The sequence below is a fragment of the Solidesulfovibrio fructosivorans JJ] genome (assembly GCF_000179555.1).
Classification (GTDB): domain Bacteria; phylum Desulfobacterota; class Desulfovibrionia; order Desulfovibrionales; family Desulfovibrionaceae; genus Solidesulfovibrio; species Solidesulfovibrio fructosivorans.
This window is the reverse complement of record NZ_AECZ01000016.1, coordinates 1-110,597: the sequence shown is the minus strand read 5'-3', so window position 1 is coordinate 110,597 and position 110,597 is coordinate 1. Positions and strand designations below refer to the sequence as shown.

The window sequence follows — 110,597 nt, the reverse complement described above, 5'->3', positions numbered from 1 at the left end:
GAAAGGGGTTGGGGGCGCGCCTGAACAATGCTGGCTTTGAAGTGGGGCGCGGCCTGCCTCCAAGTATGGGGCGTTTGCCCAGGGCCGCCGGCCGACAACAATTCCCCCCGACCGCCTACGGTATTCTTCTTATGACTGTCCGCGAACTCCTCAAAAAAACGGAATCGTACCTGGCCGAAAAGGGCGTGGATGCGCCCCGGCTCTCGGCCCAGCTCCTCCTCGCCCATGCGCTGGGACTGGACCGGCTGGGGCTGATTCTGGCCATGGACCGTCCCTTGATCGAGGCCGAACTGGACGCCTACCGGCCCCTTGTCGCCCGGCGCGGCCAGGGCGAGCCCGTGGCCTATCTGCTCGGCGAGCGCGAATTCTACGGTCTCTCTTTTGCCGTCTCGCCCGACACCCTCATCCCGCGCCCGGAGACCGAGGGCATTGTCGAGCACGCTCTGGAGCTGTTCCCGGGCGACGGGCCGGGGAGCCTGGCCGATCTCGGCACGGGCTCGGGCTGTCTGGCCGTGACCCTGGCCGTCAAATGGCCCCTCGCAACCGGCGTGGCTTTGGATAGAAGCGCCGGGGCGCTGACGGTTGCCCGGGGCAATGCCGCGCGCCATGGCGTGGACGGCCGGCTCGATTTCGTGGAGGCGGATTTTGCCGCCCTGCCGGTGCGCCAAGGAGGGTACGGGCTTGTCGTGTCCAACCCGCCGTACGTGAGCGCGGCCGAGTACCGGGCCTGTTCCTTCGAGGTGCGCGATTTCGAGCCGCAAGGCGCGCTGGTGCCCGGCGAAAGCGGGCTCGAGGCCGTGCCGGTGGTGGCGCGAACCGCCTTTGACCGGCTGGCCCCGGGCGGCTGGCTGCTCGTCGAAATCGGCTGGGAGCAGGGCCCGGCTGCCGCCGCTGTCCTGGCCGAGGCCGGTTTCGCGGATGTGGCCGTGCGCCGCGATCTGGCCGGCCATGACCGGGTGGTGGAGGGGCGAAAGCCCGCCTGAGCGGGATGCGGCGTGTTGCCTCACTACGGACCCGTAAGCTAGGACCGGATATATCAAGCAACGGTCCGGTCCGGGCCGGGAAAGTGAGGTCCCATGCCGCCGCGATCCACCAGGGAGAAAATCCTGCTTGCCCTTGCCGTGGCCGTGCCGGCGCTGCTGGTGGCGGGCAGGTTGGCCATCACCGCCGCCGACTTCGACCTCTGGGGCTACCTCGCCTTCGGCCGTCTCTTCTGGCGGCAGGGCTTCCCTTATAAAGACGTCTTTGCCTACACCCCGACGCTGACCCCGTGGGTCTACCACGAGTGGCTGACCGGGGTCGTCTACTATCCGCTTTTGACCGCCTGCGGCATGGCCGGCATCCAGGCCCTGCGCTACCTCGCCGCGGCCGGGGTCTGCCTGGGCGTTTTCGCCGCCTCGCGGGTCCGGCGGGCCGATGCCGTCACGAGTGGTCTTTTCTGCTTCGTTGCCGGCGAGCTGCTGGTGATCGGGTTCGCCCCGGCCCGGGCGCAGATTTTCACTTACCTGTTCTTCGCCGTGTTCCTGTGGCGGCTGGAGGCCTTTCGCGCGGACGGGAAGTGGAAGCGGCTTGGGTGGCTGCCGCTTATGATGCTCGTCTGGGCCAATCTCCACGGCGGCTTTCTGGCCGGGCTCGGGCTGGTCGGGCTGTACGCGGCCGGGGCGCTGCAACGGCGGCGCGGCGTTTTCCCTTTGGCCGCCTGCGGACTCGCCTGCGCCCTGGTGACGCTGGTGAACCCGTACGGGCTCGATTATTGGACCTATCTGCTCGCGGCCATACGGCTTCCCCGGCCGGACGTGGCCGAGTGGGCCTCGGTCTGGCGGGCGATCGGACTGGGCAGGCTGGCCGTTAACGCCTGGATATTGCTGGGCATGGCCGGGTTGACCGCGTTTTTCCTGGTCAAACGCCGCCACCGCGACCTGACGGACTTGCTGGTCCTCGGGGTGACGGCCTGGATGGCCATGGGGCATTTGCGCCACCAGATTTTTTTCATTCTGGCCTTTGCCGCGCTGCTCCCGTCGATTTTCGCCGACGGCAAGGGGATCGAGGCCGGCCCGGCCCTTTCCAGGCTGGCGAAGCGGTATCGCTGGCTGCCCGTGGCTCTTGGAGGGTTTGTGGCGGCGCTTGCCGTCAACTTCGTGCTGGCGACGCCCTGGCGCATCACCGCCCCGGACTGCGACGCGCCGGGAGCGGGGGATTTTTCCTATCCCGTGGGGGCGGTGGAATGGCTGCGGGAGCACGGTCGCCTGCGCGGCAACGTGCTGGCCCATTTCAACTGGGGCGAGTGGTTGTCCTGGAACGAGTATCCGGCGGTCAAGGTGGCCATGGACGGCCGCTACGAGACGGTCTACCCGCGTCCGGTCCACGAGGCCTATTTCCGTTTCATCAATGCCGGGCCGGGCTGGCGTGATTTCCTCGAGGCCTACCCGCCGGACGTGATTCTTTTAAGTATCCACGATCCGGTCATCGCCGCCCTGGCCGCCGATCCCGGCTGGCGTCTGGTCCGTCGCGGCCGGGGCAGCCTGCTGTTCGTGCGCGCCGGCGCAGGGGAGCGGTGACGCGCAAGCGGCGGTTGCGTCTTTTGAGGGGGAATTTTCTTCGGATAATCGCAATATGGTATTGTCCACCAAATACGTGTTGTGGCATAGTTTCGCCAAGGGCCGTGCTTGGGCCGGCCCAAGGAGGCGCTATGGGAGCGACGTGTGAAAGTATCGCCGAGAAAATTCGAAGCCAATCCCCGGTTCTTGCCGCGTGCCTTTGCGATGCCCAAAATGCTCCGCTACGGAAAGCCGGGTTGGAGGCCCTGGGCAAAGCTCTCGGTGTTGCGGGCGACCTGGACAAGCTGGTCGAGCCCGTCTCCGATGCGGCCAACGTCGACAAGATAAAGGCCGCGGAAGAAGCCTTCAGGCACCAGCTGAGCCGACTGGCCGTCGTGAAGGAAGCGAACGCCTGCGGGCCGCAAAGCGAATTGGACAGCATCAATGCGCAAGACTTTAGATCGCTGAAAAAAATAAATATCTATGCAAAATGGACGCTGTCCATCCTTATCGTGGCAGGTTTTTTCGGCGTTCTTATTGCCCAGTATTGGTACGAGCCTTCGGGACCGCTGGGGACTCCCCAGGCAAAGGAACAGCTTGCCCTGTTGATTGGCGCCCTGATTGCCGCGTTTACCTCCGTCGTGCAATATTTCTTTGGTTCAAGCGTGGGCAGTGCCGAAAAAATGATGTTGCTGCAAAACAAGGAACCGGGGGCATCGGGTGCGCCCCAGGCCGGCAATCCGCCGGCCGCGACGCCGCCAGCCTCGACGCCGCCGGAAACGCCGTAAGGGCCGTCCGCGTCCGGTCGCGTCCCCGCGCTGTCGGCCCAGCACGCGCGGGAGACGGTTTGTCCAGGCCCTTCGCAAGCGGCTTAAAACGTGAAAGGCGGGCTTTCCCCAACCCGAAGGAGAGGAAAGCCCGCCTTTTTCATCGTCCGAGAGGAAGGGACTACACCTTGGGGCCTCCTCCGGCCGCCTCCACCAGGGCCTTGAACCGCGCCTCGTCGATGGTTTCCGTTTCCAAAAGCGTCTGGGCGATGTTTTCCAAAAGCTCCTTCTTGTCGGCCAAAAGCTCGGCCACGCGCTCCTGCGACGCTTCCAGGATCTCCTTGATCTCGGCGTCGAGCTTGGCCGCCGTGGCTTCGGAATATTCCCGTCCGGCCAGCCCGCTCTGTTCCGCACCCAGAAAAACCGGCCGGTTCTGGCGCGGAAAGGTGGCCGGACCGAGGGTCCTGCCCATGCCGTATTCCGCCACCATGGCCCGGGCGATGTCCGTCGCCCGTTGCAGGTCGTTGTGCGCCCCGGTGGAGATGTCGCCGAAGATGAGGCGCTCGGCCCCCCGCCCGCCGAGCAGCACGTCGATTTTGCCGAGCAACTCCGTCTGCGACATGAGGTAGCGGTCCTCGGTCGGGAGTTGCTGCGTCCAGCCGAGCGCCCCGATGCCGCGCGGCACGATGGAAATCTTGTGCACCTCGTCGGCCCCGGGCGTGAAGGTGGCGACCACGGCGTGGCCGGCCTCGTGGTAGGCCACCACCTGTTTTTCCTTGGGATTGATGACGCGGTTTTTCTTTTCCAGGCCGCCCATGATGCGGTCCACGGCCTCTTCCAGGTCGGCCATGCCCACAGCGTCCTTGTCCTTGCGCGCGGCGAGCAAGGCCGCCTCGTTGATGGCGTTGGCCAGATCGGCCCCGGAAAAACCCGGCGTCTTGCGGGCGATGACCGAGAGGTCCACTTCGGGGCCCAGGATGACCTTGGCCGCGTGCACGCGCAGGATGGCCTCGCGTCCGGCCACGTCCGGCTTGTCCACCAGCACCTGCCGGTCGAAGCGCCCGGCCCGCAAAAGCGCCGGATCGAGGGTCTCGGGCCGGTTGGTGGCGGCCATGATGATAACCCCCACGCGCGGGTCGAAGCCGTCCATCTCGACGAGCAGCTGGTTTAGGGTCTGCTCCCGCTCGTCATGTCCCCCGACGATGGCCCCGGCCCGGGATTTGCCGATGGCGTCGAGCTCGTCGATGAAGATGATGCATGGGGCCTTTTCCTTGGCCTGGACGAACAGCTCGCGGACCCGGGCCGCGCCAACGCCCACGAACATTTCCACGAATTCCGAGCCGGAGATGGAAAAAAACGGCACCCCGGCCTCGCCGGCCACGGCCCGGGCAAGCAGCGTCTTGCCCGTGCCCGGCGGGCCGATGAGCAGCACGCCCTTGGGCATTTCGCCGCCGAGCCGCCGGAAGCGGTCCGGGGTCTTCAGGTAATCGACGATCTCCACGAGTTCGGCCTTGGCCTCGTCGCAACCGGCCACGTCGGCGAAGCGGGTGGAGAGATCCTTCTCGGCGTAGACGCGGGCCTTGTTCTTGCCGAAGGCCATGACGCCGGCCCCCGGGTTCAGGCGCTGCATGAGGAAATACCAGATGCCGAAGAAGATCATGATGGGGATGATCCAGGACAGGATGTCGCGCAGAAAGGTGGATTCGGGCTGGGCCCGGAAATGGACGTTGTACTTGGCCAGTTCGTTGGACAGGTCCTGGGCGACCCGGCGGGTGACGAACTCCTCGTCCTTGGGCTCCTTGGTCGCGGCGTCCGGCACCTTCATGGTTCCTTCGATGACGTCGCCTGTGATGGAGACTTCGGTGATGTCCCCGGCCTGGAGTTTCTTCAGGAACTCGGAGTAGGGCAGGTTTTTCGGACCGTAGGTGGTGACGATGAAGTTGTTGAGGAGCAAAACGCCCCAGATGGCGATGAGCACGTACCAAAGGGAAAATCGATGATGTTTTTCCATGTTCTTCACAGAGGACTCGATGGCTGGTAGGTTGAGATTCGGTTTTTATCGTTACGGCTTCTACGGAAATTCGCGTTTCTTTGCAACGCGTGGCGCAAAAAACGGGTCGAGCGGGGCGGGCGGAAAAAAATGAGGAAAATTAAAAAAAAGTTGTTGCCAAGGTTGGGGCACCCGCGTAATAAACCCACTTCGCGTCCGCCTGAAGCGGATGTGGCCGTGAGCGAACGAAAAAGACTTGACAATCCGGCTTTGCCGAGCTAACAGATTGCCTCTTGGGCGCTGGCGTAGCTCAACTGGCAGAGCAGCTGATTTGTAATCAGCAGGTTGCGGGTTCGAGTCCCATCGCCAGCTCCAGAGCGGAGGGGTTCCCGAGTGGCCAAAGGGAACAGACTGTAAATCTGTCGGCGTACGCCTTCGGTGGTTCAAATCCACCCCCCTCCACCATAACGCGCGAATGCTGTAGGAGACAGGAAGCCCTGTCGCATGTACTACGTGTGACATACGCGGGAATAGCTCAATTGGCTAGAGCATCAGCCTTCCAAGCTGAGGGTTGCGAGTTCGAGTCTCGTTTCCCGCTCCAATGCCTCCCGTGTCCTACGCATTTTATAGAGGCCCACGTAGCTCAGTCGGTAGAGCACTTCCTTGGTAAGGAAGAGGTCACCGGTTCAAATCCGGTCGTGGGCTCCATATCCGAATTCACCCAAAAATCCGAAGTCAAACCGCTGCTTAGGGGGACGACATGGGCAAGGCGAAATTTGAGCGGAAAAAGCCGCACGTCAACATCGGCACCATCGGGCACATCGACCACGGCAAGACCACGCTGACGGCCGCCATCACGCGCCTGGCCAGCCTCAAGGGGTTTGGCGAGTACATCCCCTTCGACCAGATCGACAAGGCCCCCGAGGAAAAGGAACGCGGCATCACCATCGCCACGGCCCACGTCGAATATGAGACCGACAAGCGCCACTATGCGCACGTCGACTGCCCGGGCCACGCCGACTACATCAAGAACATGATCACCGGCGCCGCCCAGATGGACGGCGGCATCCTGGTGGTGGCCGCAACCGACGGCCCCATGCCCCAGACCCGTGAGCACATCCTGCTCGCCCGTCAGGTCGGCGTGCCCCAGCTCGTCGTCTTCATGAACAAGGTCGACCTGGTCGACGACCCCGAACTGCTCGAGCTGGTCGAACTCGAAGTGCGCGAGCTTTTGACCAAGTACGGCTTCCCCGGGGACGACATTCCGATCATCAAGGGTTCGGCCCTGAAGGCCCTTGAGGCCGAAGGCCCGGACAGCCCGGACGCCAAGCCGATCTTCGAGCTGCTCGACGCCTGCGACGCGTACATCCCCGAGCCCAAGCGCGACGTGGACAAGCCGTTCCTCATGCCCATCGAGGACGTGTTCTCCATCTCCGGCCGCGGCACCGTGGTCACCGGCCGTGTCGAGCGCGGCATCATCACCGTGGGCGACGAAGTGGCGATCATCGGCATCAAGGATACGGTCAAGACCACCTGCACCGGCGTCGAGATGTTCCGCAAGATCCTCGACCAGGGCCAGGCCGGCGACAACGTCGGCGTGCTCCTTCGCGGCGTCAAGCGCGACGAGGTCGAGCGCGGCCAGGTTCTGGCCAAGCCGGGCTCCATCACGCCGCACCGCAAGTTCAAGGCCGAGGTCTACGTTCTCAACAAGGAAGAGGGCGGCCGCCACACCCCGTTTTTCACCGGCTACCGTCCCCAGTTCTATTTCCGCACGACCGACATCACGGGCGTCGTGACCCTGGCCGAGGGCGTCGAGATGGTGATGCCCGGCGACAACGCCACCTTCAACGTGGAACTGATCGCCCCCATCGCCATGGAAAAGGGCCTGCGCTTCGCCATCCGCGAAGGCGGCCGCACCGTTGGCGCCGGCGTCGTTTCGGAAATCGTGGAGTAGAAAATGCGCATCAACATCCAGTTGCAGTGCACCGAGTGCAAGCGCAAGAATTATTCGACGGAAAAAAACAAGAAGAATACCACCGGCCGCCTCGAGGTCAAGAAGTACTGCCCGTTCGACCATAAGCATACGGTCCATCGGGAAACCAAGTAGGCGCCGGGTATTAACGCAGGGCAGTAGCTCCAACGGTAGAGCATCGGACTCCAAATCCGAGGGCTGGGGGTTCGAATCCCTCCTGCCCTGCCATATATCGAGCAAGGCGAGGTCATGGCCAAAGAAAAGACACAGGCGGCCCAGGGCGCTGACAAGCCCCTCAAGGCCGCGGCCGGCAAGCCCTCCGCCAAGGCGGAGGCCTCGGCCAAGTCCGGAAAATCCCTTACGGGTTACGTCAAGGCGGCCCAGGAGTTTTTCGAACAGTCCAAGGTCGAACTGAAGAAGGTGACTTGGCCCACGCGCCAGGAAACCATCAAGACCGGCGTCGCCGTTTTGGTTTTCAGCGTCATTATGGCCATTTACCTCGGCGTCGTCGACATGGCCCTCTCCAGGCTTGTCGCGTTCATTTTATCGTAACGGGATCGATCATGACCGAACAGGAAGGCTCCGGCGAACAGCGCGTACCCGCGCGGTGGTATATTGTCCACACCTACTCGGGTTTTGAGAACCGTGTGGAGCAGACCATCCGCGAGATGATGCGCACCGGCCAGGATGGCGGGAGCATCGAGGAAGTCGTCGTTCCCACGGAAAAGGTCATCGAACTGGTCAAGGGGGAGAAACGGACATCCACCCGCAAGTTCTACCCGGGGTACGTCATGGTCAAGATGTCCATGAACGACAACTCCTGGCACCTTGTGCAGTCCATCCCCCGCGTGACCGGTTTCATCGGCGGCAAGAACCAGCCCACGCCCATGCGCGACAGCGAGGCTGACAAGATTTTGAGCCTGATGGTCAGCCGTCAGGAGCAGCCCAGACCCAAGTACCACTTCGAGCGGGGCGATGATGTCCGCGTCATCGACGGCCCCTTCGGCGGCTTCAACGGCGTCGTCGAGGACGTCAACTACGACAAGGGCAAGCTTCGCGTCTCGGTATCCATCTTCGGGCGGCAGACGCCGGTGGAGCTCGATTTCGTGCAGGTGAGCAAAAACTAACGGGCGTCGTCCCGCTTAAGGATACGCATCATGGCCAAGAAGATCGTCGCCAAGGTCAAATTGCAGCTTCCGGCCGGTTCGGCCAACCCGTCTCCGCCGGTCGGTCCGGCCTTGGGGCAGCACGGCGTCAACATCATGGAGTTCTGCAAGGCGTTTAACGCCAAGACGATGGACCAGAAGGGCACCATCATTCCGGCGCTCATCACCATCTACGCCGACCGCTCCTTCACGTTCATCACCAAGACGCCGCCGGCCTCCGTGCTTCTGGTCAAGGCCGCGAAGATCGACAAGGGATCGGGCGAGCCCAACAAGACCAAGGTGGGCAAGATCACCAAGGCCCAGATCGAGGAAATCGCCAGGCTCAAGCTCGTGGACATGACGGCCAAGGACGTGGAAGCGGCTTGCCGCACCATCTCCGGCACGGCTCGCAGCATGGGCATCGACATCGTCTAACCGGCACGACCGCGAGAGGATATTCCGAAATGGCCAAGCACGGCAAAAAATACCGCGAGGCGGTCAAAGACCTTGACCTCACGAATAAATTCGATCTCACCGAAGCCATGGCTCTGACCGTCAAGACGGGCGTAGCCAAGTTCGACGAGACCGTCGACGTCGCCCTGTGCCTGGGCGTCAACCCCAAGTACTCCGACCAGATGGTCCGCGGCGCCGTCTCCCTGCCCCATGGGCTGGGCAAGAGCGTGCGCGTGGTCGCCTTCTGCAAGGGCGACAAGGAGGCCGAGGCCCGCGAGGCCGGAGCCGACATCGCCGGCGGCGACGAGCTGATCGAAAAGATCAAGGGCGGCTTCCTCGACTTCGACAAGGCCGTTGCCACCCCCGACATGATGGCTTCGGTCGGCAAGATCGGCAAGATCCTCGGCCCTCGCGGCCTCATGCCCAACGCCAAGACCGGCACCGTCACCTTTGACATCGCCAAGGCCGTCCAGGAGCTCAAGGCCGGCAAGGTCGAGTTCAAGGTGGACAAGGCCGGTGTGCTCCATGTGCCGCTGGGCAAGCGTTCGTTCGGTGCCGAGAAGCTGCTCGACAACTTCCGGGCCCTGATCGACACCGTCATGCGGCTTAAGCCCTCGGCCGCCAAGGGAACCTATCTGCAGGCCATGGCCCTGGCCACGACCATGGGGCCCGGCATCAAGGTGGACACCCAGTCGGTGCGCAAGCTTCTCGAGGGCTAACCGTAGCTCCCCTTTTTTGCAACCAATTGTCCCCGGCCAAAGGTGCGTCCTTTGGCCTGGGACGATTTTTCGATATAAAACAGGGCATGGAAGGCGAGTCAGAGACAGCGGGTGGGGGTGTCCCCCTTAATTTCCCGCCGAGATTCGGCTTTGGCTCCCTTGAAGGCCCTCCAACCCGCATGTGGAGGTAGGTACCCGTGCAACGTGCGCAAAAAAACGAGATTATCGAACAACTGCGCGCTAAGGCGGACCGGGCCGGCATTGCGGTGGTTACCGACTTTCGGGCGATGACCGTCGAGGAGCTGACCGAATTGCGCGTCAAGCTCCGCGCCGCGGGCATCGATTACCAGGTTGTGAAAAACACCCTGGCCCGTCTGGCGGTGAAAGACGGCGCTCATGATGTCCTGAAGGATCACCTGAAGGAAAACAACGCCATCGCCTTCGGCTACGACGATCCCGTCGTCGCCGCCAAGGTCCTGGTGGACTACGCCAAGACCAGCAAGAAGTTCACGGTCAAGCTCGCCAGCCTCGGCGGATCGCTCATCGACTCCGATGGCGTCGTCGAGCTGTCCAAGCTGCCGAGCAAGCCCGAACTTCTGGCCAAGACCCTTGGCACCATGAACGCCGTGCCCACCAACTTCGTCAGCCTGTTTGCGAACGTCATCCGCGGCATGCTGTACGCGCTGACGGCCATCAAGGACAAAAAGGAAGCCGCCTAAGTCGGTTTTCGCCAAAGCGAACATTCGAAGGAGAAACAGTCCATGTCCGACATCACCAAGGAACAAGTCGTCGATTTCATCGCCAATATGACCGTCCTCGAGCTCTCCCAGTTCATCAAGGAGCTTGAGGAGAAGTTCGGCGTTTCCGCCGCCGCCCCGGCCATGGGCATGATGATGGCCGCTCCCGCCGCCGGTGGCGACGCCGCCGCGGCCGAGGAAGAGAAGACCGAGTTCGACGTCGTGCTGACCAATGCCGGCGGCAACAAGATCGCCGTCATCAAGGTCGTGCGCGCCCTGACCGGTCTGGGCCTCAAGGAAGCCAAGGCCAAGGTCGACGAGCTGCCCTCCACCATCAAGGAAGGCGTGGCCAAGGCCGACGCCGAGGAAGCCAAAAAGCAGCTTGATGAAGCCGGAGCGACCTGCGAAATCAAGTAACGCGCCGCGCGTTTTTGCTGTCGACGTGAAAGAGCGCCCCCTTTCCACAGGGGCGGGGGCGCTCTTTTTGCCTTTTTATCCTGTAAACTCTTTCCGCAGCCACCATCCCGGCGTACCCTCGCCGGACCGGGGCGAAACCGGCGCCAGGCGCGCCTTGCAAGGCCGATGCGGGGCACCGCGCCCCACTCCCTTCCAACGTCGTAGCCCTGCACAGAGGAAAAAATGGCCCAGCTGACCAAAAATTTCGGCAAGATCGTCAAAACGCTGACCATTCCCCATCTGCTCAACCTGCAGATCGACTCCTACGAGCTCTTTCTGCAAAAGGACATTCCTCCCACCAGCCGGGAGGATGCCGGGCTTGAGGGCGTGTTCCGTTCGGTCTTTCCCATCGAGGACTTCAATAGAACCGCCTCGCTGGAGTATGTCAGCTACGAGATCGGCGAGCCAAAATACGACGTTCCGGAATGTATCGTCAAAGGCCTTACCTACGAGGCCCCGTTGCGCATCAAGGTCCGCCTCGTCGTCTACGACGTGGACGAGGAGACCGAAAACCGCACCATCCGCGACATCAAGGAACAGGTCATCTATTTCGGCACCGTGCCGCTGATGACCGAAAAGGGCACGTTCATCATCAACGGCACCGAGCGCGTCATCGTCAACCAGCTCCAGCGCTCGCCGGGCATCATCTTCGAGCACGACTCCGGCAAGAGCCACACCAGCCGCAAGGTGCTGTACTCCTGCCGCGTCATCCCCATGCGCGGTTCGTGGCTTGATTTCGACTACGACCACAAGGACATCCTCTACGTGCGCATCGACCGCCGCCGCAAGATGCCCGCCACCATTTTGTTCAAGGCCATGGGCATGTCGCGCGTCGACATCCTGCGCTACTTCTACGAGATCGAGCACTTCTTCCTCGAGGGCTCCCGCGTGTTTCGGCCGGTGCTGCCGGAGTTCTACCGCAAGGAGAAGGCCTACGCCGAGGTGCGCGACACCGACGGCAAGGTCATCGTGGGCGTGGACAAGCCCATCACTAAGCGCTCCTGGCGCTTGATGCTCGAGGCCGGCATCGAGAAGATCGAGATCGATCCCACGACGCTGACCGGACAGTTCCTGGCCGAGGACATCGCCGATCCGGCCACGGGTGAGGTTTTGGCCGAGGCCGCCGACGAGCTGACCCCCGATCTGGTGGAAAAGCTCAAGGACGCCGGCATCGCCGATTTGCCCGTGCTGCACACCCGGGGCATCGACACCTCGTCCTCGATCCGCGACACCCTCGTTCTCGACAAGACCACCGACACCATTTCGGCCCAGGTCGAAATCTACCGCCGGCTGCGCCCGTCCTCGCCGCCGACTCCGGAAATCGCGGCCAACTTCTTCGAGAACCTCTTCCGCAATCCGGACTACTACGATCTGTCGCCCGTGGGCCGCTACAAGCTCAATGCCCGGCTCAAGATCGACCAGCCCCTCGATTTCCGCACCCTGGCCAACGACGACATCCTGAAAGCCGTCAAGCACCTGACCTTCCTCAAGGATTCGCACGGCCCGGCCGACGACATCGACCACCTGGGCAACCGCCGGGTGCGCCCCGTGGGCGAGCTGGTGGAAAACCAGTACCGCATCGGCCTCGTGCGCATGGAACGGGCCATCAAGGAGCGCATGAGCCTCCAGGAAGTGGCCACGCTCATGCCCCACGACCTGATCAACCCCAAGCCCGTGGCCGCGGTCCTCAAGGAATTCTTCGGCACCTCCCAGCTGTCGCAGTTCATGGACCAGACCAACGCGCTGTCCGAGGTCACCCACAAGCGCCGCTTGTCGGCCCTGGGCCCCGGCGGTCTGACCCGTGAGCGCGCCGGCTTCGAAGTCCGCGACGTGCACACCTCGCACTACGGCCGCATCTGTCCGATCGAAACGCCGGAAGGCCCGAACATCGGTCTGATCGTGTCCTTGACCACCCATTCCAAGGTCAATGACTTCGGCTTTATCGAGACGCCCTACCGGGTGGTGCGCGAAGGCCGGGTCACCGACGAGGTCGTCTACCTCGACGCCACGCGCGAGATCGACGAGGTCATCGCCGGCGCCAACGCCGAGCTCGACGCCGAGGGGCATTTCATCCATCCCGTGGTCGGCGCGCGTATCCGCGGCGACCTGATCATGACGCCGCCCGAGCAGATCACGCTCATGGACATCTCGCCGAGCCAGATCGTGTCCGTGTCCGCGGCGCTCATTCCCTTCCTCGAGCATGACGACGCCAACCGCGCGCTCATGGGCTCCAACATGCAGCGGCAAGCCGTGCCGCTTTTGCGCTGCGAGCAGCCGCTGGTCGGCACGGGCATGGAAGGCCCGGTGGCCAAGGATTCCGGCGCCTGCCTTCTGGCCGAGGGGCCGGGCTATGTCCACTACGCCGACGCCGAGCGCGTGGTCGTCTGCTACGACGGCGACGTGGGCGCGGCTTCCGGCGGGGCCAAGACCTACGAGCTGTTAAAGCACCACAAGTCCAACCAGAATACCTGCTTCGGCCAGGTGCCGCGCGTGCGGGTCGGACAGCATGTGGAAAAGGGCGACGTGCTGGCCGACGGCCCGGGCATCCGCGACGGCGAGCTGGCGCTTGGCAAGAACCTGCTGGTCGCCTTCATGCCCTGGTGCGGCTACAACTACGAAGACTCCATCCTCATCTCCGAGAAGGCTGTCAAGGACGACACCTTCACCTCGGTCCACATCGAGGAATTCGAGGTGGTGGCCCGCGACACCAAGCTCGGACCCGAGGAGATCACCCGCGATATCCCGAACGTCGGCGAGGAAATGTTAAACGACCTCGACGAGTGCGGCATCATCCGCATCGGGGCCCGGGTCGCGCCGGACGACATCATGGTCGGCAAGATCACGCCCAAGGGCGAGACCCAGCTGACGCCGGAAGAAAAACTCCTGCGCGCGATCTTCGGCGACAAGGCCCGCGACGTGAAAAATACGTCGCTCAAGGTGCCGCCCGGAATCGAGGGCACGGTCATCGACGTGCGCGTGTTCAACCGCCGCTCCGGTGAGAAGGACGACCGCACCCGCCAGATCGAGGATTTCGAACTGGCCCGCATCGACGTCAAGGAAGGCCAGCACATCGACGCCATCGCCGACAACTTGCGCCGCCGCCTGTGGCCCATCGTCTCCGGCAAGGCCGTTTTCCAGACGATCAAGGGGCCCAAGAAAAACGAGGTGCTCCTCGAGGCCAACCATCCCCTGACCCAGGAGCTCCTGGACCAGCTGCCGGTGAAAAAGCTCTCCGGCATCTTCGCCTCCAAGGAAACCAACGAGGCCGTGGCCGAGTTGCTCGACGACTACGACCGCCACATCCATTTCGTGAAGGGCGTCTACGACCAGAAGCGCGAGAAGGTGACCGAGGGCGACGACCTGCCTCCCGGCGTCATCAAGATGGTCAAGGTCTACGTGGCCGTCAAAAGAAAGCTCAACGTGGGCGATAAAATGGCCGGCCGCCACGGCAACAAGGGCGTCGTCTCCTGCATCCTGCCGGAAGAGGACATGCCCTTTTTCGCCAACGGCCGTCCCGTGGACATCGTGCTCAACCCCCTTGGCGTGCCTTCGCGTATGAACATCGGGCAGATCATGGAGACCCACCTCGGCTGGGCCGGCATGGAGCTCGGCCGCCAACTCTCTGAGCTGGTCGCCTCGGGCAAGCCCATGGAGACGCTCCGGGCCGAGGCCAAGGCCGTCTTCTCCGAGCCCGAAACCGTGGCCATGATCGACGGCATGTCCGACGAAGAGCTGCGTGTGGCGCTCAAATCCCTCAAGAAGGGCATCGTGGCCAAGACGCCGGTCTTCGACGGCGCAACGGAAGACGAGATGTGGGGCTGGCTCAAGCAGGCGGGACTGCCCGAGAACGGCAAGGTCACCCTCTATGACGGCCGCACCGGTGAAGCCTTCCACCGTCCCGTGACCGTGGGCTGCATGTACATGCTGAAGCTCCACCACCTGGTCGACGAAAAGATCCACGCCCGTTCGACCGGCCCTTACTCCCTGGTCACCCAGCAGCCGCTCGGCGGCAAGGCCCAGTTCGGCGGCCAGCGTCTGGGCGAGATGGAAGTCTGGGCGCTCGAAGCCTACGGCGCTTCGTACCTCTTGCAGGAATTCCTGACCGTCAAGTCCGACGATGTCGGCGGGCGCGTCAAGATGTACGAGAAGATCGTCAAGGGCGACAACTTCCTGGAGGCGGGACTTCCCGAGTCCTTCAACGTCCTGGTCAAGGAGCTCATGTCGCTCGGCCTCGACGTGGACCTGATCCAGGACGAGAAAAAAATAGTCAAGGCTCCGCCCCGGCGCTAGGGCCGCGCGTCCGGGAGCCCGCCGCCCGTCCGGATTCGATGCCGTGCATCGGACCCGGACGGGAGCCACGGCAGGCCGACCCCGGGCCCGCGCGCCATAGCCGGCATCCGCCTTCGACAGCGTGTTTCGCCTAGCCAACGCCCGCCGGTTCCCCGGCCGGGCCCAGATGCGGGAAGGGTCCTCCCGCCATACGAGGTAACCGTATGTCTCTGGACGAACTGTTCAGCATGCGCGGCATTGGCCAGACCAGCGTGTCCAGCCGGTCGCTCAAATCCATCCGTATTTCCATCGCCGCGCCGGAAAAAATTCGCGAGTGGTCCTTCGGGGAAGTCAAGAAGCCCGAAACCATCAACTACCGCACCTTCAAGCCCGAGCGCGACGGGCTTTTCTGCGCCAAGATTTTCGGCCCGGTCAAGGACTACGAGTGCAACTGCGGCAAGTACAAGCGCATGAAGCACCGGGGCATCGTGTGCGAAAAGTGCGGCGTCGAGGTCATCGCCTCCAAGGTGCGCCGCGAGCGCATGGGCCACATCGAGCTGGCCGCGCCCGTCGCCCATATCTGGTTCCTGAAGACCCTGCCGTCCAAGATCGGCACCTTGCTCGACATGACCATGGTCGACCTGGAAAAGGTCCTCTATTTCGATTCCTACATGGTCCTCGACCCCAAGGACACCAACCTCACCAAGTACCAGGTCATTTCCGAAGAGCAGTACATCCAGGTCATCGACCATTACGGCGGCGAGGACGCGGTGGAAGTGGGCATGGGCGCCGAGGCCGTGCGTTCGCTTCTGGAGGAGCTTGACCTCATCAAGATTCGCGCCGAACTGCGCGAAGAGGCCATGACCACCAAGTCGCAGACCAAGAAGAAAAAGATCATCAAGCGCCTCAAGATCGTCGAGGCCTTTATCGATTCGGGCAACAAGCCCGAATGGATGATCATGGAGGTCATCCCGGTCATTCCGCCGGAGCTGCGCCCCTTGGTCCCCCTCGACGGCGGCCGTTTCGCCACCTCGGACTTAAACGACCTCTACCGGCGCGTGATCAACCGGAACAACCGCCTCAAGCGCCTCATCGAGCTTGGCGCGCCGGACATCATCATCCGCAACGAAAAGCGCATGCTTCAGGAAGCCGTGGACGCGCTGTTCGACAACGGACGCCGGGGCCGGGCCATCACCGGCACCAACGGCCGGCCGCTCAAGTCCCTGTCCGACATGATCAAGGGCAAGCAGGGCCGCTTCCGCCAGAACCTGCTCGGCAAGCGCGTCGACTACTCCGGCCGTTCGGTCATCGTGGTCGGCCCCAAGCTCAAGCTGCACCAGTGCGGCCTGCCGAAGAAGATGGCCCTCGAGCTCTTCAAGCCCTTCATCTACGCCAAGCTGGAGGAGAGGGGGCTTGCCACCACCATCAAGACGGCCAAGAAGATGGTCGAGCGCGAAGAGCTGGTGGTCTGGGATATCCTTGAAGACGTGGTGCGCGAGTATCCGATCATGCTCAACCGCGCCCCGACGCTGCACCGCCTGGGCATCCAGTCCTTCGAGCCGCTTTTGGTCGAGGGCAAGGCCATCCAGCTGCACCCGCTCGTCTGCTCGGCCTATAACGCCGACTTCGACGGCGACCAGATGGCCGTGCACGTGCCGCTGTCGGTCGAGGCCCAGATCGAGTGCCGCGTGCTCATGATGTCCACCAACAACATCCTGTCCCCGGCCAACGGCACCCCGATCATCGTGCCGTCCCAGGACATCGTGCTCGGGCTTTACTACCTCACCGCCGAACGCAGCTTCGACAAGGGCGAGGGCAAGATCTTCGCCGATTCCGGCGAGGTCATCTGCGCCGTGGACGCCGGCGCGGTGAGCCTGCACGCCCGCATCACCTGCCGCATCGGCGGCAAGCGGATACAGACCACGCCCGGCCGGATCATCGTGGGCGAACTGCTGCCCGAGGGCGTGCCGTTCGAGGCCGTCAACACGGTGCTCACCAAGCGGGCCATCGGCAAGCTCGTGGGCGACACCTACCGCATGGCCGGCACCAAGGCCACGGTCCTTTTGTGCGACCGCATCAAGAGCCTCGGCTACGAGTACGCGACCCGGGCCGGCGTCTCCATCGGCGTCAAGGACCTGACCATCCCGTCCACCAAGCCGCGAATCCTCGACGCCGCCCAGAAAGAGGTGGACGACATCGAGCTGCAGTACGGCGAGGGCATCATCACCCGCACCGAGAAGTACAACAAGGTCGTCGACGTCTGGACCCGCGCCACCAACGACGTGGCCGCGGAGATGATGAAGGAGATCACCTGGGACATCGTGCGCGATCCCGAGACCGGCAAGGAAGAGCGCAACATCTCGACCAACCCGATCTTCATGATGATTCACTCCGGAGCGCGAGGCAACCAGGACCAGATGCGCCAGCTCGCCGGCATGCGCGGCCTTATGGCCAAGCCTTCCGGTGAAATCATCGAGACGCCCATCACCTCGAACTTCCGTGAAGGCCTCTCGGTGACCCAGTACTTCAACTCCACCCACGGCGCCCGGAAAGGTCTGGCCGACACGGCGCTCAAGACCGCCAACTCCGGTTACCTCACCCGCCGCCTGGTGGACGTGGTCCAGGACGTCATCGTCACCGAGATCGACTGCGGCACGGTCGACGGCCTGGAAATCACCCACTACGTCAAGGCCGGCGACATCAAGCAGCGCGTGCACGAGCGAGCCCTTGGCCGCGTGACCATGTTCGACGTGCTCGACCCCGAGACCGACGAGGTGATCATCCCGGCCAACACGATCATCGACGAGACCTATGCCCAGCTGATCGAGGACAAGGGCCTCAACTCGCTGACCATCCGTTCGACCCTCACCTGCCAGGCCAAGCATGGCGTGTGCGCCATGTGCTACGGCCGCGACTTGGCCCGGGGCCATCTGGTCAACGTCGGCGAGACGGTCGGCATCATCGCCGCCCAGTCCATCGGCGAGCCCGGCACCCAGCTGACCATGCGCACCTTCCACATCGGCGGCACGGCGGCCCGGGAAATCGCCCAGTCGTCGGTGACGGCCCAGCACAACGGCCGCGTCGCGCTTTCCCGCGTCAAGTCCATCGTCAACCGCCAGGGCCATACCATTATGATGGGCAAGTCCGGCCAGGTGTCGGTGGTCGACGAGCAGGGCCGCGAGCGCGAGCGTTACAGCCTGCCGTCCGGCGCCAAGCTCTATGCCGTGGCCGGGCAGGAGGTCAAAAAGGACCAGTTGCTGGCCGAGTGGGACCCCTTCAACGAACCCTTCGTCACGGACGTCGCCGGCATCGTCAAGTTCACCGACATCATCGAGGGCAAGACCTATCAGGAGAAGGTGGACGACGCGACCAAGCGGGCGACCCAGACGATCATCGAATACCGCACCACGTCGTACAGGCCGGCCGTTTCCATCGTGGACGAGCGCGGCAACCCGAAGAGCCGGCCCGGCACCAACAGCCTGGCCGTCTTCTCCATGCCGGTCGGCGCGCTGCTCATGGCGCGCGACGGCCAGGAGATCTTCGAAGGCGACATCATCGCCCGTAAGCCGCGCGAATCCTCCAAGACCAAGGACATCGTCGGCGGTCTCCCGCGCGTGGCCGAGCTGTTCGAGGTCAGAAAGCCCAAGGAAATGGCTGTTGTCTCCGAGATCGACGGTATCGTCTCCTACGGCCCCGAGACCAAGGGCAAGCGCAAGATCATCGTCACCCCCGAGGCCGGCGACGCCAAGGAATACCTCATTCCGCGCGGCAAGCACATCACGGCCCAGGAAGGCGACTTCGTGGAGGCCGGCGAGCTTTTGACCGAAGGCTATCCGGAACTGCACGACATCCTGAAGATCAAGGGCGAGAAGTTCCTGGCCAAGTACCTCGTGGACGAAATCCAGGACGTGTACCGGTTCCAGGGCGTGGCCATCAACGACAAACACATCGAAATCATCGTGCGCCAGATGCTCAAAAAGGTCTCGGTGCTCGATTCCGGGGAGACGAACTTTCTCATCGGCGAGCAGGTCGACAAGATCCGCTTCATGGAGGAAAACCAGCGCTGCGTGGGCGAAGGGCTCAAGCCCGCCGTGGCCGAACCGCTGGTTTTGGGCATCACCCAGGCCTCCCTGTCCACGGATTCCTTCATCTCGGCGGCCTCCTTCCAGGAGACGACCAAGGTGCTGACCGAGGCCTCACTCATGGGCAAGGACGATTCCCTGCGCGGACTCAAGGAAAACGTCATCGTGGGCCGGCTCATCCCGGCCGGCACCGGGTATCGCCGGTACATGGACAGCGAGATCAACGTGCCGCGCCAGCCGGAGCGTCCCGACCGGTTCCTGGAGGAGCTGGAAGACAATCCGATCCTGGCGGAAACGAGCGCCAGCCCCGAAGAATAGGCTGCCGCGCCGCATCGCAATGCAAGGGGACTCCGTGTGGGGTCCCCTTTTTTTTGTGTGTGCTCCTCCGGTTTCCGGGCGGTATCCCGGTATCGGCGCGGTGCCTGCTTGTCCTTATGGCCGGGTCGGGTAAGAAGGACCGGCAAGGAGGGCAACGCATGCTCAGCAGACGCGGTTTCATCAAGGGCGCGGCCGTGGCCGCCGTGGGAACGATGGTTGGGGTGCCGGCGCGGCCGGCGGTGGCCGGGCCGTCGGCCAAGGTCTCGCGTCAGGTCCCGGGCTATTTTCGGCTGCCGGTCGGGGACATCGAGGTCACGGCCCTCTACGACGGCGGCGTGACCATCCCGGCCAAGATTCTCCACGGCGCGACGCCCCAGGAGATTGACGTCCTGCTCAGGGACGCCTGCATCGATCCGGAACAGGGCCTGCCTACGGCGATCAACGCCTTTCTCGTCAATACCGGAAACCATCTGCTGCTGGTGGACACCGGGGCCGGGACCGCTTTTGGCGACAAAGGCGGCTTGCTGCCGGGAAATATCCGGGCCGCCGGTTATGATCCCCGGGAAATCGGCGTGGTGCTGCTCACCCACCTGCATTCCGACCACGCCCTGGGCCTGACCGACGGGGCCGGCAGGGCGGTCTTTCCCCAGGCCCGTGTGCGCGCGGCCGCGGCCGAGGCGGCCTATTGGCTTGGGCCGGACGCGGAACAACGCATCCCCGAGGCGCAGCGCAAAATGCTGCCGGCGATCAAGGCCGCCCTGGCGCCGTACCAGGAGGCCGGGCGCTTTTCGACGTTCGCCCCGGGCGAAACCCCGGCCCAGGGCGTGGAAGCCGTGGCGCTCGCCGGACACACGCCCGGCCACACCGGCTATCGCCTGGCCTCGAAAGGGCAGGGCATCCTTTTCTGGGGCGATATCGTCCACGGCATGGCCGTGCAGTTCCCGCGACCCGAGGTGTCCATCGACTTCGACATCGACCAGCCGGCGGCCGTGGCCACGCGAACCGCGCTCATGAAATCCCTGGCAAAGGGAAATGAATGGGTGGCCGGGGCGCATCTGCCCTTTCCCGGGCTCGGACATCTGCGGCAAGCCGGTGCCGGCTACGCCTGGTGCCCCGCGTTGTATGCGGGGTGAAGAGAATAGAGAAGGGGATGCGAGAGGGGAAACCCTTTAAAAAGGGTTCTCCCCTCTCGCGCTCTCCCCTTCCTAAAGTTTATAATGGGGAGGACGTCTTCAAACGCGAGTGCGCTTGATGAGGCAAAGCGACAGGTAGTGGGGCTTTTCCGGTGCCTCTTCCAGCTTTCGCACGATAGCCTCGCCGTCGTGGCCGACGCGGGTGGCGAAGGTGGTCGCCCGGGTCAGGCCCATACGGCCAAGCAGGTCGCGCAGGCGGGGAAAATTGCGGTAGGCCTTGAGGATGACGGCGTTGTCCGCCGCTGCCAGTCCCTTTTCCAACCGGCCGCTCTCGTCCACGCCCGAGGCGATAAGCAGATTCTCGCCGGATTCGACCAGCACGTCGCCGACCTTGGCCGCCGCCGCCTGAAACGAGGTGATCCCCGGCACGATGCTAACCGCAAGCTCCGGCAGGCGCGCGGTCAGGCGCGGCAGCACGTAGCCGAAGGTGCTGTAGAGCAGCGGATCGCCCAGGGTAATAAAGGCCGCGTCGCGCCCGGCGGCAAGCACTGCGCCCATGGCGGCGGTGTTGGCCTCCCAGGCGGCGTCGAGGGCGGCCGGGTCCCGGGTCATGGGAAAGGGCAGGCGCACGACGGTCGCTTGCGGCGGCAGGTGCGGCGCGATGATGGCCTGGGCGATGGAATAGTCGTTCTTGCTCGACGAGGCGGCGAAGACCGTGTCCACCTCCCCGAGAATCCGGGCCGCCTTGAGAGTCAGCAGTTCCGGGTCTCCCGGGCCGACGCCGAGGCCGTAAAGCGTTCCGAGCGTGCTCACGGACGCGCCTCCCGGGCCTGCATTGCCGGCTTTCCGGCCAGTATCCGGGCAAGTTCCTCCACGGCGTCCACGCTTCCCGGTCCGGGGCGGGAGAAAAGCGCCTCGTCGACGACGAAGGCCCGGCGGTTTTTGACGCAGGGCAGGGAGGCGTACTCCGGCCGGTCGGCCATGGACCGCGCTTCGGCGTTCATGGGGCCGCGCTGGGTCAGGCACACGTCCGGAGCCAGGCGCAAGAGTTCCTCGTCGGTCAGGCGCACGAGCTTTTTGTCCAGGCTCACGGCGTTTTCCCCGCCGGCGGCGCGGATCACGGCATCGACCATGGAGCCTTTGCCGGCGGCCAGCAGGTTGCCGGAACGGACTTCGAAAAAGACCTTGGGCTTCTTTCCCTCGAAAGCGTTCGCAGCCACAACGGCGAGGCGTTTTTTAAGGCTTGCGTCAAGCTCTGCCGCCTGTTTTTGCGCGCCGGTCAGCACACCGATGCGGTCTATCGCGGCAAAGAGCGAGTCGAAATCGTGGATGGAGAAAACGGCCACCGGCACGCCCAGTTTGGCCAGGTTGGCGGCGGCCTGTTCGGCTTCGCCGCGCCCGGCGGTTTGCAGCACGAGGTCGGGCTTGACCGCCATCACGCGCTCCAGGTTGGGGCGCATGTGGGTGCCGATGACGGGCAGGGCGGCGATGGCGGCCGGCTTGTCGTCGGCTTCGGTGCGGGCCACGATGCGATTGGTCAGGCCCATGCCGGCGAGTATTTCGTTGTATGCGCCGTAAAGGGCCACGATGCGTTTGGCCGGGGCTTTGAGCGTTATGACGTGGCCGAGGTCATCCGTGATGCCCGCTCCCGCCGGAGCCGCCGGGGCCGCCTGGGGCGTTGCGAGCAGCGCCAGCAGCAGGAGCGGCAGGCACGGCCAGAGCCTGGGGCAGGCCGCTTTTGGGATGGGCGATAACCAGGATTTCGGTTTCATAGATCCTCGACAATGTTTGGCTGGTAAAGACGGCGGCCACAGGGCCGTCAGCCTCGATGCGGCCGTTTTTGATAAATATCAGGCGACGGCAGAAAAGCGCCGCCAGGTTGATGTCGTGCAGCGCCGCCACGATGGTCGTGCCGGCGGCGTTGCGGGCGGCAAGGAGCCCGTAGAGTTCCATTTTCCGGGCCATATCCAGGCTGGCCGAGGCTTCGTCCAGGATCATGGCGCGCGCGTCCTGGGCCAGGGCCCGGGCCGTCAGCGCCCGCTGGAACTCGCCGCCGGAAAGCTCGTTCATGCGGCGGTCGGCCAAATGGGCCACGCCCACCGCCGTCATGGCCGCCTTGGTCGCGGCGGCATCGCCTTCGCCGTAGCCGCCGAGAAAGGGCAGGTAGGGATAGCGGCCCATGCGCACCACCGTTCGCACGGTGAGTCCTCCCGCGCTTTCGGCCCGCTGGGGTACCACGGCCACGAGTTTTGCCCGTTCCCGGGCGGAGAGGCTCGCAATGTCGCGCCCGGCCAGGGAAACGCGTCCGGCGCTCGGGGGCAGTACGCCGGTCGCGGCCAGAAGCAGCGTGGTCTTGCCCGCGCCGTTGGGGCCTAAAAGCCCCACCATATCCCCCGGGGCGATGCGCAGGTCGATGCCGGCCAGCACGTCGCGGCCGCCGTACCCGGCCCGAAGTCCCTCGATACGGATCACGCCCGGCCGCCTTCGCGGCCCGTGACGAGCAGGAAACAGAAAAACGGGCCGCCGAGCAGCGCCGTCACCACGCCCACGGGCAGCTCCGCGCCGCCGGGCAGGATGGTGCGGGCCAGCACGTCGGCGAAAACCAGCAGCGCCCCGCCGCACAGCGCGCTTTGCGGCAGCAGCGTGCCGTGCTCGGCGGAAAAGAGCCGCCGGCAGGCATGGGGGGCGATGAGCCCGACAAAGCCGATGACCCCGGAAACGGCCACGGCCCCGGCAGTGAGAAGACTCGCTCCGGTGAGCAGTGCCAGCCGCGCCCGCCCGGCGGCGACGCCCAATTGCCGCGCCTGGGTTTCGCCCAGAAGCAGGATGTCGCACTCGCGGATATAGAGGCGAATGAGGAGCGCGCCAGCCAGAAAACAGGGCAGGAAAAGCGCCAGCTCGGCTTTGCCCCGTCCCTGGAAGCCGCCCATGATCCAAAAGACGATGCCGGCCACGGATTCCTCGTTGAGCGCCTTGGTGAGCGAGAGCAGGGCCGAAAGAAAGGTGGCGGCGATGATGCCGGCCAAAACCACCGTCTCCCGGCGCAACCCGCCGCAGGCCCGGGCCAGGGCCAGCACGAAGGCCAGGGCCGCGCCTCCTCCGGCCAGGGCGCAAAGCGGGGTGGCGATGACGCTTCCCGAGGCGGCGGCAAGCCCGAGCGTCAGGGACAGGGCCGCGCCGAAGGCCGCGCCGCCAGAGACGCCAAGGGTGAAGGGATCGGCCAGGGGATTTCGCAGCACTCCCTGGAACACCCCACCGGCCACGGCCAGGGCCGCGCCCACGCCGTAGGCCAGCACGCCCCGCCATAAGCGCAGGTCGAGCACCACGGCCGTGAGCGCCGGATCGGCCGGCGCGGTCACGGGCAGTCCCATGGCCCGGCCGAGGACAGCGGCCACCTGGCCCGGACCGGCCGGATAGGCCCCGGCCAGGCAGGCCGTCGCCAGGGCGGCCAGCCCGGCCAGAGCCGGGAGCAGGGCACGCGGTCCCGCGCCTTGTAAGCGGTTTCGGGGCATTATTTTCCGGGCAGGGCGTCCACGGTCTTTTTCAGGTGGTCCATCCAGATGGCGGCCACGGCGTCACGATCGCCGTTGCCCTGCATCTGGGGCGTCGCGGCGATGCCGGCGGCGGCGAGCTGCGAGGCCAGGGAGTCCTTTTCCTTGCCGGCCATGTCGTTGTGGGCATGGTCCCCGGCCACGGCGAACATGGGCATGAGCCAGGCCTTTTTGATGCCGCGCTTTTTGAGCTCCGCGATAAGGTCCTCGAAGCTCGGCGTGCCTTCGACCGTGGTCACGAAGGCATTGGGGTCGAGCTGCCACAGGGTGTATTGCAGGGCCGGGTAGGCCATGTTGGCCGGGTGGTCGGTGCCGTGGCCGACGAAGACGAGCGCCTCGCCGGGCTTGCGGTCCTTGGGGGCCGAAGCGAGGAGCGCCTTGGCCACGCGCGGGAAATCCTCCTTGGCGTAAAGCAGCGGGGCGCTGACGGACACGTGGGTCAGCCCCTTGGGCAGGCCGGAGAAGGCCTCGGCCAGACGCACGAGATCGTCGTATTCGTGGCCGGGAATGGTTTGCAGGGAGAAAAGGGCCACGTCGGTGACGCCCTTGTCGGGCAGCACGGCCAGGGCTTCGGCCGGGGAGGGCGGCACGGCCTTGCCTTGCTTGGCCAGCTTGTGGCGGATCATGGAGGCGGTGTAGCAAAGGGACACCGGCACGCCGGGATAGGCGGCCTTGACGCGCTCGACCATTTTCTGGATGGCCGGCGCGGCCTCGGGCACGGAAGTGCCGAAGGCGGCCACGACAATGGCCTTTTGGGGTTGCTTCTTGGCCTCATGGCCGGCCAGGGCCGGAGCGGCCATGGCCAGGCACAGCCACAATGCGAAAAGCGCTCGCGAAAAACGGAGCATGGGGAAAACCTCCACGGGCATGGAGGGCTCTTGATAAAAAAGGACGGCGGGAAGTCCCCGCGCTACGGGTCGACGTCCCGGTCCTTACGCCCGGCCGGCAAAAGCCCTCGTTGCCGACGGGTTGGCCTGTGATCGACCGGGCAGGTCTTCCGGCTCGTCCCATCGGCTCCGGCCTTCCCGGGAAGTTCTTCCCAGTGGCGCGCGAGGAAGCCGACTGTGGGGACATACGGCGGCGGGACCGCTCCCGAATTAAACGGGATTCCCTATTGAGCCCATGTGGGCACCCGATCGTTTCCGCGCAGTACCGGGGGCGGGTGCGGCTGTCAAGGATACGTCGGGGTGCGGGTCGGCTTGAGCACGCCCCGGTCGACCAGCGGCTTGAAGTCGGCCCGCTTGGTGAGCAGCGTGGGCACGTGGAGGCTCTCCAGGAGCTGGAGCAGGATCTGGATGGTGGTCGGGTTGGCCTTGTCCTCCATGACCACGATGGCCACGTCCTTGCCGACGGCGATTTTTTCGGCCACTTCCCAGGCCCCGGTGACGGGCCTGCCGCCGTCGAGGCTGTAGGTGTTGTCCTTGACGGTGATGACGCCGGCCATTGCCGTGGCGGCGCACAGGGCCATTGCCGTGAGCAGGGCCAGAAGGGCCGGGAACGGACGCGGCCGGCATGGGTATCTGGACATCACTTCTCTTTGGGGTTAAAGATTTTTTTCACGAAATACATCCGTCGGGGGAGGTTCACCGTGACATTCGATTTCTCCGGTCTCATCGTGCTGTTCGGCTTTATTTCCGTGTTCATCGCCCTTCGGGTCATCAAGGCGCAGCAGGAAGCCAAGCCCGAGGACCAGGACTGGTAGCACCGGCTTCTGGTCAGCCAGATTTTTCACGGCGGGCGGCTGCGGCTTCCCGCCGTTTTGCCGTTTTTCCCAAAAACCTTCCCAGCGATACCCTGGCCATCCGCGCCTTTTCCGGAGTTATTTCCCTTCTCCGCGCGGCAAGAGCGTTTCCCCTCTTCCGCGATGCCTCCGGTACCCCCCATATCCCCTTTGAAAGTTTTTGAAGGGGGTCCAGGGAGAAACTTTTTTCAAAAAGTTTCCCCCTAGCCGCCGGAGGCACTCCCCCTCCTCTTTCCCTTTTCCTTATTTCCCGCGCAACTGGCGCTTGTCGCCGACGCGCACGGTCACCTTTTCCTTGTCCAGGTATTCGAGCAGGGCGATGAGGAACTTGCGGGACAGGCCCGTCAGTTGCCGAAATTCCGCCGGCCCCATGTCCGTGGCCCCGGCGGCGTAGTAGGCGCGCACCTTCTCAATGAGCCCCGTTATGGCCTCGGCGCAGAAATACATGTTCTCCTGGGCCTTGACGAGGAGCCCTTCGTCTAAGAGCACCTTGTAGACGGGCTGGGCCTCTTTGAAGGTGAGGTCCAGGGGCTCCAGGATATCCTTGACGTTGGGCGGAGTGAGGCCGCCGGCGCGGTAGGCGGCCAGGAGCGTTTCGCGCAGCTTGGCCTGGTCCGAGGCGAGCGAGACCTTGTGGTCGGGCAGGCGCAGCACGTCCTGCTCGGTGGCGAGCTTGCCGGCACGAAGCTGCCGCTCGACCACGAAATGGAAAAGCTTGGGAGCAAGCGCCTTGCCCCAGGTGGAGGCCAGCTCACTGCGCGAAATGCCGAGTTTCAGCGGTTCGCGCTTGTGGTAGGCGGCCACGAAATCGGCAAGCGATCGCGTCAGGGCGGCGACGACGTCGCCGTGGACGAAATGGCGTCCTTCCTTGCCTTCGCGGTCGACAAGCGCTGCCGCGCCCTTGTCGCACAGCCCGGAAAGCGCCTTGTCCAGGGCCTTGGATTCGAGGTTGGTGAGCGTCATCAGCCGGGCGAAGCCCAGTCCCTCGGTGCCGGCCCGGGCCAGTCGCAGGGCGACGAGTTCCGGTCCCTCGGCCGTGGCCAGGGCGGCAAAGGTGGCGGCCGCGTCGGCGTCGAAGCGTTTGACCTTGCGGGCAAGGGGCGAAAGGATGCGTCCGCCGGCCATGGTGCGAAGCGGCGCGCCCGAGCGGATGACCACCCGGTCGCCGTAGACCCCGGCCAGGGGCTCGGGAAAGCGGATCTGGCACACGGCCGTCTCGCCGGGCTCCAGCTTGTCGCGGTCGAGCAGATGCACCCGGGCCAGGACTTCCCGCGTGCCGTGGTGGAAATGCACTTCGGTGCGGTGCTTGATGCCGCGCGGGGCCGAGGCCAGGCAGGAAAGCTCCACCTCCCAGGCGTTCTCAGGGAAAAGCGTGCCCGGCCGGGCCAGCACCTCGCCGCGCTCCACGTCCTCCACCTCGAGCCCGGCCAGGTTGACGGCCGTGCGCCGTCCGGCCGGCGAGACTTCCACGGGTTCGCCGTGGGATTGCAGGCTGCGGATTTTGCTGCGCTTGTCCGAGGGGAAAAGCCGCACCTCGTCGCCGACCGCGAACGTGCCGGCAATGAGCGTGCCCGTGACCACGGTGCCGTGGCCCTTGAGGGTGAAAACGCGGTCGATGGGGAGCCGGGCCAGATCGGAACGCCGCTTCGGCGCGAAATTGGCGGCCAGCTCGGCCAGGGCCCCGCGCAACTCGGGCAGGCCGGCCCCGGTGTGGGACGAGACGGGAAAAATGGGGGCGTCGGCCAGGAACGAGCCGGCAAGCGCCGCGCGCACGTCGTCCGTGACCATCTCCAGCCAGTCCGCGTCCACCATGTCCGCTTTGGTCAGGGCCACCACCCCGGCCGAAACGCCGAGCAGGGTGCAGATGTCCAGATGCTCGCGGGTCTGGGGCATGACGCCTTCGTCGGCGGCGATGACGAGCGTCACGAAATCGATGCCCGCCGCGCCGGCCACCATGTTTTTGACGAAGCGCTCATGCCCCGGCACGTCGATGATGCCGAGCCGCGCCCCGTCCGGCAGGTCCATGAAGGCGAAGCCCAACTCGATGGTGATGCCGCGCTTTTTCTCCTCGGCCAGCCGGTCGCAGTCGATGCCAGTGAGCGCCTTGATCAGCGTCGTCTTGCCGTGGTCGATGTGCCCGGCCGTCCCCATGATGACTGGCATGGATGGTGCGCTCCTTGGTTGGGGTGGTTGTGGAGAGGAGCCTCCGGCGGCCAGGAGGGGCCGCGGGCCCCTCCTGGACCACCCCATTTAAGGGAAAGCCCCCTGGACGAGGGAGCGATTAGCTCGAAAGAAAAGCCTTGTAAGCCAGCACGGCGGTGTAGACGTCGGCTTCGCTCGTGATCTCGAAGGGGCTGTGCATGCTGAGCACGGCCGGGCCGAAGTCGATGATGTCCATGCCGTAGACGGCCAGGAACTTGGCCACCGTGCCGCCGCCGCCGAGGTCCACCTTGCCGAGTTCGGCCATCTGCCAGGGAATGCCGGCGCCGTCGAGGAGGTTGCGCAGCCAGGCCACGTACTCCGGATGGGCGTCGTTGGCCCCGACCTTGCCCCGGTGCCCGGTGAACTTGCAAAAGACCGGCCCGTAGCCAAGCGTCGCGGAATTGAGCTTTTCGTGCAGGTCCTGATAGTCCGGGTCAAGGGCGGCATGCACGTCGGAGGACAGGGCCTTGCCGGCGGCCAGCACCCGGCTTTTGCGCGCGCCCGGGTCCCAGGCGTCGATCAGGTCTTCCAGGCAGTACTCGAAAAAGCGCGACTTGGCCCCTGTCGAACCTTCGGAGCCGATCTCCTCCTTGTCCCAGAACAGCACGATCTGGGTGTGCTCCGGCGTCGGGTCCTCGAGCAGGGCGGAGAGCGCCGTGAACACGCACACCCGGTCGTCCTGGCCGTAGCCGCCGATAAGGGCCTTGTCGAGGCCCACGGGGCGGGCCGGTCCGGCCGGAACGGCCTGCAACTCGGCGCTGTAGAGGTCGGCTTCCTCGATGCCGTACTTGTCGTAGAGCAGCGAAAGCACCTTGGACTTGATCGGGTCCTTGGGCTCTTTTTTCTCGCCGCCTTCCGTTTCGGCCTCGGGGGAGGCTTCCGGGGTGTGGCCGATCAGGATGTTGAGTTTTTCCGCCTCGAAGGCGTCGGAAAGCTTCTGCTCCACCTGCTTGTAGGCCAGATGCGGCAGCAGGTCCGGGATGGCGAAAACCGGATCGGAGGCGTCCTCGCCGATGGTCACCGGGATGACCGTGCCGTCCTTTTTGGCCACCACGCCGTGCAGGGCCAGCGGCCGCGCCAGCCATTGGTGCTTGCGGATGCCGCCGTAGTAGTGGGTCTTGAGCTGGGCCACGCCGCAGGTTTCGTAGAGCGGATGCTGCTTGAGGTCGATGCGCGGCGTGTCGCAGTGGGCCCCGATCAGCCGGAAGCCCTCGCGCAGGGGCTTTTTGCCCTTGCGGGCGATGAACACCGTCTTGCCCTTCATGACGCGAAAGACCGCGTCGGCGGCGAATTCCCCATCCGGAGATTCGACAAAGCCCGCGTCGGCGAGCGCCTTGCGCACGTAGGCGACGGTTTCGCGTTCGGTCTTGCAGGCGGAAAGAAAGGCGATGTAGCGGTCGGCCAGCTCCCGCATGGCGGCGCGCTGTTCGGGGGAGGCGTAGGTTTCCCAGCAGCTTTTGGCCTCGATGGCGTGGGAGGAGGCGTTGTTTTTCGTTTCGCTCAAATCGGTCATGACGCTAAGGCTCCTTCAAAAATGACAATGGCAACATAGTAAGCGTCGAAGTCCCCGGTGGGAAGCCCCCGGTCCGCGCGGGCGGGCTCAGCCGGCCAGGGCCTCGTCCAGCACCCGGGCCACGAGCTTCAGTTCATCGTCGGCCAGGGTGCGCGGGTCCAGGAGAAAGGCGTCGCCCTCGATGCGCCCGATAAGCGGCGGATCGGTGACGAGCAGCCGTTCGCGCAGGGCGTCCGGCGAGGGCGCGCCGGCAAGGGGCGTCAAGGAGACCTGGGTGGTCGGCAGGTCGTGTTCCGGAAAGGCGCCGCCTCCGACTCGCGAGGCGCCGGGCAGGGCTTTGACGGCGTAACGTCCGGCCAGGGATTTTTTGAGGATCGCTGCCAGCCGCCGGGCCTTTTTGGCCAGCGCTTCGGGCGAGGCCGTAATCATGGCCAGGGTCGGGATTTCCTTTCTGGCGGTTTGCGGATCGAGGTACAGGCGCAGTGTGGCCTCGAGGGCGGCGAGCGTCATTTTGTCGATGCGTACGGCCCGGTTGAGCGGGTTTTTGCGGATCGCCTCGATATATTGGGCCTTGCCCACGAGGATGCCGGCTTGCGGCCCGCCGAGGACCTTGTCCCCGGAAAAGGTCACGATGTCCGCGCCCGAGGCCACGGCCTGCTGCACCGTCGGTTCGCCGGGCAGCCCGATGCCGGCGAAATCGGTCAGGTTGCCGCTGCCGAGGTCCTCCATCACGGGCAGGTCATGGGCGCGGCCGATGGCCACCAGCTCGGGCAGCGAGACTTCCTTGGTGAATCCGATGATGCGATAGTTGGAGGCGTGGACCTTGAGCAGAAGCGCCGTGTCCTCGGAGATGGCGTTTTCGTAGTCCCGGGGATGGGTGCGGTTGGTGGCCCCGACCTCGCGCAGGATGGCCCCGGATTTGGCCATGACCTCGGGGATGCGAAACGAGCCGCCGATCTCGACGAGCTGGCCGCGCGAGACGATGGCCTCGCGGCCCTTGGCCAGAGTTTCCAGGGCGATGAGCACGGCGGCGGCGTTGTTGTTGACGACGAGCGCCGCTTCGGCTCCGGTGAGCTTGCGCAGGATGTCCACCACGTGGCTGTAGCGGCTGCCGCGCTCGCCGGCGGCGAGGTCGAATTCCAGGTTGGAGTAGCGCCGGCAGGCGGCGGCCGCGGCGTCGATGGCGGCGTCGGCCAGAAGCGAGCGGCCGAGGTTGGTGTGCACCACCACGCCCGTGGCGTTGACCACGCGCCGGAAATGGGGCCGGCAGGCGGCGACGGCGAACCGGGCGCACTGGGCGGTGAGCGCCTCGGGGGCGAGCTGGGTGGGATCGGTGATGCGGCCGGCCTTGATGTCGGCGCGCAGTCCGTCGAGAAAATCCGTGACCGCATCGTGCACGAGCGGGCGCGGCGCATCGGCGAGGTCGGGGATGTCCGCCAGATCGGCCAGGACCGCGTCCACGGCGGGCAGCAGGCGAAAGAGGTTTTGCACGGCGCTTCCGGGAAGTTCGGGTTGGCGGTGCGCAGCGCCTTCCGGCAACGTCATAAGGACATTGCCGGAGGTCAGGCGCGGCCGCGTGGAAGCGTCAGCCTAGCCGCAAACCCGCCCGAGATCAATTTTGCGGGGCGGCGAAAAGCGCCGCCAGCAGGTACATGGAGCCGCATACGACCACCGTCCCGTCCAGGCGGCGCACGGCGTCAAGCGCGGCGGCAGGGTCGGCCACGGTGACGGCGCGTTCGCCCAAGGCGGCCGCGACTTCGGCCGCGGGCCTGGCCCGGGATACGCCCGGCAGCTCGGGCACGTAGATGGGCCCGGCGGTCAGCTTGGAGGCCAGCGGCGCGATGGCGGCAAGGTCCTTGTCGCCAAGGCAGGTGAAGACCAGCGCCGCCGGGGCGATGCGCAGGGATCCGAGCGCCTCGGCCAGGGCGGCCATCGCCGGCGGATTGTGGGCGCAGTCCAGAAGCAGCCCGGGCGTCATGTCCGGGAGCTTGAGCAGGTGCAGCCGGCCGGGAAGAAAGGTTTCGGTCAGGGCCCGGGACAGGGCTTCCGGGTTCGGCTCGATGCCGAGCTTTCTGGCGCAAATCGAGAATCCGGCCAGGGCCAGGGCGGCGTTGTCGGACTGGTGCGGCCCGGCCAGGCGCAGCCGGGCGGCGGGGATGTCCAGGCGGGGGTTGCCGAAAAGCGCGGCATGGCGGGTCTTGGCGTCATGGGCGGCCAGTTCGCCGGCAAGGTGGAGCCGCGTGCCGCGCGCATCCGCTTCCTGGCGCAGGATGCGCATGACTTCCGTGGGCTGGGGGCCGGTTACGGCCACTCCGCCCGGGACCATGGCCCCGGCCTTGTCGCGGGCGATGTCGGCCAGGGTGGGGCCGATGACCGCCGCATGGTCCAGGCCGATGGGCGTGAAAAGCACGAGGTCGCGGCCAAGGGCGGTGGTGGCGTCGCCCGCGCCGCCAAGCCCGGCTTCGTACACGGCCGCTTCCGCTCCCTGGTCGGTGAAAAGCCGGACCGCCATGGCGGTCAGCAGTTCGAAATAGGTGAGCTTGCCCTTTTTGCCGCCGCCGCGCGTGGCGGCCATGACGGCATTGGCCGCCGCCACCCAGTCCGTCTGGTCGAGCATGCGCCCGTTCATGAGAATGCGCTCGCGCACGTCGACGAAGTGGGGCGAAAGGTAGAGCCCGGTGGGCAGACCGTGGGCGGCCAGCATGGCGGCGAGAAAGGCGCCCGTGGAGCCCTTGCCGTTGGTGCCGACGACCTGGACGGCCAGATGGGGCAGGGTGGAAAGGCGCATGCCGGCCAGTGCCGCCTGCATCCGGTGCGGCCCGAGCTCCATGTGGAAAAGACCCAGGCTGTCGAGATAGGCCGCAAACGCGGCGAAATCGGTGAATTCAGATGGTGATGCAATCATGTTCGCGCAGCAGATGATAGGAATGCCCGGCCAGTTCGCGTTCCAGCTCGTCTTCGATGCGGGCGGCGAAAGGGGCCTTCATATGGTAGATGTGGATTTCGGGGCTGGCGCGCAGCTTGCGAAGCTCGGCGCGCAAAAGACGCGGGGTGAGGTGCTTGGACGCGGTGGCCAGGGCCTCCATATCCGACGGAAAGGAGGCTTCGGTGACAAGGTGGCGCAGGGAGAAGGGAAGCGCGTCGCAAAAGTCCCACCAGGCGTCGCAGGGGCCGGTGTCGCCGGTATAAGCCAGGTTTTTCGCCCCGCCGTCTTCCCACAGCACGTAGCCCGAGGCGGCCTTGGCGTGGTTGACCGGGTAGGTCGCCACGGTAAGCTCGCCGATGACGACGGGCTCGCCCGGGGCCATGGGGGCATAGGTCAGAACCGGCGAATTTTCCGGGATGACGGTGAAATCCGGCCAGATGGTGTCGTTCAAAAGATGGGCGGCGATGGCGTCGAGGACCTCGGGCAGGCCGTGAATCTGCAACGGCGGCCGTTTTTTCCCGGCGAAGAATTCGATGAGGTTGTCGGCCAGAAACAGGATGTCCTTGATGTGATCCAGGTGGGCGTGGCTGACGAAAATATGTTCGATGCGGGCCTGTGCGGCCAGATCGAGGGCGGACGTGACGGTTCCGGCGTCGAGCAGGACGGTGTCGTTGACCAGAAAGGCGGTCAGGTTGTGGCCGGGGAGGTCCGAGCCGGAGCAGCCGAGCACGCGCAGATTCATGTCTCCCTCCTGGTTGCGGGGACGGCCGGGGTTAAGCAGTTTGGGCTTGCGGTGGTGTTTCGTCAAGCGCGGCCTTGACCGCATGCGGGGGCTTGATTAGGTATGCCTGCAACGCGCCCATAGCTCAGTCGGATAGAGCATCTGCCTTCTAAGCAGACGGCCCGGGGTTCGAATCCCTGTGGGCGCACCAGAGTTCATTCAAGGGGTCAGGCTTTGTTCGCCTGACCCTTTTTTTCGTGTGGATAACCGGGCTGGATAACAACTTGGACAACCATACGGGATAACGCGGGAATTTTGGATAACATTCGGGCAGACGTTGGCCCGCGCCGAGGCAGACGGGGGGGTGCCATGGGGATATAGGCTGAGTATAGGCGGCGGTTCCTGATTGGAACGCACTTATTTCATCGGAATTTCATATGAAATCAGGGCATGGCGAACTGAACACCTGCTAGGTCGCGACGGTCGACAATGCTCAGGCGGTCCACTGCGCCGACAACGCCTCGGCCTGCTGGAGTGCCGTCTGGATAGCCGCGTCCTGGAAGCGAGAGAACAATTTCCCAGCCGAGTTCTCGTTTTGGTTTCCATACGCGGGATCATCGCACGACTTTCAGGTCAAAGGCCGCGATAGCGTACAGCACCGGCACCATGAGCAGGGTGACGAAGGTGGCTACGGCCAAGCCGCCGATCTGAGCGTAACACAAAGCCTCCCAAAGCGGGCCGCCATGCATGGCAAGAGGGAAGAGCGCCGTTATCGTAGCGCCAACGGTGATCAGCACGGGGCGCATCCGGATAAGGCCGGCGTCCAGGATAGCTTGGCGCAAGGGTTCCCCCTCTTCCAGTTTTTCCTCGATGAAGTCAAAAAGCACGATCACGTGGCTCACGATTACGCCGATCAGGCTGGCGATGCCCAAAAAGGCCATGAACCCGAAAGGCTGGCCCATAATCGCAAGCGAAATGAAGGCCCCTGAAACGCCGTAGGGGATGGCCCCGAATACCAGCAACGGCTTCACCGCGTTTTTGAACTGGAAGAGCAAGGCCAAGTAGATCATCGCCACCGATATCCCCATGACCACGCCCATCTCCGCGAAGCCCTTGACCTGCTCTTCGTGTTCGCCACCGATGGCAAGCGTCAGGCCCGGGGGCAGATCCGCTTCCAGGGCCTTGATGGCGGGCATGGCCGCGGAGACGACCTCCGAGGGCAGCACTCCGGGCATGGGGAAGCAGGACACGGTGATGGTGGGGAAATGGTTGCGCCGGGCGATGCGCGCCGCATCCATGCCCCAGGTCAGGTTCGCCACCTGGGTGAGCGGAACCTTGTGGTCCGAGCTCTGCGGGTAGACGTAAAGGTTGGCCAAGTCCGAAAGCTTGGCGCGCTCTTCGCCCTGCAGCCGCAGTACCACGGGGATGGTCAACCTCCCTTCGCGCAGGCTTGTCAGGGTGAGCCCTCCCACGGCCAGGGACGTGGACCGCGCGACATCCTGATTGGTGACTCCGGCCAGCAGGGCCTTGTCCGGATCAATGTCCACCCGGGCGGAAAAGCGGTAGCCGCCCCAGTCATCACTGACCCGGTCGGTGATGGGCATGCTCTTGAAAACCTTCCGCAGCCGGGTGGCGGCTTGACGCAGGGCGACCTCGTCCTGGCCGGAGATGCGCACCTGAACCGGAATGCCGATAGGCGGGCCGCTCTCCAAGCGGCGTACGTCCACCCGGACGCCTGGGAATGCGTCCCCCAGGGCGGACTGGAGGGGACCGCAAAACAGTTCGGTCACGTGCTTGTCGCGCACCTGAACGAGAATCTGGGCGTAGTTTGGCTTCTTGAGTTCCGGAGTGACCGAAAACCAGAATCGAGGGCCACCTCCGCCCACAAAGGTCGTCAGGGAAACCACGGGGGTCGGGTAGTCGCTGTGTGTCTCGCCGAAGTGCCGGGCTTCGCCCAAGATGGCCTGCTCCACCTGCCCGGCGATCCTGGCGGTGAATTCGATGGGCGCATCCTCGGGCAGGGTCACGTCCACGTAGGACAGGTAGGATCGGTCGACGGGAAAAAACATGGGCTTAAGCAGGCTCTTCGCCCCGAATCCCACCGCCACCAACAGCAGCGACGCAGTGAAGGCCTTCCAGCGATGGTCGATGAGCCAGCCGCCCAAGCGGTAGTAGTGCCGGGCGAATCCCCGGTCCTGGCGCGGCACATCCTTGGCCGGACGCAAAAGGTAGTAGCCGAGCAGAGGAATGAAGCTCATGGACACCAGACGCGAGGCGACAAGAGAACAGGTGATCACCACCGGCAGGCTGTAGAGGAACCGCCCCTTATCGCCCGAGAGGAAAAGGAAGGGCAGATAGGCCACGATGTTGGTGATGGTGGCGTATAGGATGGCCTTGGCCAGGCGGGTGGGGCCGAGCCACGCAGCCACCTCCCGGGGCGTGCCCGAGGCGAGTTCGCGCTTGATGGCGTCGCCCGCGACCACCGGGTCGTCCACCAGCAGGCCCAGGGCGATAATGAGCGAGGCGATGGATATCTGCTGGAGGTCGATGCCCAGGGTGGACATCATGCCGAAGGTCATGGCCAGGGTGATGGGAATGGACAAGGCCATGATCAGGGCGGAGCGCCATTCCCTAAACCCGATGGCCGCCACCAGCACCACCAGGGCCACGGCCTCGTAGAGGCTGTCCATGAGCAGGCTCACGCTTTCCCGCACCTGTTTGGGCTGGTCCGAGGTGCGGGCCAGGATCAGATCCTCGGGCAGGCGCTGCCTGAGTCCGTCGAGGGCCTTGTCCACGACCTTGGAAAAGGTGCCGATCTGTTCCCCGGCGCGCATGGTCACGGCCAGGGTGATGGCCTTGCCGCTGCGCCAACGCCCCTTGGCATCCCGGCTGGTGTAGCGGTTGATGGTATCCGCCGGGGTTTCATATCCGCGTTCAATGCCTACCATGTCCCGCAAATACAGGCCGCTTGACACCATGGTGGCGCCAAGCTCCTTTTCGCTCGTGAATTCGCCGCTTGGGTCAAGGGCGACGCTGCGCTCGTTGTACTCGGTGACACCGGCACTGGGCACGATATTGCGCGCTCCCACCGCCTCCTGGATGCGCCAGGGTTGAACGCCGAGCGAGGCCAGCCGCTCTTGGGAATAGTCCAGGAACACGTTCTCCGGGCGCACCCCCCACCGGGAGACCTTCGCCACCTCGGGCACCCCCAGCAGGGTCCGCATGATGGTGTCGGTAAAATTTTCCAGCTCCTTGAATCCGTATTTGTCCCCGGCCTGTTCCTCCATATCCTTATCCAGGTGGGCTGGGTCGGCAAAAATAACCGGCGACCAAAGGTCCGGGTTGAGTTCCGACGCCCTGATGTTTTCCCGGGCAAATCGCATGAGGAGCTTACGGAAGGTCTCGGGCTTCATGTCCGTGGCCACGTCCACCACCACCATGCCGGGCTCGGAGCCCAGGTGGACATCCGACACCTCGGGGACGGTACGCAGATAGTGCTCCAGGCGGTCCAGCTTGCGCTCCACCTGGGCCTGGGGGACGCCGGAGGGAATGACAAGGGCCATGCCCAGGCGGGCACCATCTTCTCCCCGGCGTAGTGTGGCGTCGATGCGCCGGGCCTGGGCGGCCCGCAAGGCGATCTCGGCCTTCCCGGGCTTGGGCGAGGCCACCGTGAGCATGAGGGTGGCCGTATCCCCGAAATCCTTGAGGAAGACGGGTGGCCCGGCCCCGTCCGGGAGCCCCTTGAGCGCGCTGATCTTCAAGTCCAGGTCGTCGAGGATCTCGTCCGTCCCGGAGACTTCGTCGCGCAGCGTCACCCGGACCACGGACATGCCGGCATTGGACACCGACTCTACCCGGTCGACTTTGCTGTTCTCGGCCAGACGCTGTTCAATGGGCCGGGTGACCAGCTCCTCGACCTTCTCGGCCCGCACCCCTGGCCAGGAGCAGATGACCGCGGCCACCCGCACTGGAATATCGGGGTCCTTTCGTTGGGGCATCCGGATATAGCCGAAGACACCCCAGGCCAGCACCGCCACCAACAACACCCAGGAGATGTGGCGGTTTTCCACGAAAAAGCGGGCCATATTGCGTTTGGCACGCAGGTCGGGACCAAGTGCATCCGACCGGGTCGAATCATCATGCGGTTGTGACACGATATTCCTCAACGTATCCAACGGTTGCTCAATGGAAAAATGCGTCGGCAGCCGGGAGCAGGCACACGGCCGCTTCTTCGGAATGTTCGGGGGGGGGGGCCGGTCGCTCGGCCATCCCGGCCTGCCGCTAACGGATGATCCGCACTTCCTGCCCGTCCTCGGCCAGGGTGGTCCCCCGAGTAATGACCTGATCGCCCGGCGTGAGACCGTCTGTCACCGTGGCCATGTCCCCGATCACGCCGCCCACGGTGACGGAGCGGGCCATGGCGTAGGTCTTGCCCTTGTTTGTTCGCAGCAGGTGCACCACGAAGTGTCCGTCTCCCCCGGGGCTGGCCAGGGCGTCCAGGGGGACGGCCGCGACGCTCGCCCCCTGTGTTGCGGGATCGCGGCTGACCGAGGCGATCATGCCGTCCTTGAGGGCCAGATCATGGTTGGGGATGGTCACTTCCACATTGAAGGCCCGGCTCTTGGTATCGGCCGAGGGGGACACGGCCGTGACCACTCCGGGAAAGTGGCGCTCGGGCAGGGCGTCGGCAGTTACGTTCAAGGAGTCACCCGCCTTGACCCGGGCCACTTCCTGGTCGGACATGGCGAAGACGGCCTTGACCGAGGAGAGGTCGGCCAGCACGAAAGCCACTGCCCCTTCCTTCACCAATGTGCCGCGTTCCACATCCCGGCGCACCACGAGGCCATCCATGGGCGAGGCCAGGATGGTATCGCGCAGATTGATTTCGGCTTGGTCCACGGCCGCCCGGGCTTGCGCGGCCTTGGCCTGGGCCACGCCCAGTACTTCCTGAATGCGATCGAATTCACTGTGCGCGATCGCCCCGCTGGAAACGAGCTTGGCGTTACGTTCCTGGTCGCGCCGGGCCAGGAGCAGGGAGGCATTGACCTCGTCCAAACTGGCTCTGGCTTGCGTAAGGCGGGATTTGTAATCGGCGTCACGCAGCCTGACCAGCACCTCGCCCTTTTCGACGCGACTGCCCATATCCAGAGCCTTGGGATTTAACTCCTGCACATAGCCAGGGACCTTGAACGCGAGGCTAAGCATCTCGCGCGGGGCAATGACAGCGGTATAGCGACTGGCCTGGGCCGGGTGCTCTCCGGACGTGGCCGCGATTGTGGCCACCCGGTACACGCAAACGGGCAAGGGGGCTTTGGCCTGTTGTGATTGTTCTGGCACGCAAGCCGCCACGGACACGGCCAGTGCCAGAATAAGCATGCTCTTCATGTGTGCCTCCTCGAATTCGAGCGCACGGCTTCCAGGCCGGCCAGGGAAAAACGAAAGGTGTGTTCGGCCAGTCGCTCCACATCCTGGGGAGTATAGGTGCTTTGGGGGTAGAGGTGGGTGATAATGACGGTATTTTGGGCATGAAAGAGCGTTTGCCCGCCGATAGCCCCCGCGCACAGGCGCAGGGTTTCCGGATCGAGTGGTCCGGTAATGTCCTGGATGACGGCTTCCAGGCGTTCCTTGATGGGACGCAGGAACCGTTCCACCAGCGGCTGGAGGGCAGGACTCGGATTGGCCAGTTCCAGCCAGAAGAGCTTGCTTTGGCGGGCCTGGGTCGGGTCTTCGGGGAAGTTGAGGCGCAGCAGGTTGAGGATGAAGCGGCGCAGGCGTTCTTCGGGCGTGGCGGCCTCGTCGAGTCCTTCGGAGATGGGGTAGCTTTCGTCGCAGGAGGCCATGATGCATTCGAGCGCTGCGGCGTACAAGGCTTCCTTGGAGCCGAAGTGGTAGTTTACGGCGGCCACGTTGGCCTGGGCCCGGGCGCAAATGTCACGGATGGTGGCCAAGTCGTACCCCTTTTCCAGAAAGACCTCGATGGAGGCTTCGATGATGCGTGTCCGGGTGTCGCCGTGATCCATGGTCTCCTCGATTCAAACATTGATTGAAACACCGTTTAAATTATGGTTTGAAATATGGCAAGCGGATTTTGGTGGGCGAAGGAAGGATGTTCTCGGGAAGATAATGGCGCACCGTCACGGATGTCCGCTCCTGGCGCGTAGACCTGATGCCATGAAGGCAGCCCGAAAGGAGGCCTCCTTCCTGGACGCTGACGCCTGACAAGCTTGCTTCATGGGTCAGGGTTTGCGGCGAGTTTGGCGGTGTTGGCCCTCGATTCTCCATTGTGGCAGAGTCCAGGCTTTGTTCGCCTGACCCTTTTTTCCGTGTGGATGATTGGGGGTAATGTTTTGGCTTGGCAGAAGAAAAAATAGTAATTTCAATATGGTGGGATGGATGTTATGGAGCGGGGAGAGGCGGCCGGCCGAGGCCATTTTCCTTAAGTCCGCACGGTCATCGAGAGAACCTTAGGGGCACGAGGTGGCTGCGGGCAGCAATACGGCCATGGCCCTGAGCCCTCGACCGCCTTCCCGGTTTTCCAGAACAAGCCAGCCTCCCATCTGCTGCAACACGGCCTCGACGATGGCGAGTCCCAGCCCGCACCCCGTGGGCGTCTGCTGTTTGCCGCGAAAGAAGCGTTGCGTCGCCTGGAGAATCTCCTCAGGAGGCATGCCGGGCCCTTCGTCTTCCACCTGTATGCCACGCCCGTCCGGCGTGACGTTCCAGACGACCGTACCGCCTGCGGGCGAGTGCTGCAGCGCGTTTTCATGGAGATTGCGCAGGGCGATGGCCAGGCTGTCCCGGTTTGCCGCGATCGTGAAGTTGCGCAGGGCGGGATCGATGCGCACCGTGATGCCCTGCGCCACCGACGGCTGCGCCGATGTGCCGATCTCCTCGAGCACGTCGCCGAGGCAAATGCGTTCCGTTTGGCTGGTGACCGGACCGCTTTCGAGCTTGGCCAGGGTCAGCAGCTGGCGCACCAGGCGCGTGGAGCGGTCGACGGAGAGCAGGATGTGCCGCAAGGCCCCTTGTCGGATGCCGGGATCGTCTGTGGCCATGGCGATTTGCGCGTGCGTCTTCAATCCGGCCAGGGGCGTGCGGAGTTCGTGGGCGGCGAAGGCCGTGATGTCTCGTTCGTGGCGTCGGGCCGTTTCCACCTTGGCGAACAGGCTGTTTAGGGCCTTGGCCAAGGGCAGGAGTTCGGCAGGGGCGTGTTGCGTCCGCAACGGCCGCATGTCGTCGACGTCCCGGGATTTGAGCTCCACGGCCATGTCGAGCAGGGGACGCAGTCCGCGTCCGAGGCTCAGCCAGATGAGTCCGCCGAGCAGGGGAAGCATCAGGATGGCGGGGATGGAAAGTCCCTTGACGAGGTCGCGGGCGAGCTGATCGCGCTGACCGAGACGGTCGCCGATCATCACGCGTACGCCCTTGGCGGGATTGTCGATGGTGTACACCCGCCAGTATTCGCCCTGGATGCGGTGATCCGAGAAGCCGGACGCCTTATCGGTCAGGGAGACGTCAGGCGCGCTGCCGGACCTGGCGATAAGGCGTCCGTCAAACGACCATATCTGGCAGGAAAGCTGGCGTTCGTAATGGTCCGACGTCGCGGCGGCGCTTGCCGTGGCGGCGAGGGCGGGACCGCTTCTGGCCACGAGGGAATTGACCATGCGCGCCGCCTCCTGGAGGCGGGTGTCGAGCACATGTTCGAGCTCGGCTTTCGCCCCCACGAAAATCCAGAGGATGCCGCACAGCCATATGATGCCCGTGGCCGCGACCAGGATGGCGAAAAGACGCCGGCGCAGGGAAATCATGGCGCGACCTGCATGCGGTAGCCGAGCCCGCGCACCGTCTCTATCTTTTCCCGGCCCACCTTGGCCCGCAAATGATGCACGTGCACCTCCACCGTGTTGCTCTCCACTTCCTCGCCCCAGCCGTACAGCCGGTCCTCGATCTCGCCCTTGGAGCGGATCGCGCCGGGATGCTCCATCAGGAGCGCCAGGACCGCGAACTCCCGCCTGGACAGGGTGAGCGGCTGCCCGTTTATGGTGGCCGACAGGCTTGCGGGCTCAAGCGCAATGCCGGCGGCCGTCAGGCAGGGGGCGGCGCGGCCGGCGCCACGCCGGCCTATGGCCCGGATGCGCGCGGCCAGTTCGTCCAGATCGAATGGTTTGCCGCAGTAGTCGTCCGCGCCAAGGTCGAGCCCTTTGACCCTGTCCGTGATCTCATCGAGGGCGGTGAGCAGCAGGACCGGGGTCCGGTCTCCCCGTTGGCGCATGGCCCTAAGCACATCCAGCCCGGAACCGTCCGGCAGCATCAGGTCGAGCACCACGGCGTCGAAAGTCGTCGTGGCAAGGGCCGTGCGCGCCGCGTCGCAGGAGCCGACCATATCCACGGTCATGCCGGCCAGTCCAAGCCCCACCTTGAGCCCCGCGGCAAGGACCTGATCGTCTTCGATGATGAGAATCCGCATGTCCGGTTTCCTCCGGCTCCGGTTTCATGTCCCCGCCTTAAGGCTGGCTTAAGGTGGACGGCGAAACTGGAGGAAACTTCACTCAAGGAAGGAGCGGCATGTCAAGAGCAGTATCGTGGACGTACATCCTGGCCTTTTTCGTCGCGCTGATCCTGTCGCCCGCCGGAGCGTCCGCCAGGACGCCGGCCCCAGCGGATGCGGTATTCCGGTTGGACGTCGCCAGGAGCGGCGGCGGGGACCTCGTCTGCACCTGGAACATCGCCCCGGGGCATTATCTTTATAAGGACCGGATCGAGGTCACGACCAACGGCGGCAAGGCCGTGCCCCTTGCCCTGCCCCCCGGGGTGGAAAAGGACGATCCGACCTTCGGGAGCACGCAGGTCTACCACAACCACGTGTCGGTGTCCCTCGCCAGGTCGGCCCTGCCTTCCTCGGGCGCGATCCAGGTGACCTACCAGGGTTGCGCCGAGCATGGCGTGTGCTACCCGCCGGTGCACAAGAGGATCGATCTGGCCACGCTCGCGTTGACGCCGGGAAAAAAAGGCCCTGTAGCGGACGTCGCGCCGCCTGCCGGGACGTCGCAAACCGCACACGGCAAGCCGGACGGCGCGTTGGCGTCCGTGCTTTCCGGCGGATTGCCGGCGATGGTGTTCAGTTTTCTGGGATTCGGCCTGCTTTTGGCCTTCACGCCCTGTGTCTTCCCCATGGTGCCGATCCTTTCCGGCATGCTGGCGCGTTCCGGCCAGGATCTTTCGGCACGCAAGGGACTTGTCCTTTCCGGCGCCTACGTGCTGGCCATGGCCCTGGCCTATGCGGCCCTCGGCGTTGTGGCCGCCTGGTCGGGGCAAAATCTCCAGGTCATGCTGCAACGGCCCGCGGCGATCATCCTGATGGGCCTCGTCCTCGTGGCCCTCTCGCTTTCCATGTTCGGGCTCTACGATCTGGCGCTGCCGGCATCGCTCACCGCGCGCCTGTCGCGGGCCACGGGGCGGGCCGGGAGTTCGGTCGGCGGCGCGGCGCTGCTCGGCTTCGGATCGGCCCTCATTGTCGGCCCCTGCGTGACGCCGCCGCTGGCCGCGGCGCTTTTGTACGTGGCGCAGACCGGCGACGTCACCCGAGGCGCGGTTGCCTTGTTCGCACTGGGGCTTGGCATGGGGATGCCGCTTCTTGCGTTCGGCCTGTTCGGCGGCAAGTTGCTGCCGAAATCCGGCCCCTGGCTTGTCACGGTCAAACAGGTGTTCGGCTTCCTCTTCCTGGGACTTGCCATCTGGATGCTGGGCCGGGTGTTGCCCGGGCAGGTGATCCGTGGACTGTGGGGCCTATTGGCGATCGCGGCCGGAGTGTGGTTCGGCCTGCTGCGAAGCCATGGATACGGGATGCGCCTGGCCGGCGGCGGGATCGCTCTTGGCGGAGTGCTCCTGTTGACGATCAGCCTGGGCGTTTTTCCCTTTTCCTGTCCCCTTGCGATCTGCGCTGGCGCGCCGGCGGCGTCCACGGACGGGGCAGACGTTTCCGTGCGCAAGGTGCGCACCATGGACGGGTTTGACGCGGCCATGGCCGAGGCGAGGGCCAAGGGGCGGCCCATCCTGGTCGATTTCTCTGCCGACTGGTGCGTGGTCTGTCGGGAGATCGACCGCGAGGTCATGGCCGATGCGGCCGTTGTCCCGCGCCTGCGCAACGTTTCCATCCTGCGCGTGGACGTAACGGCGGACACTCCCGAAAGCCGCGCGCTCATGCGCCGCTTCGACGTCGTGGGACCGCCGACCATGTTGTTCGTCAATGCCCATACCGGCCGGGAAATCGACAACAGCCGCTCTATCGGCGCGGTTTCGGTCGCGCAGTTCCTCCGGACTTTGGGGAAGGTCGGCGTCTGAGCCGCCCCCCCTTCCAACCACAAAAAGAAAGGATGGCTCCATGAAATCGAACGTGTTGTTTGCGCTTGTCGTCTGTCTGGTCCTGGTCGCCGCCATCGCGCCGTTGCGGCGCGCCGTCGCGACCGAGCAACCCGTGGCCGTGGATTCCGCCGCGGTATTCAACGATCCCGCCGCCCCGGTCACCGGCAATCCGAAAGGGGATGTCACCATCGTCGAGTTTTCCGATTACAATTGCCCCTTTTGCAAGCAAGCCGCCGCGGCCCTCGACAAGTTGGTCAAGTCGGATGGCAAAATCCGTGTGGTTCACAAGGATTGGCCCGTGCTGACCGATGCTTCGGCCTATGGGGCGCGCCTCGCCCTGGCCGCCGGCTATCAGGGAAAATACGCCGCCGTCCATGCGGCCTTGATGCAAATCCCGGGCATGCGGATTTCAAAGGACCGGATGCTCGAAGCCGTCAAGGCCTCGGGCGTGGATATGGACCGTCTGGAAAGCGATCTGAAAGTCCATGCCAAGGAGATCGCCGCCTTGCTGGAACGCAATTCCGAACAGGCCGAAACCCTGGGGCTGCAAGGGACGCCGGCATTTCTCGTCGGGCCCTACATTGTCCCTTCCGCGCTTGGCTATGACGATTTCAAGCAGGTCGTCGCCGATGCGCGGACGAAAATGAAAGGCGACAAGTAGGGAACCCTTCCGGGGTTGCTCCCGGTAGACGGCCATGGATTCGAATCCTTCCGAGTCCGCTAAAAGGAAAGCAAGGGGCTAGGCAGTGTTTGCCTGGCCCCTTTTCCCGTGTGGCTAAAAGGGCTGGAAACAGTAGGGCGGTTGCTAATGGGGAAGGATCAGATGGAATTCGACCGGGTTGTGTGGCGAGATCATCTCTTGTCTCGCCACACAACCACAACAGGATGAGGGCAAAAAACTGCGCCACCTTCCGCATCCACGTCCTGAAGTTGAAGGCAGCGGCGGCCATGAACAGGTTGATGGCGTCACCGAGCACTCCTTTAAGGAAATTCCCCGCCATGCGGTGATCCTGTCTGATGTGCCCGATTACGGGTTCGATCCCGGCGCGTCTGCGGAAACGTAGCCTAGCCTTGCGGCGTTGGGAGGAAGTATCGTTTTTTTTCGGACGACTTGGCGTCACAATTTCCGTGTCGCCCACCCGGGTTCGACCGCGATAGCCCCGGTCACAGATGGCCACTTGGGGGCAGCTTCCCGTGATCTGCCATACCTGCTCCAGCACATCGGGCAACGTATTGCCGTCATAGATGTTTTCCGCAAACGACAACGCCCCGACGATGACACCTGTGGTCTTGGTCATGACCAGGGAAGCCTTGCGGCCGAACTCGTATTTCTTGTGCTCCTTGCCCTTGCCGATGCACAGCACCTCCGGCTCGTGCAGGCTGTAGATCTTGTTTTTGTCCGTCCGCTTTTGACCATGAACTCTTCGGAAAAGCTGAAGCGTTTCTCTGTGCTTGGCCAAGGCATCGCCCGGGAGTTTGCGTTCCAACTCCCGGATGAGCACACCGGCCATCGTCCGAATGCGTTTGATGATCCGGTTGCTCTTGACGCGCTGGAGCAGCAGACCAGGCAACTCCCGCCTGAAGCTCCGGCGCAGGCCAATGCCCTCGTGGGCAGCGATCTTTCTGCATCGCTTGATGATTTTTGTCAGAAGCTTCGTGCCGGTGGGTGGGGAAGGTGATGTTTTTTCCCTGACCGTGGTATCGACGGTGACTTCCACCTCCTTGGTGGTTTCCCCGTGCTGCGCCACCGAAACTTCGAAGATCAGGCGCGCTCTCTCTTCGCCGATTCTTTTGCAAAATAGACGAACTCCGAGGGATTACAGGGAAACTTCCACTGGAAAAGGCTTTCGCCGCAAAAGGCCTGAAAGTTGGGATTGGCCACCCAGGCCTCGACTACCCGCTCGTCGCTCAGATTCTCAAGCTGCTTGAGCAGGAACAGGCCGGCCATGAGCCGGATGGGCTTGGCTGGGCGTCCGGCCTGGCTATAGAGCCCGGCGAATGCCTCCTCGAAGCACTGCCAAGGGATGCGCTTGGCCAGTTTGAGCAGGGGATGGGCGGGATTGAGCTGATCCAAAAGGTCTGGATAAAGGAAATTGCCCTGCCGACTTTCGCGGGATTTTGCCTTCATGACCGCCCTCCAGAAGTGCTCAGATACAATCGGTTTTCTGCGGAATCACTGCAGTTCCTGCTTGAGGAAGATACATTAAAAACAGTATGTTGTTAGCATTTTTCAGACTGATGGACAGATTTCAAGACCGACTACTTTAGGGAAGTGGTACAAAACTGATCGCCTCCCCCGGTAGAGGGACCGGTTTGGATAACAAAGGGCGGAATGTGGCCATCGCTCCCCGGTGATGCGTTTTGGTTATGCCTGGGAGGGCGTAGATCAGCGACGTCATCGTAAAACGTATTGTGATGGCCCTTTGGTCGGCGTAATGTTTTTTTAAGGAAAAATGAATCAGGAGGGGGATGTCATGGCCTTCTCAGCGGATGCCCGAGGATGGGTCATGTCGGGTGGCGAATGCGGCCACTTTGGTGTCGGAGTCGTATCGGGGAGAGGCGGCAAAACGGGGAGCTTTTTACTGGCTCTCTTGGTGGAATTGGCTTTACAGCCCCCTGCCGAGGCGTTGGCGATCCAGACGCACGGCGGAGTCGAAGGCTTGTACACGCATCAGTTCGGCCACGTGTTGTTTTTGGTGGCAATGGTGGTGTTGTATTTTCGCCTGCGGCGTCTCGTGGAATGGACATCACGGGGCTGGCGGCTCATCGGCGCGTCCTGCCTGCTTTTCGCCATGTGGAATGCCGTGGCCTTTTGGGGCCACTGGTTGGAGGAGAGCATGTCCGCCATGCCTTTCGCAGGCGGGCCGACCCCTTGGAGCCGGGAACTGGTCGTGAGTTCCGGCTGGAAAGCGCTCCTCTTCTATGCGTGCAAACTTGATCATCTCCTCTCGGTACCTGCCATGCTTTTGTTTCTTTTGGGGCTTAGGGCATTGTATAAGGAGCGGCAATGACTCCTCGCCTTTCGGAATTGCCGATTTTTCTTGTCGACTTATTCGGGTCGGCCATGATGATTGTGCTCTCGATACTGGCCCTCCGCTATGCGTATAGGCTCATGCGCCGGGAGCCAAGGGAGCTGTTGCTGTCATATCTTTATATGTTCACGTTGGCTTTGATGGCTTTTTCAGTCGGACGCGGCGTCGGGCACATTGTGCGAGGCATTTTGGTCAATATCGGATATAAAGATGTCTGGGAATCAGTAGGTCCGGTAAGTGGTGCAATTAATACGATATCATTTATATACATTGCTGCGATCACTTGTTATTATTATTTTGTGGAAAAAGCATTTTTATTACTGAAGCAGGCGCACGAGAAACTTGGAGTAGCATTTGACGAGATACGTAGAAGCCGAGATCAGGCAATATTGTTGGAGCGTTGCGCAATATCGGATAGGATGTCCGCAACATTGGCTCACGAAACAAGGAATCCAATCTTTGTTATTGCAAATTTTGCAAAGTCGTTGCTTCGTAAGAGCGATATGAATGATCAAGCCAACTCAAAATTACGCATCATCGTCGAGGAGTCGCACAAGCTTGAACGTCTGATCGACGGTATCTTGAAAGCTAAGCACGATTTGCCATATCTCATGAGTCAGGTTTCTGTCGGAGAATTGCTTGCCGGGTTGCAAAAAATCGGCGAGGACAAAGCCGAAGCGGCGAAAATAGGCATACACCTTTCCCCGAGTCCAGAAGAACTCTGGCTCCATGTCGACAGGGAAAGCGTGTTGGTCGGCCTGACCGAAATCGTGCAAAATGCGATTGAGGCCTCCCCAAAAGGAGGGACGGTGGATATCGCCACGGTTCGCGTGGGCGAGAAAGTAATTTTTCGCATTTCGGATTCTGGAAAAGGCATCCCCTCGGCGTTGTTGCCAAAGATTTTCGAACCTTGCTTTAGTACCAAGGAGTTTTCCGCCGGATTGGGGTTGGCCTTCGCCAGGGAAATCCTGAAGAGGAACCGTGGCCTGCTTGAGGTTGTATCAATTCCCGAGGGAGGTACCACGATCAGCGTGGCCTTTCCCTTGGCTGGGCAGACGGATTGACGCCGTTGATATAGAGCCCAACGTCTTCGACTCCTCCCGGTTCTTTCACGAGGATGCCCGGGCCGTCGTTTCCAATCCCGCTGTCCATCTGCACGCCGCTGACGGCCGCAATTTCCTTCTCATGACGGATAACGTCTACGACGTGATAACCATCGACCCCGCTCCGCCCCTGTGGAGCGCAGGCACGGTCAATCTCTATACCAAGGAATTCCTGACGCTCTGTAAGGAACACATCAGCGAAGGGGGCGTGGTCAGCCTCTGGTTGCCGCCCGCTCCGGTGACGGATCTGGCCATGATCATGAAAACGTTCACGGAAGTCTTTCCGGACGCCACGCTGTGGCGGGGGCCGAATTTCCCGGGATTCTACTGTATCGGCGGCAAGAAATCTTTTGACCAGAGCCGGGAAAGTTTGGAACGCGTCGTCGCGAGTCTCCTCAAAGCGCCCGACCTCGGCGAGTGGTTTCCCAGGCTGCGCGATCCATCCGTGTTGCGTCGCATGTATGTCTTCGATTCCAGGCGGTTCGCGCAACTCGTGAAACCGTTTCCGGACGTGACGGACGATCGCCCGTACACGGAATTTCCGCTCTGGCGGGGCGTTCTCGCGGACAGGGTGCCGATACTCAGTGCCGAAAACCTCGCGAGAATGGTCGGACAACCGGAAGCGCCATCGGCCAAGCCCTAGGCAATGCCCGAGGATACGGCCGCCCCTGGCCGTGCCAAGGCCGGTTCGGAGTCCTTGGCGATGCTTGCGCGTTCCTGATCGTGCCATCGAGCGGCAGGCGGCGACCCGCGCGCCTGGGGCGAGGCTTCAGGCCGCCGTCCGGCCGTCCTCGTCTCGTCCGAAGGACAGGATCACGGAGGTTTCGCCGGGGATCTCGCAGGAAAGGGCGATGTCCCAGCCGTTGGTGCGGGCGATGAGCCGGGCCGAGTAGGTGCCGAGCCCCGTGCCCCAGCGCTTGCCCGAGGTGACGTACTTTTCGAAAAAGCGCTCCCGGATGCCCTCCGGCACCTCGCCGGAGTTGGCGACGCGCAGGGTCCGCAGGCGGGTGTCGCCCTCGATGCGGCATTCGCCGCCGGCCGGCGCGGCCTCGATGGCGTTCTTGATGAGGTTTTCCAGCATGGTCAGACAGAGCATTTCCTCGCCGACCACGGGAAAGGCGTCTCCCTTCGTGACCGGAACCCCGTCGAGGCGCACGGCCATGCGGATGTTTTTGGCCTCGGCGGCCAGACGCGTCTCATGGAGGCTCCGGGATGCCGTGCGCAGGATGTCGAAGGGCTCGCGCTTGCAGGCGTAGGTCCCGGTCTCCATCTGGTACAGGGCCAGGGACATGTTGATCATGTGCAGCATGCGGTAGCCCGATTCCTGGAGCAGGTGCAACAGTTCGATATCCCTGGCCGGCAGGTTCTTGTTCTTGAGGATCAGACGCGGCATGTGGATGACGCCCATCAGCGGCGCCTTGAGGTCGTGGCGGGTGATGCGTTCCACGTCCTCGCGCAGGGCCTCGAGCTTTTTGCGCTCGGAGATGTCCCGGAAGACCGCCTGGTAGACGTCCTCGTTGATGCGCCGGCCGCTGACGCTGGCATGGACCCGCCGTCCTTCCTCGGTCAAAAACACCCTGTCGATCCGGCTGACTTCCCCAGCCATGGCCCGCGTCATGTCGAAAGGATTGTCGCCGAGATTGTTCGGTTCTATGAGCGCCAGGTAGTTTCTGCCGCGCAATTCCTCCAAAGAGTGGGCGAGAATCTGACAGGCGGCCGGGTTGGCGTCCTCGATGCGCCCTTCCCGGTTCATAAGGAGGATGCCCACCGCGGATTGTTCATAGAGGACGCGGTAGCGCTCCTCGCTTTTGCGCAGCTTGTCGTTGGCGTAGGTGAGTTCCCGGGTGCGCTCCCGGACGCGCCGCTCCAGTTCCTCGTGGGAGCGGCGCAGGGCGGCCTCGACTTCCTTGCGGGCGCTGATGTCCCGGTTGCAGCCGCGGATGCCCAGATACTCGCCGGAATGGCTGAAAATGGGCCGGCAGTGGTGGTGTATCCAGATGGTCCGGCCGTCGGGCCGGATGATGCGCAGTTGCAGGGTGCGCTGGCTGCGGTCGGGACTCAGTTCGGCGCCGGCGTGTTCGCGCCAGGCGGCGGCGTCGTCGGGATGGACGAGGGCGTCGAACATGAGGTGCGCATCGGCCATGTACTCCTCAACGCTATGGCCGCTGATGCGCTGGCAAGCCGGGGCGATCCAGAGAAACCGGCCGTCGGGACCCTTCCAGTACTCCCAGTCGTAGGTGAAATCGGCCACGGTGCGCAGCGTTGCTTCGCTTTGGCGCAAATTGGCCGCTGAACGCCTGGCCGCTTCGGAGCCGCGTGCCAGGGCCTCTGCCATGGCGTTGACCGAGCGTTCGAGGCGCCCCAGCGCCCCCGTGCCCAGAGGCCGGGGAATGCGGGCGGTCAGGTCCCCGGACCCGAGGGTGCCGGTGACCGCCACGATGGTGTCCAGCCGCCGGCCGAGCAGGCCTGAGCCGACCAGCCAGGCCAGGCACAGGGACAAGCCGAGGGCCAGGGCGAGCAGGTAGAGATTGCGCCGCAGCAGGGCATTGGCCCGATCCAGGCTTTGTTGGCGGGGAATGCCCACCACGATGGTCAGATACGGGTCCTCCCCCGGACCCAGGCGCAGTTGGGAATAGGCGTAGATGCGGTCCACCCCGTCCGCGCCGATGCGGTCGACCGCGCCTTGGGGGATGTGCTTGCGGGCCACGGCCGCGCGCAGCGGGGTGGGGAGCGGACTGCCGATGCCGCTTAACGGATCGGACGGCATCCGGTAAATGCGCCGCCCGGCCCGGTCCACAATGGACAGCACCGAATCCAGGGGCAGATCGGCGTGCTTGAAGATGTTGCCGTAGGTGTCCAGCCGGATGGTAAGGACGAGCTGGCCGAGGAGAGCTCCCTTGGCGTCGCGCAAGGGCTGGACGAAGGGAAAGGTCGGCGGGGCGTCGGGAGCCGCGCGCTGGAACGCGCCCGCCGTGAACGCGCCCCGGCTCATGGCCCGCTCAAAGGCGGGAAGATCGGCCAGACTGGTCCGTTGCGTCGGGGCGGCCGTGGACAGGATGCTCCCGTCCGGCCCGGCCAGGGTGATATTGGCCACCATGGGAAAGGCGGCGGCGACGATCTTGAAGCCTTCGGCCACGGCCCCGGCGTCGCCGGCCTTGATCCGGGGCTCCTCGGCCAGCTTTTCCAACAGCTGGCGCAGGCCATGGGTCGTGCGTTCCTGGATCTCGCCGATGCCCTGGGCCAGGATCTGGGCATTGTGTTCGGCATCGATCAGGGCGTGGTTGCGGGCCTCGAAGCCGGTCATCAAGATGATGCCCAGGGCCGGCAGCACGGCGATGAGCACAAGGAGGACGAGCAGGCGGCGGATGGAGCCGTTGATGACGGGACCAAGCCGGTCCGTTGTCCGGTCGCGCAGATGGTGGGCGGCGGCGATCCAGGGACTGGATGACGGAGGTTGGACCATAGTGGTGTCCCTCGACGGGTCGAAGCTTTGGGCTGGCTTTGTGTGTCCCCCGATACGGAGAGGACCGCGCCTGGGGCGTATCCACCCTGATCCTGAGCCCGTATCGCGGGGAACATAACGCGCCCGAAATTTCGTTACAATAGGAACAAAGTGGCGCGGTATCCGACTCTCCAGGTCGGAAGTCCGCTTGTCATGCGACGCCGATGGGTTCGCCCGAAGCGAAGGACGGTTCGTGCAGGGGAATCACGATGTCCGCCGCGTCGCGGATCCTTCGCAGGATGTCATAGGCGGCGTAGGTATTGACGCAGGTGCCCGGCGGGATAACCGTCATCTCGCGGGCCGTGACGGATTTGGGCGGGAAGAGGTTTTCCCGTATGACGCAAAAGCCCGTGATGACGGCCGAGCCGGCCGGCGTATCCACGAAGACGGACATGCCCCCTTCGGTATGGGCCGGGGTGTGGACCATGCGCAGGCCGGGAACGATTTCGGTGTCCGAGGACAGGGACAACATCTGCCCGCCTTCCAGCACGTCCTCGATGTATTCGTCGTTGTAGCGGTAATCCAGCGGGTGCGGCTCCCTGGCGTGGGCCAGCTCCTTTTCGTGGACGTAAAACACCGCGTTTTCGCACAGCCCGTCGTTTTCGCAGTGGTCGTTGTGCAGGTGGGTATGCACCACCACGTCGATGTCGGAGGGGGCGAGGCCGAAGCGGGCCAGCCCGTCGGCAAAGGAACGGATGGGGCCGCCGATGGCCGCTTCCCGGTGCTCGGAAATGACGGGGCGCATTTCCCCGGTGTCCACCAGAATGCGCTTGTCCCCGCCCTCCAGATACCATCCGTAGATGGGAATCGTATAGGGCTGCCCATAGTCGAACTGGTAGGTCATCATGCCCTTGTCGAATTCCTTGGTGCCCAACACGATGGGATGGATTACAAACGTACTCATGGCATCCTCCACGGCATGGCGTCGCACCGAGAGTTCCGCACGAACCCGCTGCGGCGTCCGTCTCTTTCTTTCGGGGCAATTCCCCGCACCCTGGGGCACTATCCTCCTGTTGGCGTCCCTTTGCAACCGGTTATGCGATATAAAGCGCGGCATGACCCGCGCCGTCGCGCCAGTGTCCGTGCAGCGGGAAACGACAAAACAGTGGAGACTGGAAGGGGAGGGGGCTTTTACAGAATTTCCCCGCGTGCGCCGGTTTTCCGGGCAATGCGGTCGTAAAGCGCCTTACATTTTCGAAGGTGGGAGGATGCGGTTTCGGGCGCGTCGCAATACACGACCCGGGTCGCCCCGCCCGAGGCGGTTTGCAGGCGGGCGGCTCCCTCGGCCAGGACGGGGCGCGGCGTCCGTCCCGGAGTGACGGCCAGGAGCACGGCGTCGGCCGACCGGGCCAGCCGCAAGGCGTCGCCGGAGTCGGCCACGGGCGCGGCGCAAAGGATCACGACGTCATAGGCTTTGCTCAGCCGGGTAAGGGCCGCGTCCAGTCGCGGACCGTCGAGAAGGCGGTCGGCGTCTTCCGGGGAGGCCGGCGGCGTCCCGGGGGGCAGCAGGAACAGCTCCTTTTGGCCTCGGGGCGCGATGGCCGCTTCAAGGGAGGTTTCACCGGCCAGGACATCGGCCAGGCCGGGCGTCGGGGCGATGCCGGCCAATGCCGCCAACGCGTCGTTACCGAGGGCGGTGTCGGCCAGCACGGTTCGCCGGCCGCTTCGGGCCAGGGCCGTGGCCAGGCCCAGGGCCAGCTCCCGGGATGCCTCGGCAGCCTCCCGGCCAGGCGCGGTCACCAGGAGGCGGTGCGGATCGGTCCCGCTTTCGGGAAACAGGGCTTCGCGCAGGCGGCGCAGGCTTTGGGTCCGCGCTTCCGCTTCGCCCAGGGGGATGGTGGGAAGACGGGCGCTTCCGGCAGTGGCCAGGGCCCCGGGGCGCGTCGCGGCGGCATCGACATACTCGGCCACAAGGGCTGCGGCCAGGGCCAGAAACACGCCCAGGGCGACGCCGAGGGCCAGCATGAACGAAAGCCTGGGGCTCCGGTATTCGTCGATCTTGTCCGGCATGGAGGCCGGTTGGGCCATGCGGGCCAGGGACAGGTTCAGGTGCTGGCCGAGATCGGCCGCCGTGTGCAACTGGTTGAGGCTCAAGAGAAAGGTCTGGGCCGCCTCGGCCTGGGCGCTGGCCAGGGCCACGGCGGCCGTGCGGCCGGGATAGGCCTGGACGGTCTTGTCCAGCTCGGCCAGGAGCGTGGCATAGGCCGCGTCCTGGGCCTTGTAGCCGGCGCGGTCGGCCGTGTATGCGGCCAGGCGCTCGTGCAGGAAGCGGAACGTCTGGTCCATGGACGCGGTTTCGGAGCCGAAGACCTTGAGCTCTTCGTTTTTGAGCAGGCCCTTGGCCAAAGCGATCTTGGCCTCGATCTCCTTGACCGCCGGATGGGCGGCGGTCAGCCGTGTTTTGGCTCCGGCCAGGTCCAGGTACAGGTCGCGCAGGGTCATCTTGAGGGCGGTGATATCGTTCGAGAGCTGTTTGGTCGCCGTGGCCTTGTGCATCTCCGGCCGGCGCGACAGCTGGGCCGCGACGTTGTCCGCCATGGCCCGGGCCTTGAGCAGGGCGAGGCGGTTGGCGTCGCGGTCGCCGGCCAGAAGGAAGTAGCGCGTCACGATCTCTTCGGCTTCCTGGGACAGGTCCACGGCTTTTTCCCGCCGGCGTACGGCGCTTTCAATGGCCAGCCGTTTTTCGTAGTCGGCCCGGGCCCGGGGCAGGGCGTTTGCCGCCGCCTGGGCCATGGCGCGGCATTCCTCTCGGCGCATGGCGGTTTCGCGGGCCATAAACGACCGGGCGGCGGCGTTGGCCAGGGTGATGGCCTTGTCCATGGACTCGGCCAAGGCGGTAAATTCCAGGAGGTCGGCGTCCTCCGCCATGGCCGCCTTGATGTAGGGTCGGGGAAAGACCGTGTGGACGAGAGACCTGTTGCTTAATTCCTCATAGGTCAGGTCGCGCCGGCCGAACCTGGGCCAGGAGTTGTCGATGATTCCGCGCACGAAGGGCACGAGCTCGAGAATTTGCAGGGACTTGCGTTTGCGGGTCAGGTGCTCTTCGTCGACCAGCGGCCGCAGCACCAGCGCGGTGTTGGCCAGGGCCTCGTAGCTGTCGCGCTCGGCCTCGGTGAGGGTGGCGGCGTTTTGCGTCGTGGCGTCCAGGGTCAACTGGGCAAGCAGGCTGGCCTTGTTGGGGGAATGGCCGAGGAAGACCTTGGCCGTGGCGACGTATTGGGGTTCGGCGATCAGGGCGAGGACGGCCAGGGAGAAGAAAATGGGCGCGAAGACCCAAAACAGCAGCCGCCGACGTCGCCAGAGCAGGCGCAGGAAATGACGCAGTTCCATGGGTCAGCCCGCCGGGACGCCGCGTTGGGCGATGCCGGGCTGGCATGTCCGTATCAGGCCGATGGGCATGGCGCATCATTAGAGACTTTGGAGGCTTTGCGCAAGGCGACGCGGGAGAAGGCGGCCGCGCCGGCGAGGCGGCCCGGCCAGGGCAGTTTTCCCGTGACACGATCTCGCTTTGGCTTTAAAAACGGGTATGCCTGACACGATAGCCAGCGCCAAAGCGGATGCCCAGACTGTCGGGTTGTTCACGGGCAGCGTCCTCGCCGACGCCGGGCTGACGCTTTTTGCCACCATGCTCGGGTACGGGACGTATCTGATCGACGGGGACGGGCGTGTCGTCAATTCCTGGACCAGCGACTACGCCTCGGCCGGGCCGGCCTATCTTCTGGCCAACGGCGATCTGCTGCGCACCGGTGTGGCCTATCTCAACCAATACAGCGTCTCGCTCCACGCCTCCTCCGGCGGCGTGATCGAAGAGTACGATTGGGAAGGCAATCTCGTCTGGAGCTACGAATACATCGGCGACGACTACAGCCAGCACCACGACGTCTGCGTGATGCCAAGCGGCAACCTCCTCATCATCTTCTGGGGATACAAATCGAGCGCCGAGGCCATGGCCGCCGGCCGCGACCCCGCCACGCTCTCGTCGAACGGGCTGCTCGTCGACAGTATCGTGGAGATTCAAAAAACGGGTCCGACCTCCGGCGTGACGGTGTGGGAATGGCACGCCTGGGACCACCTCATTCAGGACGTCAATCCCGGCCTGCCCAACTACGGCGTGGTCGCGGACCATCCGGAGCGCATCGACATCAATTACACCGGAACGCCGGTCAAGGGCACCGGCGAAGCCGACCCGGACTGGACCCACGTCAACGCCGTGGACTACGATGCGCGAACCGACCAGATACTCATCAGCGTGCACACGTTAAACGAGGTCTGGGTCATCGACCACAGCACCACCACGGCCGAAGCCGCCGGGCATACCGGCGGGAATTCCGGCCACGGCGGCGACCTGCTCTACCGCTTCGGCAATCCCCAGGCCTCGGACGCCGGCGACGCCTCGGACCAGCTTTTTCACGGCCAGCACGACGCCCAATGGATCGCCGAGGGCCTGCCCGGAGCCGGAAACACCCTGGTGTTCGACAACGGCTGGCAAAGCCCTGACGGCGAGTACTCCCACGTGTTCGAACTGCGCCTGCCCGTGGACGAGGAGGGGAATTACCTGAAGGATGCGGACGGCTCCTTTGCCGATCCGGAACTCGTCTGGACCTATCCCCAATACGACGCCCCGGAGTTCTATTCCGCCTACGTTTCCGGGGCCCAGCGCCTGCCGAGCGGCAATACGCTCATCACCCTCGGCGCTTCGGGCACGTTCGAGGAAGTGGATTGGGGCGGCAACGTGGTCTGGAAATACGTCAACCCCGACACCGACAGGGGCGTGCTCGGACAGGGGCAGGCGATCCCCGGCGACGAGCAGGGCAGCGCCAACAACGTGTTTCGGGCCGTGTGGTACGGCTACGATTTTACCGGCTTTCTGGGCAAGGACCTGACAGCGGGAGCGGAACTTGTTCCAAGCGGCGTTTCCGCCACGCTTGCCTCCTCGATGACAAGCCTTCTCGGCCAGCCGCTCGCTGTCGCCGTGGGCTGAAAAAGACGAACGTGTTGTCCTCGCAGACACAGGGATGGCGTTCGAGGACATGACGCCTGCCGGGGGAGCGTCCCCGGAACCGGTCCGGAGAAGCGTGATGCGCACGAGATCTTTTCATTTCCTTTTGGCCGTGGCGGCGTTGTTCTGCCTGATTCCGGCCGCGCCCGGCGCGGGTTTCGCGGCGGAGAGCGTCGTGCGTGTCGTAAGCGGCCTGCCCCGGCTTGTCGTGGACGGCCGGGAGGCTCCCGCGTCCGGTTTCTACGAGGTCTACTATTATCCGTCCAAGGGGCGTCCGATACCCAACCAGCCGGATTACCGGGACCCCCGCTGGGTCGCGGCCATGCGGCGCGTGGTCGATAGGGCCGTTGCCCAAGGGGTGCGGGTGGTCATGGCGAGCATCTGGTGGGGCGATGTGGACGGCGCGGCCAGGCGGCCGGCCAAGCCCGCCAAAACCTACGATTTCGCTCCCTTTGACGCGTTCATGGACTATGCCCGCTCGCGCGGTGTCGAGGTGGTGGTCAAGACCTCCGTCAACCACTTCCTGCCCAGGTGGTGGCTGGCCGAACAGGGCTTTCCCGACAACGCGGGCTACCAGAAACATTCCCGTTGCGCCCTGTGCGAGACCGACGCCTATGGCACGGCCTTCGGCAACCCGAGCATGGGCAGCCTGGCCGTGCGCCGAGATTACACCCCGTTTCTCTCGGCCCTGGTCGCGCGCTACAGGACGCATCCGGCCCTCATCGGCTGGGCCTTCGGCCTGGGGCCGACAGGCGAGGACGCCTACGGTCCCAACTACATCGTGGTGGACGCGCCCGGCGGCGGCCGTGGCCTTGGCCGCAAGCCCATGATGTTCACCGATTATTCGCCGGATTTTACCATTCGTTTCCGGGACTGGCTGAAGCGCAAATACGGCTCCGAAGCGGCCCTGCGCCGGGCCTGGAACGATCCCGGCGTGTCCCTGGCCAGGTTCCGCACGCCGCCTCCGCAAGAGTTTGTGCGCGACCCGGCCGCCTTTTCCCGGGAGCCCTTTCCGGACCCGGCCATCGACCGCGGCATCGACCCGGCCACGGTGCTGACGGCCAAGGGCATGGATTTCTACGCCTTCCGCGTCCAGGCGAGGGAATCGGACACGGCCTATTACGCCGGGCTGATTAAAAAGCTCGATCCGCGCCATGTGCTCCTTTTCAATGCCCGGGCCCGGGCCAGCGCCCGGCAACAGCCGGACATCGACGGCATTTTCTTCAACCCGCATCCGCTCTTCGGCCGGCCGCTCTTTCACGAGCTCAACCAGTTCTACACCATCCTCCACTCCGTGGAGAGCATCGTCCGGCAGGGCAAGCTGGCCCTGGTGGCGGCGGAAAACAGTCCCCTGCGCACGCCGGCAAACGGCCGCTGGGAGACCCCGGAGCAGATCAACTACATCACCGCCCTGGGTTATAGTGTCAAAAGCCTGGGCGGCATCATGGGCTACGCCGTGGACCTGCTCGATCCGGGGACGACCGACCACTGGCTGCCCACCTGGTTTTCGAACGAGGCCAAGGCGGCCGAGCGGGCCATCGCGGCCTACAAACCCGTGCCCGGGGCGGGACCTTGCGGCCCGATCCGCGAACTGCGCCGGCAAAACCGCTGCGACGTTGGACAGGCCCCGCCCGAAGGCTGCGGCCTGATCGACCTGGCCTACTTCAATTATTGCCACACCGGCGGCGAATGCGACGCCAACCACGACGGCACGGTGAGCCCCGAGGAGCTGGCCGCCTGCCGGGGACGGTCCTCGCCAGGCCTGCCGGCGGCTCCCTTGCTTCCTCCATCCGGCGGCGGGGCGGGCATGTCCGGCGCTCCGGCCGGCAAGTGCGGCGACGGGGTTTGCGACGACTTCGAACGCTCCAAGGGCGTGTGCCCAAAGGACTGCGGGAGTTCGGGCCAGTCGTCCGGGGGAAGCGCGTATGCGCCGGCGTCTCCCATGGTCCCGTCCGGGAGTGGCACGGGCGTGTCCGGCGCTCCGTCCGGCAAATGCGGCGACGGGGTTTGCGACGACTTCGAACGCTCCAAGGGCGTGTGCCCAAAGGACTGCGGGGGCTCGGGCCAGTCGTCCGGGGGAAGCGCGTATGCGCCGAGGGCTCCTATGACCTCATCCGGCGGCGGGGCGGGCATGTCCGGCAAATGCGGCGACGGGGTTTGCGACGACTTCGAGCGCTCCAAGGGCGTGTGCCCAAAGGACTGCGGGAGTTCGGGCCAGTCGTCCGGGGGAAGCGCGTATGCGCCGGCGTCTCCCATGGTCCCGTCCGGGAGTGGCACGGGCGTGTCCGGCGCTCCGGCCGGCAAATGCGGCGATGGGGTTTGCGACGACTTCGAGCGCTCCAAGGGCGTGTGCCCAAAGGACTGCGGGAGCAACGCGACGGGTACGGCGGCTCCCTAGCGACGGCATGTCCGTACATGCGAGAATTTGAGGAAGGGGAGGGCGTGAGAGGGGAGAATTCTTTTTCAAAAGATTTTCTCTCTCGCCTCCCCTTTGCACGACGATGACTCCATTGGAACGCGGCGGCATACTTTGATCAAACGGACGTGCCTCATTCTGGCCGCCGCGGCAGTGGGACTGCTTGTCGCGGCCGGGCTTTACCAGGTCCCTTGGTGGGCCAGCCTTTCCGGGCTGGCCGTGCTGGCGCTTGGCGTCGTATCCCTGCTCAGCCCCCTGTACGGGCTGATGGCGACGGTTTTTACCCTCATCATCTCCACCGCCAACGCCTATTACCTGGTGGTCAACACCTTACAGATCCACTTTTATCCCTACTACATACCGCTTTTCTGCACCTGCCTCGGGATACTGGCCCAGGCGGCCCGGCACAAGCAGCGGCTGCGGGTGCGAACATCGTTTCTGCCGATCATCCTGCTCATTTTCTGCGCCGAGGTCCTCACCGTGCTGTGGGCGCCGCATTTCTATTGGGGCGTGGCCAACGTGTTCCGGCTTAGCCTCAATATCGCCCTGTACTACAGCGTGGTCCTGCTCGTGGATACCGAGCGCAAGGCCGACATCCTTTTCAAGACGATCATGGCCAGCGCCCTGATGACGTCGGCCGGCGTCATCGCCGCGACGACCTACAGCTATGACCTGCACCATTACTTCACCACGAAGTTCGCCCTGGAGCTGCATTTCTACACGATCCGGGCCGGCGGCATCGAATCCTGGAACCAGAGCGCGGGACTGCTCACCGTGGCCAGCATCCTGGCCGCCGGCTATGCCGTGCTGGCCCGGACGCTTGGCCGGCGCATCCTGTGGGCCTTGGCCGCGATGTATTTCTTCTGCGCCATGCTGCTGCCGGCCAGCCGTGGGGCGCTGCTCGGCTTTCTCGGCGCGGCGGTGCTCTTTTTGCTGGTCCATCCCCTGACCCGGCGGCTTTTCCTCAAGAAAACGACGCTCTTTGTCGGGGTGCTGGTGATCGGCATCCTCGTGACCACGCCCGAGTACATCGACCGGCTCATGGTGGGCTTCGGCTATACCGGCGAACTGCTCTTCAGCAAAAAAAAGGCCGCCTCGACCAGCGACAGCGACGCTACCGGCCTGTCCACGCGCTTCAAAATCTGGAAATCGGGATTTCGCGACATGGGTGATAAGCCGGGCACGCTTGTCGCCGGGCTTGGCGCGGGCGGCTTCACCTATCACGTCAAGGTCTTTGAAATACACAACCTCTATCTGGCGTTTTTCTTCGACATGGGCATCTTCGGCCTGTTTCTGCTCGCCTTTTGGGCCGTGGTGTTCTTTCTGCGCAGCCGGCCGGTGTTTGATCGCTACGAAGCCTGGCTCCTGCGGCCTCCCGACGGGTTTCGCGCCTCCCGGGACTTCACCTGCGTCATGTTTTTTGCCGCGCTGACGACCGTGGTGTCGGAGTTGGCCATCCACGGCCTCGTGGACTACGACCTGACCTCTTTCGTGTCCCGGTACGCCTTTTTGTATCTGGCGGCCTACGACGTGGCCTTGCGGCTGGCCGAGGAACAATGCGGCTTTCTGAGCGCGGCCGGCGGTTTGGCGGCCTTGACCGGGCCGGGCGGCGAGGTCGCGCAAGCCATTGCGGTCGAGCGCCGGGATGCGGCTTAAAAGCTCAAAAGCAGCGAGCCGTAGACCGTTTCCCCCCGAAAGCTGTGCTCGGCGCATAAGCCGTGGAGCCACTTGGCCACGAAGGTGAAGTCCTTGCCGCCGATGGGCAATGTGGCGGTCACGGCGGGGCCGAGCCCCGTTCCCGAGGAATAAAACCCGCCCATGGTGGCGCCCGTGCCCGTGTCCGGCGTGGTCTGGGCCAGCACATACCCCACCGCGCCGAAAGCCAGCCGTTCGTTGACGTGGTAGGCCAGGGTCCAGTCCAGGTGGAACTGGTTGCCGGACAGGTAGTGGGTGGCCGGGTTTTCGGTATTGATCATGTATCCGGCGTTGAAGGACAGCTCATAGCGCTTTTTCGCCAGCCAGGTGAAGGCGAGGTTGCCGTCGAAGGTGACGTAGTTCATGCCGAGGCTGGTGAGCGCGTTTTTGTCGTAATAGCCCGTGGGGAGAAAGACCATGGGCGTTACGGTGAGTGAGCATTCGCCGAAATTCCAACCGGCCATGACCGGCATGAAAAAGATATCGGAGAGCCCGCCCCTGTCGCCGTCGCCGCCTCTATGCAGCTGGCGCGCGGCGTCGAGGCCCGCGCGGCGGGACCGGGCGCGGTAATCGGCCGTCACGTCGCCGGTCACGTGTTCGTTGAAGATGACCGGCACGCCGAATCCCAGGCCGAGAAATCCGCCGATGGCCGGAACCTCGAACATGCGGCTTATGGTGGTGACGTTTAACGTCATGGTCTGGTCGAGGCCGGCATAGACCCGACCGCCCTTGAGGGTGCCGTCCATGTGGCCGGACTGGTAAATCGTGTCGCTGCGCAGGGCGAAACCCGGGCCCGGGATGAAGGCCATGAGAAAGTCGCCGTAGGCTCCCTGGCTGTAATGGCTGGCTCCGCTCTCGGCGGCGCGGGCCGTGCCGGAGAGCCCCGGGGCGCACGAAAGCGACAGGATGCCCAGACACGCGACGAGCAGATACCGGAGCGGATGGGGCATGGCGGTCCCTCGTTATTTTTCCCAGGCGAAAATGCGTTTCCGGTCCTTTTTCATGCTGATGACGATCCGCCCCTTCTATGGGCCGTCGGGAAAAGAGGAGGGCTAGCCTCCGGTTCGGGGCGCGCCCTTCCCGGGCGTGACGAGGCGGCTTCCGTCCGGGGGGCGTTTCTTGAAAAACATGGTGTAGAGTTGCGAGGGGCCGAGGACCTTGCCCAGTTCCCAAACGGCGAACAGGGGAATGAAGGCCATGAAGATGACGATGAAATCGGCAAGGACTTGCTCCCAGCTCGTCTTCATGAGTTTGTCGAAACCCCAGCCGAGGCCCCGGCCGTGGATCAGGCCCATGACGGTGTCCTCCTCCAGGGAGAAAAAGATCGCGCCCAGGCTGAAGACCAGGGTCTGGCACAGGCTGGACACGATAAGCGGCCGCTTGTGGAAACGCTTGAAAAACCCCATGGCGTTGCCCACCAGCATGAGTTTGGCCAGAATAGCCGCTTCGACAATGCTGTAGCCGTAATGGGAAAAGGTGAATTCGTACTCGAGGAGGATGAGCCTTTTATACCAGGCGAAAGCGCCGAGCAGCAGGGTCAGGTAGAAAAAGAGCAAGAGAAAGGTCCGCGCCTCCTCGATGAACTTGCGCCGCATCGCCGCGCCCTTGTTGCGTATCCAACCCATGAGGCCTCCTTTCCCCGGACACGGCGCGGTGCGCCATGCCTGCCGCGGACCTGCCGCGACGGCCGTCATCTCTCCCGCCTTTTCGAGCGTTGTTGTTGGATGACGCGGCGGGGCGCGGTCGAGGGCCTTTTTCCCGCGACCCGTCGCGACGAACGCATCGCTCAGGCGCTTTTCCCCGGGGCCTCCTTGGCGTCGAACGCCTTGCGCCCGCTGATCCAGGTCGCCAGGACCTTCGGGTTGGCGGCGGCAAGGTCCTGCGGGGCGACGTCGTAGAGGTCGCGTTCGTAAAGGACCATGTCGGCCTTCATGCCCGGGGCGAGGACGCCGACGTCGGTTCTCCCCGTGGTCGCGTTGCTGCCCTGGGACAGGCCGGCAACGATGTCCTTGACGGGCACGGGCGTGCGGGAGGCCCCGCCGCCGACCATGGCGATGTTCATGATCGTGGTCGGCGCGCTGAGTTCCAGGGGCGAGACGCCGAAGTCGGTGCTCATGCCCACCGAAACGCCGGCCTCGATCATTTCCTTGACCGGATAGGAGGCGTTGTTGGCCTCGCCGTAGTAGCGCTCGAGTCCGGCCTCGGCCTGCCAGAAGCCCGGCTGCATGGTCGTGACGACCTTGCCCGAGAAGGTGGCGATGCGCCTTATCTGGTCCGGCCGGGGAAAGGCCAGGTGGATGAGCGTATGCACGCCGTTGAGCTTGCCTTTTTTGGCGACCACGGCGGCCAGGGCGTCCAGGGTCACGTCCAGGGCCTTGTCGCCCTGGATGTGGTAGTGGCAGTTGAGGCCGACTTCCTCCAGCCGGGCGATGATGCGGTTGATGTTCTGGTTCTTGCCCATGGAGTCGTCGGCGGCGACGGTATGGAGCCCATGCCCGCCTTTCTTGTTTTCCCAGGTGGTCCAGGCCTGGCCGCTGGTATAGGCGCCGTCAATGAAGAGCTTGTTGCCGACAAAGCGCACCAGGTCCGTGTCGTGGCCTTTTTCCGCGAGCCCTCCCTCGAGGTCGTCGAGGCCGAAGAAGGTGTAGTTGTAGTTGACGCGAAGGGGCAGGATGCCCTTTTTCTCCATGTCCCGGCACATGTCCGGATGGTTGATGCGGCCCATGGGCGCGCCCATGAGGTCCACGATGCCCGTGTAGCCCATGGCGGCCCAGGCGTTCATGAATTGCAGGGTGCCGGGAAGGATCGCCGCTTCGGTAAAGAGCGGCAGCAGCGGGTTGCCGGCGAGTGTCATGGCCTCTTCGCGCAGCATGCCCGTGGCCTTGCCGTCCTGGGTGACGACTTCCCCGCCGCTTGGCACCGGCGTGGCGGCGGTGATGCCGGCCTTGGCCATGGCCGCGGAATTGGCGAGCATATTGTGGCCGAGGTCGTCGACCAAGAGCACCACCCGGTCGCCGGTCACGGCGTCGAGTTTGGCCAGATCGGCCAGGGACCAGGCGTCGTAATCCATCAGTGAGAAGGCCGCGCCGATAAAGGGGGCGTCGCCGGGGTGCGCGGCCAGGGCTTTGGCCACGGCCTGGGTTATGGCGTCGGGATCGTTTTTGCCGCGCAGGTCCGCGCCGCTGAAGAGCAGGGCCGATTCCACAAGATGGACATGGCTGTCGCAAAATCCCGGATAGAGCGCGCCGCCGTCGAGATCGACGATGGCGGCGTCCTCGTGCGCGGCGGGGTTCACGTTGACGGCCGCGACCAGGCCATCGGCGACAAGGATGTTTTCGACGCGGCTGACGGCGTCCTGATAGATGCGGCCGTTGGTGAAAAGCGTGGGCACTGTCTGTCGGTCCACGTGGCGTCCTCCTTCGGTTCGGTTCTCTTGGGGCGATAACTGCCCCGGATGGCTATTTCGACGCGGCATCGAACGCCTTGCGTCCGCTGACCCAGGTCGCCAGGACCTTCGGGTTGGCGGCGGCAAGGTCTTGCGGTGCGACGTCGTAGAGGTCGCGTTCGTAGAGGACCATGTCGGCCTTCATGCCCGGGGCGAGCGCGCCGACGTCGCTTTTCCCCGTGGTCGCGGCGCTGCCTTGGGTAAATCCAGAAAGAAGCTCCCGCATGCTGAGGGGCTTTCGGGACGCGCCGCCGCCGACCATGGCGATGTTCATGACTTTCGTGGGGGCGGCGAGCTCCAGCGGCGAGACGAAGAAGTCGGTGCTCATGCCCGTGGCCACCCCGGCTCCGAACAGGTCCTTGATGGGATAGGAGGCATTGTTGGCCTCGCCGTAGTAGCGCTCGAGTCCGGCCTCGGCCTGCCAGAAGCCCGGCTGCACGGTCGTGACGACCTTGCCGGCGAACGAGGCGATGCGCTCGATCTGGTCCGGGCGGGGAAAGGCCAGGTGGATAAGCGTATGCACGCACTCGAGCTTGCCCTTTTTCGCGACCACGGCGGCCAGGGCGTCCAGGGTCACGTCCAGGGCCTTGTCGCCCTGGATGTGGTAGTGGCAGTTGAGGCCGACTTCCTCCAGCCGGGCGATGATGCGGTTGATGTTCTGGTTCTTGCCCATGGAGTCGTCGGGGGCGACGGTATGGAGCCCATGCCCGCCTTCCTTGTTTTCCCAGGTGGTCCAGGCCTGGCCGCCGGCATAGGCCCCGTCGATGAAGAGCTTGTTGCCGATAAAGCGCACCAGGTCCGTGTCGTGGCCCATTTCCGCCAGCCCCCCGTCGAGGTCGTCGAGGCCGAAGAAGGTGTAGTTGTAGTTGACGCGAAGGGGCAGGATGCCCTTGCGCTCCATCTCACGGCACATCTCCGGTCGCAGGATGCGGCCGATGGGCGCGCCCATGAGGTCCACGATGGCCGTGTAGCCCATGGCGGCCCAGGCGTTCATGAACCGCCGGGCGCCTTCCTGGACGGCGGCGCCGGTAAAAAGCGGCAGCAGCGGGTTTCCGGCCAGGGTCATGGCCTCTTCGCGCAGCATGCCCGTGGGCTTGCCGTCTTCGGTGATGACCTTGCCCCCCGAGGGCACGGGTGTGGCGGCCGTGATGCCGGCCTTGGCCATGGCCGCGGAATTGGCGATCAGATTGTGGCCGAGGTCGTCGGCCAAGAGCGTCACGCGGTCGCCGGTCGCGGCGTCGAGTTTGGCCAGATCGGCCAGGGACCAGACGTCGTAGTCCGCCAGCGAGAAGGCCGAGCCGAAAAAGGGGGCGTCGCCGGGATGGCTGGCCATGGCTGCGGCCACGGCCGTGGCGATCGCCTCGGGATCGTTTTTGCCGCGCAGGTCCACGCCGCTGAAACCGACGCCGGCTTCGACCAGATGCACGTGGCTGTCGCAAAATCCAGGATAGAGCGCGCCGCCGGCCAAGTCGATCACGGCGGCATCCTGGTGGTCGGCGGGATTGACGTCAACGGCCGCTACGCTATCGTTTTCCACAAGGATGTTGGCGACGCGAGTGTCGGCGTTTTGATAGATGCGGCCATTGGTGAAAAGCTTCGGCATCGTCTGTCGGTCCACGTGGAGACCTCCTTTGGCTGGTTTGCTTGGGGGCTGGGGCCATTTTGCCAGCTTCCCGCATTGAACCACGACACTTCCTTGCTTTGGCCAATCCGCTGTCCCGGGCATGCCACCTGGCATGCAAAACAGCGCAAGACGCATACATGCATTGTATTGCAGAGAGCGGTGAAAGTTCGCCCTGGTCGCGACGGCAACATCAGGCGACAATTATCGGTCTTGGTATGGATAATAGCAGCAATGCGAGGGAATGTCAGGGGTGCGGAGGTATATTTTTGAAAGCCTGGCGTATTTCTTGTTTGGGAAAGAAACCAAGAAAAATCAAATGGTCGTGTCAGGGCGTCACAATGCGGGAAATGCGGAAGTCGACAGGTATGGATTACTTTTTGCAAAAGCGGCGGCGCGAGTGCTTTTGATGACCGCCATATTACTACGCCATGCGCCGTCGGCCTATTTGCTCTTGTCCCCGGCAAGGCAACGGATCAGGGCTTCGAGTTGACTCGTCAGGTCTTCGGGGCTGGCCGAGGCAAGATCGGGCAGGGCGATGATCTGGCGCATGAGCTGGAAGCCGGAGATGATCGAGAGCAGCATGGCCGCGCGCATCCCGGGATTATCGCCCTTGAACTGGTCGGCCACCGGTTTGAGGTAGCGCACGGCGTTTTCCCGCAGGATCGCCGCCGCTTGTTTGTTCGCCGCCGAGCGCAGCAGAATCAGGATGCCATCCGAGGTCAGGCCGGGCACGGATTTGGCGATGAGCCGGGCGGCCACCTCCCGGCTGAGCGTCTCGGGATCGCTTTCCGGCTTGATGATCTCGCTTAAAACGCCGGGGCCGGACAGGGTCACCTCCACGACTTCCTCAAACAGCTTTTCTTTCGAGCCGAAATAGCGGTTGACGAGCATGGCCGTCACGCCGGCGTTTTTCGCGATTTCCCGCACCCCGACCCCGTCGTAGCCGAAACGCGTGAAAGCCAGGCGCGCCGAGTCCAAAATGGCCTGGCGCGTTGCGATGGCGTTGCGGTGTCGTTTGCGGGGCTCTTTTGGCTTTTTGGGTGTCGTGTCTTCCACGTTGTTCCCCGGCAGCTCGGAAACGGCCTGCCGTCCTGCGAGCTGGTGCTGTGCGCGGGGCTTGTTATGTCGCCGCCGCGGGCTTTGGCGGCGACGGGTCGGCGCGAAACCGCCCCGTGCGTTGGTGGATGGCTGTGGCGCGGATTTTTATGTATACGAATGTAGACATTCGGTCAAAAGAGGTCTACACGTGTAGAAAAAGTTGACCCACAGCCTTATTGCCCTTCGGAATCGATCTCGCGATGTTCTGGTAAAACTCCTCATTTTACAAGGAAAAAGCCAAAGAAGGCAAAAAGGAACACGCCGTGAGGCGCGCGCGTGTCGCGTGCGCGCATTGTCGTGGCGTCGTCGTTTTCAGGGAACCTCCGGCCAAGAGCCGCCCGGTCCCGGGAGAACCTGTTACCCCGGCTGGATGCGGCAAGACAAAGCCATCCGCCGGTCGAGGCGTGATACGTATGTTGCAGCTTTCGCTTCCGTTGCGGGAAGCCGTCAAAACTGGTCTGGCCCTCAGCATCGCTTGCGGCCTGGCCATGGCCATGGGCTGGGCCAACCCGTATTGGGCCGGCCTCGCCGTGGCGGTGGTGAGCATGCCGACAGTCGGCGAATCCATCAACAAAGGCGTGCACCGTTTGCTCGGGACCTTGCTCGGCGGCATACTCGGCATACTGTGCGTAAGCCTGTTTCCACAAGAGCGGTGGGCGTTCATCGGATTCCTGTCGTTGGTCATGGGATTTTGCGCGTACCGCATCACCATATCGCGCTATGTGTATTTCTGGTTCATCACCAGCTACGTCGCCATTCTTGTCGGGGCCAATGTGGCCGGCGGATCACAGCATGTTTTTTATACGGCCACGGTTCGCATGGAGGAGACGGCGCTCGGCATCATCGTGTATGCGATCGTCTCGGTTTTCATCTGGCCGCAGCAGTGCGCCTTCGATGTCCATCGCTTGGTCAAAAGCCTTTTTGGCGTTCAGGCGAAAGTAGCGGACCACCATTTTTCCAGAATGCTGCATCCGGATACACCGAACGGCGCGGAGAACTGGTACAGCCTGGAGGCGCAGCTTCTCAGCCAATGGAAGCGGCGGCTCTATGCGGCCGAGACGGAGCAATTCGAAATCCACGAGGCCAAGGGGTGGTGGTGGCAACTGGTCGCCTTGTGCCAGGAAATGATGGAGGCCTTGGAGCTGTGGCGGGAGGAACTGCCCGACTTGGCCGGGTGCGATATCGCCGCCCTGGTGCCGGCCCTGCCGGACTTTCGCCGGGCGTTGCGGCAGCGTCTGGCGAAACTGACCGTGTTCGAGGAAAACGACAATCCGCCGGCGGTTCCTCCCCGGGTGGAACTGGTCATCGACAAGGACTTGTTCGCGGCCTTGCCGCATTTCCAGCAGACGGCCCTGCGCGATGTCGTCCATACCCTGTTGCGGGTCGAGCGCCTCAGCTTCGATATCGGCGATTGCCTGCGGATCATCAGGCTGCCGCCGCGCGAACGCATCAGGCCGCCGCGGCTTCCCGCGGCCGTCGCGCGCCGGCCAGACGGCGACAGCGTCGCGGCCGCCATACGCATCATGGCCAGCCTCTGGCTGGGCGCGCTGGCCTGGATTTACGTCGATCCGCCGGGCGATATGATGTTTGTCGTGTTTGTGGGCGTGCACGCTTTGATCGGGTTGATGACGCCGCAAATGAACTGGCCGAAGTTCGTCCTGGCCAACAGTATCGGCGTCGTCCTGGCCAGTTTGCTCTATGTCTTCGTCATGCCGTGGCTTTCCGGCTATTTCGAGCTATCCGTACTGCTCTTTATTTTTACGGTCCTCATTTATTACGCCTTTTGGGACCCCCGCGCGACCATGTTGAAGATGGCCGCCATCGTTCCGTTTATCATGCTGACCAATTTGCAGTCGCAGCAACAGTACGATTTTGCTGTCTTTGCCAACAACGCCGTGGCCATGCTGGGCAGCATGATCTTTGCCGGGGCCGTTTCCGTCGTTCCCTTTTCCTTGCGGCCGGAAAAGATGTTCGTGCGCGTCACGACACGTTTCTTCCGTCAGGCCGAGCGGGTCGCCTCCCTTTTCGGGCACTCCTCCGGTCGTGATGCCGGGAAACGGAGCGCGTCGCCTTTGCTCGGGGCCATGCAGACCTCGGTCGGCAAGGTCGGCGGTTGGGCCGCGGGCATCGATTACGGGCTGATGCCCGCCAATCCGCCGGAGAAGGCCGCCGCTTTGGTTTCAAGCCTCAATACCATCGCCTATCGCTTCAAGATGCTTGCCGATGCCGGAAAACGTCCCCAACCGCTCTGGCGGTATTGCGCCGACGAAGTGGGCCAATGGACCACAGCCATTGCGGAATTGCTCGGGCCCTGGGCGCGGGGGCTCTTCGACGTCAATTCCCCGGGCATGCTGCGGTTGCGGCTGGCGGCGATGGAGGCGCAGTTGGAAGGAACCTTGCGCGCGCTCCCGGACGGTTTCGCGGAAGATGATTACGCCAACGCCTACCGGCTGCTCGGCAGTTACCGGGGACTTTACCAGGCGCTCGTCGCCCATGCCGGCTTGGCGGCGGACATCGATTGGGGCTTGTGGCGCGAAGCCCGCTTTTGAACCGGACGAAGGAGAAGGAAATGTTGTCCGCACCGTATGAAGTCAATCTGGCCGGGGTTTTTCTGCCGCCCATGCTGGTGGCGGGAGCCCTCGGCCTGCTGCTGTCCTATTGGTTGACCCGGGCCCTGACCCGCTACCGGCTATCCCGGTTTTTTGCCGCGCCCCCCCTCGTGTTTCTCTCCCTGGTCGTCATTTTGACCGGGGCGATAGAATCCCTGCTTTTTATAAGGTGACATCCATGAAATTGCGTTCCTGGAAAGTGCTTCTCACCACGGTGGTCGTCGTGGCCGCCCTGGGCATGGTCGTCTTCAAGTACCGCCAATACATGCTCGATCCCTGGACACGGGACGGAAAGGTCCGGGCCAACATCGTCCAAATCGCGCCCCGGGTTTCCGGTCCCATCGTGCAATTGCCCGTCATCGACAACCAGTTCGTCCATAAAGGGGATGTGCTCTTCGAGATCGACCCCCGGACGTACCAGGCGGCGTTGGATCAGGCCCGGGCCAATCTGGACAAGACGCGCGACGAGATCGAAAACCTGGAAGCCCAGGTCAAAAGCGCGGAGGCTGCTTTGGAGCAAAGTCGCACCACGGTGCGCAACGCCTCCTTCGGGGTGACCAGCGCCAAGGCGCATTCCGAGGAAGTGCACAAGGACCTGGGCCGCAACAAGACCCTCGTTGACAACGGCACCATCGCCAGACGGGATTTCGATTTGAGTCAGGAAAGCGCCATCACCGCCCAGGCGTCCCTGAACCAGGCCGAGGCCCAGCTCGACAAGGCGGGCGCGGCCAAGCTCCAGGCCGGCGCGGAACTGGCGCGGGCCAAGGCGGCCCTGGGCGCGCCGGGCGAAAACAATCCGCATTTGCGGGAGGCGGTCGCCCAGTGGGAGCAGGCCAAGCTGAATCTCGAATTCACCAAGGTCAGGGCGCCGGTTAACGGGTATGTCACGAATCTGAATCTGCGCCTGGGCAGCCAGGCCGTGGCCAACCAGCCGCTTCTGGCCCTGGTCGACACGGAAAGTTTTTGGGTCGCCGGCTATTTTCGGGAAACCGTCATCAACAACATCCGAAAAGGCGACAAGGCCGTGGTGACGCTCATGTCCTACCCGGAAACGCCGCTTCCCGGCGTGGTGGAAAGCATCGGCCAGGGCATCGCCCAGGATGACGGCTCGACCGGCCAGGACCTTCTGCCCACCATCAGCCCGACATTCGAGTGGATCCGGCTGGCCCAGCGCGTGCCGGTGCGGGTGCATATCACGAAAAAACCGCGGGATGTGGCGCTTCGGGTCGGCACGACCGCATCGGTTCTCGTGCTGACGAAATAAGCCGTTTTTCCCCGGAATCACGCGGACCGCGCAGGAGAAGGCAGGGTTGTGCCATGTTGGCGCGGCCCTTTTTTTGTGCCGCTTAACACGCTAATGTTGTTGATGAAAATCGAAAAAATTTAGGAAGGGGAGAGCGCGAGAGGGGAGAACCCTTTTCAAAGGGTTTCCCCTCTCGCATCTTCATTTTCTTTCCCTCTTACCCGATACAGGAGCAGACGTATTTGATCTCGAGGTATTCGTCGATGCCGTACTTGGAGCCTTCGCGGCCGATGCCGGACTGTTTGACGCCGCCGAAGGGGGCGACTTCGTTGGAGACCAGTCCGGTGTTGTGGCCGACCAGGCCGTATTCCAGTCCCTCGGCCACGCGCCAGACCCGGCCGGCGTTTTCCGTGTAGAAGTAGGCGGCCAGGCCGTACTCGGTGTCGTTGGCCGCGGCGATGACTTCCTCTTCGGTCTCGAAGCGGAAAAGCGGGGCCAGGGGGCCGAAGGTCTCCTCGCGGGCCACGCGCATCTCGCGCGTCACGCCGGTCAGGATGGTGGGCTCGAAAAAGCTGCCGCCGAGCGCATGGCGCTTGCCGCCAAGGGCCACTTTCGCGCCTTTGGAGACGGCGTCGGCGATATGGCTTTCCACTTTTTCCACAGCCTTGGCGTCGATCATGGGGCCGATCTGGACGCCCGGCGCGTCGCCCCGGCCGATGGGCATGGCGCCCACGGCGGTGGCGAGCTTTTTCGCGAAGGCGTCGTAGACCCCGGACTGGACGTAGAGCCGGTTGGCGCACACGCAGGTCTGGCCGGCATTGCGGTATTTCGAGGCGATGGCCCCGGCCACGGCGGCGTCGAGGTCGGCGTCGTCGAAGACGATGAAGGGGGCGTTGCCGCCAAGCTCCAGGGAAATGCGCTTGATGGTCGGGGCGCATTGGGCCATGAGCAGGCGGCCGACCTCGGTGGAGCCGGTGAAAGACAGCTTGCGCACGGTGTCGCTGGCGGTCAGCATCGCGCCGATGGCGCGCGAAGAGCCGGTGACGACCTGGAACACGCCGGCCGGCACACCGGCCCGCACGGCCAGCTCGGCCAGGGCCAGGGCGGTAAAGGGCGTCTGGGCGGCCGGGCGCACGATCATGGCGCAGCCGGCGGCCAGGGCCGGTCCGGCCTTACGGGTGATCATGGCCGCCGGGAAGTTCCAGGGCGTGATGGCGGCGGTGACCCCGACCGGCTGCTTGAGCACAATGAGCCGCTTGTCGGCCGTGGGCGCGGGGATCACGTCGCCGTAGACGCGGCGGGCTTCCTCGGCGAACCACTTGATGAAAGACGCCGCGTACATGATCTCGCCCTTGGCCTCGGCCAAGGGCTTCCCCTGCTCGGTGGTGAGGATGGCGGCCAGATCGTCGGCGTTGGCCAGGATAAGGGCGTGCCATTTTTCCAGGACCGCCGCGCGCTGGGGAGCGGCCAGGGCCGCCCAGGGCCGAAAGGCCGCATTCGCCGCCGCGACGACGCCCTCGATTTCCTTTTCGGAGAGCTTGGGCACACGCCCGACCACGGACCCGTCGGCGGGGTTGGTCACTTCCATGGTCTCGCCGCCGGCCGCCGCGACCCATTGGCCGTTCACAAGGCAGGCTTCGCGGAAAAGTTGCGGATCGGAAAGCTGCAACATGATCTTCCCCCTGTTGGTGCGTTGACGCGTTTGACGCCCGGGTTCACCGTGCGCGGAGATACGACTGCTGCCATGAAAATAAATAAAACAAATAGGATAGAACTTCATTTCGCGTGTCGGGCAGCGCGCGCGGCAGGCCGGGGGGCCATTGGGTCCAGGCGTATAAGCCCGGACACGTCCGCCGCGCAAGGGTCGCGCACTCTTTTTCGCCGCTTGGAAACGGCCGCGACGCGAAGGCCTCGGTTGCCTCCGAAGGCGCTTGTGTGCCAGTTTACGGCCAGGGATGCGGCGCGTTTGCCGCGCCCCGAAAAAAATTTCGCGGACCTTCCATGCCAGCCCCCTTCACCGACGCCGACATCCTGCGCTCCCTGACCGGCGCCCTGCTCGCCGTGGACGCCGACGGCCGGGTGGTCACGGCCAATCCGGCGGCCGGAAAGCTGCTTGGGCCGGAGACGGCCGCCCCGGGCGTCGCCCTGCCGCTGGTGCGCCCCGACCTGTGGCAGGCGGCGGCCGGTTGCCTGGCCAGCGGGCAGGGGGCCTGCGCCACCTTCGCCGTGGCCGGCAACGTGCGCACGGCCCGCATCGTGCCCATCACCGGCCCGGACGGCCGCGTCGCCGGCGCGTCGATCCTGTGCGGCGATCCGCAGGGCGGCTGCGGGCCGGTGGTGGACGACCAGCTGCGCTCGGTGCTCGATTCCGTGTCCGACGGCATCTGGATCTGCACGGGCGAGGGCGTGATCCTGGAGATCAACGCCGCCTCGGAGCGGCTCAATTCCATCGAGGCCGCCGACTACATCGGCAAGGACGTCGCCTGCATCGTGGCGGACGGCATGGTGGACCGCTCGGCCACGGTGGAGGTCATGGCCACCAAAAAGCAGGCCAGCATGATCCAGCACATCACCCGCACGGGCAAACAACTGCTGGTCACGGCCTCGCCGGTGCTCGACACCGACGGCCATGTGGCCCTGGTGGTGGTCAACGAGCGCGACGTGACCGAGCTCAACAACCTGCGCCAGGGCTTGCAGCACGCCCGCAAGGTGGAGGAGCGCTACCGCAGCGAGCTGGCCGAACTTTCGCTCTACGAGCTGTCCCAGAAGGACATCGTGGCCCGAAGCCCGCAGATGCAGCGGACCTTGCGCACGCTTTTGAAGCTCGCCCAGATGGACGTGACGCGCATTTTGCTGCTTGGCGAGTCCGGCACGGGCAAGGGGCTTCTCGCCAAATTCCTGCACCAGGTCAGCCCCCGGGCCAAGAAGCCCTTTATCCAGATCAACTGTCCGGCGGTCCCGGAGAACCTCTTCGAGGCGGAAATCTTCGGCTATGAGAAGGGGGCCTTCACCGGAGCCCGGGAAGGCGGCAAGGCCGGGCTTATCGAGCTGGCCATGGGCGGCACGCTTTTTCTCGACGAGGTGGGCGACATTCCGCTCTCGGTCCAGGCCAAGCTGCTCAAGTACCTCGACGACCATGAGCTGCGCCGCCTGGGCGGGTCCGAGTCCCGGGTGGTGGAGTGCCGGGTTGTGGCCGCCACCAACTGCGACATGGAGGGGCTGGTGGAGCGGCGGCTTTTCCGCAAGGATCTCTACTACCGGCTCAACACCTTCGTGGTGCGCATCCTGCCCCTGCGCGAGCGCCGCGAGGACATCTTCGGCCTGGCCGAATTCTACCTGGCCCAGCAAAACGTCCGGCACGGCAAGGCCAAGCGCCTTTCGGCCAAGGCCATGCGCCTGCTCGAGGCCCACGATTTTCCGGGCAACGTGCGCGAGCTGGTGAGCCTGATCCAGAAGGCCTTCGTCATGAGCGAGGACGACGACCTCACCGACGCCCTGGAGGAGGCCTTGGCCCTGGAGGCCGGGGAGGGCGGGGCGGAGGCCGCGCCGCGCAGCCTGGCCGAGTCCACGGACCAGACGAACCTGCGTCGGCTGCGCGAGGCCATGGCCGCCTGTCGCACGACACGGGAGATGGCCGCCTATCTTGGCGTGAGCCAGGCGACCGTGGTACGCAAGCTCAAACGGTACGCCTTGACCCGGGATTGATTCACTTCTGAATCAGCTTCTTCCCGCCGCTGCGCCTCCGGCGGGATGTCCGCATCGACCCCACGGCAGGCGCTTTTCCATAGCCATCCCGCCCTATTTGCCGTTTTTGTTCAAACCGGTGCGTTGCTCCCCTTCCGGGTGTTATGCGATGGCCCGCGAGGTTCCCATGGGGCCGGTGTTTGAAGCCGATTCAGGAATGAATCGGCGGCAATGATTTGCTGTAATTGAATTTTTACAAATATGTTGATTCTTTTATGAATCAAACTCATATCGTTAAAAGCGGGGTGTTTTTATAACTATTTAATATTAAAATATTTTTTTGTAATATGCGACTGGCGTGGTTTTTGCTGCTACGTCGGGTTGACGTTTAGGTGCTTATTGTTCGCGGCGATTTCGCCCACAACCGTCAACTTCGAGGATGCTCCGTGAACACCACTGACAAGGCGAGCCAACTGCAAACGTTGCGTGAACGTTTCGTCCCCAAGGGCCATCCCAACGCCACGCCCTTCTTCGTCGAATCCGCCCAGGGCGCCTTGCTGCGGGACGTCGCCGGCCGCGAATTCATCGATTTCGTCGGCGGCATCGGCGTGCTCAATGTCGGCCACTGCCACCCGCGCGTCGTGGCCGCCATCAAGGACCAGGCCGACAAGTACCTCCACACCTGTTCCATGATCACCATGTACGAGCCGTACGTGGAGCTCGCCCGCCGCGTGTGCGAGGCCGCCGCCGGCGAGAGCCCGAAAAAAGCCCTTTTTGTCAATAGCGGCTCGGAAGCCGTGGAAAACACGGTCAAAATCGCCCGCTGCCACACCGGCCGGCCTGGCGCTGTGTCCATGAAGAACGCCTTCCACGGCCGCACGCTTCTGGCCATGAGCCTCACCAGCAAGGTCAAGCCCTACAAGTACGCCTTCGGCCCCATGGCTTCGGAAGTCTACCAGTACCCGTACTACGCCTACTGCTACCGCTGCCCGCTGGGACTTTCCTATCCCGACTGCGGCGTGGCCTGCGCCGACAAGATGCGCGAATTTTTCATCGGCACCGCCGCCGCCGAGCAGATCGCCTGCATCATCGCCGAACCGGTCCAGGGCGAGGGCGGCTTCGTCGTGCCGCCGGCGGAATTCTTCGTGAAGCTCCGGGCCATCTGCGACGAGTTCGGCATCGTGTTCGTGGCCGACGAGGTCCAGTCCGGCTTCGGCCGCACCTCCAAGCTTTTTGCCATGGAGCATTTCGGCGTGGAGCCCGACCTCATGAGCGTGGCCAAGAGCATGGGCGGCGGTCTGCCTCTGGCCGGCGTCATCGGCAAGGCGGACATCATGGATTCCGTCCATGTCGGCGGCATCGGCGGCACCTACGGCGGCAACCCGCTGGCCTGCCGGGCCGGCCTCGCCGTCATGGACGCCTTCGAGCAGGACGACCTCCTGGGCGCGGCCGTGCGCCTGGGCGACACGCTGAAAGCCCGGTTCGAGGCCTGGAAGGACGAATTCCCCCTCATCGGCGACGCCCGGGGCCTCGGGGCCATGCGCGCCCTGGAGTTCGTCTCCGACCGGGCGACCAAGACGCCCTGTCCCGAAGCGGCCAAGGGCGTGGTCAAGTACTGCCAGGACAATGGCCTGCTCGTGCTTTCCTGCGGCAACTTCGGCAACTGCATCCGCGCGCTCATGCCGCTGGTCATCAGCGACGAGCAGCTCGCGCGCGGCCTGGACATCATGGAACGCGGCATCCGCGAGGTTTCCAAGAACCTCGGCAAATAGACGAGGCCCGACCGACAGCAACCGTCAACCAAGGGGTAACGCATGAAATCGCAGGGTAAACGATCGCTGGTAGCTTGCTGCCTGGCCGCGGCGCTGGGGCTTTTCCTGGCCGCATCGCCGGCCGCCGCCGCCGACAAGGTGGTCAAGATCGGCAACGTCGAGCCCATGTCCGGCCCGTCGGCCTCGGTCGGCGTCCAGGGCAAGCAGGCCCGGGAAATGGCCGTCGAGGAAATAAACGCCGCCGGCGGCATCAAATCCCTGGGCGGGGCCAAGCTCGACCTCGTCTATGCCGACAGCAAGTCCGACCCCACGGTTGGCGTCACCGAGACCGAGCGGCTCATCAACACCGAGAAGGTCAACATCCTGACCGGCTGCTGGAACTCCGCCGTCACCTATCCGGCCACCCAGGTCGCCGAACGCTACGGCATCCCCTTTGTCGTGCCCGTGGCCGTGCGCGACACCATCACCGAGCGCGGCTTCAAGAACATCTTCCGCGTGGCCGCCAAGGACTCCTGGTGGGTGCGCGACCAGTTCCGCTTCCTCAAGGACATGCAGGCGGAAACCGGCACCAAGCTCAACACCATCGCCTTTGTCTTCGAGAACGGCGACTGGGGCACCGGCTTTGCCGAGAAGTGGCGCAAGCTGGCCGAAAAGGACGGCTACAAGGTCGTGCTCGACGAGCCCTATCCGTCCACGGCCACGGACCTGACCCCGGTGGTGACCAAGCTGAAGGCCGCCAATCCCGACATCGTGATGCTCGTCTCCAACGCCGCCGACGCCATCCTCTTGACCAACACCATGGCCGAAATGCAGCTCAAGCCCAAGGTCGTGCTGACCAGCGGCGGCGGCCATGCCGATCCCAAGTTCCTGGAGAATACCGGCGACAACGCCTTGGGCTTTTTCGACGAGGTCGAGTGGAACACCGACGTCAACAAGCCCGGGGCCAAGGAAACCAACGCCAAGTTCAAGAAGAAGTACGGCTACGACATGACCGGCGAATCCGTGGACGCCTACGTCTCCATGTACGTCATCGCCGACGCCCTGGAACGCGCCGGCTCCACCGACCCGGCCAAGCTCCGCGAGGCCCTGGCCACCACCAAGCTCACCACCGGCCCGGCCATGATCGTCTCCTACGACGGCGTCGAGTTCGACAAGGACGGCCAGAACAAGAATGCCGGCATCGTCATCGTCCAGGTGGCCAAGGTCGACGGCAAACCCCAGCGCGTGACCGTGTGGCCGAAGTCCGCCCGTCGCGCCGGCTACACCCCGGTCTTCCCGGCCAACAAGTAACCCCGCAAGCCGCAAACGCTCCGGATCGCCGCCTTCCGGCGGTCCGGAGCAAACGTCCGGAGAGAAGGCCTCATGACCGAGGTGATACAGTCAATCATAAACGGCCTCATGATGGGCGCCATGTACGGGCTGACCGCCCTCGGACTCACCCTGATCTTCGGGGTGATGAAGGTGATCAACTTCGCCCACGGCTCCCTGCTGATGGTCGGCATGTTCAGCGCCTACTGGCTGATCAAGCTCACGGGCATCCACCCGTACCTGGCCCTTATCATCGTTCCACCAATCCTCTATTTCTTCGGCTACTATCTCCAGGACGTGGTGATAAAGCCCGTGTTCAAGTCCGAGCGGGAAGTGCGCGAGCCGGCGACGGTCATCATCGTCACCACCGGCGTCTGGTACGTCCTCGACAACCTGGCGCTCATGTGCTTCGGCGCCGAATACCGCACCGTGCGCACGGCCATTTCCAACAAGTCCATGGCGCTGGGGCCGTATATCGTCTCGATCCCGAAATTTTCCGGCTTCGTGGTGGCGATCCTGACCGCCGTGGGGCTGGCCCTTTTCATGCGCAAGACCAAGATCGGCATGGCGCTTCGGGCCACCGCCCTTGACCGCGAGGCGGCCAACCTCATGGGCATCGACCAGTACAAGGTCTACAACATCGCCTTTGGCCTCGGCACGGCCATCGCCGGCATCGCCGGCTGTGTGCTCATCCCGTTTTACTACGTCTACCCCTCGGTGGGCGTGGTCTTCGACATCCGGGCCTTTATCATCGTGGTGCTCGGCGGGCTCGGCAGCATTCCCGGGGCGCTGCTCGGCGGCCTGGTGATCGGCCTTGTCGAATCGGTCTTTTCCCAGTTTATGGCCTCGACCTGGACCGAAGCGATCATCTACGCAATTTTCCTTATTATTTTGTTCGTAAAACCCTCGGGTTTTTTCGGCAACAAACAGGACTGGTAGGAGGGGACATCGTGAGCCGAAAACAACTCGACACGTCGCTTCTGGGCTTGGCCGCCCTGGTCGCCTTCGGGCTGCCTCTGGTGGTCACCTCGCCAACCTACCTGCAAATTCTCATTTTGCTCTTTTTCTACGCCTACCTGACCACGTCGTGGAACCTGGTCGGCGGCTTTGCCGGCGTGCTGCCCCTCGGGCATTCCGTCTTCGTCGGCATCGGGGCCTACACCTCGACCATCCTGACCCTGCAATACGGCGTTTCGCCCTGGCTCGGCATGTTGGTCGGCGGGGTGCTGGCCGCCATCGTCGGCATCATCATGGGACTCCCCACCTTCCGGTTGCGCGGGGCCTATTTCTGCCTGTGCACCATCGCTTTTGCCGAGGGCATCCGGGTCATCGTCGAAAACATCAACTACCTCGGGCCGCTGCACATAAACGGTCCCCGGGGACTTCTCATACCGCTTACGCAGGGCTCGTTTTGGAATTACCAGTTCATGTCCAAGCTGCCATATTATTACATCATTCTCGTCATGCTGGTCCTCGTGCTGTTCCTGACCTGGGGCATCTCCCGGTCCAAGATCGGCTATTACCTGGCCGCCGGGGGCGAGGAGCCGGAAGCGGCCGGGGCCCTTGGCATCAACGTGGCCAACTACAAGCTTCTGGCCATGGCCTTGTCGTGTTTCTTCACGGCCCTGGCCGGCACCTTCTACGCCCAGCTCATGCTCTACTTCTATCCCAAGGGGCTCATGGGGCTCGACCTCTCCTTCGAGATCGCCTTTATCGCGCTCATCGGCGGCCGGGGCACCATTGCCGGCCCGGTCATCGGCGCGCTGGTGCTTCGGCCCTTAAACGAGTTCACCCGCATCTATTTAAGCGACATGCTGCCGGGCCTGCACCTGGTCATCTTCGGCCTCATCCTCATCCTGGTCATGCTCTACAAGCCGCAGGGCCTGACCGCGCCGCTGGCCGCCGCCTACGACAAACTCGCCCGCAAGATCACCCGCGACGACGTCCCCAAGGGAGAAGCCGCATGAGCAACATCCTTGAAATAACGGCCCTGACCAAGAACTTCGGCGGACTGACGGCGGTCAGTTCCCTGGACCTGCATATCGCCGAAGGCGAGATCATGGCCCTTATAGGCCCGAACGGAGCGGGCAAATCCACGGTCTTCAACCTCGTGGCCGGCGTCTACGCGCCGACCGAGGGAACCATCCGCTTCAAAGGGGAGGCCATAAGCGGCCGCAAGCCCTGGGACCTGTGCAAGATGGGGCTGGCCCGCACCTTCCAGATCGTCAAACCCTTCGCCACCAAAACCGTCCTCTATAATGTCATGGTCGGGGCTTTCCTCCACAGCGGCACCACCCACAAGGCCCGGGAGAAGGCCGAGGAGGTCATCGCCACCTTGGGCCTCGGGGATTTGCGCGACCGTCTGGCCGGAAGCCTCACCATCGCCGACCGCAAGCGCCTGGAGATCGGCAAGGCCCTGGCCACGGGCCCCGAGTTGCTGCTGCTCGACGAGGTCATGGCCGGTCTGCGCCCGACCGAGGTCGACGACATGATCGCCATCATCAAGGGCCTTCGCGACCGGGGCGTGACGGTCTTCGTCATCGAGCACATCATGCGCGCCGTCATGGCCCTCTCCGACCGGGTGGCCGTGCTCCAGTTCGGCCAGAAGATCGCCGAGGGCACGCCCGAAGAGGTGACCAGGGACGAGAACGTCATCAAGGCCTACCTGGGAGGCGACTATGACGCTGCTTAGCGTGGAACATATCGACGTGGCCTACGGCGACGTCCAGGTCATAAACGACCTGTCCCTGACCGTGGAGGAGGGGGAGGTCGTCAGCATCATCGGCGGCAACGGCGCGGGCAAGTCCACGCTGCTCAAGACCATCTCCGGCCTGCTCTCCCCAAGTTCGGGCATCATCCGCTTTCGGGGCGAGCCCATCCAGAGCCTGCCGCCCGAGCGCATCGTAGAACGCGGCATCGTCCAGGTGCCCGAAGGCCGGCGGCTTTTTTCGCTCATGACCGTGGCCGAGAACCTGGCCATCGGCGCCTACACGCCACGGGCCTACAAGGAGCGGGAAAAGACGTTGCGCCAGGTGCATGCGCTGTTGCCGCGCCTGCTCGAACGCCAGGAGCAGATGGCCATGACGCTTTCCGGCGGCGAGCAGCAGATGGTGGCCATCGGCCGGGGGCTTATGGCCCTGCCGGGGCTGCTCATGCTCGACGAGCCGTCGCTCGGCCTGGCCCCGATCCTGGTCAAGTCCATCTTCGAAACGTTGCGCAAGATCGCCGACACCGGCACCACGGTGCTTCTGGTCGAACAGGACGTGAACCATTCGCTGAAACTGTCCGACCGGGGCTACGTGCTGGAACACGGCCGGGTGGCTCTTTCCGGCGAAGCCGGGCAGCTGCTCGAAAATCCGCACATCAAGACGGCCTATCTGGGCATTTGACGATATCCCGGCGGGGGGCTCCGTTCGGGGCCCTGTCCGCCTCACCTTTAGCGCAAGGAGCCAGACAGCATGCTCGTCGGGGATTGGATGTCGCGAAACGTCGTTACGGCGACCGGGGACGTGTCCATGATCAAGGCCGGGCGAATGATGCGCGAACACAAAATCCGCCGCCTGCCCGTCGTGGACAAGGACGGCAAGCTCATCGGCATCGTGTCCGAGCGCGATCTGAAAGCGGCCTCGCCTTCGGACGCCACCTCCCTGGACATGTACGAACTGACCTATCTGCTCTCGGAGATGAAGGTCAAAAACATCATGACCAAATCGCCGCGCTTCATCCGGCCCACGGATACCGTGGAGCGCGCGGCGCTGATCATGCGCGACCTCAAGATCGGGAGCCTGCCGGTCATCGACGCGGACGGCAAGGTGCTGGGCATCATCACGGACACTGACATCTTCCGGCTGTTCGTGTCCATCACCGGCATCGACCAGGACGGCATCCAGATCGGCCTGCGCCTGGGCACGGCCGAGGGGAGCCTCAAGCCCGTGCTCGACGCCCTGCGTGGCCACGAGGCCCGCATCATCAGCATCCTGTCCTCCTACGACCAGGCCGACCCCTCGCGCCGCGACGTCTCCATCCGCATCCAGGGCCTGCCGGAAACCCGCGAACGCGAACTGCATACGATCCTGGCAAAAAACTGCCAGGTCCTCTCTTGGACGAGGGATTGAGAGAGAAGTGCGAGAGGGGAACCCTTTTTGAAAAAAGGGTTCCCCTCTCGCGCTCTCCCCTCCCAAAAACTTTCAATGGGTAGGGCGGATACAGGGCGGGATCGGTCATCGGACCGGTCTCGCTTTTTTTGGGGGCCGGTGAAGCCTCCATCCCCCTTTGAAAGTTTTTGAAGGGGGTCCAGGGGGAAACTTTTTTCAAAAAGTTTCCCCCTGGCCGCCGGAGGCATCCTCCCCCTCTTCCTCTCCTCACCCCCCGCCGACGGCCGGGAACACGCCGACGCGGTCTCCGTCGGCGAGGGGGTGGTCCAGGGGCGAGATGACGCCGTTGACGAAGACGATTTTGACCTCCGCTTCGGCGATGGAAAGCCGCGCGAGGACATCGAGCACGGTTTCACCGGGCGCGATGGGGAAGGCGGCCGCGTCGGCCGGGGCGCGATCGGCCAGGGTGGCGTAGCATTTGATTTCGATGGGCATGGGGGCTCCTCGCGTTACGACGGTTGCGGGGGGGCGTGATGTTCGCCGCAGGCGGGGCAGTCCGGGTTGCGGCGGACGGGGCTTTTCATGAATTCCATGGCCGTGGCGTCGAAAAGGAGCAGGTTGTCGCAAAGGAGTTCGCCGGCCCCGGTGAGGTATTTGAGTGCCTCCGCGGCCTGGATGGTCCCCGTTATGCCGGGCACCGGCCCGAGGAGGCCTTTTTCGGCGCAGGTCGGCGCGCTTTTGGACACATCGCCCATGACGCAACGGTAGCAGGCGCTTTTACCGGGCAGGACGGTCATGGTCTGGCCGACGAACTGCAACACGCCGCCCATGGAAAAGGGGATTCCGGCCAGGATGCAGGCGTCGTTGATCAGGAATTTTGTTTGGAAATTGTCCACGCCGTCCACGACGAAATCGTAGGGAGCGATGATCTTGCCGATATTCGACGCGTCGATCCGCGTATCGTAGGTTCGCACGGAAACGTCGGGGTTGAGCCGTTCGAGCTTTTCCTTGGCCGAAACCACCTTGGGCCGGCCGATATCGTCCGTGGCGTGGAGAATCTGGCGCTGCAAGTTGGAGCGGTCCACGACGTCGCAGTCGAGGATCCCCAGCACGCCGACCCCGGCCGCTGCCAGATAGTAGGCGACGGGCGAACCCAGGCCGCCCGCGCCGATGACGAGCACCTTCCCCCGTGCGATCTTGCGCTGTCCCTCGATGCCGATTCCGGGCAGCACGATGTGCCGGCTGTAGCGCTCCAAAAACATGGCTTCGGATTCCATACGTCTCCCCAGGCTCCCAACGTGTGGCGGCACGGCCCTTGCCGCCATGGGGCGGGCCGGAACAGGACCATGCGGGGGTGTTACAAGGCGATGTCCGTCATGTCTTTTTCTTTCGGGAAATGGGGGTTCCACCAGGAGTGGACCCGCGCCGTGCTGATTTTTTCTTTGGTCCGCAGAAGCCTGATAATCGTATCGAGCACGTCCGACTCCATGGCGTCCTTGGGAAAGATATGCCGCAAAAAGGGGCCGAGTGATTTGAACTGCTCTGGTCTTAAGGAATACGCATGCTCATGCAGGACAATATGTGCCGGCCTGCGATTGGTCTGGAGGTAATAGTCGTTTATGAATTCAAGAATTCTGCATGTTTTTATTCTATTATAATTACAATATCCGAGGATGAGGTCAAAGTCAATATATTCACATGTTGATACGATATCCGGCCAGGAATGGACGAAAATAACCTGGATTCCCTTCTTTTGAAGGGAATCGATGCTCACCTTGGATAATGGTTTGCGTTCATGCGTACTCAAAATATACTTTTTCATACAGGAAGGGATGGCGTTCGATACGTTTCGATCCCGCAGGGCGGGTGTTCCCGGAAATCATCCCATCTTCTTGAACCCCAGCAAGACGCGGTAGGGCCCGGGGACGCCGGGAGGAGCCAGGGCGACTCTGTCGCCGCCATGCACGACGGCCGCATCGGGCTGCATCGCTTTTCCGTTCACGAAGATCACCTCGACCATGCCTTCGCTGATGCCGAGCTGTGCGATGAGTTCGGGGCCGGTCAGTTCTCCCGTAACGGTCAGGATCTTGGGATTGGTCCAATTCTTTAGCCTAAAATACGCGGACAGCCCCATGAAGGCACGGATTTCGACAGCGGATGATTCCGTCACGCCTTTCTCCTTGTCGGCTCATTACGTGAAAGAGATTCTTTTCGGTATGCTGTCTCAAAAACAGCTTGGCGTAAAAGGCATATTTCGTCCGTATGGCTTCGATGCGGCATGCTGCACCTGTCTTGCCGACGAAAAGTGATCGTCCTCCCGATGCATGGACGCAATGGAGGCAGACAGTGTTGCCGTCCGCCTCCATTACGTATTTTCCCTTTACGGGGTGCGCGTTGCACCTCGTGGCGGCTATGGATTGTTAGAAGTTGAGCACCGAATCGACTTCCTCATCCGTGAAGTCCCAGGTCACGTTGTGCGGCGCGCATTCTTCCTCGAAGAACTCCGGCAGCCGGTCGTGGGCGTTGGTAAGCCCGGCCCGCTTGTTGAAGTCGCGCTCGGCGCGCAGGATGTTCTTGCCGAGTTCGACCACGTCGTCCGCCGTCAGGGAGAGGCCGTAGCGGGCGTTGATCATGTCGACTAGCGCGTTGAAGCCGTCGGCGATGTCCAGGATGGCGAAGGCGATGAACAGGCACATGCCGGTGCTGTCCACGGCGGCGGTGGCGATTTGCAGGTTGCGGGACAGCTCCACCTGGCCTTCCTTGCCGAGGGGATCCACGAAGCCGCCGACCTTGAGGATGTTGGTGGCGACGGCGTAGCCGGCGGTGTGGTCGGCGCCCATGGGCGTGGTGGCGTAGGTCAGGCCGACGCCCTTGACCGCGCGCGGATCGTAGGCCGGGATGGCCTGCTTTTTCACCACGGGCACGCGGGACAAGCCGTACATCTGGCCGACGGCCGCCGCGCCGCTGCCCAGGATGCGGCCGAGCGGCGTGCCCTTGCGGATTTCCATGATGAGATCGAGGGAGGCCTTGGCGTCGCCCCAGGGGATGATGCCCGCTTCCATGGCCACGCCCACGGCCACGGCCACGTCGATGGAATCCACGCCGACTTCGTCGAATTCGCGGTCGGCATAGGCGATGGCGTCCAGGTCGTCGATGCAGGCATTGGCCCCGAGCGCCCAGACGGTCTCGTATTCGAAGCCGCTGGTGAGGTATTTGCCTTCCTTGTCATTATAGTGCTGGGAGCAGCGGATGATGCAGCCGGCATGGCAGCCGTGGGTGGTTTTGCCGCCCCGGGCCTCGATGCGCTCGGCCATGGTTTCGCCGCCGATGTCGTTGGCCCAGTCGTTGCGGCCGGTGCGGAAGTTTTTGGTGGGCAGACCGCCGGCTTCGTTAAGGATGTTGACCAGGACGTTGGTGCCGTACTTCGGCAGGCCCTGGCCGGTGACCGGGTGGGTGGTCAGGGCGGTGGTGAACCGCTTGGAAGCGCTCTTGAAGGCTTCGACATCGGCGATGGCGACCTTGCCCGCGCCGGTGTCGTCGATGACGACGGCCTTGATTTTCTTGGAACCCATGACCGCGCCCAGGCCGCCGCGACCGGCGCTGCGGATGTTGCTCTGGGGGTCGGCAAAGGAAATGTTGGCCGCGGTCAGGCGCATTTCGCCCGCCGGTCCGATGATGGCCACGCCGACCTTGGGCCCGTATTTTGCTTGGAGCACCTTGATGGCTGCGTAGTTGCCCATGCCGATGGTTTCGGCGGGAGCCTCGTCGAAGGACACGCCGTCCATGGTGATCTTGACCACGTAGTACTTGTCTTCGGCCGGGATCTCCTCGAACACGATGGCCTTGATGTCCATCTTGGACATCTTCTGGCCAAAGGTGCCGCCGGTGTTGCTTTCCTTGATGCCGCCGGTGAGCGGGCTTTTCGCGCCGCAGGAAAGCCGGCCGGAGTTGGCCGCGCTCGTGCCGGTCAGATAGCCGGGGGCGAAGATGAGCTTGTTGTAATGGCCGAGCGGATGGCACGAGGCTTTGACTTCATTGGCCACGAACGTGGAGGTCAGGCCGCGTCCGGCCAGGCCGGCATAGTTTTCCGGGCATTCCTCGGTGGTGACCTTTTTGGATTTCATATCCACTCTGATAAACTTGGGCATAACCCCTCCGCTGTTATGATGGACGTACGCCATGTTTTCACATCTAAAACCAAAAATTTCGCTGCAATACGTTGATGTCCATCCGTTGTTTGTTTGGTATTGGGCACTCCCCGCAACCGCTCCGAGCCGCCAAGCGCGGGCGGGCAAGGCCGCGCGCCGTCTTTCTTCGGTTAAAAATAGCAAGTCTCGAGCCAAAAAAAATATCCAATATATTAATGGGTTGTGTTTTTGTTGTTGGATACTTTTGAAAAAAAGCGGGGACGTTTGGCCGACGTCAAGCGGCGGAAGGGCGCTTGACGGGCCATTTTTTATGTTAAATTAAATATTACAACCGGTTCTGGCTGTAGCCAAAATGACCCGGTTGCGGATGGATGTTGGGTCAAAAATAAACACTGACACGCGATATGAGTCAAATCGTGACGAAGAGAGAAAAAAGCCGCATTTTCTGGGTGTTCGGTGCGACAAGGCTGTCCGGCCGGCTTCGCCGGTCACGAATACCTGCCCTGAGGTGTTCCGGGCGGGTGGGGGCGGGGGGAACCGTTTCCTCAGAAAGGTTCCCCCCCGGAGCGATGCCTTACGACAGGCGTTCGGGAACGGCTTCGACCTCAACGGCTTCGGCTTCGACGGGGGCGACAGCGAGTTCCGTCGCCAGGCGCAGCTTGCTGTGCTTGATCCCGTAGAGGAAGTAGATGCAAAGGCCGATGCCCAGCCAGACCAGCAGTCGGATCCAGGTCGCGCCCGGCAGACCGCAGGCCAGGTACAGGCAGCTGAGGCAGCCCAGGATCGGCGTTATCGGCATAAGCGGGGTGCGGAACGGGCGTTCCAGGTCGGGTTGGCGATAGCGCAGGACAAGCACGCCGGCACAGACGACGGCGAACGCGAACAGCGTGCCGATGGAGACCAGCTCGCCCAGAATGCCGATGGGAAAAAATCCCGAAACCAGGGACACGACAACCCCGGTGACCGCCGTGGTCATGACGGGCGTGCCGAACCGGGGATGCATCTTCGAGAAGCTCGGCGGCAGCAGGCCATCCCGGGACATGCTGAAAAACACCCGGGGTTGTCCCATGAGAAAGACCAGGATCACCGAAGTCAGGCCGGCGATGGCGCCGAGTTTGACCAGGATGGACAGCCACGGCATGCCCATGATGTCGATGGCCACGGCCACCGGGTCGGACACGTTGAGCTTCGTGTAGTGCGCCACCCCGGTAATGACCAGGGAAACCAGGATGTACAGGATGGTGCAGATGACCAGGGAGCCCAGGATGCCGATGGGCATGTCGCGTTGCGGGTTGCGTGCTTCCTGGGCCGTGGTGGAAACCGCGTCGAAGCCGATATAGGCGAAAAAGACCACTCCGGCCGCGCGTACGATGCCGGAGAGGCCGAAGTGGCCGAACTCACCGGTGTTTTTCGGCAAAAACGGCATCCAGTTGGACGGCGTGACATAGAAGGCGCCGACCGCGATGACCAGAAGGACGATACAGATTTTCAGCGCCACAATACAGGCGTTGACCGTGGCGGATTCCTTGATGCCGCGGATGAGCACCCCCGTAAGCAGCAGCACGATAAGACACGCCGGCAAGTTGAAAAGCGACGTGGCGTGCGGCAGATCGGCCAGATTGACCCCGGCGGCCTGCACGTCCCTGGCATAGGCCGAAAGCTGGTACCAGCCTTCGGGCATGCTGAGATGGATTTTCTGCAACAGGGCGCTGGAAAGGAAGATCAGATGGGTTCCGGGCGCATCGATGAAGTCGGGGGGCACATGGACGCCGACGGTTTTGAGAAAGCTCACCATGTAGCCCGACCAGCCGACGGCCACGGTGGAGGCGCACACGGCGTACTCCAGTATCAGATCCCAGCCGATGAACCAGGCCAGCATTTCGCCCAAGGTGGCATAGGCATAGGTGTAGGCGCTGCCGGCGATGGGGATCATGGAGGCGAACTCCGCATAGCAGAGTCCGGCGAAGCCGCAACAGATGGCGGCCAGCACGAAGGACAACACGACAGCCGGGCCGGCATAATCCGCCGCGGCCTGCCCGGTTAAGACGAAGATTCCCGCCCCGATGACCGCGCCGATGCCGATGGCCGTCAGGTTGATGGGCCCCAGAGTCTTCTTGAAACCGTTTTTGAGCGTGGCTTCTTTTTGCAACGCAGCGATACTTTTTCTTCTCCACAGATTGTCCATTGCATTTCCTTACGGGCTTTTTGTGTTAAATGCCTGAAATGGATATAGAATGGATCGAAACGCCATCCGTGTGGTGTTGTCTTCTCCTTTTGGCCGCCGACCCACGAGCGCCGGTAGAGGTTGTGCTTCGTTGCCCTTGCCGGGGCGGAAATCGTCCTTTTGGGGCTTTTGGGAAAATGCCGTCGCCAGGAACGCGCCCACTTTGGCGCGCCCTCCGTCTGGGCCCCGAAGGACGGCAGGCGGGAGGCGCGAAATGCCGGACTCCCGGGTGCGGCGCTTTGGAAACCGCACCCGGGGCGTAGGGGCTATCTACAGCAGGCTTTCCACCGGCGTGTAAGCAAGGCCAAAGGCATCGGAAACGCCCTTGAAGGTGATCTTGCCGTCCACGGCGTTGGCGCCGCGTTTGATCTCCAGCGTATCGCGCATGGCCTGCTTCCAACCCTTGGTGGCGATTTCCAGGGCATAGGGCAGGGTCGCGTTCGTCAAGGCCATGGTCGAGGTCTTGGCGACGGCGCCTGGCATGTTGGCCACGCAATAGTGGACGACCCCATCCACGGTGTAGATGGGGTCGGTGTGCGTCGTGGGCTTGGAAGTCTCGAAGCACCCACCCTGGTCGATGGCCACATCCACCAGGACGGAACCCTTCTTCATGGTCTTGAGCATGTCCTTGGTGACCAGCTTGGGCGTTTTGGCGCCGGGGATGAGCACCGCGCCGACCACGACGTCAGCCTGCTTGACCAGCTCGCGCACCGTGGCCGGGCTCGACATGAGCGGGAAGCAGTTTTTCGGCATGATGTCGGAAAGATAGCGCAGACGATCCAGGTTCATGTCCAGGAGGTAGACCTTGGCGCCCAGGCCGCAGGCCATCTTGGCCGCATTGGCGCCGACTTCGCCGCCGCCGATGACCAGCACGACCGCCGGAGCCACGCCAGTGACGCCGCCGAGCAGCACGCCATGGCCGCCATGTTCCATCTCCAGGTACTTGGCGCCCTGCTGAATAGCCATTCTGCCGGCGACTTCGCTCATGGGTGTGAGCAGGGGGAGGGAACCGTCGGCCCGCTGCATGGTTTCGTAGGCGATGGCGATGCACTTGCTGTTGATGATGCCCTTGGTAAGCTCCTCATCGGCCGCCAGGTGGAGATAGGTGAACACGATCTGTCCTTCGCGGATCAGGCCGTATTCCTGGGCCAGAGGCTCCTTGACGTGCATCACCATTTCGGAGCGCGCGTAGACTTCCTTGGCCGTCGCCACGATTTCCGCCCCGGCTTCGACATAGGCGGCATCCGGGAAGCCACTGCCGGCGCCCGCATTGCGCTCGACCAGCAGGGTGTGGCCACGCTGGCACATCACTTCCACGCCGGCAGGAGTCATGCAGACACGGTGTTCTTCCGTTTTGATCTCTTTGAGAATTCCGACAATCATTTCGACGCTCCGGGTTGCAAGTTGTGAATTCGGGGCCCTGCCTTTTGGCTTTTTCTAAAAAAGTAAATTGCTTGCCAAAGGAACGCCCCGTATTTTTGGGTCCCAGGCGTTGCGCTCCGCTGTCGGGCGCGGTGGCGCTCTTAAAAATTGTTTTCCATAACATTCTGTTTTTTAAATATAATTTTTTACAAACCTGGACAGTCGACATGGCGGCATGCGCCACTGCCGCAGTGCTCCGCAATGTATAACAATCGTGTCAGTGTAACGAAGACGTGCCACTGTTTCCAAGGTATTTGGAAACATGCTGGAATATGGAGAGGTTGGCTTTCTGGAAAGAAATGTTTCCAGATGGTTCGTCAGCTTTCCAAATGGTGCTTCTGGAGCTTGTTGCGCAGGGCCGTATGCGAGATGCCAAGTGTCTTGGCGGCTTGGCGCAGGCTTTTTTTCTCTTTCAAGGCGGCGAGCAGCAGGCCGCGCTCATAGCGGTCGATGGCGACGCGCAGTGGTTCTCCCGAGAACTCGGGGGAGGTGGGCGGGACGGCCTTGTGGGAGCGCCCGAGTTCGTGGACGAGCAGGATGGAATCCGCGCCGATGGTCGTGGATTCGGACAGGATGGCGGCCCGCTCCACGACGTTTTTGAGTTCGCGGACGTTGCCGGGCCAGTGGTGCTGGATGAGCCTTTTTTGGGCCTGGGCGTCGAAGGACAGCAATCCCTTGCCGAGCCTGGACGAGAGCTGAAACAGGAAGTGCTCGGCGAGAATGGGGATGTCCTCCGGGCGTTCGCGAAGCGGCGGGATGTGCAGGGGGAGAACGTTGATGCGGTAGTAGAGGTCCTCGCGGAAAAGGTGTTTCCCGACGAGTTCCTCCAGATTGCGGTTGGTGGCCGTGATGATGCGGGCGTTGACCGGGATTTCGCGGCCGTCGCCCAGGCGGCGTATGCGGCGGCTCTGGATCAGGCGGAGGATCTTGGCCTGGGCCGTGAGCGGCATTTCGCCAATTTCGTCGAGAAAAACCGTCCCGTCGCCGGCGATCTCGAACAAGCCGGGACGGCCTTGTTTTCTGGCCCCGGAAAAGGCGCCGCCCACATAGCCGAACAATTCGCTTTCGAGCAGCGTTTCCGGGACGGCCGCGCAGTTGATGGTCACGAATTGGCCGCCCCGCCCGCTCCCCGTGTGTATGGCCTGGGCAAGGAGGTCCTTGCCCGTGCCGGATTCGCCTCGGATGGTGATGATGGCCTCGGTGGCGGCGATTTTTTCGGCGATGCCCACCGCTTGGCGCAACGCGGCGCTGGTGCCGATGATGTCGCTGAAACCGATCTCGTCGGGCTCGCACATGGTCTTGGCCAGGCTTTTTATTTCCTGCGCGTCCTTGACGATTTCAATGGCTCCCAGAACATCGCCGGAATCGTCCATGATCGGTCGGGCCGTGACAAAGTACTGCAGGCGTTTTTTCCCATGGAGCATGCTTTTCTTGACATTATTGAAGCGCTTTCCATGCAGGCAGTCGAGTATGGGGCTGTCCGGGAAATGCAATTCGCGGATATGCTTGCCGATGATGTCATCGGTCTGGCACTTGAAGTTGCTCCGGGCGATGCTGTTTATCAGGGTAAGGCATCCGCTTCCATCAATGGCAATAACCGATTCGTCGATATTGTCGAGGACGATACGGAGGAGGTTTTCTTGCTTTTCGTGCGGCATGACGCTGATAAACTGAATTTCGAGCAGATCGTTGAAACAGGCAAGCATTTTGAGGATGTTTTCGCGGGGGCAGGGTTTGTCCCCATGGTCGATCTCAATGAAAAGGTGTGCGCATCCTTCTTTTTGCACGACTTCCATTGTCAAGATATTAAGGCCATTGCGGGCAAGTTGTGAAGAAATATCGGATACGATACCGACACGGTCCTTGAAATTAAGATGCAACTTACTCATTTTCGCCCTCGGTCTGCAGCAAAATCATGCAAGGATACAACACAGGCAGGGCCGGAGATACGATCCTGTTGCCGGCGGCCGTCGGGAAAAGCAGGCGCAAGCTATTCCTGTTTGGGGTTGCCCGCAATCCTTGTCGGGAACTCTTTTATAGCGTGTGGGGGAAGAGGGCGGATTTCGGCCGGGGCGGCGATGGGAGGCGAAGGGCGGGGCTTCTGGCCGAGCACCACCCTTTTGCTCGTGCCAAACTGATCGCTTCCCCGCTCGACCTGGGGGAGCAATAGGTCGCAACGAAAAAGGGGCCGGCCTTTGGGCCAACCCCTTGATTTCTTTTTGGTGCGCCCGGCAGGATTCGAACCTGCGACCTACGGATTCGTAGTCTCGCGGATAGCTAAATTATATTAGCTAGTTATAGTGAATTTTTTAAAAATTTCGCTCCCATAGCCTCTCGCCCACCCTCACATTTTCCCGCCTTTTCGCCCCGATTCGCATCCCCGGTGGAGCAAAATTGGAGCAAGTGAAGCAGGGGATGGGGCGTAATTTAGATGGGCTCGCTCTCGCGGAACTGCGGCTCGGGTTCTTCCGTGCAATCATCCACCGGATATGTCAGTGTGAATGTAATTTTTAAAAATGGAAGAATTTTTTTTAATCCGTCATCAATATCTTTTATATCGTAGTCGTTTATTAAAAAATTATACGACTCGGTCAGTAGCTTGTTGTAATTATTTATAAAATAACGAATTTTAGGTTTAATCGGCACGCCAGACTGGATCAAGACGTTGAGCCGCTCCTCCACGGCTGCCAAATACTCTTGATCGATTTCATTGGATTTTTCCCCGACACACTCGCCAGTCAGCAGCCAATCCAGGCTAACCCCAGTTTTTGCTTTTAAATTTAAGAGAAATTCTGTGCTTGGGACACGTTTGCCTCTTAGGTAGGCATATAAAGTAGGGCCTGCGACCCCCATTACTTTGGCTTTTTCTTCAACGTTTTCTCCGGGAATTTTTCGAAGAGTAAGTTCAAGTCGGTCATGTATTTCCATGATAACCACCTAAAATAATAAATTAAAAATAAATGAAATTTATTTTTTATTTTGGTTGTTTTTTTAAAAAAATTGAAATAAAACGATTTTCAGGCAGTGAATGTAGGCTTCTCTGTCTCGTTTTTAAAAAAATAACATTTTTTGGAACGAGGTCAACCTCAATGCAACCCAACGTAAATATTACAGAATTGGAGATCAAGGCAGGGCTGTCACTTGCTGGATATTCGATCGCAGGTTTGGCGCATGACCTTGGTGTTTCAACAGCCCATATTCACAATGTCATCAAAGGTAATAGCAAGAGCAGAAAAATCAGTAATGCAATACGTGAAAAAGCAAAGCGCGTCAAAATCATAGTGATCGACGATTAGGTGCTCGCCATGGATCCGATTCTAGAAAAGTCAGATCTTGCAAAGGTCTTCAAGACGACCGTCAAGGCGATTGAAAACCATTTGTCACGCAAGAATTACGACATAATACCGGCTCCGATCCGGCTTGGCCGCCGTCCGGTGTGGCTTGAATCGCAGGTGCAAGAATTTTTTAATGCGAAGTTGACGGCGCAACAGGCGCTAACACCGCCCTCGTTGTCGCAAAAAAAGAAGCGCGGTCGGCCACGCAAGACAGTTTAGTTAAATCATTTATCGCACGGCGCGCAACATAACACTGATGCGAAAGCACTAATAATTGTATTCGGCTTCGCGCTGTGCAGCATCAAAATGGGAAGGGATGTCTGAAAAGCGAAAGCCCCGGCTGCAACCGGGGCTCACGGAAAATCAAATGGAATCACCTGACAATGATTCAATACGTCCTGTGGCCGGCAATGTCAATATAAATCCAGTCAACGAATTCGCGCAGGTGCTTGCCGCCGCTGGCATCGAACCGACCGAAATAATTACTGACGGCCACCTGCATCGCTGCCCCGTGTCAGGCCGCCCAAGGACCAAGGATGGTGCGTATCTTTTCCATGCTGATGAAAATCCATCCGGCTGGTTCCAGAATTTTGTGACCGGCGAAACCGGCACCTGGACCCAAAAACGCACCCAGCCACTGACCCCGGCCGAACGCAAGGCCCTGGCGGCGCGCATTGAGGCGGATAAGGCCCGCAGACAAGCCGAACTCGCCCAGGCCCAGGCCCAGGCCCGCGTCCGTGCCGAACGCATCCTGGCGAAACTGCCCCCGGCCAATCCCGAGCACCCATACCTGATCCGAAAAGGCATCCAGGCCGCGCCCGGAACCAAAGTTTCACCCGCAGAACTGCTCACGGTCCCCGTGCTCGACCCCGATGGCAAGCCCATGTCCATGCAATTTATCCAGCCGGACGGGCAAAAGCGTTTCCTGCGTGGCGGCCAAATCGACGGCGGCTTTTTCCCGATCAAAGGTGACCCCAGCCAACCCCTGCACATCGCCGAGGGCTACGCCACAGCCGCATCCATCCACGCGGCGACCGGCGCGACCGTGCTGGTCGCGTTCAATGCCGGCAACCTGCTCCCCGTGGCAAAGCAGGCCCGCAAATACTACCCCAACCGCGCAATCACGATCTGTGCCGACGACGACCATGCAACATTTGCAAAAACTGGCAAAAATCCGGGAATTGATAAAGGCACAGAAGCGGCAAAAGCAATCAACGCATCAATTGCAATGCCAAAATTCGACGTTGAGCGCGGAGAAAAAGACACGGACTTCAACGACCTTGCCAGACTGCAAGGGCTCGATGCAGTTAAGCATTGCCTCGATGAGGTAAATCAATTCAGTAAAGACATTGCAAAACATCAATCAATTCTCGACACAACAACCAGAGTCGTCGAAGAAGACGGCGTGCTCAAACTGGTAAAATGGGACGCCAAAGCCGAAATGGAAGTCTCGAAAGTCGTCGCATCATTCAAAATCGAACCTTTCGAATCCATCTATATCGACGGAGAAGGTCAATATATCAAGGCTCACTTGCAGAATTGCAAGAAGCGTCGAGAGATTACTTTGACGCCGGATTGCTGGATTTCATCACAAAAGTTCCTCAAGGTCCTTCCAGACGCTGAATTCAGTTTTACCGGCAACATTGAAGTCGTCCAGTTGGTCAAACGCCACGTCGCCCACTTCGACCTCGAACAAAAATCCGGCACCCGTACAGCGGGATTTCATCCAACGCCGACCGGCGAACTCCAATTCGTCACCGAGCACGGAGCACTGGCTCCTCATTGTTGTCGCACCGACTTGGTCTATCTCAACGAGATTGCGTCCGGTTGCTCTTTGCAACAGATCGAGCCCGCATTTCAAGAAGCGCTCACTTCGCTCAATCCAATTCTTTTCAACTTCAACGCGTATGAAGTCACCCTCCCCGTGCTTGGCTGGGCCACGGCTTGCTTCTTCAAAGATCGCATCCATGCTGAATACAAGTCCTTCCCACTGCTCAATATCGAAGGCGAGGCCGGCGCGGGCAAGTCCTCAACCGCCCGCGAGATCATCATGCGCCTCTGGGGCATCACATCCGCACCCCGTGCCATAGCCGAACAGACAAGATTTACCATGATGCGTCAGGTCTCCGCATCCAACACCATCCCGCTCATCTACGAAGAGAACAAATCCACGAAGATGAACGAGAAACAGGTGCAAATGGTCTCCAACCTGATTCGCGATACGTACAATGCCTTCGAAGGCCAACGCGGCTACGCCGACCAGACCATGCGCACCTACCGCTACGACGCTCCGATCTGCATCATCGGTGAAACCGGATTCAGCGAACCAGCCTTGCTCGACCGGCTTTGCACGGTCTCGCTTTCGCGCAACGTGAGTAAATCCTTTTTAGAGCACTTCCGCAGTATAAAGCTGCTCCCCCTGGAAGCTCTAGGCCGCACCTTGCTCGACTACGCTCTGACGGTCAGCCAGGACGATGTGGCGGCCGGCATCGAGGCCGAGCTCGCCCAAGTCGATCCCCGCCTCTCAGATCGCCCCCGCCTGAACGCGGCCATCATCCGGTTCGGCCTGCGCACCCTGGTCCGCATCCTTGGAGCCGAGGAACACATTTCCGATGATGAGATCCGATCCATAGACCAAGCCGTGATCAATACGACCTCGGACGAAGACGGCCCCACGCGCAAGTCGGCTGTCGACCGCATCCTGGAGCACATGGCCAGGATGGCGACCAAGGCCATGCCGCAGGAAGGCGCGACCAAACCCGTTTTCGAGGGGGGTGCCATCGAAAAAAGAATACATTTTCAGGTAGATGGAGAAGGAAACCTGCGCCTGTGGGTGTCTGGCGCCTACCCCATTTTTCAGCGCTGGGCCAAGGCCTACGGGTATGAGGCAGACATCTTGCCCGAGCCCACGTTTCGTAAGCAATTGAAAAAAGAGGGGTATTGTCTTGAGTGGAATAAGCCATTTAAATTCGGTGAGTTAACGCACAAGGGCGCACTGCTGAGTATCCCCCAGATGCAAGCAAAAGGCATCGAACTTGATTTTATCCAATGAAATCGGACTGGTAACCAAAAACAGCCCAGAGGTAACCGTTGGTAACCACGCAACACGCTGAAATAACTGAATGTAACCAAAGTAACCACTTCTGAAAACACCCCCCCCCTCTATAGGGGAGAAAATAGATAAGAAAACACCCCCCATAGTAGGGGGGTATCAAAAAAAAAGGTTACTTTGGTTACTTTGGTTACTTATGAATAAAATCAGCTAGTTAGAAAATGAAAAATGGTTACAAATGGTTACCACCGAATCATTTTTGGTTACCTAGCTGAATTTATTTAACAATCTAACCCAAGGAGCCTACCCATGGCCACGGTCACCCCCGAATTCCCCACACGGCCTTCTGCGCTTATCTCGCTGGTAAGTAATGACCTCGGACCACTCGGACCAGAAAGACGTGACCGACGTCCCACCCGCTTGCCGAGCGCATGGCTGGCGCGGTCTGATGTTCCGGCCCTCCCGACCGTACGGCCTGCTGGCTCTGTTCCGGGCTGATCTACGGCCACGGCAGGTTCACGCACAATATCAGTGAGATACCTAAAATACAGGACTTGTCGTCTTGTCTACTTGAAACAAATTTCTAACTAACTCAAGGAGATACGACATGATTATGACCACAACCACCACCGCCCTCGATACCAACACCCTAGCTATCTGGGAAGAATGGAATTTTGATCAAGACGAGGTTGGCGACTGGATTGCGATCGGATTCACCGATCCGGTCGAGGCCGGTGAATGGTATAATGCTGGGTTTCGGGTTGCCTCCGAGGCGGCAGAGTGGCGCAAGGCCGGATTTGTGGCGGAGGACGCAGCCGCATGGGAGGATGTTTGGCCTATTACTCCCGGAGAGACCGCCAAATGGGTCGAGGCCGGGTTCGACTATCGGGATGGCTGGGAATGGGGCGATGCCGGCTTTGCCGGTGATGAGCTGGATGAAGTTCTGGCTTGGTGCGACGCTGGGTTCGACACGCCAGCTAAAGCGCGAGAGTGGAGAGAGTACTACGAATTCGCACCTCTCGAAGCAAAATCCTGGCGTGACGCAGGGTACGAAGTGGAGTACGCCTACGCGTGGCGCTCGGCAGGTTTTACGCAGGCGGAGGCCGACGAATGGTACGCTGCTGGATTCCGCGACGTTGGGGAGGCCGTTGACTGGTTCAATGCCTGCCTGACCCCTAAAGCGGCAGCCGCCGCCAAGGAGGCTGGCCAAGAAGCGCCGGGCGAGGCCGAGTAACCCCCTCTATTTTATTCTTCACCTGCCCGAGCTTTTGCTCGGGCAGGCCACGTGGCCACATAGCCACCCTGGCAGACCTGGGCGAGCCCATCCCCAGGCCATTGCCGCTTGCGGCAATCCAGGTGCCAACCGGCGCATGGATCATGCTGATTTCGATTGGAGGGCGTCATGGCTGCAATCAAGATCATGGTTGATTACGAAGCCAATGGGCTTTGGTGCGATGAAGCAACATGGTATCGCGTCCCGCCTGCCCTCCGGGAACGGCTCTACGATTGGAACTGGTGGTGGGAGCTTGGAGAATATCAAAAAAGACGGGATGGCGCATACGGCCTCGACTATGACCCCGACGTTTGCGCTTGGATTGGTTTGACCCTGGCCATGCAAGCAAAGTTGGCGCTCCCGGACGCGCAAGTCATCTTTGTCCACGAGGCTAAATGGGACCGGGCCATTGCCCTGGCCCTAGCTGATGGGCGCCACGACGTGCCGAGAGGCCAGTACATCTACGAAATTTTCGCCGGCCCAGATAAGATCGAAGCCCGGCACGTTTAGGAGGAATAACCCATGCGCCCCGAAAAGTTGACCCCTGAAGAATTTGCCGCGAGGCAAGAAGCGTCGCAATGCCTGGCGGACAAGCACCGCAAGGCCATGGCCGAATCCCTGGCGATCTTCGAGGACGAGATAACCGGCAAGAGGCCGCCGACGAAGGCCCGCAACCCCTTGCTCGATTGGGCATAACAACGCGAGCCACGCCGGGCACTCCCCATGCTTGACCTCTCGCAACTGACCATCATTTCCGGCGGCCAGACCGGCGTTGACCGTGCAGCCCTCGACTTTGCCTTGGCCCATGGCATTCGGCATGGCGGCTGGTGCCCGCGCTGGCGACTGGCGGACGATCTATTCCGAGACGAGGCGCCTTTTTGAGCGGATATTTTCGGCGGACTGATCCATGCCCAGCATCCTTTTTTGTGGCGATTGCCACGGTGAATTTTCACACATCATCTGCGCTGGCCGAAAGGCCGACGCGATCATACTTCTTGGCGACCAGACGCCCAATCTTCCTTTGCCGGAAGAACTCGGCTCACTCTGGCCTCGAACCTTTTTTATCCTCGGCAACCACGACACAGAATCAACAGGATTTTTGATCGCGCACCGTGGCGATGCTTGGAGTCATAACTTGCACGGCCGTGTAGAAGAGGTGGGGCGGCTCCGCCTCGCCGGACTTGGCGGAATTTTTCGTGGTCGAGTTTGGCATCCAGATGGAGGAATCCGGTATCATTCCCGGCAAGAATTGTTGGAGGCCACACCACCCCGGCAACGATTCCTTGGCGACATTCCGGCGCTACATTGGTCGAGCATTTTTCCTGCTGATTTTGATCTTCTCCGCTGGCTCAAACCGATTGATATTTTGGTTACGCATGAGGCGCCTGAAAACCATCAACATGGCTTCCGTGAAATCGGAGATTTGACACGGGAAATTGGTGCGCGCCTACTTGTGCATGGACATCACCACGAAGGGTCAGTGGAAGGTAAAATTGAAGGAGAAATCCGAGTCGTAGGGCTCGGGCTTCGAGAGATCAAGCTGATCGAATTTTAGGGCAGGCCGGAAAGTATTTTTTGGCGAAAACCAAACTCATTTTTGCGGTTGCTGACGTTGCAAAGTATTCTGCTCATCAGCATCCTGGATCCGAATGGCATTGGCTAGTTGTTCCATCGTGGTTCTGAGATATTGAGCTAGCGAGTTTCCTCTTTTTTTTGCACGCTCTCGGATCACATCCATCACGACAACCTCGCACCGAAATTGAACATATTCGATGCCGGCATTCCGGTCTCGTTCCCGCATTGCGATTTGTCGTTCATTTGAAGTAAAATCACCCATTGTAATATCCTCCGCACAAATAAGAATACCGTGACATGATACACCCGTCAACCGTTACATGTTACTAGTCTCGACAGCGTTACATGAAACGATTAAGTGTATTCGTTTGTATTACATGTAACTTGATTAATTTATTGTAGAAATCATTTTGTATGCTTTTGTCATACACCTGGAAATCCAGGTATTGCGCCACGGAGTGGTGCGTAGGTGTGGGGTCCCCAGGCAATCGCCTGGGGACAAAAAATCGGATTTCGTCTAGCGGTAAGCGCTCACAGCTACAGGATTCGCCTCGGCTCATTGGTCAGCAAATATCTGGGCGGCAGCGAACCAAATTGCTTAAGCGAAACTTTGGACATACTCTCAATCAATTCGGCGGCATGCGCTGGGTTTCTTAGACGGCAGGTGAATGTTTAGAAACGTTACCCGATCCATGCAGCCGGGTTCAAATTGGCCCGTCATCCGGCTTGCGTTCCTTGACCAACGGGGCAAGCAGCGACTTAGAAAAATTTCGCAACAATCCCGCCGAAATAGTTGCAATATCCTACTGCTTAAAATATAAATTATTAATATATACTACGCAGTCGCAAGAGGTGGGCAATGTCGCTGTGGGGGAAAACGGCAATTGATGGAGCAATGACGTCAACCCTACCGCTGCTAGCACACCTCGCCGACGTGGCATTTACCCTCAACACGCTCTGTTGTCTGGAAATATATAGATCTCGGCTATCCTGCCTCTTTGGCAGACAATTTAACGACACTGACGCACAGCGTTTTGCTTGCTTGGCAGCGCTCCATGACATCGGGAAAGCTACACCTGGATTTCAAAATAAGAATACCCCGGGGAATCATCCGACCAATGGGCACATCGAACCGATTGGCGGTCTGTTCATTGGTTCGAATAAGGCTCGATTTCTGGAGGCATGTTCCTTCCTGAGTAGATGGGATGATCTTGGGGGAGCGAGCGTTTTCGAGTATCTTGCTGCCTCTTTTTCGCATCACGGCGAACCACTTACGGAATCGGACTTTGAACGTCCGGTAAAGGCGGGTTTGTGGCCGTCAAGTTCGCAGGCCCCAACTTGGCAGTTCCTGCATGAACTCGTCGAAGCCTTGAAGAAATGGTTTCCGGAAGCCTTCCGTAAGGATGCACCTTCCCTACCCCGGGAACCGGCGGGCCAGCACCTGTTCGCCGGTTTGGTGATGCTGGCCGACTGGATCGGATCGGACAAACGATTTTTCCCCATCACCCGGCAAGTTGCCCCTGGAAACGAGATGGTCTTTTCCCGAGCGGCGGCAACAAAGGCCCTGGCCACCATCGGCCTGAACGCAACACCTTGCCGCGTTGACATCACGGTCACTCCTGCCTTTGACCACCAGTTTTCCTTCCGGGCCAACGCCCTCCAACAGGCGGTCGACACCTTACCACTTTCCCAGAAAGGAGGACTTACCCTCATCGAAGCGGAGACGGGCTGGGGCAAGACCGAGGCCGCATTGCGTTTTTTTACACGTCTTTGGTGCGAGGGGTTGGTGGACGGACTCTATTTCGCCAATCCGCTCCGATTCGCCGCGACACAGCTTTTTGGCCGTGTCACCCGCTTCGTCGCCAACACCTTTGGGGATGCCCCGCCCTCTACCGTGCTCGCCGTTCCCGGCTATCTTCGGGTGGATGGCGTTTGTGGGACGATGCTCCCGGGCTTCGAGGTCCAGTGGGACGACGCCCCGGACCGACCTGCCGCCGAACGGCGCTGGGCCGCCGAGCATCCCAAGCGCTTCCTGGCCGCGCCCCTGGCCGTTGGCACCATCGACCAAGCCCTTTTAGGGACACTGCGGGTACGCCATGCCCATCTGCGGACAGCGGCCCTTTGCCGATCACTGCTCGTGGTGGACGAGGTCCATGCCAGCGATACCTACATGACGCGTCTCACCCTGGGGCTCTTGGACTTTTTCCGACGCGCCGGGGGCCAAGTCCTCCTTCTTTCCGCCACCCTCGGTGGCCATGTCCGCCAACAATACTTGAACGGCTTTCAGGGGGGGCGCCTGCGTCCCTCACTTGCGCAATGCCTGGAGGCACCCTACCCAGCCATCACCACTGTGGCGGGCATGCTGCCCGTTACCGACGACCGCCCCCCGGAGGCTCGGAAAAAGCCCGTCCGGGTGCTTCCGCTCACAATTCAGGATGCTCCCGAGACCGTGGCCGAACTGACGGTCGCGTGTGTCGCCCAGGGGGGCCGGGTACTGGTCCTCCGAAATGCCGTGGCCACGGCCCGCGAGACGCAAGCCGCCCTGGAGGCGTTGCTTCCGCCCGAACGGCTTTTCTCCGTGGCGGGGGCGGCCTGTCCCCACCATGCCCGCTACGCGCGCTCGGATCGTCAACAGCTGGACACGGAGGTGGAAAATCGTTTCGGCCGACATGGCGACTGCCAGGCCGGGGTGTTGGTCGCCACCCAAACCCTGGAACAGTCGCTGGACGTGGATTTCGACGTGCTCATCACCGACCTGTGTCCCATGGACGTCCTGCTCCAGCGGCTTGGACGCCTGCACCGCCACCGTGATCGCGATCCCAGTAGGCCGGCCGGGCATGCCCTACCCGTGTGCCATCTCTTGACTCCGAAGACGTTTGGCGCGGACGGTCTACGCGCGGCCAGGAGGCATCAATACGGAAAGGAGCGGGCCTATGAGAATCTCCTGGCCGTCCTGGCCACCTGGGAACGAATTTTGGCCCTGGACGCGGACCAGAAAGTCCTACGCATTCCGGAAATGAGTCGGGATCTCGTGGAGAGGGCGCTGCATCCCGAGATCATGGCTGATGTGGCCAAGCGTCATGGCATGCAACAGGAATTTAAGGATCTTATCGGGCGACAGGGAGCGCGGGGCCAAAACGCAAGATTGGCTAGCATCGACTGGGGCAAGCCGTTCACGGAAAGCGCCGGCACCCGGGAAGGGTTGACCGTGGGGACTCGCCTGGGCCTTCGGGACCGAGCCGTCCGTTTCGCCTCGCCTCTCGGCAGTCCCTTCGGCAACGCCGTGGAGGAGTTGACGGTTCCGCAATGGATGGCCCCGGAAAGCCCGGAGGAGATCGAGCCGGAGGTACTTGAGGCGTCCCCCCTTGGCTTCCGATTTCGGCTGCAACGGTTTGTGTACCGCTATGACCGGTATGGTCTTTCCAAGGAGGCTTCATGACGGACAATCTGCTTGTGGATCCTGTGTTCCGGATCCGGACCGAGGAAGGTGTCGTCCAGGCGTCGCTTCCAGGGGTGCTGGCGATGCTCGGGCGCGATGCCGTGTTTGATTTCCCCGGATTGAGACCCCATCAACGCCACCCCTGGCATGCCTTCCTGTGCCAGCTCGCGGTCATGGCCCTAGAGGAGGCCGGGGAAAACGAGTGGCCGGACAGGCTGTCCGAGGAGGATTGGCGGGGTTATATTCGTGGTCTGACGCCCGATTATCCCGACGACGCGCCGTGGCGGCTGGTGGTGGCTGATCTCGCCCGGCCGGCATTTTTACAGCCGCCCGTTCCCGAGGGAAGCCTAGCCGGGTTCACGGGCATGGCGGACGCCAATGCGGCTTCACCGTTCGATCTCGACGTCCTCGTCACTTCCAAGGAGCACGGGGAAAAAGGGAAATCGAATGGGCAGCCCACGGCTGAGGAATGGGCGTTCGGACTTTTGCTGCTCCAGACGTTTAGTGGATATCTTGGCCGAGGCAATCAGAGCATCTCACGCCAAAATGGTGGAACCGCCGCCAGACAGGGGGTGTCTCTGACGTTTTCACCAAGACCAGGGGCAAACTGGAAACGGGATTGCCGCGTGCTCCTAACGTCCATGGACTCGAACTGGGATAATGAGCTGTTCCATCAGGGGAGTGGGCTGCGCCTCCTCTGGCTTGATCCGTGGAAGGGCGACAAGGATGATGCCCTTTCGCTGTGTAATTTGCATCCCCTGTTCATCGAAATTTGTCGCCGAATTCGGTTGACGCTCGGATTAGATGACGCAGTTTCATTCCGCGTCAAGGGTACAGAAGGGACAAGGGTTGAAGCTAAACATCTCAAAGGTGTCCTCGGTGATCCCTGGATTCCAATCAACGTCGGTACGAAAGGAGGAGCCAAGGCTTACAATTCAGAGCCACATTACAGCGTTGCACATCAAGTCATGTTCGACACGAGGGCTTTTGAACCGTGTCTACTGCAGCGCTTCCATCCCGGCGATCCAGCCACCGGAGCCTCGCTGACCTTTCGGGTCTTTTCCCGCACAGAGGGCGGTAGTGACGGCTATCACGAACGCATCATCCCCATTCCTTCGAAGGACCGTCCTTTTTTTGCCGCCCGCCATACGGACGCGGCGGCCATGGCCAAGTACATGGCTAGAATGGCCTGGGACGCCCGGGTCAGGGTCCTGCGCCCGGCCGTGCTGCAACTTCTCCAGGCATCCAGGGAGACCCCCGAATTCAAGCAGCCAGAGACGGCGGCCTGGGCGTCCAGATTCTCGGATACCCTGGACCGCGCCATTGACGAGGCCTTTTTCCCGGCTCTTTGGGACTGCCTCGAGGCCATGGGCGAGGCGTCCTTCGAACCCCACTTCCTGCGTCCATGGAGCCAATGTCTCATCGCCTCGGTGCGAAGGGAGTTCAAAAGAGCCTGCGCGTCCCTTCCCGTATCAAGTGCGCTGGCCTACCGGGCCATGGCCAAGGCGGAATGTCTTTTGGAGGGAAGTCTGCGCAAGAATCTGGTCATCAAGGAGGCGGCATGACCGGGGAAAGAAAGCATCTGTCATCGGTGGTGGCCGAGTTGGCTAGTGTCATCGGACACGACAAGTTCCCCAAGGGCGATTTGGCCGAACTGCGCCGGTTGCGCCCGGAAACCCCGCCACCGGCCTATTGGCGATTGCTCTTCGACCGCGTTCCCGAGGACTGGCGACGGAAGGAATGGCAGGAGCGCGCCTGGACCATCGTCATGTCCGGCATGGCGATCATGGCCCCCCGGGTTCACGCGACCTCAGCCCCCCTGGGACGGGTCATGGCCCGCATCGGCGGAAGCACGGCCGAAAGCCGGCTGTGGCAACTTTTGCGTGTCCGGGGCGAGCAGCTTGAGGACCACATCCGGATGCTGGCTCGATTCCTGGCCGCCAAGGAAGAACGCATCGACTGGACCGACCTTGCCCGACTCCTTTTGACCGCCGACGAAGGCAAGCGTGATGCCGTGTGCCGCAAGCTGGCCCGGGACTTCTACATGGATAATTCCCGCCAACAACCCGCCAATGCCATTGACTAGGAGAACGCCATGACCGCACCCCGTTTCATCCAGATCTCCATGCTGTCAAGTTATGCCGCCGTGCTGCTCAACCGCGATGACGCCGGGCTGGCCAAGCGTATGCGCTTTGGCGGAGCGGTACGCACCCGTGTCAGTTCCCAATGCCTCAAACGACATTGGCGCATTGCCGAGGACGACCATGCCTTGTGCAAGATCGATCCGGCGCTGACGCGAAGCATCCATTCCCGGGAAATTTTCTCGCGGCTGATCGAACCGCGCCTTCTGGAACAAGGATACGAGAAGGGCTCCGTCCATGCCGTGCTCAAGGGTATCATGCAGGCGCTCTACGGGGGCAAGGACAAAGGGGGTGACGATGCCGCATCGACGGATACGGATAAACATCCCCTGTCCCGTAGCGAGGTGATCGTCCTTGGCGAACCGGAGGTGGAGTTTCTTATTGATCGGGCCAAGACGCTCCTGGAGGCGGGCAAGGCAGCACAGTCGGATGCCAAGGCGATCGACAAGCTGATCAAAGGGCTTCTCAAGAATAAGGAGGCCAAGGAGAACTTCAAGGCCTTGGCCAATGGCGCCGGCATCGACGCGGCCATGTTCGGCCGTTTCGTCAGTGGCGATCCCGAAGCGCGCATCAATGCTGCTGTGCACGTAGCCCATGCCTTGACCGTGCACGCCGAAACGGCCGAAACCGACTACTTCACGGCCGTGGACGACCTGACCACCGCCTCCGAGGGCGGCAGCGGCCATCTCGGGGCGGCCGAACTGACCAGCGGGCTGTTTTACACCTACGCCGTGGTGGACGTGCCCCAGCTCGTTTCCAACATCACCGGCGAACCGTTCGAGAACTGGCAAAAGGCCGATCGAAGCTTAGCCGGACGCACGGTCAACCACCTCATCCGCCTCATGGCCACGGTTTCTCCCGGAGCCAAGCTCGGGTCCACCGCTCCCTATGATCATGCCGGGATGGTCCTGGTCGAGGCCGGCGAGCGTCAGCCACGGACCCTGGCCAACGCCTACCTGGATCCGCTGCACCTTTCCGGGGGAAATTTGTTCGGTCGGGCCGTATCGGCGCTTTCCGACTATCTCCAGACCATGGATACCATGTACGAGCCTGAAGAAGGCATGTCGGAATGCAGGGAGAGGCGCTGGCTGGCTTGTCGGGTTCCGACCGCCGAGATGCCGGGATTCGCGGACTGCCAGGGCCTTTCCCTGCCAAAGCTGGCCAAGGCCGTAGAAAACGCCATCATCCAGGGGGAGCTGGCATGACCGAATTCATGGTGTTGCGTCTGACCGGACCGCTCATGGTCTTCGGCGACGTGGCAGTGGACGAGAACCGGCCCACCGCGCAACTCCCGTCCCAAAGCATGCTGACCGGCCTCGTGGCCAATGCCCTGGGCTGGCGGGCCAGGGAGGGAGCGCGTCTCAACAGGCTTCAGGAGCGTATCGTCTACGGAGCCCGACGGGACAGGGTGGGCGAAACCTTCACGGATTACCAAAACGTGCACATCGCTCCTGGCCAGACCATGTGGCGATTCCGGACCACAGGCCCGCTTAAGCGGGGAGGACTGAAGTATGACAATGTGCAGCGCTGGCGGGACTATGTGGCCGATGGGGCCGTCACCGTCGTGCTGGCGCTGACGCCGGAGGATGAGCCACCGACCTTGGATGCCGTGCGGCGGGCCTTTTTGCGCCCGGCCCGGCCATTGTTTCTGGGACGGGTTTCCTGCCCCCCCTCCGGGCCGCTGTACCGAGGGAAGGATGTCATGGCCTCGAGCGTTCCCGAAGCGTTGGCCCTTGTTTCGAGTCTTGAGACGCCGGGAGGCGATTTTCTGGCCCAATGGCCCGGTCAAGGGACTTTCTCGGGGGTGACGGATACATCTTCCCGTCTTGTGGAGCGGGCCGACTTGCGCGACTGGTGCAATGATCTCCACCAGGGACGCCGGATCGTTGCCGAGGCTCGGCTTCGGCCCGAACCGAACCGGGCCGAGGAGGGATAAGATGGCGCTTTATATGATGCAACTGGAGATCGTCCCCAGGCGCCTTATTGAGTGGAGCCACCAGACGGGCATCACGGCTGTGGATCGGGGCTACCTGGTCCACAGCGCCATGCGAATCGTTTTTGGCGACAGCGCGCCCCAGCCGTTTGCCCTATTCGGCAACGCCGACAATCCCTTTCTCAAGGTCTTGGGCTATGGGCCGACCGGCATTGAGGCCTTGCGAGCAGCTGTTTCCCTGGCCGAGCCGGTGCTTGTCGAGGCATTTCCGGTGGAACGAATGCTGGGCAAGACGATGCCCGCCTTGTTCGCGACCGGTTCACGGTTCGCCTTTCAGGTGGAATGCTGTCCGATCACGCGGAACAGTCGGGATGGCAAAATTCGGGAAAAGGATGCCTTTCTGGCTGCCTGCGACGCCGCGCCCGAAGGAGGAGTGGAGCGAGCCTCGGTGTATTCGGGCTGGGTCGGAGCGGAGGTAGCCCGGGATGGAGCGGCTGAATTGTTGGAATGTTCCATGAAGGGATTTCGGATGTTTACTCCCGTGCGTCGCAAGGGCAAGGGCAATATGGCCAGGAGCATCGGGCAGCGGCCTCGGGCGCGCCTGGACGGCGTGTTGCGGGTAGGCGATCCTGGAGCCTTTGCGGCGCTTTTGGCTCGGGGGCTTGGGCGTCACCGGGCTTTTGGCCTTGGCATGTTGCTGCTGCGTCCGGTGTAAGGCATGCTTCGGGGAAGGCTTGGGCTGGAAACGGCCCGGATTCCGCATGCCGACCGCCATGGACTGCTTTGGCTGTCCCGTGGACAGCTTTCCGTCACGGAAGGGACGTTGCAGTTTTGTGCTTCCGGCAATGGCGAACTTGCGGCGGGGATGTACGATATTCCCTATCAGGGGGTATCACTGCTCCTGCTTGGTCCTGGAGTCAGTCTGACCCATGATGTCTTTCGCCTCTGCGCCCGCCATGGAACTGGACTCGCCGCCGTGGGCGATGATGGAACACGCCTGTATACGGCGCCGCCCCGTGGCCCGGATCACAGTGCCATGGCGCGTCGTCAGGCCATCTTGTGGGCCGATCCGGACAGTCGTTTGTCCACGGCCATTGCCATGTATGCCATACGACTCGGAGAAGCCCCCCCACGCGGGGACATCGCTGCCCTTCGTGGGATCGAGGGCGCGCGGATGCGAGAGATGTACAAGCTGTTGGCCAGACAATATGGCATTCCCTGGGAGGGGAGACGATATGATCGCAACAGTCCTGAGGAGACAAATGCCGTGAACATGTCGGTCAACCATGCGGCAGTCGCGACCAGGGCCGCCGCCGAGATCGCTGTCGCGGCCACGGCGACGATACCCCAACTCGGGTTTATTCATGAGGATTCATCCCTTTCCTTTGCTCTTGATATTGCGGACTTGTTCCGGGATGAATTTACCTTACCCGTGGCGTTTGGAGGTTACAAACGCTGTCTGGAGGATGAATCGCTGGTATTGGAGCGTGAAGTCCGCAAGCTGGCCGGAGCAACGATGCGTCGTAACGGGCTGATTCCATCAATGATAGAGCGGATCAAGGAGCTATTTGGTGCCGATGACCGTGGTGGTGACACGTAACGTTTCGGGACGTACGCGTGGTTTTCTTGCATCGTGTATGCTGGAGGTCGCACCGGGTGTCTACTGTGCGCCACGAATGTCGAGAGGGGTTCGCGACCGAGTGAAAAGCGTCCTTGACGGTTGGTTCTCGGCCGAGCGGGATGCATCGCTCGTGCTGCTTTGGGCGGATGGCAGCATGCCAGCCGGGCAAGGCGTTTATGTGCTTGGCACTCCGCCGTATGAGCTTTTGGATTATGACGGATTTATCGTCAGCCGGCATCCATGCCCTGGCAATATCAATATTTTAGAATAGGGCAACATCCATTATCCTGCAAGAGTCTTCCCCGCTCGCGCGGGGGTAGTCCCGCGGCCGAGTTCGCGCGATGGTTGAATCAGGTGTCTTCCCCGCTCGCGCGGGGGTAGTCCCAAAGCTAGCGTCCATACTCGAGGTGTCATGTAGTCTTCCCCGCTCGCGCGGGGGTAGTCCCGGAGGTCCGCCATAGGGGTTCTCGATCGGCTCGTCTTCCCCGCTCGCGCGGGGGTAGTCCCAGGATATCGCCGGCCTGAAAAGGGGAGATCATGTCTTCCCCGCTCGCGCGGGGGTAGTCCCAGTCTCGAAATTGTCTGTTTGCGATGTATGGCGTCTTCCCCGCTCGCGCGGGGGTAGTCCCGATCGCTTCACAGTGTCCCCCGTGGGCCAGGAGTCTTCCCCGCTCGCGCGGGGGTAGTCCCCGGGATAGTCTGGTTAGTCATGCGGCGTTGCAGTCTTCCCCGCTCGCGCGGGGGTAGTCCCCAGGCGTCAGCGGCGGCCATCATGGCGGCTGAGTCTTCCCCGCTCGCGCGGGGGTAGTCCCAGCTCCCAGCTTCCGGTCGGCTTCACCAACGAGTCTTCCCCGCTCGCGCGGGGGTAGTCCCTCCGGGTAGTCTTGGCCGAGCTGCGGATAGGCGTCTTCCCCGCTCGCGCGGGGGTAGTCCCAAGGACAGCTTGGTTAGCCATGCGGCGTTGCAGTCTTCCCCGCTCGCGCGGGGGTAGTCCCAGGCCTGGCCCCTCCTGCGCATGGCCGCCCAGGTCTTCCCCGCTCGCGCGGGGGTAGTCCCGCGCGAAGGTGGGATGAAGCGGTGGGCTGGTGGTCTTCCCCGCTCGCGCGGGGGTAGTCCCTGGTTACCCTCGACGCCAACGCCTCGGAACTGGTCTTCCCCGCTCGCGCGGGGGTAGTCCCTTAGGATCTTTCCCGAGCCTGCCGATAAGCATGTCTTCCCCGCTCGCGCGGGGGTAGTCCCGCATCCGGTGACGGTCTTCCAGCCGTATTTGGGTCTTCCCCGCTCGCGCGGGGGTAGTCCCTTAACCTGTACTGCCGGACGTGCATCGATTCCGTCTTCCCCGCTCGCGCGGGGGTAGTCCCTCACCATGGACGCGGCCGAAGCCAAGGCCCTGGTCTTCCCCGCTCGCGCGGGGGTAGTCCCCAATCGCGGTCATTGCCCCTGAGCGTCTGCTTGTCTTCCCCGCTCGCGCGGGGGTAGTCCCTTTTACAGCACCCCTCAAAAAAAAAGGGGGTGGTCTTCCCCGCTCGCGCGGGGGTAGTCCCCCAGCTGGCCACGGATGCGGAATGGGAGCTGGGTCTTCCCCGCTCGCGCGGGGGTAGTCCCATCCATGATCGACTGCTGGAGATGGCCCCGTGGTTTTCCCCGCTCGCGCGGGGGTAGTCCCTTCCAGGCGTCGATTTGCCGGATGCAGTAGGCGTCTTCCCCGCTCGCGCGGGGGTAGTCCCCGTGACAGCGCCGGACGGTGCTACCACGCAAAGTCTTCCCCGTTCGCGCGGGGGTAGTCCCCGCAGCGGCGGCGCAGTGTCGGGAGAGTCGGCGTCCTCCCCGCTCGCGCGGGGGTAGTCCCTGTACGAGGACGCAATGGAGGTGGTGGGATGGGTCTTCCCCGCTCGCGCGGGGGTAGTCCCGCCCTTGATGATGTAGTCTCCTGGACGTCCGGGTCTTCCCCGCTCGCGCGGGGGTAGTCCGATGGGGGCAATGCACCAATGTCTTCGATGCATCCATATAAATTCGCGTGGGTGGTGGAGATTACCACTGACGATGAAAAGCAACACTGCGCCTCAAAAAAATTCTTCAATGCAAAAAAGATACTGTAGAAATGTTTTCTACGAAAAAAATGATGAAAATTTTTCTTTTAAAAAATACAACGGATAAATTATATCAAGAGTAGAAATGGGAAATCTTGTGTTTCTAAACATTACAGCGTAGAATAATTTTATATGCTGCGGTCTACAGTGCACAACAGTGCGCCAAAATAAGAGGCTGTCGAAGGGTAGTCTCCTTCGACAGCCGAAACCCGGATCCGAAGGGCCGGCAGGGCACAGGAGTACACGCTATGTCCACAGCTCAGTATTCTGCCAATGAAACTTGTCGTCTACAAGTGAGCTTTGTGATCGATTTTTGCGAAATGGTCGCCGATGTATCCATCGAAATCAACCCAGATTGTCTAAGACTGTAGTATGCTGCTGACTGGCGCGGCATATCTGGCCGATCATGGCGAGGTCATCGCCACTGGCGAAATCCAAACATCTTTTTCCGACATCGGCAATGCGTCCGCCCAGGATTAAGCGGGCTCAACGGAAGTGTTCCGGAATCTGGATTTCTACGGGATTGATGCAGACCGTTACCCCCGAGCTGAAGCTGTCTTTAAGGCAACTCTAGCGCGACTGGATGAGGTCACAATGCGATTACAAGAAGCCACCATGGAGGAAAACCAAATATCCGCCAGGGTCATCTATCGAGTAAGGGCGGATGTCAAAACAATCATCGCCATCCCATTTCGCCCGATTGTGTATGTCGGCGCGGAGTGGCCGAAGGAGCTACTTGATTTTATTCCCATGGTTGACTTCAGGTCCGCCAAAAATTGAAACCAAAGGGCCGGGGTATGAGCGAATTTGTCTATGATATTAACGAGCTGGCGGAAGAACTCAAAACAACGCCCGGAGCTATCCGGCAGCATATTTTCCGTAAAAATTTCAAGGCGGTCCCTCCGCCGGTAAAGCTCGGCAGACGCGTGGTATGGATGAAGGACCGGGTAAAAGTCTGGCTGAACGAACGCGCCGACAATTCGACCCCAACCATTACCCCCCCTGCGCAACCGAAGCCCATCCAAACCGCATCGGCCACAGCGGAGCAGTCTGCGAAACGTAAACGCGGTCGCCCCAGGAAAGCCCTTTAATCTTACGCAGGCCCTCTCACGACAACTGTATAAAA

The 110,597-nt window shown here is 62.5% G+C and carries 88 protein-coding genes, 6 tRNA genes, 2 pseudogenes, 1 CRISPR repeat array and 1 riboswitch; of the genes and pseudogenes, 59 read left to right on the top strand and 37 right to left on the bottom strand.

The window, feature by feature from the left end:
* The first annotated feature begins 131 nt into the window (after positions 1 to 131).
* From prmC to DESFRDRAFT_RS12535, 3 genes are all read left to right on the top strand, one after another.
* Positions 132 to 983 (top strand): peptide chain release factor N(5)-glutamine methyltransferase, encoded by an 852-nt coding sequence (gene prmC, locus DESFRDRAFT_RS12545; protein ID WP_043794830.1) that lies wholly within the window; start codon positions 132 to 134, stop codon positions 981 to 983.
* 93 nt (positions 984 to 1,076) lie between these two features.
* Positions 1,077 to 2,558: a hypothetical protein gene (locus tag DESFRDRAFT_RS12540; RefSeq protein WP_005994427.1), complete on the top strand. Its 1,482-nt coding sequence runs from the start codon at positions 1,077 to 1,079 to the stop codon at positions 2,556 to 2,558.
* Between the two features lie 131 nt (positions 2,559 to 2,689).
* A complete protein-coding gene (locus DESFRDRAFT_RS12535; RefSeq protein ID WP_005994426.1) occupies positions 2,690 to 3,325 on the top strand; it encodes a hypothetical protein in 636 nt (211 codons plus the stop codon).
* 160 nt (positions 3,326 to 3,485) lie between these two features.
* Here the strand turns inward: DESFRDRAFT_RS12535 and ftsH are convergent, their stop codons facing one another.
* Entirely contained in the window at positions 3,486 to 5,315 is a 1,830-nt protein-coding gene (gene ftsH, locus DESFRDRAFT_RS12530; RefSeq protein WP_005994425.1) for an ATP-dependent zinc metalloprotease FtsH, read from the bottom strand.
* A 278-nt stretch (positions 5,316 to 5,593) separates the two neighbouring features.
* Between ftsH and DESFRDRAFT_RS12525 the strand changes: the two genes are divergently transcribed.
* The 16 genes from DESFRDRAFT_RS12525 (at position 5,594) to DESFRDRAFT_RS12450 (ending at position 20,578) form a co-directional block, all read left to right on the top strand.
* Positions 5,594 to 5,669, top strand: a tRNA-Thr gene (locus DESFRDRAFT_RS12525).
* A gap of 4 nt (positions 5,670 to 5,673) precedes the next feature.
* A tRNA-Tyr gene (locus tag DESFRDRAFT_RS12520) sits at positions 5,674 to 5,759 on the top strand.
* Between the two features lie 59 nt (positions 5,760 to 5,818).
* Positions 5,819 to 5,895: transfer RNA gene (locus DESFRDRAFT_RS12515), tRNA-Gly, on the top strand.
* 31 nt (positions 5,896 to 5,926) lie between these two features.
* A tRNA-Thr gene (locus DESFRDRAFT_RS12510) sits at positions 5,927 to 6,002 on the top strand.
* A 52-nt stretch (positions 6,003 to 6,054) separates the two neighbouring features.
* Complete coding sequence (tuf, locus tag DESFRDRAFT_RS12505) at positions 6,055 to 7,248, top strand: elongation factor Tu (protein WP_005993021.1); 1,194 nt, start codon at positions 6,055 to 6,057, stop codon at positions 7,246 to 7,248.
* A 3-nt stretch (positions 7,249 to 7,251) separates the two neighbouring features.
* Positions 7,252 to 7,401 (top strand): 50S ribosomal protein L33, encoded by a 150-nt coding sequence (gene rpmG / locus DESFRDRAFT_RS12500; protein WP_005994423.1) that lies wholly within the window; start codon positions 7,252 to 7,254, stop codon positions 7,399 to 7,401.
* A gap of 17 nt (positions 7,402 to 7,418) precedes the next feature.
* Positions 7,419 to 7,494, top strand: a tRNA-Trp gene (locus DESFRDRAFT_RS12495).
* A gap of 21 nt (positions 7,495 to 7,515) precedes the next feature.
* The gene (gene secE, locus DESFRDRAFT_RS12490; RefSeq protein ID WP_005994421.1) at positions 7,516 to 7,818 is read left to right on the top strand and encodes a preprotein translocase subunit SecE; all 303 of its coding nucleotides are present in this window, start codon (positions 7,516 to 7,518) and stop codon (positions 7,816 to 7,818) included.
* Positions 7,819 to 7,829: 11 nt separating this feature from the next.
* The gene (gene nusG, locus DESFRDRAFT_RS12485; RefSeq protein ID WP_005994419.1) at positions 7,830 to 8,393 is read left to right on the top strand and encodes a transcription termination/antitermination protein NusG; all 564 of its coding nucleotides are present in this window, start codon (positions 7,830 to 7,832) and stop codon (positions 8,391 to 8,393) included.
* A gap of 30 nt (positions 8,394 to 8,423) precedes the next feature.
* Positions 8,424 to 8,846, top strand: coding sequence for a 50S ribosomal protein L11 (gene rplK, locus DESFRDRAFT_RS12480; protein WP_005994416.1), 423 nt, complete (start codon positions 8,424 to 8,426; stop codon positions 8,844 to 8,846).
* A 29-nt stretch (positions 8,847 to 8,875) separates the two neighbouring features.
* Entirely contained in the window at positions 8,876 to 9,583 is a 708-nt protein-coding gene (rplA, locus tag DESFRDRAFT_RS12475) for a 50S ribosomal protein L1 (protein WP_005994414.1), read from the top strand.
* Between the two features lie 197 nt (positions 9,584 to 9,780).
* Complete coding sequence (rplJ, locus tag DESFRDRAFT_RS12470) at positions 9,781 to 10,302, top strand: 50S ribosomal protein L10 (protein WP_005994412.1); 522 nt, start codon at positions 9,781 to 9,783, stop codon at positions 10,300 to 10,302.
* A 42-nt stretch (positions 10,303 to 10,344) separates the two neighbouring features.
* Positions 10,345 to 10,737 carry a 50S ribosomal protein L7/L12 gene (gene rplL, locus DESFRDRAFT_RS12465; protein ID WP_005994410.1) on the top strand — a complete coding sequence of 131 codons (393 nt, stop codon included), beginning with the start codon at positions 10,345 to 10,347 and terminating at the stop codon, positions 10,735 to 10,737.
* A gap of 222 nt (positions 10,738 to 10,959) precedes the next feature.
* Complete coding sequence (gene rpoB / locus DESFRDRAFT_RS12460; protein ID WP_005994408.1) at positions 10,960 to 15,066, top strand: DNA-directed RNA polymerase subunit beta; 4,107 nt, start codon at positions 10,960 to 10,962, stop codon at positions 15,064 to 15,066.
* 203 nt (positions 15,067 to 15,269) lie between these two features.
* Positions 15,270 to 19,445, top strand: coding sequence for a DNA-directed RNA polymerase subunit beta' (rpoC, locus tag DESFRDRAFT_RS12455; RefSeq protein WP_005994406.1), 4,176 nt, complete (start codon positions 15,270 to 15,272; stop codon positions 19,443 to 19,445).
* Between the two features lie 158 nt (positions 19,446 to 19,603).
* Positions 19,604 to 20,578 (top strand): MBL fold metallo-hydrolase, encoded by a 975-nt coding sequence (locus tag DESFRDRAFT_RS12450; protein ID WP_005994404.1) that lies wholly within the window; start codon positions 19,604 to 19,606, stop codon positions 20,576 to 20,578.
* 99 nt (positions 20,579 to 20,677) lie between these two features.
* Here the strand turns inward: DESFRDRAFT_RS12450 and cobI are convergent, their stop codons facing one another.
* The 11 genes from cobI to DESFRDRAFT_RS12395 all read right to left on the bottom strand — a co-directional run bounded on the left by cobI (position 20,678) and on the right by DESFRDRAFT_RS12395 (position 33,253).
* A complete protein-coding gene (cobI, locus tag DESFRDRAFT_RS12445; protein ID WP_005994402.1) occupies positions 20,678 to 21,391 on the bottom strand; it encodes a precorrin-2 C(20)-methyltransferase in 714 nt (237 codons plus the stop codon).
* Complete coding sequence (locus tag DESFRDRAFT_RS12440; RefSeq protein WP_005994400.1) at positions 21,388 to 22,164, bottom strand: ABC transporter substrate-binding protein; 777 nt, start codon at positions 22,162 to 22,164, stop codon at positions 21,388 to 21,390. Before DESFRDRAFT_RS12440 ends, cobI begins: the two co-directional genes overlap by 4 nt.
* A 43-nt stretch (positions 22,165 to 22,207) precedes the next feature.
* Entirely contained in the window at positions 22,208 to 23,050 is an 843-nt protein-coding gene (locus DESFRDRAFT_RS12435) for an ABC transporter ATP-binding protein (RefSeq protein ID WP_005994398.1), read from the bottom strand.
* Positions 23,047 to 24,090, bottom strand: coding sequence for a FecCD family ABC transporter permease (locus tag DESFRDRAFT_RS12430; RefSeq protein ID WP_005994396.1), 1,044 nt, complete (start codon positions 24,088 to 24,090; stop codon positions 23,047 to 23,049). Before DESFRDRAFT_RS12430 ends, DESFRDRAFT_RS12435 begins: the two co-directional genes overlap by 4 nt.
* Positions 24,090 to 24,977: a sirohydrochlorin cobaltochelatase gene (locus tag DESFRDRAFT_RS12425; RefSeq protein ID WP_005994393.1), complete on the bottom strand. Its 888-nt coding sequence runs from the start codon at positions 24,975 to 24,977 to the stop codon at positions 24,090 to 24,092. Before DESFRDRAFT_RS12425 ends, DESFRDRAFT_RS12430 begins: the two co-directional genes overlap by 1 nt.
* A 122-nt stretch (positions 24,978 to 25,099) precedes the next feature.
* Positions 25,100 to 25,280: riboswitch (cobalamin riboswitch) on the bottom strand.
* Between the two features lie 20 nt (positions 25,281 to 25,300).
* Positions 25,301 to 25,657: a hypothetical protein gene (locus tag DESFRDRAFT_RS12420; RefSeq protein ID WP_005994392.1), complete on the bottom strand. Its 357-nt coding sequence runs from the start codon at positions 25,655 to 25,657 to the stop codon at positions 25,301 to 25,303.
* A gap of 456 nt (positions 25,658 to 26,113) precedes the next feature.
* Positions 26,114 to 28,033 carry a selenocysteine-specific translation elongation factor gene (selB, locus tag DESFRDRAFT_RS12415; RefSeq protein ID WP_005994388.1) on the bottom strand — a complete coding sequence of 640 codons (1,920 nt, stop codon included), beginning with the start codon at positions 28,031 to 28,033 and terminating at the stop codon, positions 26,114 to 26,116.
* 118 nt (positions 28,034 to 28,151) lie between these two features.
* Positions 28,152 to 29,585 (bottom strand): aminopeptidase, encoded by a 1,434-nt coding sequence (locus tag DESFRDRAFT_RS12410; RefSeq protein WP_005994386.1) that lies wholly within the window; start codon positions 29,583 to 29,585, stop codon positions 28,152 to 28,154.
* A gap of 87 nt (positions 29,586 to 29,672) precedes the next feature.
* A complete protein-coding gene (selA, locus tag DESFRDRAFT_RS12405; RefSeq protein WP_005994384.1) occupies positions 29,673 to 31,076 on the bottom strand; it encodes an L-seryl-tRNA(Sec) selenium transferase in 1,404 nt (467 codons plus the stop codon).
* Between the two features lie 121 nt (positions 31,077 to 31,197).
* Positions 31,198 to 32,490 (bottom strand): bifunctional folylpolyglutamate synthase/dihydrofolate synthase, encoded by a 1,293-nt coding sequence (locus DESFRDRAFT_RS12400; protein ID WP_005994382.1) that lies wholly within the window; start codon positions 32,488 to 32,490, stop codon positions 31,198 to 31,200.
* On the bottom strand, positions 32,471 to 33,253 hold the full coding sequence (locus DESFRDRAFT_RS12395) for a 3',5'-cyclic-nucleotide phosphodiesterase (RefSeq protein ID WP_005994380.1): 783 nt from the start codon (positions 33,251 to 33,253) through the stop codon (positions 32,471 to 32,473). The genes DESFRDRAFT_RS12400 and DESFRDRAFT_RS12395 overlap by 20 nt, the downstream gene beginning before the upstream one ends.
* 113 nt (positions 33,254 to 33,366) lie before the next feature.
* On the opposite strand from DESFRDRAFT_RS12395, the gene DESFRDRAFT_RS12390 reads away from it, so the two are divergent.
* Positions 33,367 to 33,443, top strand: a tRNA-Arg gene (locus DESFRDRAFT_RS12390).
* Between the two features lie 403 nt (positions 33,444 to 33,846).
* Here the strand turns inward: DESFRDRAFT_RS12390 and DESFRDRAFT_RS12385 are convergent.
* The 5 genes from DESFRDRAFT_RS12385 to DESFRDRAFT_RS12365 form a co-directional block, all read right to left on the bottom strand.
* The gene (locus tag DESFRDRAFT_RS12385; protein WP_005994379.1) at positions 33,847 to 37,386 is read right to left on the bottom strand and encodes an efflux RND transporter permease subunit; all 3,540 of its coding nucleotides are present in this window, start codon (positions 37,384 to 37,386) and stop codon (positions 33,847 to 33,849) included.
* Positions 37,387 to 37,513: 127 nt separating this feature from the next.
* Positions 37,514 to 38,617: an efflux RND transporter periplasmic adaptor subunit gene (locus DESFRDRAFT_RS12380; protein WP_005994377.1), complete on the bottom strand. Its 1,104-nt coding sequence runs from the start codon at positions 38,615 to 38,617 to the stop codon at positions 37,514 to 37,516.
* Positions 38,614 to 39,252 (bottom strand): TetR/AcrR family transcriptional regulator, encoded by a 639-nt coding sequence (locus DESFRDRAFT_RS12375; RefSeq protein WP_005994375.1) that lies wholly within the window; start codon positions 39,250 to 39,252, stop codon positions 38,614 to 38,616. The genes DESFRDRAFT_RS12380 and DESFRDRAFT_RS12375 overlap by 4 nt, the downstream gene beginning before the upstream one ends.
* A gap of 444 nt (positions 39,253 to 39,696) precedes the next feature.
* Complete coding sequence (locus tag DESFRDRAFT_RS12370; RefSeq protein ID WP_005994373.1) at positions 39,697 to 41,040, bottom strand: ATP-binding protein; 1,344 nt, start codon at positions 41,038 to 41,040, stop codon at positions 39,697 to 39,699.
* On the bottom strand, positions 41,037 to 41,699 hold the full coding sequence (locus DESFRDRAFT_RS12365) for a response regulator transcription factor (protein ID WP_005994372.1): 663 nt from the start codon (positions 41,697 to 41,699) through the stop codon (positions 41,037 to 41,039). The genes DESFRDRAFT_RS12370 and DESFRDRAFT_RS12365 overlap by 4 nt, the downstream gene beginning before the upstream one ends.
* 98 nt (positions 41,700 to 41,797) lie before the next feature.
* Here DESFRDRAFT_RS12365 and dsbD point away from each other — a divergent pair, with 98 nt between their 5' ends.
* Positions 41,798 to 43,573 (top strand): protein-disulfide reductase DsbD, encoded by a 1,776-nt coding sequence (gene dsbD, locus DESFRDRAFT_RS12360; RefSeq protein WP_005994369.1) that lies wholly within the window; start codon positions 41,798 to 41,800, stop codon positions 43,571 to 43,573.
* Positions 43,574 to 43,613: 40 nt separating this feature from the next.
* Positions 43,614 to 44,255, top strand: coding sequence for a DsbA family protein (locus tag DESFRDRAFT_RS12355; RefSeq protein ID WP_005994367.1), 642 nt, complete (start codon positions 43,614 to 43,616; stop codon positions 44,253 to 44,255).
* A gap of 214 nt (positions 44,256 to 44,469) precedes the next feature.
* Here the strand turns inward: DESFRDRAFT_RS12355 and DESFRDRAFT_RS23000 are convergent.
* Positions 44,470 to 45,722, bottom strand: a pseudogene (locus tag DESFRDRAFT_RS23000) (IS5 family transposase); the annotation flags it as partial.
* 346 nt (positions 45,723 to 46,068) lie between these two features.
* Between DESFRDRAFT_RS23000 and DESFRDRAFT_RS12340 the strand changes: the two are divergent.
* The 3 genes from DESFRDRAFT_RS12340 to DESFRDRAFT_RS12330 are packed head-to-tail and all read left to right on the top strand — an operon-like array spanning position 46,069 to position 48,372.
* Entirely contained in the window at positions 46,069 to 46,605 is a 537-nt protein-coding gene (locus DESFRDRAFT_RS12340; RefSeq protein ID WP_005994361.1) for a hypothetical protein, read from the top strand.
* Positions 46,602 to 47,690 (top strand): sensor histidine kinase, encoded by a 1,089-nt coding sequence (locus tag DESFRDRAFT_RS12335; RefSeq protein ID WP_005994360.1) that lies wholly within the window; start codon positions 46,602 to 46,604, stop codon positions 47,688 to 47,690. Before DESFRDRAFT_RS12340 ends, DESFRDRAFT_RS12335 begins: the two co-directional genes overlap by 4 nt.
* Positions 47,608 to 48,372, top strand: a complete 765-nt coding sequence (locus tag DESFRDRAFT_RS12330; protein ID WP_081458490.1) for a spermidine synthase — start codon at positions 47,608 to 47,610, stop codon at positions 48,370 to 48,372. The genes DESFRDRAFT_RS12335 and DESFRDRAFT_RS12330 overlap by 83 nt, the downstream gene beginning before the upstream one ends.
* Positions 48,373 to 48,498: 126 nt before the next feature.
* Here the strand turns inward: DESFRDRAFT_RS12330 and DESFRDRAFT_RS20810 are convergent, their stop codons facing one another.
* The 3 genes from DESFRDRAFT_RS20810 to DESFRDRAFT_RS12315 all read right to left on the bottom strand — a co-directional run bounded on the left by DESFRDRAFT_RS20810 (position 48,499) and on the right by DESFRDRAFT_RS12315 (position 54,561).
* Complete coding sequence (locus DESFRDRAFT_RS20810; protein ID WP_005994357.1) at positions 48,499 to 51,192, bottom strand: PAS domain S-box protein; 2,694 nt, start codon at positions 51,190 to 51,192, stop codon at positions 48,499 to 48,501.
* A gap of 190 nt (positions 51,193 to 51,382) precedes the next feature.
* A complete protein-coding gene (locus tag DESFRDRAFT_RS12320; protein WP_005994355.1) occupies positions 51,383 to 52,135 on the bottom strand; it encodes an N-acyl homoserine lactonase family protein in 753 nt (250 codons plus the stop codon).
* A gap of 227 nt (positions 52,136 to 52,362) precedes the next feature.
* Positions 52,363 to 54,561, bottom strand: a complete 2,199-nt coding sequence (locus tag DESFRDRAFT_RS12315; protein WP_005994354.1) for a hypothetical protein — start codon at positions 54,559 to 54,561, stop codon at positions 52,363 to 52,365.
* Positions 54,562 to 54,757: 196 nt separating this feature from the next.
* Here DESFRDRAFT_RS12315 and DESFRDRAFT_RS12310 point away from each other — a divergent pair, with 196 nt between their 5' ends.
* From DESFRDRAFT_RS12310 to DESFRDRAFT_RS12300, 3 genes are all read left to right on the top strand, one after another.
* A complete protein-coding gene (locus DESFRDRAFT_RS12310) occupies positions 54,758 to 56,212 on the top strand; it encodes an aryl-sulfate sulfotransferase (protein WP_005994353.1) in 1,455 nt (484 codons plus the stop codon).
* A 97-nt stretch (positions 56,213 to 56,309) separates the two neighbouring features.
* Positions 56,310 to 58,628: a beta-galactosidase gene (locus tag DESFRDRAFT_RS12305; protein WP_005994352.1), complete on the top strand. Its 2,319-nt coding sequence runs from the start codon at positions 56,310 to 56,312 to the stop codon at positions 58,626 to 58,628.
* A 132-nt stretch (positions 58,629 to 58,760) separates the two neighbouring features.
* Positions 58,761 to 60,302, top strand: coding sequence for an O-antigen ligase family protein (locus tag DESFRDRAFT_RS12300; RefSeq protein ID WP_005994351.1), 1,542 nt, complete (start codon positions 58,761 to 58,763; stop codon positions 60,300 to 60,302).
* Here DESFRDRAFT_RS12300 and DESFRDRAFT_RS12295 read toward each other — a convergent pair.
* The 5 genes from DESFRDRAFT_RS12295 to DESFRDRAFT_RS12275 all read right to left on the bottom strand — a co-directional run bounded on the left by DESFRDRAFT_RS12295 (position 60,299) and on the right by DESFRDRAFT_RS12275 (position 66,466).
* Positions 60,299 to 61,291: a SphA family protein gene (locus DESFRDRAFT_RS12295; RefSeq protein ID WP_005994350.1), complete on the bottom strand. Its 993-nt coding sequence runs from the start codon at positions 61,289 to 61,291 to the stop codon at positions 60,299 to 60,301. The genes DESFRDRAFT_RS12300 and DESFRDRAFT_RS12295 overlap by 4 nt on opposite strands.
* Before the next feature lie 102 nt (positions 61,292 to 61,393).
* On the bottom strand, positions 61,394 to 61,966 hold the full coding sequence (locus DESFRDRAFT_RS12290) for a hypothetical protein (protein WP_005994349.1): 573 nt from the start codon (positions 61,964 to 61,966) through the stop codon (positions 61,394 to 61,396).
* A gap of 161 nt (positions 61,967 to 62,127) precedes the next feature.
* Positions 62,128 to 63,747, bottom strand: a complete 1,620-nt coding sequence (locus DESFRDRAFT_RS12285) for an amidohydrolase (protein WP_005994348.1) — start codon at positions 63,745 to 63,747, stop codon at positions 62,128 to 62,130.
* Positions 63,748 to 63,799: 52 nt separating this feature from the next.
* A complete protein-coding gene (locus DESFRDRAFT_RS12280) occupies positions 63,800 to 65,404 on the bottom strand; it encodes an amidohydrolase (protein WP_005994346.1) in 1,605 nt (534 codons plus the stop codon).
* Positions 65,405 to 65,851: 447 nt separating this feature from the next.
* On the bottom strand, positions 65,852 to 66,466 hold the full coding sequence (locus DESFRDRAFT_RS12275; protein ID WP_005994345.1) for a TetR/AcrR family transcriptional regulator: 615 nt from the start codon (positions 66,464 to 66,466) through the stop codon (positions 65,852 to 65,854).
* 455 nt (positions 66,467 to 66,921) lie between these two features.
* Here DESFRDRAFT_RS12275 and DESFRDRAFT_RS12270 point away from each other — a divergent pair, with 455 nt between their 5' ends.
* From DESFRDRAFT_RS12270 to DESFRDRAFT_RS12260, 3 genes are read left to right on the top strand one after another with little or no spacing between them, the layout of a single operon-like run.
* Positions 66,922 to 69,057, top strand: coding sequence for an FUSC family protein (locus DESFRDRAFT_RS12270; protein WP_005994343.1), 2,136 nt, complete (start codon positions 66,922 to 66,924; stop codon positions 69,055 to 69,057).
* A 20-nt stretch (positions 69,058 to 69,077) separates the two neighbouring features.
* Positions 69,078 to 69,290 carry a DUF1656 domain-containing protein gene (locus DESFRDRAFT_RS12265; protein ID WP_005994342.1) on the top strand — a complete coding sequence of 71 codons (213 nt, stop codon included), beginning with the start codon at positions 69,078 to 69,080 and terminating at the stop codon, positions 69,288 to 69,290.
* Between the two features lie 5 nt (positions 69,291 to 69,295).
* Complete coding sequence (locus DESFRDRAFT_RS12260; protein WP_005994340.1) at positions 69,296 to 70,381, top strand: HlyD family secretion protein; 1,086 nt, start codon at positions 69,296 to 69,298, stop codon at positions 70,379 to 70,381.
* Positions 70,382 to 70,577: 196 nt separating this feature from the next.
* Here DESFRDRAFT_RS12260 and DESFRDRAFT_RS12255 read toward each other — a convergent pair whose 3' ends face one another.
* On the bottom strand, positions 70,578 to 72,032 hold the full coding sequence (locus tag DESFRDRAFT_RS12255; protein WP_005994339.1) for an NAD-dependent succinate-semialdehyde dehydrogenase: 1,455 nt from the start codon (positions 72,030 to 72,032) through the stop codon (positions 70,578 to 70,580).
* Between the two features lie 329 nt (positions 72,033 to 72,361).
* Here DESFRDRAFT_RS12255 and DESFRDRAFT_RS12250 point away from each other — a divergent pair, with 329 nt between their 5' ends.
* The 8 genes from DESFRDRAFT_RS12250 to DESFRDRAFT_RS12215 all read left to right on the top strand — a co-directional run bounded on the left by DESFRDRAFT_RS12250 (position 72,362) and on the right by DESFRDRAFT_RS12215 (position 81,239).
* Positions 72,362 to 74,065, top strand: a complete 1,704-nt coding sequence (locus tag DESFRDRAFT_RS12250; protein WP_005994338.1) for a sigma 54-interacting transcriptional regulator — start codon at positions 72,362 to 72,364, stop codon at positions 74,063 to 74,065.
* A 425-nt stretch (positions 74,066 to 74,490) separates the two neighbouring features.
* Positions 74,491 to 75,816: a 4-aminobutyrate--2-oxoglutarate transaminase gene (gene gabT / locus DESFRDRAFT_RS12245; protein WP_005994337.1), complete on the top strand. Its 1,326-nt coding sequence runs from the start codon at positions 74,491 to 74,493 to the stop codon at positions 75,814 to 75,816.
* A gap of 42 nt (positions 75,817 to 75,858) precedes the next feature.
* Positions 75,859 to 77,106, top strand: coding sequence for an ABC transporter substrate-binding protein (locus DESFRDRAFT_RS12240; RefSeq protein WP_005994336.1), 1,248 nt, complete (start codon positions 75,859 to 75,861; stop codon positions 77,104 to 77,106).
* Between the two features lie 72 nt (positions 77,107 to 77,178).
* Complete coding sequence (locus tag DESFRDRAFT_RS12235) at positions 77,179 to 78,063, top strand: branched-chain amino acid ABC transporter permease (protein WP_005994335.1); 885 nt, start codon at positions 77,179 to 77,181, stop codon at positions 78,061 to 78,063.
* Between the two features lie 11 nt (positions 78,064 to 78,074).
* Positions 78,075 to 79,091, top strand: coding sequence for a branched-chain amino acid ABC transporter permease (locus DESFRDRAFT_RS12230; protein ID WP_005994334.1), 1,017 nt, complete (start codon positions 78,075 to 78,077; stop codon positions 79,089 to 79,091).
* Complete coding sequence (locus DESFRDRAFT_RS12225; protein WP_005994333.1) at positions 79,088 to 79,816, top strand: ABC transporter ATP-binding protein; 729 nt, start codon at positions 79,088 to 79,090, stop codon at positions 79,814 to 79,816. Before DESFRDRAFT_RS12230 ends, DESFRDRAFT_RS12225 begins: the two co-directional genes overlap by 4 nt.
* Positions 79,803 to 80,513, top strand: a complete 711-nt coding sequence (locus tag DESFRDRAFT_RS12220; RefSeq protein ID WP_005994331.1) for an ABC transporter ATP-binding protein — start codon at positions 79,803 to 79,805, stop codon at positions 80,511 to 80,513. Before DESFRDRAFT_RS12225 ends, DESFRDRAFT_RS12220 begins: the two co-directional genes overlap by 14 nt.
* 69 nt (positions 80,514 to 80,582) lie before the next feature.
* Positions 80,583 to 81,239, top strand: coding sequence for a CBS and ACT domain-containing protein (locus DESFRDRAFT_RS12215; RefSeq protein WP_005994330.1), 657 nt, complete (start codon positions 80,583 to 80,585; stop codon positions 81,237 to 81,239).
* A 246-nt stretch (positions 81,240 to 81,485) separates the two neighbouring features.
* Here the strand turns inward: DESFRDRAFT_RS12215 and DESFRDRAFT_RS12210 are convergent, their stop codons facing one another.
* The 8 genes from DESFRDRAFT_RS12210 to DESFRDRAFT_RS12180 form a co-directional block, all read right to left on the bottom strand.
* The gene (locus DESFRDRAFT_RS12210; protein WP_005994328.1) at positions 81,486 to 81,713 is read right to left on the bottom strand and encodes a MoaD/ThiS family protein; all 228 of its coding nucleotides are present in this window, start codon (positions 81,711 to 81,713) and stop codon (positions 81,486 to 81,488) included.
* A gap of 14 nt (positions 81,714 to 81,727) precedes the next feature.
* Positions 81,728 to 82,495 (bottom strand): HesA/MoeB/ThiF family protein, encoded by a 768-nt coding sequence (locus tag DESFRDRAFT_RS12205; RefSeq protein WP_005994326.1) that lies wholly within the window; start codon positions 82,493 to 82,495, stop codon positions 81,728 to 81,730.
* Between the two features lie 80 nt (positions 82,496 to 82,575).
* Positions 82,576 to 83,040, bottom strand: coding sequence for a hypothetical protein (locus tag DESFRDRAFT_RS22280; protein ID WP_005994324.1), 465 nt, complete (start codon positions 83,038 to 83,040; stop codon positions 82,576 to 82,578).
* A gap of 57 nt (positions 83,041 to 83,097) precedes the next feature.
* Complete coding sequence (locus tag DESFRDRAFT_RS12200; protein WP_005994322.1) at positions 83,098 to 83,388, bottom strand: hypothetical protein; 291 nt, start codon at positions 83,386 to 83,388, stop codon at positions 83,098 to 83,100.
* Between the two features lie 250 nt (positions 83,389 to 83,638).
* Complete coding sequence (locus DESFRDRAFT_RS12195; protein WP_005994320.1) at positions 83,639 to 85,366, bottom strand: aldehyde ferredoxin oxidoreductase family protein; 1,728 nt, start codon at positions 85,364 to 85,366, stop codon at positions 83,639 to 83,641.
* A 574-nt stretch (positions 85,367 to 85,940) separates the two neighbouring features.
* Positions 85,941 to 87,551, bottom strand: a complete 1,611-nt coding sequence (locus tag DESFRDRAFT_RS12190; RefSeq protein ID WP_005994318.1) for an amino acid permease — start codon at positions 87,549 to 87,551, stop codon at positions 85,941 to 85,943.
* A 309-nt stretch (positions 87,552 to 87,860) separates the two neighbouring features.
* Complete coding sequence (gene ald, locus DESFRDRAFT_RS12185) at positions 87,861 to 88,973, bottom strand: alanine dehydrogenase (protein WP_005994316.1); 1,113 nt, start codon at positions 88,971 to 88,973, stop codon at positions 87,861 to 87,863.
* Positions 88,974 to 89,329: 356 nt separating this feature from the next.
* Complete coding sequence (locus DESFRDRAFT_RS12180) at positions 89,330 to 90,670, bottom strand: sigma-54 interaction domain-containing protein (RefSeq protein WP_336884668.1); 1,341 nt, start codon at positions 90,668 to 90,670, stop codon at positions 89,330 to 89,332.
* Between DESFRDRAFT_RS12180 and DESFRDRAFT_RS23195 the strand changes: the two genes are divergently transcribed.
* The gene (locus DESFRDRAFT_RS23195; protein WP_336884667.1) at positions 90,653 to 90,844 is read left to right on the top strand and encodes a hypothetical protein; all 192 of its coding nucleotides are present in this window, start codon (positions 90,653 to 90,655) and stop codon (positions 90,842 to 90,844) included. The two genes, DESFRDRAFT_RS12180 and DESFRDRAFT_RS23195, sit on opposite strands and share 18 nt — an antisense overlap.
* Before the next feature lie 595 nt (positions 90,845 to 91,439).
* Here the strand turns inward: DESFRDRAFT_RS23195 and DESFRDRAFT_RS12175 are convergent.
* A complete protein-coding gene (locus DESFRDRAFT_RS12175) occupies positions 91,440 to 91,940 on the bottom strand; it encodes a helix-turn-helix domain-containing protein (protein WP_005994314.1) in 501 nt (166 codons plus the stop codon).
* Positions 91,941 to 92,101: 161 nt separating this feature from the next.
* Between DESFRDRAFT_RS12175 and DESFRDRAFT_RS22275 the strand changes: the two genes are divergently transcribed.
* From DESFRDRAFT_RS22275 to DESFRDRAFT_RS21455, 8 genes are all read left to right on the top strand, one after another.
* Positions 92,102 to 92,308, top strand: coding sequence for a hypothetical protein (locus DESFRDRAFT_RS22275; RefSeq protein WP_144005033.1), 207 nt, complete (start codon positions 92,102 to 92,104; stop codon positions 92,306 to 92,308).
* 9 nt (positions 92,309 to 92,317) lie between these two features.
* Positions 92,318 to 92,566 carry a hypothetical protein gene (locus DESFRDRAFT_RS22270; RefSeq protein WP_144005032.1) on the top strand — a complete coding sequence of 83 codons (249 nt, stop codon included), beginning with the start codon at positions 92,318 to 92,320 and terminating at the stop codon, positions 92,564 to 92,566.
* Positions 92,567 to 92,714: 148 nt separating this feature from the next.
* On the top strand, positions 92,715 to 95,399 hold the full coding sequence (locus tag DESFRDRAFT_RS20805) for a toprim domain-containing protein (protein WP_005994313.1): 2,685 nt from the start codon (positions 92,715 to 92,717) through the stop codon (positions 95,397 to 95,399).
* 607 nt (positions 95,400 to 96,006) lie between these two features.
* The gene (locus DESFRDRAFT_RS12165) at positions 96,007 to 96,633 is read left to right on the top strand and encodes a hypothetical protein (protein WP_005994312.1); all 627 of its coding nucleotides are present in this window, start codon (positions 96,007 to 96,009) and stop codon (positions 96,631 to 96,633) included.
* Positions 96,634 to 96,801: 168 nt separating this feature from the next.
* The gene (locus DESFRDRAFT_RS12160) at positions 96,802 to 97,182 is read left to right on the top strand and encodes a hypothetical protein (protein ID WP_005994311.1); all 381 of its coding nucleotides are present in this window, start codon (positions 96,802 to 96,804) and stop codon (positions 97,180 to 97,182) included.
* Positions 97,183 to 97,194: 12 nt separating this feature from the next.
* Positions 97,195 to 97,368, top strand: a complete 174-nt coding sequence (locus DESFRDRAFT_RS22570; RefSeq protein WP_005994310.1) for a hypothetical protein — start codon at positions 97,195 to 97,197, stop codon at positions 97,366 to 97,368.
* 27 nt (positions 97,369 to 97,395) lie between these two features.
* Positions 97,396 to 97,554, top strand: coding sequence for a YpsA SLOG family protein (locus DESFRDRAFT_RS21460; protein ID WP_199533123.1), 159 nt, complete (start codon positions 97,396 to 97,398; stop codon positions 97,552 to 97,554).
* A gap of 25 nt (positions 97,555 to 97,579) precedes the next feature.
* Positions 97,580 to 98,227, top strand: coding sequence for a metallophosphoesterase family protein (locus tag DESFRDRAFT_RS21455; RefSeq protein ID WP_005994309.1), 648 nt, complete (start codon positions 97,580 to 97,582; stop codon positions 98,225 to 98,227).
* A gap of 36 nt (positions 98,228 to 98,263) precedes the next feature.
* Here DESFRDRAFT_RS21455 and DESFRDRAFT_RS22265 read toward each other — a convergent pair whose 3' ends face one another.
* Positions 98,264 to 98,509: a hypothetical protein gene (locus DESFRDRAFT_RS22265; RefSeq protein WP_144005031.1), complete on the bottom strand. Its 246-nt coding sequence runs from the start codon at positions 98,507 to 98,509 to the stop codon at positions 98,264 to 98,266.
* 597 nt (positions 98,510 to 99,106) lie between these two features.
* Between DESFRDRAFT_RS22265 and DESFRDRAFT_RS23295 the strand changes: the two are divergent.
* The 11 genes and pseudogenes from DESFRDRAFT_RS23295 to DESFRDRAFT_RS22255 form a co-directional block, all read left to right on the top strand.
* A pseudogene (locus DESFRDRAFT_RS23295) lies at positions 99,107 to 99,733 on the top strand (CRISPR-associated endonuclease Cas3''); the annotation flags it as partial.
* A gap of 45 nt (positions 99,734 to 99,778) precedes the next feature.
* On the top strand, positions 99,779 to 101,686 hold the full coding sequence (gene cas3 / locus DESFRDRAFT_RS12150; protein WP_005994308.1) for a CRISPR-associated helicase Cas3': 1,908 nt from the start codon (positions 99,779 to 99,781) through the stop codon (positions 101,684 to 101,686).
* On the top strand, positions 101,683 to 103,251 hold the full coding sequence (locus tag DESFRDRAFT_RS22565; RefSeq protein WP_005994307.1) for a hypothetical protein: 1,569 nt from the start codon (positions 101,683 to 101,685) through the stop codon (positions 103,249 to 103,251). The genes cas3 and DESFRDRAFT_RS22565 overlap by 4 nt, the downstream gene beginning before the upstream one ends.
* Positions 103,248 to 103,772: a type I-E CRISPR-associated protein Cse2/CasB gene (gene casB / locus DESFRDRAFT_RS12140; protein ID WP_005994306.1), complete on the top strand. Its 525-nt coding sequence runs from the start codon at positions 103,248 to 103,250 to the stop codon at positions 103,770 to 103,772. The genes DESFRDRAFT_RS22565 and casB overlap by 4 nt, the downstream gene beginning before the upstream one ends.
* Before the next feature lie 9 nt (positions 103,773 to 103,781).
* Positions 103,782 to 105,032, top strand: a complete 1,251-nt coding sequence (cas7e, locus tag DESFRDRAFT_RS12135) for a type I-E CRISPR-associated protein Cas7/Cse4/CasC (RefSeq protein ID WP_005994304.1) — start codon at positions 103,782 to 103,784, stop codon at positions 105,030 to 105,032.
* A complete protein-coding gene (gene cas5e / locus DESFRDRAFT_RS12130) occupies positions 105,029 to 105,763 on the top strand; it encodes a type I-E CRISPR-associated protein Cas5/CasD (protein ID WP_005994302.1) in 735 nt (244 codons plus the stop codon). Before cas7e ends, cas5e begins: the two co-directional genes overlap by 4 nt.
* Before the next feature lies 1 nt (position 105,764).
* Positions 105,765 to 106,475, top strand: a complete 711-nt coding sequence (locus DESFRDRAFT_RS12125; protein WP_005994301.1) for a type I-E CRISPR-associated protein Cas6/Cse3/CasE — start codon at positions 105,765 to 105,767, stop codon at positions 106,473 to 106,475.
* A 3-nt stretch (positions 106,476 to 106,478) separates the two neighbouring features.
* On the top strand, positions 106,479 to 107,360 hold the full coding sequence (gene cas1e / locus DESFRDRAFT_RS12120) for a type I-E CRISPR-associated endonuclease Cas1e (RefSeq protein ID WP_005994299.1): 882 nt from the start codon (positions 106,479 to 106,481) through the stop codon (positions 107,358 to 107,360).
* Positions 107,338 to 107,652: a type I-E CRISPR-associated endoribonuclease Cas2e gene (gene cas2e, locus DESFRDRAFT_RS21450; protein WP_233489609.1), complete on the top strand. Its 315-nt coding sequence runs from the start codon at positions 107,338 to 107,340 to the stop codon at positions 107,650 to 107,652. Before cas1e ends, cas2e begins: the two co-directional genes overlap by 23 nt.
* Positions 107,653 to 107,676: 24 nt before the next feature.
* A CRISPR array of direct repeats spans positions 107,677 to 109,352; the repeat unit is 29 nt; unit sequence GTCTTCCCCGCTCGCGCGGGGGTAGTCCC.
* 713 nt (positions 109,353 to 110,065) lie between these two features.
* The gene (locus DESFRDRAFT_RS22260; protein ID WP_005994295.1) at positions 110,066 to 110,251 is read left to right on the top strand and encodes a hypothetical protein; all 186 of its coding nucleotides are present in this window, start codon (positions 110,066 to 110,068) and stop codon (positions 110,249 to 110,251) included.
* 17 nt (positions 110,252 to 110,268) lie between these two features.
* On the top strand, positions 110,269 to 110,562 hold the full coding sequence (locus DESFRDRAFT_RS22255) for a transcriptional regulator (RefSeq protein ID WP_144005030.1): 294 nt from the start codon (positions 110,269 to 110,271) through the stop codon (positions 110,560 to 110,562).
* The last annotated feature ends 35 nt before the right edge of the window (positions 110,563 to 110,597 follow it).

Excerpts from the sequence above, each read along its gene's own strand:
- prmC (WP_043794830.1), top strand. The coding sequence starts at position 132 with ATGACTGTCCGCGAACTCCTCAAAAAAACGGAATCGTACCTGGCCGAA.
- DESFRDRAFT_RS12540 (WP_005994427.1), top strand. The coding sequence starts at position 1,077 with ATGCCGCCGCGATCCACCAGGGAGAAAATCCTGCTTGCCCTTGCCGTG.
- DESFRDRAFT_RS12535 (WP_005994426.1), top strand. The coding sequence starts at position 2,690 with ATGGGAGCGACGTGTGAAAGTATCGCCGAGAAAATTCGAAGCCAATCC.
- ftsH (WP_005994425.1), bottom strand. The coding sequence starts at position 5,315 with ATGGAAAAACATCATCGATTTTCCCTTTGGTACGTGCTCATCGCCATC.
- tuf (WP_005993021.1), top strand. The coding sequence starts at position 6,055 with ATGGGCAAGGCGAAATTTGAGCGGAAAAAGCCGCACGTCAACATCGGC.
- rpmG (WP_005994423.1), top strand. The coding sequence starts at position 7,252 with ATGCGCATCAACATCCAGTTGCAGTGCACCGAGTGCAAGCGCAAGAAT.
- secE (WP_005994421.1), top strand. The coding sequence starts at position 7,516 with ATGGCCAAAGAAAAGACACAGGCGGCCCAGGGCGCTGACAAGCCCCTC.
- nusG (WP_005994419.1), top strand. The coding sequence starts at position 7,830 with ATGACCGAACAGGAAGGCTCCGGCGAACAGCGCGTACCCGCGCGGTGG.
- rplK (WP_005994416.1), top strand. The coding sequence starts at position 8,424 with ATGGCCAAGAAGATCGTCGCCAAGGTCAAATTGCAGCTTCCGGCCGGT.
- rplA (WP_005994414.1), top strand. The coding sequence starts at position 8,876 with ATGGCCAAGCACGGCAAAAAATACCGCGAGGCGGTCAAAGACCTTGAC.
- rplL (WP_005994410.1), top strand. The coding sequence starts at position 10,345 with ATGTCCGACATCACCAAGGAACAAGTCGTCGATTTCATCGCCAATATG.
- rpoB (WP_005994408.1), top strand. The coding sequence starts at position 10,960 with ATGGCCCAGCTGACCAAAAATTTCGGCAAGATCGTCAAAACGCTGACC.
- rpoC (WP_005994406.1), top strand. The coding sequence starts at position 15,270 with ATGTCTCTGGACGAACTGTTCAGCATGCGCGGCATTGGCCAGACCAGC.
- DESFRDRAFT_RS12450 (WP_005994404.1), top strand. The coding sequence starts at position 19,604 with ATGCTCAGCAGACGCGGTTTCATCAAGGGCGCGGCCGTGGCCGCCGTG.
- DESFRDRAFT_RS12430 (WP_005994396.1), bottom strand. The coding sequence starts at position 24,090 with ATGCCCCGAAACCGCTTACAAGGCGCGGGACCGCGTGCCCTGCTCCCG.
- DESFRDRAFT_RS12425 (WP_005994393.1), bottom strand. The coding sequence starts at position 24,977 with ATGCTCCGTTTTTCGCGAGCGCTTTTCGCATTGTGGCTGTGCCTGGCC.
- DESFRDRAFT_RS12420 (WP_005994392.1), bottom strand. The coding sequence starts at position 25,657 with ATGTCCAGATACCCATGCCGGCCGCGTCCGTTCCCGGCCCTTCTGGCC.
- selB (WP_005994388.1), bottom strand. The coding sequence starts at position 28,033 with ATGCCAGTCATCATGGGGACGGCCGGGCACATCGACCACGGCAAGACG.
- DESFRDRAFT_RS12410 (WP_005994386.1), bottom strand. The coding sequence starts at position 29,585 with ATGACCGATTTGAGCGAAACGAAAAACAACGCCTCCTCCCACGCCATC.
- DESFRDRAFT_RS12400 (WP_005994382.1), bottom strand. The coding sequence starts at position 32,490 with ATGATTGCATCACCATCTGAATTCACCGATTTCGCCGCGTTTGCGGCC.
- DESFRDRAFT_RS12395 (WP_005994380.1), bottom strand. The coding sequence starts at position 33,253 with ATGAATCTGCGCGTGCTCGGCTGCTCCGGCTCGGACCTCCCCGGCCAC.
- DESFRDRAFT_RS12380 (WP_005994377.1), bottom strand. The coding sequence starts at position 38,617 with ATGAAGAGCATGCTTATTCTGGCACTGGCCGTGTCCGTGGCGGCTTGC.
- DESFRDRAFT_RS12375 (WP_005994375.1), bottom strand. The coding sequence starts at position 39,252 with ATGGATCACGGCGACACCCGGACACGCATCATCGAAGCCTCCATCGAG.
- DESFRDRAFT_RS12370 (WP_005994373.1), bottom strand. The coding sequence starts at position 41,040 with ATGATTTCCCTGCGCCGGCGTCTTTTCGCCATCCTGGTCGCGGCCACG.
- DESFRDRAFT_RS12365 (WP_005994372.1), bottom strand. The coding sequence starts at position 41,699 with ATGCGGATTCTCATCATCGAAGACGATCAGGTCCTTGCCGCGGGGCTC.
- dsbD (WP_005994369.1), top strand. The coding sequence starts at position 41,798 with ATGTCAAGAGCAGTATCGTGGACGTACATCCTGGCCTTTTTCGTCGCG.
- DESFRDRAFT_RS12355 (WP_005994367.1), top strand. The coding sequence starts at position 43,614 with ATGAAATCGAACGTGTTGTTTGCGCTTGTCGTCTGTCTGGTCCTGGTC.
- DESFRDRAFT_RS12340 (WP_005994361.1), top strand. The coding sequence starts at position 46,069 with ATGGCCTTCTCAGCGGATGCCCGAGGATGGGTCATGTCGGGTGGCGAA.
- DESFRDRAFT_RS12335 (WP_005994360.1), top strand. The coding sequence starts at position 46,602 with ATGACTCCTCGCCTTTCGGAATTGCCGATTTTTCTTGTCGACTTATTC.
- DESFRDRAFT_RS20810 (WP_005994357.1), bottom strand. The coding sequence starts at position 51,192 with ATGGTCCAACCTCCGTCATCCAGTCCCTGGATCGCCGCCGCCCACCAT.
- DESFRDRAFT_RS12320 (WP_005994355.1), bottom strand. The coding sequence starts at position 52,135 with ATGAGTACGTTTGTAATCCATCCCATCGTGTTGGGCACCAAGGAATTC.
- DESFRDRAFT_RS12315 (WP_005994354.1), bottom strand. The coding sequence starts at position 54,561 with ATGGAACTGCGTCATTTCCTGCGCCTGCTCTGGCGACGTCGGCGGCTG.
- DESFRDRAFT_RS12310 (WP_005994353.1), top strand. The coding sequence starts at position 54,758 with ATGCCTGACACGATAGCCAGCGCCAAAGCGGATGCCCAGACTGTCGGG.
- DESFRDRAFT_RS12305 (WP_005994352.1), top strand. The coding sequence starts at position 56,310 with ATGCGCACGAGATCTTTTCATTTCCTTTTGGCCGTGGCGGCGTTGTTC.
- DESFRDRAFT_RS12295 (WP_005994350.1), bottom strand. The coding sequence starts at position 61,291 with ATGCCCCATCCGCTCCGGTATCTGCTCGTCGCGTGTCTGGGCATCCTG.
- DESFRDRAFT_RS12290 (WP_005994349.1), bottom strand. The coding sequence starts at position 61,966 with ATGGGTTGGATACGCAACAAGGGCGCGGCGATGCGGCGCAAGTTCATC.
- DESFRDRAFT_RS12270 (WP_005994343.1), top strand. The coding sequence starts at position 66,922 with ATGTTGCAGCTTTCGCTTCCGTTGCGGGAAGCCGTCAAAACTGGTCTG.
- DESFRDRAFT_RS12265 (WP_005994342.1), top strand. The coding sequence starts at position 69,078 with ATGTTGTCCGCACCGTATGAAGTCAATCTGGCCGGGGTTTTTCTGCCG.
- DESFRDRAFT_RS12260 (WP_005994340.1), top strand. The coding sequence starts at position 69,296 with ATGAAATTGCGTTCCTGGAAAGTGCTTCTCACCACGGTGGTCGTCGTG.
- DESFRDRAFT_RS12255 (WP_005994339.1), bottom strand. The coding sequence starts at position 72,032 with ATGTTGCAGCTTTCCGATCCGCAACTTTTCCGCGAAGCCTGCCTTGTG.
- DESFRDRAFT_RS12250 (WP_005994338.1), top strand. The coding sequence starts at position 72,362 with ATGCCAGCCCCCTTCACCGACGCCGACATCCTGCGCTCCCTGACCGGC.
- DESFRDRAFT_RS12240 (WP_005994336.1), top strand. The coding sequence starts at position 75,859 with ATGAAATCGCAGGGTAAACGATCGCTGGTAGCTTGCTGCCTGGCCGCG.
- DESFRDRAFT_RS12235 (WP_005994335.1), top strand. The coding sequence starts at position 77,179 with ATGACCGAGGTGATACAGTCAATCATAAACGGCCTCATGATGGGCGCC.
- DESFRDRAFT_RS12225 (WP_005994333.1), top strand. The coding sequence starts at position 79,088 with ATGAGCAACATCCTTGAAATAACGGCCCTGACCAAGAACTTCGGCGGA.
- DESFRDRAFT_RS12220 (WP_005994331.1), top strand. The coding sequence starts at position 79,803 with ATGACGCTGCTTAGCGTGGAACATATCGACGTGGCCTACGGCGACGTC.
- DESFRDRAFT_RS12215 (WP_005994330.1), top strand. The coding sequence starts at position 80,583 with ATGCTCGTCGGGGATTGGATGTCGCGAAACGTCGTTACGGCGACCGGG.
- DESFRDRAFT_RS12210 (WP_005994328.1), bottom strand. The coding sequence starts at position 81,713 with ATGCCCATCGAAATCAAATGCTACGCCACCCTGGCCGATCGCGCCCCG.
- DESFRDRAFT_RS12205 (WP_005994326.1), bottom strand. The coding sequence starts at position 82,495 with ATGGAATCCGAAGCCATGTTTTTGGAGCGCTACAGCCGGCACATCGTG.
- DESFRDRAFT_RS22280 (WP_005994324.1), bottom strand. The coding sequence starts at position 83,040 with ATGAAAAAGTATATTTTGAGTACGCATGAACGCAAACCATTATCCAAG.
- DESFRDRAFT_RS12195 (WP_005994320.1), bottom strand. The coding sequence starts at position 85,366 with ATGCCCAAGTTTATCAGAGTGGATATGAAATCCAAAAAGGTCACCACC.
- DESFRDRAFT_RS12190 (WP_005994318.1), bottom strand. The coding sequence starts at position 87,551 with ATGGACAATCTGTGGAGAAGAAAAAGTATCGCTGCGTTGCAAAAAGAA.
- ald (WP_005994316.1), bottom strand. The coding sequence starts at position 88,973 with ATGATTGTCGGAATTCTCAAAGAGATCAAAACGGAAGAACACCGTGTC.
- DESFRDRAFT_RS12180 (WP_336884668.1), bottom strand. The coding sequence starts at position 90,670 with ATGCCGCACGAAAAGCAAGAAAACCTCCTCCGTATCGTCCTCGACAAT.
- DESFRDRAFT_RS12175 (WP_005994314.1), bottom strand. The coding sequence starts at position 91,940 with ATGGAAATACATGACCGACTTGAACTTACTCTTCGAAAAATTCCCGGA.
- DESFRDRAFT_RS22275 (WP_144005033.1), top strand. The coding sequence starts at position 92,102 with ATGCAACCCAACGTAAATATTACAGAATTGGAGATCAAGGCAGGGCTG.
- DESFRDRAFT_RS22270 (WP_144005032.1), top strand. The coding sequence starts at position 92,318 with ATGGATCCGATTCTAGAAAAGTCAGATCTTGCAAAGGTCTTCAAGACG.
- DESFRDRAFT_RS20805 (WP_005994313.1), top strand. The coding sequence starts at position 92,715 with ATGGAATCACCTGACAATGATTCAATACGTCCTGTGGCCGGCAATGTC.
- DESFRDRAFT_RS12165 (WP_005994312.1), top strand. The coding sequence starts at position 96,007 with ATGATTATGACCACAACCACCACCGCCCTCGATACCAACACCCTAGCT.
- DESFRDRAFT_RS12160 (WP_005994311.1), top strand. The coding sequence starts at position 96,802 with ATGGCTGCAATCAAGATCATGGTTGATTACGAAGCCAATGGGCTTTGG.
- DESFRDRAFT_RS22570 (WP_005994310.1), top strand. The coding sequence starts at position 97,195 with ATGCGCCCCGAAAAGTTGACCCCTGAAGAATTTGCCGCGAGGCAAGAA.
- DESFRDRAFT_RS21460 (WP_199533123.1), top strand. The coding sequence starts at position 97,396 with ATGCTTGACCTCTCGCAACTGACCATCATTTCCGGCGGCCAGACCGGC.
- DESFRDRAFT_RS21455 (WP_005994309.1), top strand. The coding sequence starts at position 97,580 with ATGCCCAGCATCCTTTTTTGTGGCGATTGCCACGGTGAATTTTCACAC.
- DESFRDRAFT_RS22265 (WP_144005031.1), bottom strand. The coding sequence starts at position 98,509 with ATGGGTGATTTTACTTCAAATGAACGACAAATCGCAATGCGGGAACGA.
- cas3 (WP_005994308.1), top strand. The coding sequence starts at position 99,779 with ATGGTCTTTTCCCGAGCGGCGGCAACAAAGGCCCTGGCCACCATCGGC.
- DESFRDRAFT_RS22565 (WP_005994307.1), top strand. The coding sequence starts at position 101,683 with ATGACGGACAATCTGCTTGTGGATCCTGTGTTCCGGATCCGGACCGAG.
- casB (WP_005994306.1), top strand. The coding sequence starts at position 103,248 with ATGACCGGGGAAAGAAAGCATCTGTCATCGGTGGTGGCCGAGTTGGCT.
- cas7e (WP_005994304.1), top strand. The coding sequence starts at position 103,782 with ATGACCGCACCCCGTTTCATCCAGATCTCCATGCTGTCAAGTTATGCC.
- cas5e (WP_005994302.1), top strand. The coding sequence starts at position 105,029 with ATGACCGAATTCATGGTGTTGCGTCTGACCGGACCGCTCATGGTCTTC.
- DESFRDRAFT_RS12125 (WP_005994301.1), top strand. The coding sequence starts at position 105,765 with ATGGCGCTTTATATGATGCAACTGGAGATCGTCCCCAGGCGCCTTATT.
- cas1e (WP_005994299.1), top strand. The coding sequence starts at position 106,479 with ATGCTTCGGGGAAGGCTTGGGCTGGAAACGGCCCGGATTCCGCATGCC.
- cas2e (WP_233489609.1), top strand. The coding sequence starts at position 107,338 with ATGACCGTGGTGGTGACACGTAACGTTTCGGGACGTACGCGTGGTTTT.
- DESFRDRAFT_RS22260 (WP_005994295.1), top strand. The coding sequence starts at position 110,066 with ATGCGATTACAAGAAGCCACCATGGAGGAAAACCAAATATCCGCCAGG.
- DESFRDRAFT_RS22255 (WP_144005030.1), top strand. The coding sequence starts at position 110,269 with ATGAGCGAATTTGTCTATGATATTAACGAGCTGGCGGAAGAACTCAAA.